100 protein-coding genes and 4 pseudogenes (2 of these 104 running past the window's edge) are annotated in these 115,343 nt (G+C 67.1%); 45 read left to right on the plus strand and 59 right to left on the minus strand.

Annotated elements, in window-relative coordinates; translation table 11 throughout:
* Positions 1-74 carry the 5' portion of an LLM class flavin-dependent oxidoreductase gene (locus tag CJ179_RS23650; RefSeq protein WP_179377633.1) on the minus strand. The gene continues 1,093 nt to the left of window position 1, outside the view, so the window shows 74 of its 1,167 coding nt (coding positions 1-74); the start codon lies at positions 72-74; its stop codon lies beyond the left edge, outside the window.
* Between the two features lie 228 nt (positions 75-302).
* Between CJ179_RS23650 and CJ179_RS23655 the strand changes: the two genes are divergently transcribed.
* Genes CJ179_RS23655 through CJ179_RS23675 form a run of 5 tightly spaced genes read left to right on the plus strand, consistent with a single transcriptional unit; the run spans position 303 to position 4,239 of the window.
* Positions 303-1,277: a DUF4129 domain-containing protein gene (locus CJ179_RS23655; RefSeq protein WP_095863055.1), complete on the plus strand. Its 975-nt coding sequence runs from the start codon at positions 303-305 to the stop codon at positions 1,275-1,277.
* The gene (locus CJ179_RS23660) at positions 1,259-1,741 is read left to right on the plus strand and encodes a hypothetical protein (protein ID WP_072939384.1); all 483 of its coding nucleotides are present in this window, start codon (positions 1,259-1,261) and stop codon (positions 1,739-1,741) included. The genes CJ179_RS23655 and CJ179_RS23660 overlap by 19 nt, the downstream gene beginning before the upstream one ends.
* The gene (locus tag CJ179_RS23665) at positions 1,738-2,694 is read left to right on the plus strand and encodes a MoxR family ATPase (protein WP_072939382.1); all 957 of its coding nucleotides are present in this window, start codon (positions 1,738-1,740) and stop codon (positions 2,692-2,694) included. Before CJ179_RS23660 ends, CJ179_RS23665 begins: the two co-directional genes overlap by 4 nt.
* Positions 2,695-2,707: 13 nt before the next feature.
* The gene (locus CJ179_RS23670; protein WP_095863056.1) at positions 2,708-3,928 is read left to right on the plus strand and encodes a DUF58 domain-containing protein; all 1,221 of its coding nucleotides are present in this window, start codon (positions 2,708-2,710) and stop codon (positions 3,926-3,928) included.
* Positions 3,925-4,239, plus strand: coding sequence for a hypothetical protein (locus tag CJ179_RS23675; RefSeq protein WP_072939376.1), 315 nt, complete (start codon positions 3,925-3,927; stop codon positions 4,237-4,239). The genes CJ179_RS23670 and CJ179_RS23675 overlap by 4 nt, the downstream gene beginning before the upstream one ends.
* On the opposite strand, the gene CJ179_RS23680 is transcribed toward CJ179_RS23675, so the two are convergent.
* The 3 genes from CJ179_RS23680 to kstD all read right to left on the minus strand — a co-directional run bounded on the left by CJ179_RS23680 (position 4,218) and on the right by kstD (position 7,491).
* Positions 4,218-4,745: an NlpC/P60 family protein gene (locus CJ179_RS23680; protein WP_072939373.1), complete on the minus strand. Its 528-nt coding sequence runs from the start codon at positions 4,743-4,745 to the stop codon at positions 4,218-4,220. The two genes, CJ179_RS23675 and CJ179_RS23680, sit on opposite strands and share 22 nt — an antisense overlap.
* A gap of 171 nt (positions 4,746-4,916) precedes the next feature.
* Positions 4,917-5,783 carry a MaoC/PaaZ C-terminal domain-containing protein gene (locus tag CJ179_RS23685; protein ID WP_095863057.1) on the minus strand — a complete coding sequence of 289 codons (867 nt, stop codon included), beginning with the start codon at positions 5,781-5,783 and terminating at the stop codon, positions 4,917-4,919.
* Positions 5,773-7,491 (minus strand): 3-oxosteroid 1-dehydrogenase, encoded by a 1,719-nt coding sequence (kstD, locus tag CJ179_RS23690; RefSeq protein ID WP_095863592.1) that lies wholly within the window; start codon positions 7,489-7,491, stop codon positions 5,773-5,775. The genes CJ179_RS23685 and kstD overlap by 11 nt, the downstream gene beginning before the upstream one ends.
* A 147-nt stretch (positions 7,492-7,638) precedes the next feature.
* On the opposite strand from kstD, the gene CJ179_RS23695 reads away from it, so the two are divergent.
* The 3 genes from CJ179_RS23695 to dmpG are packed head-to-tail and all read left to right on the plus strand — an operon-like array spanning position 7,639 to position 10,395.
* The gene (locus CJ179_RS23695) at positions 7,639-8,424 is read left to right on the plus strand and encodes a 2-keto-4-pentenoate hydratase (RefSeq protein ID WP_095863058.1); all 786 of its coding nucleotides are present in this window, start codon (positions 7,639-7,641) and stop codon (positions 8,422-8,424) included.
* 10 nt (positions 8,425-8,434) lie between these two features.
* Positions 8,435-9,337 (plus strand): acetaldehyde dehydrogenase (acetylating), encoded by a 903-nt coding sequence (locus CJ179_RS23700; protein ID WP_095863059.1) that lies wholly within the window; start codon positions 8,435-8,437, stop codon positions 9,335-9,337.
* On the plus strand, positions 9,334-10,395 hold the full coding sequence (dmpG, locus tag CJ179_RS23705; RefSeq protein ID WP_095863060.1) for a 4-hydroxy-2-oxovalerate aldolase: 1,062 nt from the start codon (positions 9,334-9,336) through the stop codon (positions 10,393-10,395). Before CJ179_RS23700 ends, dmpG begins: the two co-directional genes overlap by 4 nt.
* Positions 10,396-10,423: 28 nt before the next feature.
* On the opposite strand, the gene CJ179_RS23710 is transcribed toward dmpG, so the two are convergent.
* From CJ179_RS23710 to CJ179_RS23720, 3 genes are all read right to left on the minus strand, one after another.
* A complete protein-coding gene (locus tag CJ179_RS23710; protein WP_095863061.1) occupies positions 10,424-10,801 on the minus strand; it encodes a VOC family protein in 378 nt (125 codons plus the stop codon).
* 139 nt (positions 10,802-10,940) lie between these two features.
* Positions 10,941-11,288, minus strand: a complete 348-nt coding sequence (locus CJ179_RS23715; protein WP_072939359.1) for a hypothetical protein — start codon at positions 11,286-11,288, stop codon at positions 10,941-10,943.
* A gap of 2 nt (positions 11,289-11,290) precedes the next feature.
* A complete protein-coding gene (locus CJ179_RS23720; RefSeq protein WP_072939357.1) occupies positions 11,291-12,523 on the minus strand; it encodes a Rieske 2Fe-2S domain-containing protein in 1,233 nt (410 codons plus the stop codon).
* 190 nt (positions 12,524-12,713) lie between these two features.
* Here CJ179_RS23720 and hsaA point away from each other — a divergent pair, with 190 nt between their 5' ends.
* The 4 genes from hsaA to hsaB are packed head-to-tail and all read left to right on the plus strand — an operon-like array spanning position 12,714 to position 16,262.
* Positions 12,714-13,889, plus strand: a complete 1,176-nt coding sequence (gene hsaA, locus CJ179_RS23725) for a 3-hydroxy-9,10-secoandrosta-1,3,5(10)-triene-9,17-dione monooxygenase oxygenase subunit (protein WP_072939355.1) — start codon at positions 12,714-12,716, stop codon at positions 13,887-13,889.
* Between the two features lie 8 nt (positions 13,890-13,897).
* A complete protein-coding gene (hsaD, locus tag CJ179_RS23730; RefSeq protein ID WP_072939353.1) occupies positions 13,898-14,776 on the plus strand; it encodes a 4,5:9,10-diseco-3-hydroxy-5,9,17-trioxoandrosta-1(10),2-diene-4-oate hydrolase in 879 nt (292 codons plus the stop codon).
* Entirely contained in the window at positions 14,776-15,678 is a 903-nt protein-coding gene (gene hsaC / locus CJ179_RS23735) for an iron-dependent extradiol dioxygenase HsaC (RefSeq protein WP_072939352.1), read from the plus strand. Before hsaD ends, hsaC begins: the two co-directional genes overlap by 1 nt.
* Entirely contained in the window at positions 15,675-16,262 is a 588-nt protein-coding gene (hsaB, locus tag CJ179_RS23740) for a 3-hydroxy-9,10-secoandrosta-1,3,5(10)-triene-9,17-dione monooxygenase reductase subunit (protein ID WP_072939349.1), read from the plus strand. Before hsaC ends, hsaB begins: the two co-directional genes overlap by 4 nt.
* A gap of 4 nt (positions 16,263-16,266) precedes the next feature.
* On the opposite strand, the gene CJ179_RS23745 is transcribed toward hsaB, so the two are convergent.
* A complete protein-coding gene (locus tag CJ179_RS23745) occupies positions 16,267-17,715 on the minus strand; it encodes an NAD-dependent succinate-semialdehyde dehydrogenase (protein WP_095863062.1) in 1,449 nt (482 codons plus the stop codon).
* 115 nt (positions 17,716-17,830) lie between these two features.
* On the opposite strand from CJ179_RS23745, the gene CJ179_RS23750 reads away from it, so the two are divergent.
* The 3 genes from CJ179_RS23750 (at position 17,831) to CJ179_RS23760 (ending at position 20,544) form a co-directional block, all read left to right on the plus strand.
* Complete coding sequence (locus CJ179_RS23750) at positions 17,831-19,072, plus strand: aspartate aminotransferase family protein (RefSeq protein WP_095863063.1); 1,242 nt, start codon at positions 17,831-17,833, stop codon at positions 19,070-19,072.
* Between the two features lie 68 nt (positions 19,073-19,140).
* The gene (locus CJ179_RS23755; RefSeq protein WP_095863064.1) at positions 19,141-19,635 is read left to right on the plus strand and encodes a DUF3830 family protein; all 495 of its coding nucleotides are present in this window, start codon (positions 19,141-19,143) and stop codon (positions 19,633-19,635) included.
* An 87-nt stretch (positions 19,636-19,722) separates the two neighbouring features.
* Complete coding sequence (locus CJ179_RS23760; RefSeq protein WP_095863065.1) at positions 19,723-20,544, plus strand: PhzF family phenazine biosynthesis protein; 822 nt, start codon at positions 19,723-19,725, stop codon at positions 20,542-20,544.
* On the opposite strand, the gene CJ179_RS23765 is transcribed toward CJ179_RS23760, so the two are convergent.
* Both CJ179_RS23765 and CJ179_RS23770 read right to left on the minus strand, forming a co-directional pair.
* Positions 20,541-21,707, minus strand: coding sequence for an iron-containing alcohol dehydrogenase (locus CJ179_RS23765; protein WP_095863066.1), 1,167 nt, complete (start codon positions 21,705-21,707; stop codon positions 20,541-20,543). The genes CJ179_RS23760 and CJ179_RS23765 overlap by 4 nt on opposite strands.
* A gap of 12 nt (positions 21,708-21,719) precedes the next feature.
* On the minus strand, positions 21,720-23,210 hold the full coding sequence (locus tag CJ179_RS23770) for a CoA-acylating methylmalonate-semialdehyde dehydrogenase (protein WP_095863067.1): 1,491 nt from the start codon (positions 23,208-23,210) through the stop codon (positions 21,720-21,722).
* 110 nt (positions 23,211-23,320) lie between these two features.
* On the opposite strand from CJ179_RS23770, the gene CJ179_RS23775 reads away from it, so the two are divergent.
* Positions 23,321-24,214, plus strand: coding sequence for a LysR family transcriptional regulator (locus CJ179_RS23775; protein ID WP_072939332.1), 894 nt, complete (start codon positions 23,321-23,323; stop codon positions 24,212-24,214).
* 1 nt (position 24,215) lies between these two features.
* On the opposite strand, the gene CJ179_RS23780 is transcribed toward CJ179_RS23775, so the two are convergent.
* The 5 genes from CJ179_RS23780 to CJ179_RS23800 form a co-directional block, all read right to left on the minus strand.
* On the minus strand, positions 24,216-25,280 hold the full coding sequence (locus CJ179_RS23780; protein WP_095863068.1) for a LacI family DNA-binding transcriptional regulator: 1,065 nt from the start codon (positions 25,278-25,280) through the stop codon (positions 24,216-24,218).
* A gap of 310 nt (positions 25,281-25,590) precedes the next feature.
* Positions 25,591-26,571, minus strand: coding sequence for a nitronate monooxygenase family protein (locus CJ179_RS23785; protein ID WP_095863069.1), 981 nt, complete (start codon positions 26,569-26,571; stop codon positions 25,591-25,593).
* Positions 26,572-26,598: 27 nt separating this feature from the next.
* Positions 26,599-27,396, minus strand: a complete 798-nt coding sequence (locus tag CJ179_RS23790; protein WP_257015734.1) for an amidohydrolase family protein — start codon at positions 27,394-27,396, stop codon at positions 26,599-26,601.
* Positions 27,397-27,447: 51 nt separating this feature from the next.
* On the minus strand, positions 27,448-28,806 hold the full coding sequence (locus CJ179_RS23795) for an MFS transporter (RefSeq protein ID WP_095863070.1): 1,359 nt from the start codon (positions 28,804-28,806) through the stop codon (positions 27,448-27,450).
* Between the two features lie 172 nt (positions 28,807-28,978).
* A complete protein-coding gene (locus CJ179_RS23800; protein ID WP_072939569.1) occupies positions 28,979-29,833 on the minus strand; it encodes a LuxR C-terminal-related transcriptional regulator in 855 nt (284 codons plus the stop codon).
* A 167-nt stretch (positions 29,834-30,000) separates the two neighbouring features.
* Here CJ179_RS23800 and CJ179_RS23805 point away from each other — a divergent pair, with 167 nt between their 5' ends.
* The 3 genes from CJ179_RS23805 to CJ179_RS23815 are packed head-to-tail and all read left to right on the plus strand — an operon-like array spanning position 30,001 to position 33,459.
* Positions 30,001-31,617 (plus strand): AMP-binding protein, encoded by a 1,617-nt coding sequence (locus CJ179_RS23805; RefSeq protein ID WP_095863071.1) that lies wholly within the window; start codon positions 30,001-30,003, stop codon positions 31,615-31,617.
* A 55-nt stretch (positions 31,618-31,672) separates the two neighbouring features.
* The gene (locus CJ179_RS23810) at positions 31,673-32,455 is read left to right on the plus strand and encodes an enoyl-CoA hydratase/isomerase family protein (RefSeq protein WP_095863594.1); all 783 of its coding nucleotides are present in this window, start codon (positions 31,673-31,675) and stop codon (positions 32,453-32,455) included.
* A 5-nt stretch (positions 32,456-32,460) separates the two neighbouring features.
* A complete protein-coding gene (locus CJ179_RS23815; protein ID WP_095863595.1) occupies positions 32,461-33,459 on the plus strand; it encodes an MBL fold metallo-hydrolase in 999 nt (332 codons plus the stop codon).
* A 10-nt stretch (positions 33,460-33,469) separates the two neighbouring features.
* Here the strand turns inward: CJ179_RS23815 and CJ179_RS23820 are convergent, their stop codons facing one another.
* Positions 33,470-34,090, minus strand: coding sequence for a LysE family translocator (locus tag CJ179_RS23820; protein WP_095863072.1), 621 nt, complete (start codon positions 34,088-34,090; stop codon positions 33,470-33,472).
* Between the two features lie 134 nt (positions 34,091-34,224).
* Between CJ179_RS23820 and CJ179_RS23825 the strand changes: the two genes are divergently transcribed.
* From CJ179_RS23825 to proC, 3 genes are all read left to right on the plus strand, one after another.
* Positions 34,225-34,677, plus strand: a complete 453-nt coding sequence (locus CJ179_RS23825; RefSeq protein ID WP_095863073.1) for an Lrp/AsnC family transcriptional regulator — start codon at positions 34,225-34,227, stop codon at positions 34,675-34,677.
* A gap of 284 nt (positions 34,678-34,961) precedes the next feature.
* Positions 34,962-35,840: an NAD(P)-dependent oxidoreductase gene (locus CJ179_RS23830; protein WP_095863074.1), complete on the plus strand. Its 879-nt coding sequence runs from the start codon at positions 34,962-34,964 to the stop codon at positions 35,838-35,840.
* A 68-nt stretch (positions 35,841-35,908) separates the two neighbouring features.
* Positions 35,909-36,769 (plus strand): pyrroline-5-carboxylate reductase, encoded by an 861-nt coding sequence (proC, locus tag CJ179_RS23835; RefSeq protein ID WP_095863075.1) that lies wholly within the window; start codon positions 35,909-35,911, stop codon positions 36,767-36,769.
* A gap of 33 nt (positions 36,770-36,802) precedes the next feature.
* On the opposite strand, the gene CJ179_RS23840 is transcribed toward proC, so the two are convergent.
* The 8 genes from CJ179_RS23840 to CJ179_RS23875 all read right to left on the minus strand — a co-directional run bounded on the left by CJ179_RS23840 (position 36,803) and on the right by CJ179_RS23875 (position 44,330).
* Complete coding sequence (locus tag CJ179_RS23840; RefSeq protein WP_179377635.1) at positions 36,803-37,792, minus strand: DMT family transporter; 990 nt, start codon at positions 37,790-37,792, stop codon at positions 36,803-36,805.
* A complete protein-coding gene (locus CJ179_RS23845; RefSeq protein WP_072939305.1) occupies positions 37,779-38,225 on the minus strand; it encodes a VOC family protein in 447 nt (148 codons plus the stop codon). The genes CJ179_RS23840 and CJ179_RS23845 overlap by 14 nt, the downstream gene beginning before the upstream one ends.
* Before the next feature lie 7 nt (positions 38,226-38,232).
* Complete coding sequence (locus CJ179_RS23850; protein WP_095863077.1) at positions 38,233-39,036, minus strand: NAD(P)H-dependent oxidoreductase; 804 nt, start codon at positions 39,034-39,036, stop codon at positions 38,233-38,235.
* Positions 39,037-39,149: 113 nt separating this feature from the next.
* A complete protein-coding gene (locus CJ179_RS23855; RefSeq protein ID WP_095863078.1) occupies positions 39,150-39,596 on the minus strand; it encodes a VOC family protein in 447 nt (148 codons plus the stop codon).
* A 28-nt stretch (positions 39,597-39,624) separates the two neighbouring features.
* A complete protein-coding gene (locus CJ179_RS23860) occupies positions 39,625-40,500 on the minus strand; it encodes an amidohydrolase (protein ID WP_095863079.1) in 876 nt (291 codons plus the stop codon).
* Positions 40,501-40,529: 29 nt separating this feature from the next.
* Positions 40,530-41,666, minus strand: a complete 1,137-nt coding sequence (locus tag CJ179_RS23865) for an acyl-CoA dehydrogenase family protein (RefSeq protein ID WP_095863080.1) — start codon at positions 41,664-41,666, stop codon at positions 40,530-40,532.
* A 103-nt stretch (positions 41,667-41,769) separates the two neighbouring features.
* Positions 41,770-42,837, minus strand: coding sequence for an isocitrate/isopropylmalate family dehydrogenase (locus CJ179_RS23870; protein WP_095863081.1), 1,068 nt, complete (start codon positions 42,835-42,837; stop codon positions 41,770-41,772).
* Between the two features lie 38 nt (positions 42,838-42,875).
* Positions 42,876-44,330, minus strand: coding sequence for an AMP-binding protein (locus tag CJ179_RS23875; protein ID WP_095863082.1), 1,455 nt, complete (start codon positions 44,328-44,330; stop codon positions 42,876-42,878).
* 232 nt (positions 44,331-44,562) lie between these two features.
* On the opposite strand from CJ179_RS23875, the gene CJ179_RS23880 reads away from it, so the two are divergent.
* The 6 genes and pseudogenes from CJ179_RS23880 to CJ179_RS23905 all read left to right on the plus strand — a co-directional run bounded on the left by CJ179_RS23880 (position 44,563) and on the right by CJ179_RS23905 (position 51,945).
* A complete protein-coding gene (locus tag CJ179_RS23880) occupies positions 44,563-45,291 on the plus strand; it encodes a FadR/GntR family transcriptional regulator (protein WP_095863083.1) in 729 nt (242 codons plus the stop codon).
* 117 nt (positions 45,292-45,408) lie between these two features.
* The gene (pruA, locus tag CJ179_RS23885; RefSeq protein WP_095863084.1) at positions 45,409-47,037 is read left to right on the plus strand and encodes an L-glutamate gamma-semialdehyde dehydrogenase; all 1,629 of its coding nucleotides are present in this window, start codon (positions 45,409-45,411) and stop codon (positions 47,035-47,037) included.
* Positions 47,038-47,062: 25 nt separating this feature from the next.
* Positions 47,063-48,214, plus strand: a complete 1,152-nt coding sequence (locus tag CJ179_RS23890; RefSeq protein ID WP_072939281.1) for an FAD-binding oxidoreductase — start codon at positions 47,063-47,065, stop codon at positions 48,212-48,214.
* Positions 48,215-48,742: 528 nt separating this feature from the next.
* The gene (locus CJ179_RS23895) at positions 48,743-50,590 is read left to right on the plus strand and encodes an APC family permease (protein WP_095863085.1); all 1,848 of its coding nucleotides are present in this window, start codon (positions 48,743-48,745) and stop codon (positions 50,588-50,590) included.
* A 64-nt stretch (positions 50,591-50,654) separates the two neighbouring features.
* A pseudogene (locus CJ179_RS23900) lies at positions 50,655-51,629 on the plus strand (acetyl-CoA C-acyltransferase); the annotation flags it as partial.
* A gap of 1 nt (position 51,630) precedes the next feature.
* The gene (locus CJ179_RS23905) at positions 51,631-51,945 is read left to right on the plus strand and encodes a hypothetical protein (protein ID WP_083395647.1); all 315 of its coding nucleotides are present in this window, start codon (positions 51,631-51,633) and stop codon (positions 51,943-51,945) included.
* 92 nt (positions 51,946-52,037) lie between these two features.
* On the opposite strand, the gene CJ179_RS23910 is transcribed toward CJ179_RS23905, so the two are convergent.
* The 8 genes from CJ179_RS23910 to CJ179_RS23945 form a co-directional block, all read right to left on the minus strand.
* Positions 52,038-52,931 (minus strand): SDR family NAD(P)-dependent oxidoreductase, encoded by an 894-nt coding sequence (locus CJ179_RS23910; RefSeq protein WP_072939277.1) that lies wholly within the window; start codon positions 52,929-52,931, stop codon positions 52,038-52,040.
* A 38-nt stretch (positions 52,932-52,969) separates the two neighbouring features.
* Positions 52,970-53,755 carry an alpha/beta fold hydrolase gene (locus CJ179_RS23915; protein WP_143548916.1) on the minus strand — a complete coding sequence of 262 codons (786 nt, stop codon included), beginning with the start codon at positions 53,753-53,755 and terminating at the stop codon, positions 52,970-52,972.
* Positions 53,752-55,467, minus strand: coding sequence for an alpha/beta hydrolase (locus tag CJ179_RS23920; RefSeq protein ID WP_095863087.1), 1,716 nt, complete (start codon positions 55,465-55,467; stop codon positions 53,752-53,754). The genes CJ179_RS23915 and CJ179_RS23920 overlap by 4 nt, the downstream gene beginning before the upstream one ends.
* 24 nt (positions 55,468-55,491) lie before the next feature.
* Positions 55,492-55,959 (minus strand): MaoC family dehydratase, encoded by a 468-nt coding sequence (locus CJ179_RS51400; protein WP_257015736.1) that lies wholly within the window; start codon positions 55,957-55,959, stop codon positions 55,492-55,494.
* Positions 55,916-60,751 (minus strand): NAD-glutamate dehydrogenase domain-containing protein, encoded by a 4,836-nt coding sequence (locus tag CJ179_RS23930; protein WP_179377636.1) that lies wholly within the window; start codon positions 60,749-60,751, stop codon positions 55,916-55,918. The genes CJ179_RS51400 and CJ179_RS23930 overlap by 44 nt, the downstream gene beginning before the upstream one ends.
* A 402-nt stretch (positions 60,752-61,153) precedes the next feature.
* Positions 61,154-62,467, minus strand: a complete 1,314-nt coding sequence (locus tag CJ179_RS23935) for an aminotransferase (protein WP_095863090.1) — start codon at positions 62,465-62,467, stop codon at positions 61,154-61,156.
* 74 nt (positions 62,468-62,541) lie between these two features.
* Entirely contained in the window at positions 62,542-63,690 is a 1,149-nt protein-coding gene (locus CJ179_RS23940) for an AMP-binding protein (protein ID WP_095863091.1), read from the minus strand.
* Positions 63,691-63,718: 28 nt separating this feature from the next.
* Positions 63,719-64,450 (minus strand): enoyl-CoA hydratase-related protein, encoded by a 732-nt coding sequence (locus tag CJ179_RS23945; protein ID WP_095863092.1) that lies wholly within the window; start codon positions 64,448-64,450, stop codon positions 63,719-63,721.
* A gap of 166 nt (positions 64,451-64,616) precedes the next feature.
* Here CJ179_RS23945 and CJ179_RS23950 point away from each other — a divergent pair, with 166 nt between their 5' ends.
* Together CJ179_RS23950 and CJ179_RS23955 are read left to right on the plus strand one after the other, a co-directional pair.
* Positions 64,617-65,555, plus strand: coding sequence for a LysR family transcriptional regulator (locus tag CJ179_RS23950; protein WP_095863093.1), 939 nt, complete (start codon positions 64,617-64,619; stop codon positions 65,553-65,555).
* 100 nt (positions 65,556-65,655) lie between these two features.
* Positions 65,656-66,015: a helix-turn-helix domain-containing protein gene (locus tag CJ179_RS23955; RefSeq protein ID WP_257015737.1), complete on the plus strand. Its 360-nt coding sequence runs from the start codon at positions 65,656-65,658 to the stop codon at positions 66,013-66,015.
* 125 nt (positions 66,016-66,140) lie between these two features.
* Here the strand turns inward: CJ179_RS23955 and CJ179_RS23960 are convergent, their stop codons facing one another.
* The 7 genes from CJ179_RS23960 to hisD all read right to left on the minus strand — a co-directional run bounded on the left by CJ179_RS23960 (position 66,141) and on the right by hisD (position 75,192).
* Positions 66,141-66,464, minus strand: coding sequence for a hypothetical protein (locus CJ179_RS23960; RefSeq protein WP_095863094.1), 324 nt, complete (start codon positions 66,462-66,464; stop codon positions 66,141-66,143).
* Positions 66,461-67,894 (minus strand): NAD(P)/FAD-dependent oxidoreductase, encoded by a 1,434-nt coding sequence (locus CJ179_RS23965; protein WP_257015738.1) that lies wholly within the window; start codon positions 67,892-67,894, stop codon positions 66,461-66,463. The genes CJ179_RS23960 and CJ179_RS23965 overlap by 4 nt, the downstream gene beginning before the upstream one ends.
* Before the next feature lie 177 nt (positions 67,895-68,071).
* Entirely contained in the window at positions 68,072-68,911 is an 840-nt protein-coding gene (locus tag CJ179_RS23970) for a sugar phosphate isomerase/epimerase (protein WP_095863095.1), read from the minus strand.
* A gap of 12 nt (positions 68,912-68,923) precedes the next feature.
* On the minus strand, positions 68,924-70,723 hold the full coding sequence (locus CJ179_RS23975; RefSeq protein ID WP_095863096.1) for a thiamine pyrophosphate-binding protein: 1,800 nt from the start codon (positions 70,721-70,723) through the stop codon (positions 68,924-68,926).
* 30 nt (positions 70,724-70,753) lie between these two features.
* Positions 70,754-72,340: a GMC family oxidoreductase gene (locus tag CJ179_RS23980; RefSeq protein WP_095863097.1), complete on the minus strand. Its 1,587-nt coding sequence runs from the start codon at positions 72,338-72,340 to the stop codon at positions 70,754-70,756.
* Between the two features lie 135 nt (positions 72,341-72,475).
* Positions 72,476-73,870: an aspartate ammonia-lyase gene (locus CJ179_RS23985; protein ID WP_095863098.1), complete on the minus strand. Its 1,395-nt coding sequence runs from the start codon at positions 73,868-73,870 to the stop codon at positions 72,476-72,478.
* Positions 73,867-75,192, minus strand: a complete 1,326-nt coding sequence (gene hisD, locus CJ179_RS23990) for a histidinol dehydrogenase (RefSeq protein ID WP_095863099.1) — start codon at positions 75,190-75,192, stop codon at positions 73,867-73,869. Before hisD ends, CJ179_RS23985 begins: the two co-directional genes overlap by 4 nt.
* Before the next feature lie 130 nt (positions 75,193-75,322).
* On the opposite strand from hisD, the gene CJ179_RS23995 reads away from it, so the two are divergent.
* Together CJ179_RS23995 and CJ179_RS24000 are read left to right on the plus strand one after the other, a co-directional pair.
* On the plus strand, positions 75,323-76,864 hold the full coding sequence (locus CJ179_RS23995) for a PucR family transcriptional regulator (protein ID WP_095863100.1): 1,542 nt from the start codon (positions 75,323-75,325) through the stop codon (positions 76,862-76,864).
* Positions 76,865-77,086: 222 nt separating this feature from the next.
* Positions 77,087-78,418 (plus strand): annotated as a pseudogene (locus CJ179_RS24000) (MFS transporter); the annotation flags it as partial.
* 967 nt (positions 78,419-79,385) lie between these two features.
* On the opposite strand, the gene CJ179_RS24010 reads toward CJ179_RS24000, so the two are convergent.
* The 16 genes and pseudogenes from CJ179_RS24010 to CJ179_RS24085 form a co-directional block, all read right to left on the minus strand.
* The gene (locus CJ179_RS24010; protein WP_095863101.1) at positions 79,386-80,420 is read right to left on the minus strand and encodes a proline racemase family protein; all 1,035 of its coding nucleotides are present in this window, start codon (positions 80,418-80,420) and stop codon (positions 79,386-79,388) included.
* Positions 80,421-80,467: 47 nt separating this feature from the next.
* Positions 80,468-81,586: pseudogene (locus tag CJ179_RS52795) on the minus strand (1-aminocyclopropane-1-carboxylate deaminase/D-cysteine desulfhydrase).
* 93 nt (positions 81,587-81,679) lie between these two features.
* On the minus strand, positions 81,680-82,576 hold the full coding sequence (locus CJ179_RS24025; protein ID WP_072939226.1) for a dihydrodipicolinate synthase family protein: 897 nt from the start codon (positions 82,574-82,576) through the stop codon (positions 81,680-81,682).
* Positions 82,577-82,753: 177 nt separating this feature from the next.
* Positions 82,754-84,094 (minus strand): MFS transporter, encoded by a 1,341-nt coding sequence (locus CJ179_RS24030; protein ID WP_095863104.1) that lies wholly within the window; start codon positions 84,092-84,094, stop codon positions 82,754-82,756.
* 269 nt (positions 84,095-84,363) lie between these two features.
* Complete coding sequence (locus tag CJ179_RS24035) at positions 84,364-85,695, minus strand: NAD(P)/FAD-dependent oxidoreductase (RefSeq protein ID WP_095863597.1); 1,332 nt, start codon at positions 85,693-85,695, stop codon at positions 84,364-84,366.
* Positions 85,692-87,122, minus strand: coding sequence for an NAD(P)/FAD-dependent oxidoreductase (locus CJ179_RS24040; RefSeq protein WP_095863105.1), 1,431 nt, complete (start codon positions 87,120-87,122; stop codon positions 85,692-85,694). Before CJ179_RS24040 ends, CJ179_RS24035 begins: the two co-directional genes overlap by 4 nt.
* Positions 87,119-88,546, minus strand: a complete 1,428-nt coding sequence (locus tag CJ179_RS24045) for an FGGY family carbohydrate kinase (RefSeq protein ID WP_095863106.1) — start codon at positions 88,544-88,546, stop codon at positions 87,119-87,121. Before CJ179_RS24045 ends, CJ179_RS24040 begins: the two co-directional genes overlap by 4 nt.
* Before the next feature lie 33 nt (positions 88,547-88,579).
* Positions 88,580-88,720: a hypothetical protein gene (locus CJ179_RS50610; protein ID WP_179377637.1), complete on the minus strand. Its 141-nt coding sequence runs from the start codon at positions 88,718-88,720 to the stop codon at positions 88,580-88,582.
* A gap of 96 nt (positions 88,721-88,816) precedes the next feature.
* Positions 88,817-90,253, minus strand: a complete 1,437-nt coding sequence (locus tag CJ179_RS24050) for an aldehyde dehydrogenase family protein (RefSeq protein ID WP_095863107.1) — start codon at positions 90,251-90,253, stop codon at positions 88,817-88,819.
* A 40-nt stretch (positions 90,254-90,293) separates the two neighbouring features.
* Positions 90,294-91,766 (minus strand): APC family permease, encoded by a 1,473-nt coding sequence (locus CJ179_RS24055; RefSeq protein ID WP_373560159.1) that lies wholly within the window; start codon positions 91,764-91,766, stop codon positions 90,294-90,296.
* Positions 91,767-91,949: 183 nt separating this feature from the next.
* Positions 91,950-92,606, minus strand: a complete 657-nt coding sequence (locus tag CJ179_RS24060; protein ID WP_083395641.1) for a PolC-type DNA polymerase III — start codon at positions 92,604-92,606, stop codon at positions 91,950-91,952.
* The gene (locus CJ179_RS24065) at positions 92,603-94,423 is read right to left on the minus strand and encodes a putative nucleotidyltransferase substrate binding domain-containing protein (RefSeq protein ID WP_072939214.1); all 1,821 of its coding nucleotides are present in this window, start codon (positions 94,421-94,423) and stop codon (positions 92,603-92,605) included. Before CJ179_RS24065 ends, CJ179_RS24060 begins: the two co-directional genes overlap by 4 nt.
* The gene (locus CJ179_RS24070; protein ID WP_072939211.1) at positions 94,416-95,153 is read right to left on the minus strand and encodes a GntR family transcriptional regulator; all 738 of its coding nucleotides are present in this window, start codon (positions 95,151-95,153) and stop codon (positions 94,416-94,418) included. The genes CJ179_RS24065 and CJ179_RS24070 overlap by 8 nt, the downstream gene beginning before the upstream one ends.
* 118 nt (positions 95,154-95,271) lie before the next feature.
* Positions 95,272-95,781: a hypothetical protein gene (locus CJ179_RS24075; protein ID WP_072939208.1), complete on the minus strand. Its 510-nt coding sequence runs from the start codon at positions 95,779-95,781 to the stop codon at positions 95,272-95,274.
* Complete coding sequence (locus tag CJ179_RS24080; protein ID WP_095863109.1) at positions 95,778-97,415, minus strand: GMC family oxidoreductase; 1,638 nt, start codon at positions 97,413-97,415, stop codon at positions 95,778-95,780. The genes CJ179_RS24075 and CJ179_RS24080 overlap by 4 nt, the downstream gene beginning before the upstream one ends.
* A 125-nt stretch (positions 97,416-97,540) precedes the next feature.
* The gene (locus CJ179_RS24085; protein WP_095863110.1) at positions 97,541-98,299 is read right to left on the minus strand and encodes an SDR family NAD(P)-dependent oxidoreductase; all 759 of its coding nucleotides are present in this window, start codon (positions 98,297-98,299) and stop codon (positions 97,541-97,543) included.
* Between the two features lie 278 nt (positions 98,300-98,577).
* Between CJ179_RS24085 and CJ179_RS24090 the strand changes: the two genes are divergently transcribed.
* From CJ179_RS24090 to CJ179_RS24110, 5 genes and pseudogenes are all read left to right on the plus strand, one after another.
* Positions 98,578-99,093 (plus strand): RbsD/FucU domain-containing protein, encoded by a 516-nt coding sequence (locus tag CJ179_RS24090; RefSeq protein WP_072939200.1) that lies wholly within the window; start codon positions 98,578-98,580, stop codon positions 99,091-99,093.
* Position 99,094: 1 nt separating this feature from the next.
* Entirely contained in the window at positions 99,095-99,883 is a 789-nt protein-coding gene (locus CJ179_RS24095) for an alpha/beta fold hydrolase (RefSeq protein ID WP_095863111.1), read from the plus strand.
* Complete coding sequence (locus CJ179_RS24100) at positions 99,880-100,074, plus strand: hypothetical protein (protein ID WP_143051412.1); 195 nt, start codon at positions 99,880-99,882, stop codon at positions 100,072-100,074. Before CJ179_RS24095 ends, CJ179_RS24100 begins: the two co-directional genes overlap by 4 nt.
* A 126-nt stretch (positions 100,075-100,200) precedes the next feature.
* Positions 100,201-100,578 (plus strand): WhiB family transcriptional regulator, encoded by a 378-nt coding sequence (locus tag CJ179_RS24105; protein WP_095863112.1) that lies wholly within the window; start codon positions 100,201-100,203, stop codon positions 100,576-100,578.
* A gap of 270 nt (positions 100,579-100,848) precedes the next feature.
* Positions 100,849-101,992, plus strand: a pseudogene (locus tag CJ179_RS24110) (RNA-guided endonuclease InsQ/TnpB family protein).
* A gap of 69 nt (positions 101,993-102,061) precedes the next feature.
* Here the strand turns inward: CJ179_RS24110 and CJ179_RS24115 are convergent.
* The gene (locus CJ179_RS24115) at positions 102,062-102,358 is read right to left on the minus strand and encodes a DUF1937 family protein (RefSeq protein ID WP_095863113.1); all 297 of its coding nucleotides are present in this window, start codon (positions 102,356-102,358) and stop codon (positions 102,062-102,064) included.
* A 249-nt stretch (positions 102,359-102,607) separates the two neighbouring features.
* Here CJ179_RS24115 and CJ179_RS24120 point away from each other — a divergent pair, with 249 nt between their 5' ends.
* Positions 102,608-103,822 (plus strand): MFS transporter, encoded by a 1,215-nt coding sequence (locus CJ179_RS24120; RefSeq protein WP_179377638.1) that lies wholly within the window; start codon positions 102,608-102,610, stop codon positions 103,820-103,822.
* 378 nt (positions 103,823-104,200) lie between these two features.
* Here the strand turns inward: CJ179_RS24120 and CJ179_RS24130 are convergent, their stop codons facing one another.
* Genes CJ179_RS24130 through CJ179_RS24140 form a run of 3 tightly spaced genes read right to left on the minus strand, consistent with a single transcriptional unit; the run spans position 104,201 to position 108,257 of the window.
* Positions 104,201-105,787, minus strand: a complete 1,587-nt coding sequence (locus tag CJ179_RS24130; RefSeq protein ID WP_095863115.1) for a GMC oxidoreductase — start codon at positions 105,785-105,787, stop codon at positions 104,201-104,203.
* A complete protein-coding gene (locus CJ179_RS24135; protein WP_072939182.1) occupies positions 105,784-107,571 on the minus strand; it encodes a thiamine pyrophosphate-binding protein in 1,788 nt (595 codons plus the stop codon). Before CJ179_RS24135 ends, CJ179_RS24130 begins: the two co-directional genes overlap by 4 nt.
* A 20-nt stretch (positions 107,572-107,591) precedes the next feature.
* Positions 107,592-108,257 (minus strand): ThuA domain-containing protein, encoded by a 666-nt coding sequence (locus CJ179_RS24140; protein WP_005244749.1) that lies wholly within the window; start codon positions 108,255-108,257, stop codon positions 107,592-107,594.
* Positions 108,258-108,478: 221 nt separating this feature from the next.
* Here CJ179_RS24140 and CJ179_RS24145 point away from each other — a divergent pair, with 221 nt between their 5' ends.
* The 7 genes from CJ179_RS24145 to CJ179_RS24175 form a co-directional block, all read left to right on the plus strand.
* Positions 108,479-109,540 carry a LacI family DNA-binding transcriptional regulator gene (locus CJ179_RS24145; protein WP_095863116.1) on the plus strand — a complete coding sequence of 354 codons (1,062 nt, stop codon included), beginning with the start codon at positions 108,479-108,481 and terminating at the stop codon, positions 109,538-109,540.
* Between the two features lie 33 nt (positions 109,541-109,573).
* Positions 109,574-110,458 (plus strand): LLM class flavin-dependent oxidoreductase, encoded by an 885-nt coding sequence (locus tag CJ179_RS24150; protein WP_095863117.1) that lies wholly within the window; start codon positions 109,574-109,576, stop codon positions 110,456-110,458.
* A gap of 104 nt (positions 110,459-110,562) precedes the next feature.
* Positions 110,563-112,752, plus strand: a complete 2,190-nt coding sequence (treS, locus tag CJ179_RS24155; RefSeq protein ID WP_095863118.1) for a maltose alpha-D-glucosyltransferase — start codon at positions 110,563-110,565, stop codon at positions 112,750-112,752.
* A gap of 73 nt (positions 112,753-112,825) precedes the next feature.
* Positions 112,826-113,569 (plus strand): SDR family oxidoreductase, encoded by a 744-nt coding sequence (locus CJ179_RS24160; protein ID WP_095863119.1) that lies wholly within the window; start codon positions 112,826-112,828, stop codon positions 113,567-113,569.
* A 10-nt stretch (positions 113,570-113,579) separates the two neighbouring features.
* Entirely contained in the window at positions 113,580-114,038 is a 459-nt protein-coding gene (locus CJ179_RS24165) for an Rrf2 family transcriptional regulator (protein ID WP_072939172.1), read from the plus strand.
* Positions 114,039-114,080: 42 nt separating this feature from the next.
* On the plus strand, positions 114,081-114,734 hold the full coding sequence (locus CJ179_RS24170) for a hypothetical protein (protein WP_095863120.1): 654 nt from the start codon (positions 114,081-114,083) through the stop codon (positions 114,732-114,734).
* Positions 114,735-114,840: 106 nt separating this feature from the next.
* Positions 114,841-115,343: the beginning of an arylsulfatase gene (locus CJ179_RS24175; RefSeq protein ID WP_095863121.1), read on the plus strand. Its footprint extends 1,036 nt past the window's final position; 503 of the gene's 1,539 nt are visible here — the first part of the coding sequence; its start codon is at positions 114,841-114,843; its stop codon lies beyond the right edge, outside the window.

Genomic DNA, 115,343 nt, shown 5'->3' on the forward strand with positions numbered 1-115,343 from the left:
ACCATGTCCCGATAGCGCCGGTGGTGCGTGGTGCCGGGCTCGGTTGCACATTCGCTCATCATGATGAATCTCATCGCGACTTCCTTCGGTTCGGGGGAGTGCCTCTGTCGGCACGTTCCAGCGTCCGCCATCGAGTCCCGCCGCAAATCCGTCATCATGCGGAGGAGATACCGAACTTTGCTGCGGATACGGAGTCGTGACATCGAACCGGGAGGTACGTGTCGCTGCGCTGTTCACGGGGGTGAACGAGTGATTTTCCCGGTCCCCGCGTGTCACGATGGAGGGGCAACTCGGGAGTGAGGATGCCGGACCGTCGGGTGATGAGCAGGGTCGTCCACACGGTCGCCCTGCTGGCGGCCGTCGTGACGGTCACCCTTGTGGTCAGGGCGGTCCCCGCACCCGACACCCCCGCCACGACGGCGGAGCCGGGTGCGGGGGCGACGCGCGCGTTGGTCGTGCTCTCGGCGATCGCCGTCGTCGCCGCGGCCGTGGCGCTTGCGTCGGCCGTGCGCGGCGGCCGGCCACGGGTCGCCCCGGACCCGCCGACAGTCGGGCCGACCGGGAACACCGGGTCCTCGGTCTCGCGCCGGCACGTGGTCGGGTGGGCGGTGTTCGCCTCCCTTCTCGTGGCCGCGGCGTTCCTCCTCGGATCCGTCCGTGGCGACGAACCCCCGGGCCGTCAGCGGCCGACGACGACCCAGGCCGCCGACGAGGGGGCCGACCGCACCGACCAGGTGGTACCCGGCGAGACGGTCCCGCCGCCCGACACGGTTGCCGAGGCCCGCGAGGACCTGGCGGAATTATGGACCGCGGCAGCGATTGTCGGGCCGATGCTGGTGACGTTGCTGATCCTAGGCGCCGTGGCCAGGCGCCCCCTCCGGGCTCGGGTCGGCGCCTGGACCGCGGCGAGTTCCCCCGACGGCCCGGCCGCCTCGCAGTCGCTGGCCCGGGCGGCGGAGGAAGGTCTCGCCGTGGTCGTGGCCCCGAGTCTGCCGCCGCGTGAGGCCATCATCGCCAGTTACGCGGCCATGGAGGATGCGCTGCGCGGGGCGCCGGGCGCCGAGCCGCGGGATTCGGACACACCGTCCGAAGTACTGGCTCGCGCAGTCCAACTCGGAGCGCTGCGCTTCGAGGCGGCGGCGCCGCTGGTGCGGCTGTTCTCGGAGGCGCGGTTCAGCCTGCATCCGATGGGCGAACAGCACCGCGACGAGGCCGCGGACCTGCTCCGGCGCGTGCTCGCCGACCTGGGGAGCGACGCGTGCTCGCCGTCGCGGTAATCGGGGTCGGAGTGGTACTGGCCGTGGAGGTCCCGCTGGTGGCCGCGGGCCGGTACGGCGCTGCCGTGCTGATCGCGGGAGCGGTGACGGCGCTGGTGCTCTTCGAGATTCGGCGACGGATGGCACCGGCAGACGTCGACGGCGACACGTCGGGTCTGGAAGCGGAACGGGCCGAGGCGACGGCCCGCTGGATGGCGCGGACGGAATCGTTGATCAGTTGGGCGGACGGTACCCGCGGCGACTGGGATCACCATCTGCGTCCGTTGCTGGCGCGCGAATTCCAGCAGTCCACCGGACAGCGGCAGGGACTCGACCCCGCCGACACCGCCGCCGCGGGTGAAGTGTTCTTCGGCGACCTGTGGCGGTGGGTCGATCCCGACGGCGTCCAGCGCGTCGACAGGACGGAGCCCGGTCCGGGCCGGGACGTCCTCGACCGGATCCTGCAACGACTGGAGCAGCTGTGACGATGCCCGCCGAGGTCACCACCGCGCGCGCCCACGCCGTGCTGGCGGAGGTCGAACGGGCGGTGGTCGGCAAGCACGACGAACTCACGTCGATTCTGCTCGCTGTGCTCGCGGGCGGACACGTGCTCATCGAGGATCTGCCCGGACTCGGAAAGACGTTGGTGGCACGCTCTTTCGCCGCCGCGCTCGGACTCGACTTCACACGCGTCCAGTTCACCCCCGACCTGCTGCCCGCCGACCTGCTCGGCGCCACCATCTACGACATGCCGTCGGGACGCTTCGAGTTTCGTCCGGGCCCGATCTTCACCAACCTGCTCCTGGCCGACGAGATCAACCGCACCCCGCCCAAGACCCAGGCCGCTCTGCTCGAGGCCATGGCCGAGGGGCAGGTCAGCGTGGACGGCACCACCCGGATCCTGCCGCGACCCTTCGTCGTGCTCGCCACCGACAACCCCATCGAATACGAGGGCACCTACCCGCTGCCCGAGGCGCAGCTGGACCGGTTCACGCTCCGCCTGAGACTGGGGTACCTCACCGAGACCGACGAGCACGAGATGCTGCGCCGCCGGCTCGACAGGGGATCCGCCGCCGTCGTCGTCGAGCAGGTGGTCGATGCCGCCGACCTCCTGGCGATGCGGGAGTCGCTCGAACAGGTCAGTGTTCATCACGACGTCCTCGGGTACGTCGTCGCACTCGCGAACGCCACCCGGCACCACCCGCAGGTCGAGGTCGGGGCCAGTCCCCGCGCCGAACTCGACCTCGTCCAACTGGCGCGGGCACGCGCCCTCCTCTCCGGCCGGGACTTCGTCATTCCCGAGGACATCAAAGCGCTGGCCGTTCCCGCCGTCGCGCATCGCATCAGCCTGCGGCCGGAGATGTGGGTGCGCCGCATCCGCAGCGACGACGTCCTCGCCGAACTGTTGCGCCGCCTCCCCGCGCCGAGGGCACGATGACGCCGAGGGAACGATGACGGAGCACCCGCTGACGTGGCGGGCGTCGCCGGCGGCCCTCGCCCTGACGACCTGCGCGGCCGTGGCACTGACCGTGGGCGTCGTGGGGCGGTGGTGGGAACTGATGGTGTTCGCCGCCCCGATGCTGGGCGCGCTCGGTGCGCTGACGTGGTTGCCGCGACCGGCCACCGGAGTGCGGGTCGACAGTTCGGGCGGCACCGTGCGGTGCTTCGAATCCGAATCCGTGCAGTTCTCGGTGGACGTGACGACGTGCGGCGGCGCGGCGGAACTGACGGTGACACCGGCGCCGTCCGACAGCTACCGGGTCGAGCAGACCGGCGACGGCGAGTACCTGCTGTCCGCGGACCGGTGGGGTCGATACGAACCCGCACTGATCGTCACGGCGCGCGCGGGCGGCGGCCTGCTGACCGCGACGGCGCGGGTTCCCGTCACGGAACTGCGGATCTTTCCGCTCGCACCGCCGATGCCGACGCCACTCCCGCACGCCCCGCTTCCGGACCGGATCGGCGCGCACCGCACCCGACGATTCGGTTCGGGAGTCGAATTCGGTGACATCCGGCCGCACGCCCCGGGAGATCCGCTGCGCAGCGTCAACTGGCCCGTCAGTGCCCGTCGCGGCAGGCTGCACGTGACCGAACGGATCATGGACCGCGCCGCGGACGTCGTCGCCGTACTCGACACCACCCCGCAGGCGCCCGGCCCGGCGTCGGAGAGTCTGCACCGCACCGTCCGCGGGGCGACGCAGGTGGTGCAGACCGCCCTGCAACGCGGCGATCGGGCCGGGGTCGTCGCCCACGGTCTCCGGCTGCGGTGGCTCGGCGCCGACATCGGGCGCAGGCAGTTCTACCGGATCCTCGACACCGTCCTCGACGCCGGCGGCGCGGCTGAGGGCACGCTGGTCCCGCGGGTCGCGTTGCCGCCGCGGGCGGTGGTCATCGCGTTCTCCACCATGCTGGACACCGGGTTCGCGCTGTCGCTGCTGGAGTTGCGGAGGCGCGGTCACGTCGTCGTGGCCGTCGACGTCCTCCGCGGTCCGCCGTTCGAGCACGAACTCGATCCGATGACCGGCCGGATGTGGCGGCTCGAGCGCCGGAACATGTACCGGAACATGGGTGTCCTCGGGGTCCCGGTGGTGGAGTGGGAGGACGATTCGGCACTGGATCTGGCGCTGGCCCTCGCGGACCGGGCCCGCAGGCTGTCGGGAGCGCACCGATGAGATGGGTTGCGGTGCTCGCGGTGCAGGGGGCGCTCATCGCGCTCGTCCTGGGCGACGCGTCCGCGCCCGCGGCGGCCGCTGCCGGCGTCGCGGCGACGGCACTGCTGCTCGTCGCCTACGTCGGCCCCGCCCGGGGAATCCCGACGCTCCTGCTGGGAGCGGTCGCCGCCGGCGCCGTGGCCGTGCTGGCGGCGGCACTGCCGGACGCGCCCGCGTGGGCGGCCCTGCTCGGACCGGTCGCGGTGGTGGTGCTGTTCGTCGTCGCGGTGTGGCCGTACGTCGGCGACCGTCAGAACCGCCGGATGTCGTAGATGTGGAACTGCGACAGCGGCGCCAGACCCACCGGCACGCCGCGCCCGTACGCATTGAAGACCTGACCGAAGCCCGCGTAGATGCCGATGTGCGACGCGTCGTCGTTGAGCACCACGATGTCGCCGGGAGCCAGCGCCCACAGCGGAATGTGGGCACCGACCTCGGCCTGCTCCCAGGTGGTGCGCGGCAGGTTCACCCCGGCCTGCCGGAATGCCCATTGCACCAGACCCGAGCAGTCCCACGCGTCCGGACCCGTCCCACCCCACAGATAGGGCTTGCCCGTCTGGGTCGTCGCGGCCGCGAGCGCGGCCAGCCCCGTCGGAGTGGGAATGGGCGTCGGGAGGACGGACGAACCCATCGAACTGCCGCCGGTGCTGCCGCTGTCGGAACTGCCCGCCACCGGTGCGGCATTCGCGGGAAGAGCGACGAGAGCGGTCGCACAGAACGCGAGAGCACCGGCAACGGCGGCACGGCGCACGGGACGGAGAGGTCTGCGCTGGGACACGAGGTCCCCCCTTTGTTCGCTACTGATCGTGAAGAGCCGTGGAACCGCCCCGACCATCGGTTGACACGTCTCGATGAGGTCACGGACAGCGTACAAAGTGTTGCGGCGTCGTGCCTGGAAATTGCGAATATCCGCCGGAACTGGGCGAATTCGGTCAAATTTCGGTAACTGTCACCCCTCGGTCAGGGTCAGGACCACGTCGGCCAGGGCCGGGGCGTGATCGCGCTGGGGGACCGTCGCCGAGATGAGGAGCCTGCCCTCTTCCTCCCAGATCCGCGTGTGCAGTGTCTCGCCGGGGAACACGACGCCGGCGAACCGGACCCGGAACCCCGCGACCCGCGCTGCGTCCGAGTCGAGGACCGCGTCCACGGCCGCCTTGCACACGATTCCGTAGGTGCACAAGCCGTGCAGGATCGGGGCGGGAAACCCTGCGGCGGACGCGAACTTCGGGTCGGAATGCAGGGGGTTGCGGTCACCGCACATCCGGTACATCAGTGCCTGCTGCGGGAGGACGGGGGTGTCGACCTCGACGTCGGCGGGCCGGTCGGGCAACGCGACGGACTGGGACGGTCCGCGCTCACCGCCGAAACCGCCTTCGCCGCGGGCGAAGATGGACGACCGCCCGGTCCACAAGGGAGTGCCGCCGAGGTCGGTGGTCACCGATTCCTGCACGATGACGGCGGCCTTGCCCTTGTCCCACACCTCGGCGATGCGGGTGGTGGTGCGGGCCTTGCCCTCCGGGGGAATCGGCCGGTGCACCGTGACTTCCTGGGTGCCGTGGACGACCTTGGCGAGGTCGATCTCGACTCCCGGGAACGACACGCTCGGCGCCTCGGTGGCGTGGAAGTTCGCCGCGACCGTGGCGAACGTCGGAAGCACCTGCGGTGTCCCGTCGGTCAGGTAGCGCAACTCCCTCTCGTCGAGCGGGCGCGACCCGGCGCCGAGAGCGAGGTGGTAGTGCTGGACGTCGGAACTGGTCCAGGAGAACTCCTGGGTGGGCAGTTCGGCCCCGATGGCGATGTTCGGATCAATGGGCATTGGTGGCGTCTCCGGTCAGTGACGTCGGCGAGTCGGACTGGGCGGACTTCTCGAGGATATCGAGAACCGCGAGGTAGCCGAACGTCATCGCCGGACCGATGGTCGCGCCGGGGCCGGCGTAGGTGTGGCCCATCACCGGACCGCTGGCATTGCCCACCGCGTAGAGGTTCTCGATGGTGCTGCCGTCCGCCCGGAGCACGCGGGCGTTGCGGTCGGTGCGGAGCCCGCCCTTGGTGCCGAGGTCGCCCGGAACCATCTTGACGGCGAAGAACGGCGCCTTCTCGAGCGCGCCGAGGCTCGGGTTCGGTTTGTTGCGGGGATCCCCGTAGTAATGGTCGTATCCGCTCTCGCCGCGGCCGAAGTCCTCGTCCTTGCCGTTCCGGGCGAAAGTGTTGAAGCGCGAGACCGTTTCGGTGAGTGCGTCGACGGGCACGCCGATCTTCCCGGCCAGTTCGGCGACGGTGCCGGCCTTGACGATGACACCGGCCTTCAGCCAGCGACCGGGAAACGGAGACCGCGGGGTGACGCCGGCGAACGCGTACCGGTCGCGGTACCGCTGGTCGAGGACGAGCCAGCACGGGACGTTCTCGCCCGGCCCGTCGCCCTGGCCGTGCGTGCCGCCGTACATCGCGTGCGTCGCCTCGACGTACGGTGCCGATTCGTTGACGAAGCGCTTGCCGGATTCGTTGATCATGATGCAGCCGGGCAGGCTCCGCTCGGACAGCGCGAACCACGGTCCGCCGGTGAGCGGGATGGACGGCCCCCACCACGCGTCCTCCATCAGATCGAGCGCGGCACCGAGCTTTTCGCCGGCCCAGATGCCGTCGCCCGTGTTGGCTTTCGCGCCGACGGTCCACTCGGTGCCGATCGGCGCCCGCTGGTACTTCTTGCGGGCCTCGTCGTTGTGCTCGAAGCCGCCCGACGCGATCACCACGCCGCGGCGCGCCCGGAACACCTGCGGCTGTCCGTCGACCGTGGCGTTGACGCCCTTGACCACACCGTCTTCCACGTACAGGTCGGTGAGCGGGGTGTCGAGCAGGATCGGGACGCCGGCGGCCTTCAGTCCGGCCTGCAATCCGGCGACGAGGGCCTGACCGCGGACGAGCAGGCGTTTGCCGGTGAGTTTGGCGCCGAGGAACCGGAGCCCGACCCGGGCGGCCCGCAGCGGACCGCGCGGGTTGCGCATCAGCAGGTTCAGCCAGCGGTAATCCGCCTGGGTGATCACGAAATTCGACGGGGCCTTGACGTAATCGGGTTCGAGCTTCGCAAGGTCGGCGCCGAGTTTCCGGCCGTCGAACGGGGTCGGCTCGACGGACCGTCCGCCGAGCCGACCGCCGGGCGCCTCCGGATAGTAGTCGGAGTATTCGGGCACCCACTGCAGTTTCAGCGGGCTGTTCTTCAGCACGAACGACAGCATCTCGGGGCCGCGGTCGATGTAGGCGTCGATCCGGTCCTTCGGGACGACGTCGCCGATGATGCTGTGGAGGTAGGTCCGCGCGGCGTCGGTGGTGTCCTCGACGCCCGCGGCGATCAGCGCCTCGTTGTTCGGGATCCAGACGCCACCGCCGGAGCGCGCGGTGGAGCCACCGAAGTGCGCTGCCTTTTCGAGGATGACGACGCTGAGTCCCTTGTGGGCCGCGGTCAGGGCCGCGGTCATTCCACCGGCACCGCTACCGACGACCACGATGTCGTATTCGTGCTTGCTCATGTAGAACACGTTATAGAATGATGGGGTTGTCAGTCCATCGTTTCTGCCAGGAAGTATTACTGACGCCAACGAAGAAGAACGAAACACGTTGCAGTGGAAACCGGTGGGCGTGCGCACGCACACGAACTTCAGGGAAGGCCTCGCACCATGCTCTCGACGCACCTACGCACCGAGTTGGCGGATCAGCTCGACACCGCGGAACGCGGCCGCGCTCCCATCGGCCCCTTGACCGCGGACCATCCCGACATCGACGTCGTCGACGCCTACGAGATCCAGCTCATCAACATCCGCCGCCGGCTGCAGGACGGCGCGAAGGTCGTCGGGCACAAGGTGGGCCTGTCCTCCCTCGCCATGCAGCAGATGATGGGCGTCGACGAACCCGACTACGGCCACCTGCTCGCCGACATGGAAGTGTTCGAGGACCAGCCCGTCGACACCGCCCGGTTCTGCTTCCCGCGCGTCGAGGTGGAGGTCGCGTTCGTGCTGGGCGCCGACCTTCCCGGCGCAGGCTGCACCGAACAGGACGTCCTCGACGCCACCGTGGCGTTCGCGCCGTCCATCGAACTGATCGACAGCCGGATCACCGACTGGAAGATCACCCTGCCGGACACGATCGCCGACAACGCGTCGTCCGCCGGCTTCGTGCTCGGCAAGAACCGGGTGCGGCCGGCGGACATCGACATCAAGGCGATCGACGCGGTCCTGACGAGCAACGGCGAGATCAAGGCCGAGGGCCGCAGCGACGCGGTGCTCGGCAACCCGGTGACCGCCGTCGCCTGGCTCGCGCAGAAGGTCGAGAGCTTCGGCGTGCGGTTGAAGGCCGGCGATATCGTGCTGCCCGGCTCCTGCACCCGCGCCATCGACGCGCACCCGGGCGATCACTTCCGCGCCGAGTTCAGTGGGCTCGGCACCGTATCCCTGCAGTTCAAGTAGGAGTTTGTTCATGACCAAGGCAAGTGTGGCGATCGTCGGCTCGGGCAACATCAGCACCGACCTGCTCTACAAGCTGCAGCGATCCGAGTGGCTCGAACCCCTCTGGATGATCGGGATCGACCCCGAGAGCGAGGGCCTGGCACGGGCCCGCACGATGGGGCTGGAGACGTCCGCCGAGGGCGTCGACTGGTTGCTGAACCAGCCGGAGAAACCCGACCTCGTCTTCGAGGCCACGTCGGCGTACGTGCACCGTGAGGCCGCACCACGGTATGAGGCCGCGGGAATCCGCGCCATCGATCTCACCCCCGCCGCCGTCGGACCGGCCGTGGTCCCGCCCGCCAACCTGCGCGAACACCTCGGCGCACCCAACGTCAACATGATCACGTGCGGCGGGCAGGCCACGATCCCGATCGTGTACGCCGTCTCCCGCGTCGTCGACGTGCCCTACGCCGAGATCGTCGCTTCGGTGGCGTCCGTCTCCGCGGGCCCGGGCACCCGCGCCAACATCGACGAGTTCACCAAGACCACCAGCCGCGGCATCGAGACCATCGGCGGAGCGCAGCGCGGCAAGGCCATCATCATCCTCAACCCCGCCGACCCGCCGATGATCATGCGCGACACGATCTTCTGCGCGATCCCCGAGGACGCCGACCGCGCCGCCATCACCGATTCCATCCACCGCGTCGTCGCGGACATCCAGCAGTACGTCCCCGGCTACCGGCTACTGAACGAACCCCAGTTCGACGACCCGAGCGTCGTGTCGGGCGGGCAGGCGACGGTCACGACGTTCGTCGAGGTCGAGGGTGCAGGCGACTTCCTGCCGCCGTACGCGGGCAACCTCGACATCATGACCGCGGCGGCAACCAAGGTGGGCGAGGAGATCGCCCAGAAGCTCCTGAGTGTGGAGGCATGAGCACGATGGTCCATTTCGACCCCAGCTGGGACATCCGCGTCACCGACACCTCCCTGCGGGACGGTTCGCACCACAAGCGGCACCAGTTCACCGGTGACGAGGTCCGGGCCATCGTCGGTGCCCTCGATGGCGCCGGGGTCCCCGTCATCGAGGTGACCCACGGCGACGGACTCGGTGGGTCCTCCTTCAACTACGGGTTCTCCAAGGTGCCCGAGCAGGAACTCATCTCGATTGCCGTCGACACGGCGAAGAACGCGAAGATCGCGTTCCTGATGCTGCCCGGGCTCGGCATCAAGGACGACATCATCATCGCCCAGGACAACGGCGCGTCGATCTGCCGCATCGCCACGCACTGCACCGAGGCCGACGTGTCCGTCCAGCACTTCGGGCTGGCCCGCGACCGCGGACTCGAGACCGTCGGCTTCCTGATGATGGCGCATTCCATCCCACCGGAGAAGCTCGCCGAGCAGGCCCGCATCATGGCCGACGCCGGCTGCCAGTGCGTGTATGTCGTCGACTCCGCGGGCGCCCTCGTGCTCGAGCAGGTGTCGGACCGCGTCGAGGCGCTGGTGCAGGAACTCGGCTCCGACGCGCAGGTCGGCTTTCACGGTCACGAGAACCTCGGCCTCGGCGTGGCCAACTCGATCGCCGCGATCAGGGCGGGCGCCAAGCAGATCGACGGCAGCACAAGACGATTCGGTGCCGGCGCAGGAAACGCGCCGGTCGAGGCGATCGTCGGGGTGTGCGACAAGATCGGTGTCAAGACGGGCATCGACTTCTTCGCCATCGCCGACGCCGCCGAGGACGTGGTGCGTCCCGCGATGCCCGCCGAATGCCTCCTCGACCGGCAGGCCCTGATGATGGGGTACGCGGGCGTCTATTCGAGCTTCCTCAAGCACGCCGAACGCCAGGCCGAGCGGTACGGCGTCTCGTCCGCCGAACTCCTCGTCCGCGCGGGCAAACGCAAACTCGTCGGCGGCCAGGAAGACCAGCTCATCGACATCGCGCTCGAACTGCAGCGCGAGAATGCGGCTGCGCCGCCCGTGAGTACTTCTTAACGGCCCGCGGTTAACAAGTACTCACGGGTCAGCGGGCGGTCTCCCACAGCCCGACGACGTTGCCCTCGGAATCGGTGAAGTACGCGGCGAAACCCATGTTCCCGACGGATGTTCTGCCGGTGACGGTCTTCCCGCCGAGGGATTCGATCCGTTCGAGGGCGGATTCGATGCTCTCGACGTCGACGGTGACCACGGGGGAGGTGACCTCCCCGCGCTGCATCATGCCGCCGTTGATGTAGCCGGGCTCGTCGGGCATGCCGCTCTCGCCGACGGGTCCGGTGGTGACCATGCTGTATTCCATGTCGGGGATCTCGGCGATGGCCCACCCGAATGCGTCGCGATAGAACGCTCGTGCGCGGTCACCGTCGTCGAAGGGGATCTCGAAGTGCACGATTCGGCCTGTCATGGCACGCCTCCGTGGTTCGGCTGACGCCGCCGCGTCCGACGGCACATTCCAGCGTAAGCGCCCGATGTGACATTCGTGCAGCTCCTGACTGCACGAATGTCACATCGGGCGATCTACCCGGGCGCGCAGGCGCCGGCGACTATTCGACTCGATCTCGCACGTCGATGAACCCCTCCATCACCGCGTGATCGATGCTGTCCCACAGCCGCGGGCACCCTTCCCGGAGCGCGGTGGACTTTCCCTCCCCGGCGGCGTCCCGGAAGGTCGGGCACGTCTTCGCGGGGTCGTCCGTCCACTGGACGCTCGTGTGCTCGAGGCTGTTCTTGCGCACCAGCACACAGGTTCCGCACGTACGGCACTCGACTTCGTTCATGCCGTCGTCGAGGTAGCTGGCCTTGTCGGCCACCGTCTGCGCATGAATGGCCTCGAGCCGGGCAGGCTGCCCGGCGAAGTCGGGAGCTTTGGCCCATTCGGTCGAGGCACTCATGATCAGACCTGCGCTTCCCTGCTGTCGGACCCCTCGGCGGTCGTCTTCTCGGACCCCTCGGCAGTCGTATTCTCGGACCCCTCAGCAGTCGTCTTCTCGGACCCCTCGGAGGCCTCACGTTCGGCCTTCTGCCGGGCCAGGTTCTCGTCGACCTCGTGCTGCCAGGCCTCGTTGGCCTTGGTGGTGTCGACCTCGAACTCGAAGCGCTGCGTCATCTTGTCGGTGACGTCGGCGACGTCGACGTAGAACTGGTCGTACCAGCGTCGCAGCTGGTAGACCGGACCGTCTTCGTCGCAGAGCAGGGGATTGTCGATCTTGGTCTTGTTCTTCCAGATCTCGACGTCCTGCAGGAAGCCCTCGGCGATGCCCTCGGTGAACTTCGCGGCCAGTTTGTCGGCCGTCACGTCGTCGATGCCGGCGGGTTTCTTGACGGTGACGCCGTACTGGAGCACGAACGAATTGTTCGTCACCGGATAGTGGCAGTTGATGAGAACGCTCTCGACCTCGTACCCGCCGTAGCTGTTCCACAGTGGATTGATCATGTAGGACGGGCCGTAGTACGCGGCCTCGGAGCGCAGCAGCGATTCCATGCCGTATTGCGTCGCCATCCCGACGTCGGGACGGCCCTTCGTGTTGAGGTACTGCGTCGCGACGTGGCCTTCGAAGACGTTCTTGAAATACGTCGGGAACGCGTAGTGGATGTAGAAGAAGTGCGCCATGTCGACCACGTTGTCGATGATCTCGCGGCAGTTGGAGCCCTCGATCAGCATTGAGTTCCAGGTCCAGTCGGTCCAGTCGTCGCTGTAGGCGCCCTCGATGCGGGGGATGGTGACGTTCTCCGGCGGGGGGTTGCCCTCCGGGTCGTTCCAGACGAACAGCTGACCGTTCTGCTCGAGCGTGATCCATGCCCGGGTGCGGGCGATCGGGGGAACCCGGCGTGCGTAGGGAATGCTGGTGCACTTGCCGTTGCCGCCCCAGCGCCAGTCGTGGAACGGGCAGGCCACGGAATCGCCCTTCACGGTGCCCTGCGACAGGTCTCCGCCCATGTGCCGACAGTACGCGTCCAGAACCTTCAGTTCGCCCTTGCTGTCGGCGAAGACGACGAGCTTGGTGCCGAATGCCTCGATCGAATGCGGTTTGCCGTCCTTGAACGTCTTGGTCAAACCGAGGCAGTGCCAACCACGCGCGAAGCGCGTCTGGACCGTGCCCACATCGATCTCGCGAATCTGCGCCATTGTGCCCTCACATCCCTTCATGCTGTTAGTAGAACACGTTATAGAACTTCGACACGATCCGCCAGATTTTCGGGGGCTTTCTTCCAGACCTGGGCCCTCAATCAGCACCTTTGCCGGTATCTCGACATAAATGGGAACGTGTTCTAATCTCAGAAGACAAGTGAACCATCGAACGAGACAGGAGCGTCCTGTGGGTGACCATGACAGTCACGAGGTGATGCAGCGGCTCGACGCACTACTGCCGACGCTGCGAGAGCGGGCGCAGGAGACCGAGGATCTCCGTCGTATCCCCGACGATTCCATGAAGGCGCTCCAGGAGACCGGATTCTTCCGGTTGCTCCAGCCCGAACAGTGGGGTGGTTACCAGGCGGATCCGGTGCTGTTCTACTCCGCGGTGCGGAAGATCGCGAGCGCGTGCGGTTCCACCGGCTGGGTCTCGTCGATCATCGGTGTCCACAACTGGCACCTCGCGCTGTTCTCTCAGCAGGCGCAGGAGGACGTGTGGGGCAACGACACCGACGTTCGCATCTCGTCGTCGTACGCGCCGATGGGCGCAGGCCAGGTCGTCGACGGCGGATACACGGTCAACGGCGCGTGGGCCTGGTCGTCCGGCTGTGATCACGCCACCTGGGCGGTGCTCGGCGGTCCCGTCATCAAGGACGGCCGCCCCGTCGACTTCGTCAGCTTCCTGATCCCCCGCGAGGACTACCGGATCGACGACGTGTGGAACGTGGTCGGGCTCCGCGGAACCGGCAGCAACACGGTGGTGGTCGAGGACGTGTTCGTCCCGCGGCACCGCGTCCTCAGCTTCAAGGCGATGAGCACTCTCACCGCGCCCGGGCTCGAGCGTAACACCGCGCCCGTTTACAAGATGCCCTGGGGAACAATCCATCCCACCACCATCTCCGCGCCGATCGTCGGGATGGCCTACGGCGCCTACGACGCCCACGTCGAGCACCAGGGCAAGCGCGTCCGCGCAGCGTTCGCCGGCGAGAAGGCGAAGGACGACCCGTTCGCGAAGGTCCGCATCGCCGAGGCCTCGAGTGACATCGACGCCGCGTGGCGCCAGTTGTCGGGCAACGTCGCCGACGAGTACGCGCTGCTCGTCGCCGGTGAGGAAGTGCCGTTCGAGCTGCGACTGCGGGCGCGCCGCGACCAGGTGCGCGCCACCGGCCGCGCCATTTCGTCCATCGACAAACTGTTCGAGAGCTCGGGGGCCACCGCGCTGGCCAATGGTACACCACTGCAACGGTTCTGGCGTGATGCGCACGCCGGACGCGTCCACGCGGCCAACGATCCCGAGCGTGCCTACGTCATGTACGGCACAGGCGAATTCGGTTTGCCCATCACCGACACGATGGTCTAGGAGAACACGTGACGACGACCGAAGAAGCCCTCACGTTCGAGTCCACCTCGAAGTTCGCCCAGGTGCGGCCTGACCTGACGTTGCACTACCACGAGGCCGGCGTCGGCAACGACACCACGATCGTGCTTCTGCACGGTGGCGGTCCGGGTGCGTCGTCGTGGTCGAACTTCGCCAGGAACATCCCGGTTCTCGCCGAGAAGTTCCATGTGCTCGCCGTCGATCAGCCGGGGTATGGGTTGTCGGACAAGCCGACCGAGCACCCGCAGTACTTCGTGCACAGTGCGTCCGCGCTGAAGGACCTGCTCGACACCCTCGGCATCGGCGGACGCGTCCACCTGCTCGGTAACTCCCTCGGTGGCGGTGCCGCAGTGCGTTTCGCGCTGGACTACCCGGACCGCGCAGGCCGGCTGGTGCTCATGGGGCCGGGCGGGCTGAGCGTCAACCTGTTCGCCCCGGATCCGACCGAGGGCGTGAAGAACCTCGGCAGGTTCGGCTACCAGCCCACCCGCGAGAACCTCGAGGCGTTCCTGCGAATCATGGTGTTCGATCAGAAGCTGATCACCGACGAGCTGATCGACGAACGGTTCGCGGCCGCGAGCACCCCCGAGTCGCTCGCCGCGGCGAAGGCGATGGGAAAGTCGTTCTCCTCGGCCGATTTCGAACTGGGCATGCTCTGGCGCGACGCCTACAAGCTGCGCCAACGGGTGCTGCTGATCTGGGGCCGTGAAGACCGGGTCAACCCGCTCGACGGTGCGCTGGTGGCGCTGAAGATGATCCCGCGGGCGCAGTTGCACGTCTTCGGCGGGTGCGGACACTGGGCGCAGCTGGAGAAGTTCGACGAGTTCAACCGTCTGGCAACCGATTTCCTCCTGGACGGGGGTAAGTGATGAGTATTCGTTCACTGGCGTACATGCGCATCGAGGCCACCGACATGGCCGCGTGGCGCGAATACGGCCTCAAGGTGCTCGGCATGGTCGAGGGCAAGGGCTCCGACCCGGACGCCCTGTATCTGCGGATGGACGACTTCCCGGCTCGTCTCGTGATCTTCCCAGGGGAGCACGACCGGCTGTCGGTGTCGGGCTGGGAGACGGCAAATGCGGCGGAGCTGCAGGAGGTTCGCGACAACCTGTCGGCGGCCGGCGTCGCGTTCAAGGAGGGCACGGCAGAACAACTGCAGGACCGCAGGGTCGACGAGCTGATCACGTTCGAGGACCCGTCCGGCAACACGCTCGAGGCGTTCCACGGCGCGGCCCTCGAACATCGGCGGGTGGTCAGCCCGTACGGGCACAAGTTCGTCACCGGAGAGCAGGGTCTCGGGCACGTCGTCCTCTCGACGACGGACGACGAGGCGTCGCTGCACTTCTACCGCGACGTGCTCGGCTTCCGCCTGCGCGACTCGATGCGGCTGCCCCCGCAGATGGTCGGGCGGCCCGCGGACGGCAAACCGGCGTGGTTGCGGTTCTTCGGCTGCAATCCGCGGCACCACAGCCTCGCGTTCCTGCCGATGCCCACGCCCAGCGGCATCGTGCACCTCATGATCGAGGTTGAGAACTCCGACGACGTCGGGCTGTGCCTCGACCGCGCACTCCGCAAGAAGGTCAAGATGTCGGCCACGCTCGGCCGTCACGTCAACGACCTGATGCTGTCCTTCTACATGAAGACCCCCGGCGGCTTCGACGTCGAATTCGGTTGCGAGGGACGTCAGGTGGAGGACGAGAGCTGGATCGCGAGGGAGAGCACGGCCGTCAGCCTGTGGGGTCATGACTTCAGCGTCGGAATGCAGCCGTGAGCGAGGTGACCGGGGACGGGGCCGTCGCGGCCGAGGCGATCGATCCGCGACGGTTCCGGACGGTGCTCGGCCAGTTCTGCACCGGCGTCACCGTCATCACGACGATCGACGACGGCGTGCCGGTGGGGTTCGCGTGCCAGTCGTTCGCCGCGCTGTCGCTCGAACCCCCGCTCGTGTTGTTCTGCCCAACGAAGACGTCGCGGTCGTGGGCGTCGATCGAGCGCAGTGGCATCTTCTGCGTCAACGTGCTTGCAGAAGAACAACAGTCGACGTGCGCCCGCTTCGGTTCCCGCGATCCGGACAAGTTCGCCGGGATCGACTGGACGGCGTCGCCGCTGGGCTCACCGATCCTCACCGGTTCGCTCGCCCACATCGACTGCTCGCTCGAGAGCGTGCACGACGGCGGCGACCACTGGGTCGCGTTCGGCCGGGTCTCCTCCCTGAGCGAGATCAGGGAGGAGCGACCGCTGCTGTTCTACCGCGGGCAGTACACCGGCATCGAACCGGACAAGACGGTGCCTGCGCCGTGGCGCGACGACCTCGAGGCGTTCCTCACGACGTCCTCGGAAGACACCTGGCTCTAGATTTCTAGATGGCGACACCGATGTATTTGGTCTCGAGGAATTCGTCGATGCCGGTGGTCCCGCCCTCGCGCCCGAGCCCGGATTCCTTGACGCCACCGAACGGCGCGGCCGGGTTCGACACGACACCCTGGTTGAGCCCGACCATGCCCGACTCCAGGGCCTCGCACACGCGGATGCCGCGCTTGAGGCTCTCGGTGTACACGTAGGCCACCAGCCCGTACGGAGTGTCGTTGGCCCGCTCGACGGCCTCGGCCTCGGTCTCGAACGTACTGATCGCGGCGACCGGGCCGAAGATCTCGTTGTGGCACATCTCGGCGTCGTCGGGCACGCCCGTCAGCACCGTCGCCGGGTAGAAGTTGCCCGGGCGGTCGAGTGCCTCGCCTCCGGTGAGTACGGTGGCGCCGCGGTCGATCGCGTCCGCGACGAGACTGCTCACCTTCGCGACGGCGGCCTCGTCGATCAGCGGTCCGACGACGACGCCGTCTTCGGTGCCACGCCCGACGGGCAGCGCCTCCATCCGCTGTGTGAGCTTGCGGGTGAATTCCTCGGCGACCGAACTGTGCACGAGGATACGGTTGGCGGCCGTGCAGGCCTGGCCGATGTTGCGCATCTTCGCGGCCATCGCCCCGTCGACGGCGTCGTCGAGATTCGCGTCGTCGAACACGAGAAACGGTGCGTTGCCGCCGAGTTCCATGGACGTGCGCATGACCGTGCGGGCGCACAGTTCGAGTAGATGCTTCCCGACCTTGGTCGAACCGGTGAACGACAGCTTGCGGGCCCGGCCGTCGAGGATGAGGGGAGTGATGACCTCGTCGGGGCTGGACGTGGTGACGACGTTGACGACGCCGTCCGGCAGCCCGGCCTCGGTGAGGATGTCGGCGAGCGCCAGGATCGACAGCGGCGTCTGGGCGGCCGGTTTGATGACGGACGTGCATCCGGCGGCGATCGCGGGCCCGATCTTGCGGGTGCCCATCGCCATCGGGAAGTTCCACGGGGTGATGAGCAGGCTCGGCCCGACGGGCTGTTTGGTGACGAGGAATCGCGATCCGCCGCCCGGCGCCGTCGTGTAGCCGCCGTCGATGCGGACGGCTTCCTCGGCGAACCAGCGGAAGAACTCTGCGGCATAGGCGATTTCACCACGGGCCTCGGTGAGCGGCTTGCCCATCTCGAGTGTCATGACGAGCGCGAGCCGGTCGACGTTCTCGAGCAGCAGACGGTGCGCGTTCATGAGGATGGTGCTGCGTTCGCGGGGCGTGGTGGCCGCCCACGACGGTTGCGCGGCCACCGCGGCGTCGAGTGCCTCGCGGGCCTCCGCGGCGTCGGCGTCGGCGACCGTGCACAGGAGTTGTCCGGTGGACGGGTCGTGGACCGGCATGGTGCGCGCACTGTCGCGCCACTTGCCGCCGATGAACAGGCCGGTCTGCACCGATCCGATTGCTGCGTCCTCGAGCATGATTTTTCCCCGTTCTCCGTTGCCGTAGGGACGGTCCCCATGTTATACAGATTGTCAACAATCTGACAATGCACTTGCCGACATTCGAAGGCATCTACGCGTGGGAGGGTTACCCGTGACTCGGCTATCTCCACTGCTCGCTCAGGCCACACCCGTGACGGTCGATCACGGTGAAGGTTGTTACCTCTACGGCACCGACGGCCGGCGCTATCTCGACTTCACCGCGGGCATCGGCGTCACCAGTACCGGGCACTGCCACCCGCACGTCGTCGAGGCCGCCCGCAGGCAGGTCGGCTCCCTGATCCACGGCCAATACACCACGGTCATGCACCAGCCGATGCTCGAACTCGTCGACCGCCTGGGGTCGGTGCTGCCCGAAGGGCTCGACTCGCTGTTCTTCGCGAACTCCGGAAGCGAGGCCGTGGAGGCGTCGCTGCGACTGTCCCGGCAGGCGACCGGCCGGCCCAACGTGATCGTCTTCCACGGCGGATTCCACGGACGCACCGTCGCGACGGCGACGATGACCACGTCCGGCACCCGGTTCTCGGCCGGCTTCAGCCCGCTGATGGGCGGCGTGCACGTGGCACCGTTCCCCAACGCGTACCGCTACGGCTGGTCCGAGGAGGAGGCCACCGCGTTCGCGCTCAAGGAACTCGACTACATCTTCGCGACGCTCACCGCGCCGAACGAGACGGCCGCGTTCGTCGTCGAACCGGTGCTCGGCGAGGGCGGGTATGTGCCCGGCAACACCGCTTTCTTCCACGGGCTCCGCGAGCGCGCCGACCGGTACGGCATCCTGCTCGTCATCGACGAGATCCAGACCGGGTTCGGTCGCACGGGCAAGTTCTTCGGGCACCAGCACTTCGACGTCCGCCCCGACATCATCACCATCGCCAAGGGTCTGGCCAGCGGCTTCCCGCTGTCGGGCATCGCGGCGTCCGAGGAGCTGATGTCCAGGGGCTGGCCGGGGTCGCAGGGCGGAACGTACGGCGGCAACGCCGTCTCCTGCGCGGCCGCGATCGCGACGCTCGAGGTCATCGAGAAGGAAGACCTCGTCGCCAACGCCGCCGCCCGGGGCGCGCAGTTGCTCGACGGTGCCCGCCGGAACGCCATCGATGGGATCGGCGACGTCCGCGGCCTCGGACTGCTCGTGGGCAGCGAGTTCACCGCCGCCGACGGCACCGCGGACCGTGCGAAAGCGGCTGCGGCGCAGCAACTGGCAGCGAAGAAGGGGTTGCTGCTGTTGACCTGCGGCGCCCACATGAACGTGGTACGGATGATTCCACCGCTCATCGTGACGGCAGACCAGATCGAGGACGCCCTGAAGATCTGGTCCGAGGTACTCGACGAAGTGTGACCAGCACCCGTGAGTACTTGTTAACCGCGGGCGGTTAAGAAGTACTCACGGGCTCCGAAGGAGGACCTGTGGCTCGCTACATCACCATCAGCCTGGACAAGCGCGGCGTGACGTGCCGTGCCCGGCTTCTCGACGAGGACGCGCCGCTGACGTGCGACGCCGTCTGGGACGTCCTTCCGCAGAGCGGCGACGCGTACCACGCCAAGTACGCGCGCAACGAGGTGTACACGCTGATCCCGCGGATCACGGCGGCACCGCGGCGGGAAAATCCCACCGTCACACCGATTCCCGGTGACGTATGCCTGTTCGACTTCGAGCCGTGGGAGATCGGCAACTCCGCCTACGGGTACGAACCGGGCTCCGAGGCGCACGCCGCGCAGGGCGCCACCGACCTCGCGATCTTCTACGGCCGCAACAACCTGCTGCTCAACGGCGACGTCGGCTGGGTGCCCGGCAACGTGTTCGCCGCCATCGAGGAGGGTCTGCCGGAACTGGCGGCCGCGTGCAACGAGCTGTGGATGCGCGGCGTCGAGGGCGAGACGATGAGCTTCGCCCGGGCCTGACTCGTGTGACGGCTCGAGGTGTGACCGGTCCAGAGTGTCCGGGATGGCCCTCGACGACCGTCGGGGTATCCGCCACCATCGGACGTTATGAAGCTGGACATCCATCAGATCGACGCATTCGCCGCCGGACCGTTCGAGGGCAACCCGGCGGCGATCATGCCGCTGACCGACTGGCTGGACGATGCGGTTCTCCAGCAACTGGCCGAAGAGAACAATCTGTCCGAGACGGCGTTCTACACCGCGCGCCTTCCCGCGGATGCGACGCCTCAGGACCCGGCACATCCGGCGTATCACCTGCGGTGGTTCACGCCGGCGGTCGAGGTGGACCTGTGCGGTCATGCGACGCTCGCCGCCGCCGCGCAGATCCTCGAGGACGTCCACCCGGATGCCGACCGGATCCAGTTCTGGACGCGGAGCGGCTGGCTGACCGTCGACCGCGGACCGGACGCGACGCTGGTGATGGACTTCCCGGCCGAACCGCCGGTGCCGATCCCGGCCGATCCCCGGATCGTCGCAGCACTCGGCATCCCGGTGCGGGAGTGCCTGAAGGCCACCGACCTCGTGTTCGTCGCGGAATCCGAACACGACATCGCGTCGATGACCCCCGACTTCGCCGTGATCAGTCCGCTGAAGGTGCGCGGCATCGTCGTCACCGCGGCATCGGACACGGACGGGGTCGATTTCGTGTCGCGATGGTTCGGTGCCGCGGCCGGCGTGAAGGAAGACCCGGTGACCGGGTCCGCGCACTCGCAGATCGCGCCGTACTGGGCTGCCACGCTGGGGCGTGGCAGCCTCGTCGGACGGCAACTGTCGGCGCGCGGCGGAACCGTTCATTGCGACGTGCGCGGCGACCGCGTCCACCTGTCCGGGGCCTACCGGCGGTACCTCAGGGGCACCGTCGAGTTCTAGCGCTGGCTGAAGACCTCCGAATACAGTGTCTCGATCTGCTCGGCGGTGGGCGCGACCGGGTTGTTGCCGGGTGACCCGGACGCCAGCGCCTGCTCTGCCATCAACGGAATGAGGCCGTCCCAGGCGTCGCGATCGATCCCGTATTCGAGCGGGGTCGGCACCTTCAGATCGTGACACAGCGTGCTCAGCGTCTCGACGAGGAACTGCGCGGCCACGGAATCGCCTGCCGATTCCGACGCGGCGCCGAACGCCCGCGCGCAGTCGGCGTAGCGGCTCTCCGCGCCCTGCACGGAGAACGCCGTGATCGCGGGAAGCAGCATCGCGTTCGACAGTCCGTGTGCGACATGGAAATGCGCACCGATCGGCCTGCTCATCCCGTGGACCAGCGCCACGCTCGAGTTGGAGAACGCCATGCCGGCCTGCATGGACGCGACCATCATCGCCTCCCGAGCGGTGCGGTCTTCGCCGTCCGCGTAGGCCGTGCCGATGTGCTTGCCGATGGTGCGGATCGCGGCGAGAGCGAGTCCGTCGGTGAACGGCTGGGCCTTCTTGCTGACGTACGCCTCGATCGCATGGGTGAGCGCGTCGATTCCGGTGTCCGCGGTCAGTCGCGGCGGCATCGACATCGTGAGTTCGAAATCCACGATCGCGGCGATCGGCAGGAACGACAGCCCCGGACACAGCATCTTCTCGTCGGAGGCGCTGTCGCTGATGACGGTGAACTGTGTCGCTTCGGAGCCGCTGCCTGCGGTGGTCGGGATCGCGATGATCGGCAGCGCCTTCCCGGTGTACACGTGCGGTGCCTTGTACGAGCGCATCTCGCCGCCGTTCGCGGACAGCACGGCCAGCGCCTTTGCGGTGTCCATCGGACTGCCGCCGCCGAATCCGATCACCGAATCCGCCCGGTGTTCGGCGACCATCCTCAGCCCGTCCGCCAGGGAATCGGTGGTGGGGTCGGGCACCGTGCCGTCGAACAGGGCGGGGTCCTTGCCTGCCGACCTGAGGAGGGCCATCACCCGGTCGGCCGCGCCGGTGCCGACGAGGTAGGAGTCGGTGACGAGAACCGGTCTCTGCAGACCCAATTGGTCGACGACCGAGCCGATCTCGTCGACTGCTCCGGCCCCGATCCGGGCGAACCGGGGGAGTGAGAGGTGTGCGCTCATGGGAGAGGTTCCTTATGCGTTCTGGGGGAATCCGAGGTTGAGGCCGCCGTGGCTGGGGTCGAGCCAGCGGGTGGTGACGACCTTGCCGCGGGTGAAGAAGTGCACGCCTTCGGCGCCGTGGGCGTGGGTGTCGCCGAACAGGGAGTTCTTCCAGCCCCCGAAGGAGTAGTAGGCCATCGGGACGGGGATGGGGACGTTGATGCCGACCATGCCGACCTCGACCTCGTTCTGGAATCGGCGGGCGGCGCCGCCGTCGTTGGTGAAGATGGCGGTGCCGTTGCCGAACTGGCTGGAGTTCACCAGTTCGAGGGCTTCGTCGTAGGAGTCGACCCGGATCACGGAGAGGACGGGTCCGAAGATCTCGTCGGTGTACACGGACATGTCGGTGGTGACGTGGTCGATCAGGGTGGGTCCGAGCCAGAACCCGTCCTCGCCGCCGTCGGGCTGCACGGTGCGGCCGTCGACGACGATGGTGGCGCCGTCGGCCTCGCCGGCGTCGATGTAGGAGGCGACCTTGTCGCGGTGCACCTTCGTCACCAGCGGTCCCATGTCGGAATCGCGGGTGCCGTCACCGATCTTCAATGTGTCGGTGCGGTCTTTGATTTTCGCGACGAGTTCGTCGGCGATGTCGCCGACGGCGACGAGGGCGGAGATGGCCATGCAGCGTTCGCCGGCGGATCCGAAGCCGGCGTTGACCATGGCGTCGGCGGCCAGATCCAGGTCGGCGTCCGGGAGGACGATGGCGTGGTTCTTCGCCCCACCCAATGCTTGGACACGTTTGCCGTGGGCGGTGCCGGTGGCGTAGACGTACTGGGCGATGGGGGTGGATCCGACGAAGCTGATCGCCTTGACAGCCGGGTTGGTGAGGAGTTCGTCGACGGAGGTCTTGTCGCCCTGCAGGACGTTGAACACCCCGGCCGGGAGGCCGGCTTCGGCCCAGAGTTCGGCCATCCAGGTGGCGGCGGTGGGGTCCTTCTCGGACGGCTTCAACACCACCGTGTTGCCGGCGGCGATGGCGATGGGGAAGAACCACATCGGGACCATGGCGGGGAAGTTGAAGGGGGAGATGATGCCGACGGGGCCGACGGGTTGGCGGAGGGAGGAGACGTCGACGTTGGTGGAGGCGTTTTCGGTCATGCCGCCTTTGAGCAGGTGGGCGATGCCGCAGGCGAATTCGACGACCTCCTGGCCGCGGGAGACTTCGCCGAGGGCGTCGGAGACGACCTTGCCGTGTTCGGAGGTGATGATCTCGGCGAGTTCGCCCTTGCGCTGGTTGAGTAGTTCGCGGAACTTGAAGATGATCTGCGTCCGCTTGGCGAGGGAGGTGTCGCGCCAGGCGGGGAAGGCGGCGGCTGCGGCGTCGATGACGGCGCGGGCGTCCTCGACGCTGGCGAGGGCGACCTGTCCGGTGACGGCGCCGGTGGCCGGGTTGGTGACGGGGGCGGTGTTGCCGCTGGTGCCGGGGAAGGTCTTGTTGTCGAACCAATGGGAGATGACGGCCATGGGATGTACTCCTGGAAAGGTGGGGTGACCACGAGTCTGCTGGGCAACAATGCCTGCGTCAACGAGTAAAATGGCACTTCGGACTGCAGATTTGCACGAGGGTGAGGGTGATGTTTACCGCAGACAACATGCGTTACCTCCTGGAGTTGTCGAGAACCGGCCGCCTTGCCGACGCGGCGAAGCGACTCGGTGTCGATCACACGACCGTCTCGCGGAAAATCACCCGACTCGAGAAGGACACGGGCACCAGGCTTTTCGACCGCGGGGTGTCGGGATGGCAGCTCACCGAAGCGGGCAGGCGGCTGGTTCCCCACGCCGAGGCGGTGGAGACCGCGGTCCTCGCCGCACTCGACGAGACGTCGTCGCGGGGCGGGCTGACCGGCACCGTCCGGATCATCACGCCCGACGGTTTCGGGTCGTTCGTGCTGGTGCCGGGTCTCGCGGCGGTGCGGTCCGAGCACCCCGATCTGTTCACCGAACTCGTCACGTCGACCACCCACGACCTACTGACCGGGCGCGACTTCGACATCGCCGTCACCCTCGAACGACCGTCGCCGCGGTCCGTCGTGGTCCGCAAACTGGCGGAGTACGACCTCCGCCTGTACGCGTCACGGCACTACCTGAGCGAGCACGACCCCATCACGGCCCTCGAGGATTTACGCCATCACACGCTGATCTGGTACGTGGACGCGTTCCTCGACGTCGAACCGCTGCGCATCCTCGACGCGCTGATCCCGGATTTCCAAGCGCAGATCCAGACCAACAACATCGCCGGCCACTACCAGGCGGTGAAGCACGGCGTCGGGATCGCGCCACTGCCGAGTTACATCGGGGCGCTCGATGAGGACCTCGTGCCGATCCTCACCGACGACTTCATCGCCCACCGCACCTACTGGCTGGTCGTGCCGCGGGAACTGACCCGACTGGCCCGGGTCAAGGCGATCACCGAGGCACTCTACTCCATCGTCGACGACAATCCCGAACTACGCGGCGCAACAGGTTAACTCATTGATCGGTGGGCGGGGGACCGGCGCTCTCGCGGACGACGAGTTCGGTGGGCAGCGTGATTTCCCGACCCGCTCCGCCGCCGATGATGTCGAGCAGCAGTTGGGCGGCCTCGCGGCCCTTGTCGACGAGGGGTTGCCGAACCGTCGTGAGTCCCGCGGTGCGGGCCGAGGGAATGTCGTCGAAACCGACCACCGACAGATCCTCGGGCACCCGGAGGCCGCGTGCCTGGGCGACGTCGATCGCGGCAAGGGCCAGCAGGTCGGACGCTGCGACGACCGCGGTCACGGGTCCGGCGTCGAGCAGCGTCTCGACGGCGGTGCGGGACAACTCGTAGTCGAACCCGCCTGCTTCGACGACCACGGCAGACGACCACGGCACCCTGTGTTTCCGGCAGGCGGACGCGTAGCCGGCGAGTCGTTCCTTCATCACGTGGTCGCGGGCTGCCCGGGTGCGGGCGGCGTCGACACGCCCGCCCTTGCCGTCGGGCACGAGGCGGTCGACGAGAAACCCGACACGGCGGTGCCCGAGGGAGAGCACGTGCTCCGCGATTTCCTTGGCGGCCTGCCGATCCTGGATTCCGACCCGGGGCAGCCCGCCAGGATTCGGACCGTCGATCACGACGATCGGCAGCCGGCGGCTCATCGCCGTCTGCATTCCGGGGTGGCCCTCCGGCATCGCGTACGCGAGGAAGCCGTCCACCGCGCCGCGCACGAGCACCCCGGAGCCCTCCGCTACCCGGGTGGACTCGAGGGGGCAGGGCAGCAGCGTCAGCGCGACCTCGGCGAGTTCACCGACCTCCGAGATGCCCTTCAGCAGCTGTGAGGTGGCGGGATCGTCGAAGGCGTAGCGCAACGAGTCGGTGATCATCAGCCCCAGCGCACCGACCTGCCCGGTGCGGAGGTTGCGGCCCGCGGGGTTGGGGCCGGCGTAGCCGAGTTCCGCGGCCACCTGGAAGATGTGGGCGCGCCGCGCCGCGGATAGCTTGTGGGGCTGGTTGTACGCATACGAGACCGCCGCCTGGGACACGCCTGCCGCCCGGGCAACGTCGTGCATCGTGGTCACGAATGCCGATCCTCTCCGTCACGCGGTTACCCGGCCCAGCTTATCGGCCGGACCGCGCGCGTCTTCGGGGTGTCAGCTCGCCCTGGTGACGACGAGGTCACGTCGTCGTGCCCTGGATGAGACAACGCTCCGCGGCGCTGGGGAGCGCATCACCGCGTCCGGGTGCCGGATCTGTTCGCAATGTGACCACATATGTGGCCGGCGCGCTGCGGGCTCATCCGCGAAAACCGGACAACGCGGTCGGTACCCATGTCGACCGGACTGGATCACCGCCGCGCTGCCTGGTCAGGTGTCGCGTGAGAAGACCTGTTCAGCCGGCCAGTTGGTCGCGCAATGTTCGGATGATGATGTGTTGTGCGTCTGTGAGGATCGAGTCGACTACCTCCTCGCAGCTGCCGATGCCGTGAATCAGGCCCTGGGCCTGGCTTGCCCACCAGAGCCCGCCTTCGACGTCACCGTTGCCGTACACCTGCTCGCGGCCGCGGGCGCCGCTGGCCAAATGGGCGATGTCGCCGAAGCCGGCACCTGGGCGCCGGGACAGGTCGAGGATCTCTTCGGAGACCGAGTTGCGGGCAACGCGTGCGGAGTTGTGGAACTCGCGGAAGACGATGACGGTGTCGCGTTCGGTGTTGTCGACGATCTGTTGCTTGACGTTGTGGTGGATGGGTGCCTCGGTGGTGGCCATGAACCGGGTGCCCATGTTGACGGCGGATGCACCGAGGGCAAGGGCGGCGACGAGTCCTGCGCCGGTGGCGATTCCGCCGCTCGCGATGATCGGGATGGTCAGTGCCCGGGCCGCGGCGGGGATGAGCACGAGGCCGGGAACGTCGTCTTCGCCGGGGTGGCCGGCGCATTCGAAGCCGTCGATGCTGATCGCGTCGACGCCGAGTTGCTCGGCCTTGACGGCGTGCCGCACGGAAACCGCCTTGTGAATGACCTTCACGCCGGCCGCCTTGAAGGCGGGCAGGTGCGGGGCGGGGTTGCCGCCGGCGGTTTCGACGATGGTGATGCCGCTGTCGACGATGGCGTCGCGGTATTCGTCGTAGGGCACCGGCTGGATGGTCGGCAGGATGGTGAGGTTGACGCCGAACGGCTTGTCGGTGAGGTCGCGGCAGCGGACGATCTCCTTGACCAGCGCCTCAGGGGTCGGTTGGGTCAGGGCGGTGAGGAATCCGAGCGCCCCGGCGTTGGCCACCGCGCTGATGAGGTCTGCGGTGCCGACGGCGGTCATGCCGCCGCACACGATGGGGTGCTCGATCCCGAAGGTCTCGGTGAAGGTGTTGGTGAACAAAGTGGTTCCTCGATGTGGGTTTGGTGGTCAGGACGGGAGGTCAAATGCGCGGATTGCGTTCTCGCGCAGAAACGCTGCACGCGTCTTTTCATCGAGCTCGAGCTTGTCCAACCCGGACAGGCAGTCGGGGGCCGGCCAGGCCGGGTGGTTGGAGCCGAACAGCACCTTGTTCCGGCCGTGCCCGCGGAGGTAGTCGACGATCTCCGCCAGGTAGCGGGAGGTCTTGTACGCGGAGGTGTCGATGTAGACGTTCGGGTACTTCGTGGCCAGCGAAATGGCTTCACCCGTCCACGGAACTCCGATGTGGCCGGCGATGATCCGTAGTTCGGGGAACTCGAGGGCCACGTGGTCGAGGTACGGGATCGGGCGGCCGGGTTCGGAGGGGCACAGCGGGCCGGTGTGCCCGATCTGCGTGCAGAAGGCGATGTCGAGGTCGCAGCACGCCGCGTACAGCGGGTAGTACCGGCGGTCGTCCGGAGGCAGGTCCCACAGCCACGGCAGGACCCGCAGGGCGCAGGCGCCGTACTCCTCGACGCATCGGCGCAGTTCTCGTACCGCCTCCATCGGCTGGTGGAGGTTGACGGAGGCGACCATCAGGAAGCGGTCCGGGTGGCGTTTGACGATGTCCCCGACCTCGTCGTTGCTGATCAGCGGTCCCGCGGGGGCGTGCCAGGCGCTGAGCAGGCCCAGTTCGACGCCGGCCTCGTCCATCCGGTCGATCGTCCACGACACCGGCGGTTCGGTTTCGGGGATGGTTCCCTTCGACCAGTGGCGCAGGGAGTCCAGGAACGGCATGTCGAGCCATCGCTGGGTCGGGTGCTGCATCCAAGTGTCGATTGTGTTGGTCAACATGCTGCCTCTCGAAGTGATTCCTTCTCAGGCGGTTTCGGGAATAGGGCGAGCCGCCCGACTGTTGCCGGTTCCGGTGTCCTCCATGGCGCGGTGCCGGGTTTCGGGCAGGGCGAGGGCACAGGCGAAGCTGAGGAGGCCGAACCCGGCGAGCATCCACCCGACGGCGGTGCTGCCGTATCGAGAGGTCAGTTCCGCGGCGAGCATGGGTGCGGTGCCGCCGCCGATGACGCCGGCGATCGCGTACGCCATACCGGCGCCGGTGTAGCGGTATTCGGTGTGGAACATCTCCGGGAGCAGTGCCCCCGCGGGACCGTAGGAGACGCCCATGATGACCAGGGCGAGGGCCAGGCCGGCGAGGAACGCGAGCGGGGAGCCGGTGTCGAGGAGGGGGAAGAGCACCAATCCTCCGGGGATGGCCACGATGCAGGAGGCGAGCACCAACTTGCGGCGGCCGATTCGGTCGGAGTAGATGGCGGACAGGATGATTGCCGCGCAGAAGACGGCGGCGGCCAGGAGTCCGAGGGACAGAACTGTGGTGCGGCTCAGGCCGAGGGTGGCGGTGCCGTACGAGGTGAGGTATGCGGTGCCGATGTAGAAGAACGCGAACATCATCGCCAGGGATCCGGCGGCAACGAGCAGCTCACGGGGCTGGTTCTTGAAGACCCCGAGGAGCGGGCCCGCGCCGGTGTGGCGACTCTGGGTGGCCTGACGGGCGAACATCGGTGTCTCCTCCACCTTCAACCGGACATAAAGGCCGATGAGCACGAGGAGTGCGCTGGCGATAAAGGGGATCCGCCAGCCGTAGTCGAGGAACGCCTGCGAGGTTTCGCCGACGAAGACGTTGACCGCCAGGAAGGTGCCGTTGGACAGAGCGAAGGCCAGTGACGGTCCCAGCTGCGGGAATACCGCGTACAGGCCCCGTTTGCCGGTGGGGGCGTATTCGGTGGCCAGCAGGGTTGCCCCGGCCCATTCACCGCCGACGGCGAGGCCCTGCGCAATCCGCAGCGCAATCAGCGCGATCGGTGCGGCCACACCGATGGTGGCGGCACCGGGGAGCAGTCCGATGAGGACGGTGCTGATCCCCATCAGCAGCAGTGTGCTGACCAGTGTCTTCTTGCGGCCGATCCGGTCACCGAAGTGGCCGAAGATCGCGGCTCCGAGGGGCCGGGCGACGAACGCGACGGCGAACGTGGCGAAGGACGCGACGGTGCCGGCGGCGGTGCCGAGGGCGGGGAAGAAGACCTTCGGGAAGACCAGTGCTGCCGCGGTGCCGTAAATGAAGAAGTCGTAGAACTCGATGGTGGTGCCGGTGCAGCTGGCAATGGCGACACGGCGCATCGGGGTGGTCGGTGGGCTCGTTACCGGGTCGACGGTTCGGGACATCTGAGATCTCCTGCTCGGTGGGCCCATCCGCCCGCTGGCGGAGGAGCTGAGGTACGACGAGCAGTGTGAGCGCCGTTACATCGGGTCCTACACCCCCCAAAGTGGGTTGCCCTCCCGGGCAGCTACTTTCGTGGGTACGGTTCGGGCGTGCCGAGTCCCGCGTTCGCACGGGTCAGCGGAGGAGACCGCGCTCACGGGCGGCGAGGATCGCCTGCACCCGGTTGGTCGCGTGCAGTTTGCGCATGGCGCTCTTGAGGTAGGACTTGACGGTGTTGGGCAGCAGACCGAGGGCCTCGGCGACCTCACGGTTGCTCAGCCCGCGTGCGACGTGTTCGAGCACGTCGACCTCGCGGGGCCGCAGCAGCGTGGGGGGTTCCTGCGATCTGGCAGACCCCAGCACGGGCGCAAACCGGTTCCCCACGGCCTCCACTTTGGCGCGCAGGGTCTCGTCCTCGATCTGGTCGGCCAGGTTCGTCAGTTCCTGAGCGATGTCGTACAGGTCGGCGCGACTGAGCGTCGCCCGGTCGGCCTCGGCAGTGGTGCGCATGAGGCTCAGCCGTCGCCGCACTTCGTCCTCGACCGCGATGTCGCGTTCGAGCCGCCGGACCAGCGGGGTGAAGCTGTCGAACCAGCGGTCGCCCAGGCGCACATGGGTGCGGGCCGCCAGGTAGATCAGGATCCGGGGCGTGCGGTCGACGATGATCGGAAGCGCGGCCAGGGTCTCGATCGCTTCCGGTCGCACGGCGTGGTCGTAGACGTGGGTGATGCCTTGCGACGAGATGTAGTCGGCCACCGACACCGGGCGGGCGAGCATCAGCGCCTTGCCGCCGAGTCCCTCACCGTTGCGGACGACCAGGTTCACCGCCGAGCGGGTGCGGACCCCGGTCAGGTCGGTGATCTCCATCGCCGCTGCCCCGTGATGCACCGGCCCACCGAACACCATGTCCATTCCGGCGTGCTTTCGGAGAGTCTCCAGCGAGCGCGCGAGGATGCGCCGTTCGATCGGCGTATCGGTTTCGAATGACATGGTCACGTCGGCCTCCAACTAAACATCTGATCCCGAGGCTAGTGAGTGCCGTCACGCCGTGGCAACGTCGTACCCACGAAGGTGGGTACGACATCCCCGACCTACCTTCGGGGGTCCCGCTCCGTTCGTTTCACGGGTCACATACCTCCCAGAACGGAGGAACACACATGGACATCAGGCTGAGTCATACCGTCGGTCCGACCGAGCGGCCGCTGCTCGAGATGACGATCGGCGACAACTTCGACCGGACCGCCTCGAGATTTCCCGAGCGCGAGGCTTTGGTCGACGTTCCCACGGGCCGGCGGTGGACGTACGCCGGTCTCCGCGCCGACGTCGATGCGCTGGCTTCTGCCCTGCTCGAGGAGGGGATCGTCCCCGGGGACAGGGTTGCGATCTGGGCCCCGAACTGCCCTGAATGGGTGCTGGTGCAGTTCGCGGCGGCGAAGGTGGGTGCCATCCTGGTGAACCTCAATCCCGCATACCGCTCCCACGAACTCGAATACGTCCTCACCCAGGCGGGGATCCGGCTGATGTTCGCGGTCCAGTCGTTCAAGACCTCCGACTACGAGGCGATGGTCGCAGAGGTTTCGCCCCGGTGCCCGGGGCTCGATCGGGTGGTAATTTTCGGCAGCGACGAGTGGGCGTCACTGTTGATCCGCGGAGATCAGGCCTCGTCCGAACGGCTCACCGAGGTGCAGGCCGTCCTGTCACCGGACGATCCGATCAACATCCAGTACACGTCGGGAACCACCGGGTCGCCGAAGGGTGTCACCCTCTCGCACCGCAACATCCTCAACAACGGGTTCTTCGTCGGCGAGCTGCTCGGCTACACCGAACTCGACCGGATCTGCGTGCCGGTGCCGTTCTACCACTGCTTCGGCATGGTCATGGGCAACCTCGGGGCCAGCACGCACGGCGCGTGTGTCGTCATTCCGTCACCGTCGTTCGATCCCGTCGCCACGCTGACGGCGTGTGCGCAGGAGCAATGCACCTCGGTATACGGAGTGCCGACGATGTTCATCAGCATGCTCGACGTCCCCGACTTCAGCTCATACGACCTCTCGTCGATACGCACCGGAGCCATGGCAGGCTCACCGTGCCCGGTGGAGATCATGAAGCAGGTCACGGCGTGGGCACCGGAAGTGGCGATCGCGTATGGAATGACCGAGACATCCCCGGCCTCCACCCAGACCTGGGTGGACGACTCCCTGGACCGGCGGGTGTCCACCGTCGGCCGCGCCCACCCGCACGTAGAGGTCAAGGTCGTCGATCCTGAGACCGGCGAGGCCGTGCCACGAGGACGGTCCGGTGAATTGTGTGTCCGCGGTTACTCGGTGATGCTCGGCTACTGGAACGAACCCGACAAGACCGCCAAGGCCATCGACGCTGACGGCTGGATCCACAGCGGCGACCTCGCGGTCATGGACGAGGACGGGTTCGTCGCCATCACCGGACGGATCAAGGACATGGTGATCCGCGGCGGGGAGAACATCTACCCGCGGGAGATCGAGGAGTTCCTCTACACCCATCCCGACGTCCTCGACGCCCAGGTGATCGGAGTTCCCGACGACAAGTTCGGGGAAGAGCTGATGGTCTGGCTGCGGCTACGCGAGGGCGCCGAGAAGATCGACGCCGACAACCTCCGGGAGTTCTGCACGGGCCGACTCACGCACTACAAGATCCCGCGCTACGTGCACTGCGTCGACGAGTTCCCCATGACCGTCAGTGGGAAGGTCCGCAAGGTCGAACTGCGCGAACAAGCTCTCCAGATCCTCGGGTTGTAGACCCGAACACGCCCATACTCGAACAACATTCACGACAAGCCAAACGGAGGACATGATGAGCTGGACAATCGAACGACGTGGTCGCGTCGCCGTCGTCACGATGAACACCAACCCGGTCAACGCGCAGAACCGCGCCTTCTTCGCCGACCTGCACGACGCCTTCGATCGACTCGAACGCGACCACTCACAGTCGCCGGTGGTGCTGACCGGCACCGGCACCCGATTCTCCGCCGGCCTGGACCTGGCCGAGCACTTCCGGCTCTTCGCCGGCGACGAGGCAGCAGTCGCATCCTGGTTCCAGGACTATCGGGCAACCAATATCCGGTTGTTCACCTACCCGAGACCGACGGTGGCCGCGGTGAACGGACACGCCTTCGCCGGAGGTCTCATCACCGCCGCCGTGTGCGATCGCACGGTCGCCGCCGCCGGCGAGGCCCGGTTCGGAATCAACGAGGTCAACATCGGGATCCCGATGCCGGCGGTATATCTGCGGATGCTGGCGTACGCCTGGGGGCAGCCGGTGGCATCCCGGACCTGCCTGCAGGGGGAGATCTTCTCCGTGCACGAGGCACACGAAATGGGGATTCTGCACGAGGTGGTGCCAGCCGACGAACTACTTGACCGGGCCGTCGCCCTCGCCGAGTTGACCCCCGAGGACTGCATCGACAACTACGCCTATACCAAGCAAGCCTTGCAGGCCCCGACCCTGCGTGACATCGCGGACCTGTCCGACCCACTGGACCGGAAGGAACTGGCCGCCGGCATGACGAGCGAGCCGTCCCGGCGCGCCCACCGCCGGTACTGGGAACAGCTCAAGGGCCGCCCCGCCGACTGGTGACCGGAGTGGACACCAATGGCGCAGAACGGTTGCCCGACTGGGTGATCTGGCAGCATCGGCCTTTCCCCGATGCCAACCTACTGCTGATCGACGGGCGGGAAGCGGCGCTCGTCGACAGCGGCTTCGTCGGACACGCGCAGCAGACAGCCGACTGGGTGCGGGCACACAGCAACAACCTCACCCGAGTCGTGAACACGCACTGGCACGCCGACCATGTCGGAGGCAATGCGCTGCTCCAGGCGAGGGGCGCCGGCATTGCGGCCAGCGCCCCGGACGCCGACGCCGTCGCGCGTCGCGACCCGGGCTGCTGTCTCGCGGAGTACCTCGACCAGCCGGTCGCTCCCTACACCGTCGACGAGCCGGTCGACGACGGGCACGTGCTCCGGCTCGGTGACGCCGACTGGGAGGTGGTCCGCACCCCCGGCCACACCCCGGGCCACTTGGCGTTGTGGCAGCCTGAGGAACGGCTACTGGTTGTGGGAGATGCGTTGTCGGACTACGACGTCGGCTGGGTCAACAGTGCCCTCGACGGCCCCGACGCGGCACACGCGGCCCTGCAGTCGCTCCACCGGCTGACCGACCTGCAGCCGCGGGTGCTGCTGCCCGTGCACGGACCGATTCCCGCCGACCCCGGCGCGGCGTTGGCCAGTGCACGGCGCCGGGCGCGACGCCTCGTCGACGACCCGGACGGCGCAGTATGGTACGGAATTCGGCGAATCTTCGCCTTCGCATTGATGATTCGTGACGGAATCTCCGCCGACGAGGTCGAGCCCTACCTGCATGCCCGTGCTTGGCTCGTCGACGCAGGCCGGCTGCTGCGCCTCACCCCCGAGGCGCTTGCCGCCGAACTGGTCGAGACGATGGTGCGCGGTGGTGCCGTGGTCGTTCGGAACATGCGGCTGTACGCGGCGGCCGAGCACACCCCGGTCACGCCGGGAACGCTGCCGGTGCCCTTCCCCCGGGAATGGCAGTCCCCGGCACCCACAGGTCCAGCGCGGCCGTGATGAACGAGCCCTATCCGACCACCCGCTCGACCAGCAGCACGGCCCCGATTCCGATCATCGCGGCACCGGAAATCCAGGTCACACCCCGCGCTGCGGCGGGGCGGGTGCGTAGCACCACCCGCGCACCTGCCCCCACCCCGGTGTAGACGACGGCGCAGCTGGCCGTGTGTACCAAACCGAGCAGCAAAATCTGCAGCGCGAGCGGCCACCGCGCGCCCGCGTCGGTGAACTGCGGAAGCAGAGCCAGGAACAGCAGGAACACCTTCGGGTTCAGCCCGCTGATCCCCAGGCCCTTGACGGCCTGCCGTACCCACGATTCGGGTGCCTGCTCGGGACCGGCCTGCGGCGGCGCCGAAGGTTTTGCGAGCGTCGTGATCCCCAGCCACACCAAGTACGCCGCCCCGACCCCGGTCAACGCGGTCAGCACCAAGGGCGAGCGGGAAACCAGCGTAGCGACGCCGGCCGCCACCACCGCGGTCATCACCAGGTGCCCCGACAACAGACCACCGACCGCCGGCACCACGGTGCGATGCCGCAACCCAGCCGCGATCGCGTACGCCCAATCCGCGCCAGGCGTCAGCACGAACAGAAAAGAAACCGCCCAGAACGCGGCAACGGTACCGATCGCCATAATCTCCCTAGTCCTTCACTCTCGCGGAACACCAGAACGCCCAGCGGTTCCGATAAGAAAGACTAGAAATAATGGAGGAGAAAGTGTTGCCAAAGATTCCCTGAACACCCCACGTTTGGGGAAGAATCTTCCGCATGGACAGCGTTGACAGGAAAATCCTTGCTGAACTCCAGCAAGATGGTCGACTCACCCTCACCGAACTCGCCGACCGGGTCCGCCTCAGCATCTCGCCCTGCCACCGGAGGCTGCGCGCACTGGAGAGCTCCGGCGCGATCACTGGTTACCGCGCGCAGCTCGACGCCCACGCGCTGGGACTCACATTCGAGGCGCTCGTCTTCGTCACCATGCGCGCTGCCGACCGCGACACCATCGAGGCATTCGAACAGGCCGTAGCTGCCATTCCCCATGTCCTGCAGGCTCAACGGCTGTTCGGCGACCCCGACTACCTTCTGCGGGTCATCACCCGCGACCTCCCCGGCTTCCAGGCGCTCTACGACGAAAGCCTCGCCACCCTCCCCGGCGTCCAGCGCCTCAGCTCCACCCTCGTCATGAAGAGCGTTTCCGACAACCGGCCACTGCCCCTGTGAGGGCTGGGAGAGTTCAGTGGGCGCGGGCGGGACTGGCTGGACTGCTCACGGCCGGCAGACGAAATCTGCCGCTCGGCACGACCTCCTCGAGCGTAAGTGGTGTAGCGCGACAACGTCCCCGCCGACGCGACTCGGGAGAACCCGCGTGGTGGTGTTCGGCGAACGTGGAATCGGCCGACCGATAAGCATTGTCATGCGCCGGCGAAAGATAAATCGTCTGCCGCATCGGCCACTGATCGTGCCATCCTCGAAGCAACTCAAGGCTAAGGAAAGTAGGACGCGTCGTGAAGGTTGCAATTATCGGGTGTGGGGAAGTTGGGCGTGCGTATGCCCTGGCCTGTGCGGCCGCCGGCTACGAACTCGTGCTCGTGGACCCTCGTCCGTCGGCTGCGACTACCGCAGTCGCCGATCAGACTCGGGCGGCGCTCCATCTCTCGCCGGACGAGGCCGTCGGCGACGTGGACCGGGTGTGGATCTGTGTGTCCGGAGACCTGGTGAAGACGATTACTACATCTCTGATCGGAAAGTTGCCCGGTCACGCCGTGGTAGTCGATCTGACGACTGCGTCGCCGGACGACAAGCGCGAGTGCTCGGCGACCCTTGCAGCGCACGGCATCGAGTATGTCGATGCCGTGATCATGGGGTCGGTGACGCTGACCGGATCGCGCACCGCGTTGCTGGCTGCGGGCCAGAAGGCCGGAGAAGTACTCGCCGAGTTCGCAGAGTTCGGGGCGCCGGTGCAGACGATGGCCGGCGGCCGGGCGGGTGACGCCGCCGCAATCAAGCTTCTGCGTACGATCCTGACCAAGGGTCTCGAATCACTTGTCGTCGAGTGTTTCATGGCCGCCGAGCAGCAGGGCCTCCGCAGCAATCTCTACGACGTATTGACCGATGTCGACACCATTGGGTTCGTTCCCTTCTTGGAGATGCTGATCACCAGCCATGTTCAGCACGCCGAGCGTCGGATGCACGAGGTGGAGCGGGCCCGCGCCCAACTTGCGGAGATGGGTTGCCCGTCGGTGGTTCTGGCCGGCACCGAGGCGCGCTTCGCTCTGACCTCAGCGGCATTGAAGGACAAGGGCCCTGGACAGCTCGCCGCAGGTGATGTGGCTTCGACCATCGCATGGCTGTTGAACTCGGCTCGGGCATCCGAGACTGTCTGACACGCTCAACCAGTCCGTTAAGCGGACTTCTCTGCGGGCGGTACCCGAGACGCATAGTGCGACAGAGTATGTCGTGGGAAACTTCGTGCGTGAGAGTAACCGTCATTGGTGTCGGCCGGATCGGCGAGGCACTCGTAGCAGGACTGTGTCGAGCGGGGACGTCCGCTGAATCGATCACCGTCATCGGTCGCACTATGGAACGGACATTCGAGGTCGCGCATCGGCACGGGGTACGAGTTGCCGATATGCGAAATCTTCCCAAGGAGTGTGACGTTCTGGTGGTGGCGGTGAAGCCGCAGCAGATCAAGGACGTGTTGCCCGACCTCGGAGTGGCGCTGCACGGATCGACTCGCCGTCCGGTCGTGCTGTCGGTGGTGGCAGGGGTGGCCACCAAGAGAATCGAGCAATTTCTTCCCTCTGTGGTGCCGGTGGTACGCGCGATGCCGAATACCCCGATGACGGTGGGCGCGGCGGTCACTGCGATCGCGCGTGGCGGCGCGGCAACCGAGCGCGATCTGCGGCTGGTCGAGTCCGTGTTGGAGTCTGTCGGTGAGGTACTGCGTGTCCCCGAGGATCAACTCGACGCCGTCACTGCAGTTTCCGGTTCTGGCCCTGCGTACGTGTTCCTCGTGGCGGAGATGATGATCGACGCGGCGATGAAGCTGGGACTGGACCGGGCAACGGCGGACAGGTTGGTGACCGGAACCTTGGCCGGCTCGTCGGCGATGCTCGGTGACGCCGACCCGGTCCAACTGCGGGCGGCTGTGACATCGCCGGCGGGGACAACGGCAGCGGCGTTGGAGGTCTTCGAACAATCCGACATTCGGCAAACGTTCCGAGGAGCATTGACCGCGGCACGTGACCGATCGCTGGAACTGTCCGGCATCGTGCGCCCACCCCTGGCTCCGGCGTCCGCTGACCAGCACTGAGCGGGGTGCCGCCTGCCCGGGGCGGCACCGCCGCTACGAGCGCGTGCGGACCTCGGGATCCGGCACGCTGCGGGCCGAGTCGCCGTGGGGGATCACTTCGGGCTCCTCCCCGCCGACCGGACGTTTCACCCTCCGCGGCGGCATCGCAACCACCCGAATCGCGAGGGTGACCACGACGACACCGACGACCTGGGTGGGGGAGAGGCGCTCGCCGAGGACCACGACGCCCAAGACGACGGCGAGAACCGGTTGGAGCATCAGGAGGCTGGCTCCCACCCCAGGGGTGAGGCGCGGCAGAGACACGCCGACAAGGATCCAGCCGGCGACCTGCCCGACGATCGCGAGTGCGGCGAGCCAGCCCACTGCGGCCCACCCGGGGGACAGGTCGACCGGATCCCAGATGAGGGCGAGCACCGTGCCGGTCGCCCACGCGACGACGGACGAGCAAAATACTTGCGAGGAAGCGCGATTCGGTGGGCACCAGGCACCGATCGCGAAGACGTAGGCTCCGTAACAGATCCCAGCGACCAGGGCCAGCACGGATCCGTACGCGATCGTGTGGAGGTCGGCCGTGGGCTGCGCGATACCAGTGGTGAGGGCCACTCCGGACAGCAGGAACGGGACCGCGACGATGTAGGCCTTCGACGGCCGTTTGCCCGTGATGCACAGCCCCAGCAGGGGAGCGACGACCACCTGGATGTTGACCAGGACGCTGGAGACGCCGGCTCCGACGAGGGCGACCGATTGCGCCCACATCGCCATGTCTACACCCAACAGAACCCCGGCGACCACTTGCACGGTCAGCACCCGTCGAGGCAGCGGGCCGTGCTTGCGGTAGTCGTGCCAGGCGAGAGCCGCGAGAATCGGGACCGCGATGAGGTATCGGACCAGAATCGTCGTGGCGGTCGACACGGAAGCGAGGACGATGAAGATCCCCGAGCCGGCGAGAGCCGCCGCGCCGAGGCCGAGTTGGAGGGTGGGAGGGAGATGCCGGGTTTGGTCTCGGCGGTTAGCGAGCAGCACGGACTTGCAGGGTGACTCCCGCGCCTGCGGTGTCGGTATCGAAGTAGGTGAAGCCGGCGCCGGTGGGCAACCGGCCCCGCAACTTCGGGGACGGGCCGGCGGCGGTGACTCGGGCTTCGGCCGCGTCGACGTCGGGGACGGAGAATCCGAGGTGGAACACCCCTTCGCCGTGTTCGTCGAGGAACCGGCGTTGCAGCGTGTTGCCCTCGGGCGGGCAGCACAGCTGCAGTTGTACATTTCCGAGTTCGGCGTACCGGTACTCGAGCTTCATGAAGTCGTCGACATCGGGGGCCTGCAGGTCGGGGCGGAACGCCTCGAGCGACGGAAACGGGTGCCAGGGGCCGATCCCGAGGGACTCGTAACAGGCCACGGCCCGGTCCATGTCTGCCACGACGACGCAGACGTGATGCAGGTGCTGGAATTCACTGGTCATGGGGCGATTACCTTTCTGTCGCCATGCGCTGGTCGTACTCGTGTGCGGCCTGCTCGAATGTCTGGCCGGCGCGTGGGTTCCACTGGATGCCGGAGCGGGCCTTGATGCCGGGCTTGAGACGTTGGGTTTCGTCGTAGTCCTCCCAGGGGTGGAAGAACAACGGTTCGGCCTCCTCGATGGCCGTCAGGTGTCGCGCAAATCCGTCCAGGTAGCCCTGCCGCTCGTCGGCGCTGACCCGGCCGGGCATCCAGGCCGCGAACGGCGGCAGTACGGTGAAGCCGGTGTAGGCGAGGATCCCGTTGTGGATGGGCCACAGCACGTGGAGCAGGTCGCCGTCGATGCCGTTCGGCTCGTACAGCGTCGAATCGGTCCCGGTTGTCAGGCAGATCATCGCCTTCTTTCCGAAAAAGTGACCCTTGCCGTACTTGCGGCCGGCCGAGTAGGCGAAGCCTCGGGCGAACACCCGGTCCACCCACCCCTTCAGAATGGCCGGCATCGAGAACCACCACACCGGGAAGTGGAAGAGGATCAGATCGGCCTCGGCCACCTTGCGCTGTTCCTGCTCGATGTCGAACGCCTGCGTCCGCGTGGCAAAGGCATGCTCCTGTTCGCGGGAAAGATCCAGGTAGTCGGCGTCGACTCGCTCACCGGTGAAGTCCTGGCTGTCCAGTTCGGCGATCCACTTCATGGCGTAGAGGTCGGAAACGGTCACCTCGTGTCCGAGGTCGGTCAGGGTCCGGACCGCGGTGTCCTTGAGGGCACCGCAGAACGAGCGGCGCTCGGGGTGCGCGAAGACCACGAGAATGTTCATCGGTTGTCTCTCTCGATAGGGAAAGGTGGTCGATGGTCTGACCAACGGTCTCATGTTGGTCGTGGTGAGGTCAAGCGAACCGGCCCGGCGCTTGGGGCGGCCGGGCCGGTTCGTCAGGAGTTCGGACTCTGCCGGATCTCGAGGGTTACTCCGGCCGACGGCGGTGTCTGCAGGTAGGCGAATCCGGTCGAGTCGGGGCGGCGCCCGTACATCCACGGTTCGAGTCCGACGGCGCGAGCGGCCTGGGCTCCTGCGTCGACGTCGTCGACGACGAAGCCGATGTGGAAGACTCCGCCGCCGGTGCGGTCGAGGAATTGTCGCTGCGGGGAGTTGCCGGGTCCGGGTTCACACAGTTGCAGCTGGAGTCCCGGGGCGTCGGTGTACTTGTAGGTCAGGTCCAGGAAGGCATCCAGGTCCGGCACGTCGAGGTCGGTGAATGCGCTGAGCGGCGGGAAATCCTGCCATCCGCCGATGCCGACCTTCTCGTAGAACGCGATCGCAGCGTCGATGTCGGGCACGACGATGCAGACGTGGTGCACCGCGTCGAACGGTGGAGTCATGATGGCGTCCCTTTCAGGTGAGCGGTGCTCAGGGGTGGGTGAATCCGTACAGCCGGTGGGCGTTGGTGGTGAGGATCGCCTCGCGGGTCGCGGGGTCCGGTGCCCAGTCAGGGAGCAGATCCAGAAGGGTGCCGACGTTGGGCATCTGTCCCCAGAACCCGACGTGCGGCCAGTCCGAACCCCACACACAGCGGTCGGGTGCGGCCTCGATCAGGCTCTGCGCGAACGGAATCGTGTCGGAATAGTCCGCCGTTCGCGCCATCCGGAAGGCCCCGGACAGCTTGGCCCACGCGCCGTCTGCCATCAGTTTCAGAAACTGTGTCCATTCGGGTGCGTCGACACCGGCGGCGACGTCGAAGTCGCCCATGTGATCGACCACGTAGGGCACGGTCAGCGTGCGCAGGTTTGCAGCCGCGGCGGCGAGATGCCTTGTGTTGGTGAGGAACTGCAGGTGCCAGCCCATCTCCGCGCAAATGGCGTCGTACCGGGCGAGCTGGTCGAGGCCGATGCCGCCGCCCGACAGGGTGTTGAGCCGCAACCCCACGACACCCGAGTCCTGCAAATGGGCGAGCGTGCGATCGTCGACGTCGGGCGCGACCACGGCGACCGCACGCAGCCGGTTACGGGCCCCCTCGACGGCTTCGAGCATTACCGTGTTGTCTGTGCCGTGCACGCTGATCTGCACCAGCACCCCGTAGGTAGTTCCCACGGCGTCGAGCATCGACAGGTACTGCCCGGCGGATGCCGGTGGCGGGGTGTAGCTGCGCTCGGGGACGAAGGAGTGCCCCACGACGTGCGCGTGGGTATCCACCGCGCCTGCGGGCAGGGCGAACCGTCGCGGCGCGTGCGGGGCTGGGTCCGGCGCCGGGCACACCTGGTCGACTTTGTCCGTTCCGAAATCCATGGGTGTCTATCCTCGCTCTCGGCGTTCGGTCAGCGGGCCGACTTGATCAGGGTCTTGGCGATGGTGTTCTTCAGGACCTCGGACGATCCTCCGGCCACCTCGTAGGCCTTGGCGTCGCGGAAGTAGCGTCCGAACGGTGAGGTTTCCTGGGTACCGGTCGCCCCGCAGACCTGCACGGCCATACTCGCGACCTTCGTGGCCAGTTCGGCGGCAAGCAATTTCGCCGCGGACGAGGACCGCTGGTAGTCCCCGCCGGAGTCGAGGTCGCGGGCGGCCTGGTAGGTGACGAGTCGAGCGGCATCGATCTCCGCGGCGGCCTGAGCGAAATACCATTGGATGCCCTGGAAGTCGATCACGTTGCCGTCGAACGCGGGCCGGGTGCGCACGTACGCGAACGCGTCGTCGAACGCAGCGCGGGCGATGCCCAGTGAAATGCCCGCAGCGAGGGTGCGGCTGTTCGACAAGGTGACCAGGGCCTGCCGCAGCCCATTGCCTTCCACACCGATCAGGGCGTCCCCGGGGATCTCGACGTCGTCGAGGACGAGGTTGACGTGCGGGCCGTTGCGCAGCCCGAAGGTCTGCGCTTCCCGGGTCTGCCGGGTACTGACACCGGGGGCGTCGCGATCGACCGCGAACGTGGAGACCCCGACCGGGGTCTCGGCCAGCACGACGAAGAACTCGGCACGCGACCCGGACGTGATGAATGCCTTCTCCCCGGTCAGCACCCACCCGTCGCGTTCGTTGCCGCGGGCTTTGGTGTCGAGGGTGCGGATGTCGCTGCCGTGCCCGCGCTCGGTCAGCGCGTAGGAGGCGCGCAGGCCGTGCGCATACCGCGGCAGGACCCGTTCCTTGAGGCTGTCGCGGCCGTAGAGTTCGATGATCTTGCTGCTCTGCAGGATCGTGATCAGCGAGACTCCCAGGCTCGCCGACCCGGCTCCGAGTTCCTCGAAGACCCCGAGGGCGTTCTCCATCGACTCGCCCTGGCCGCCGTACCGGGTCGGCAGGGTCATCGCGTTCCAGCCCAGCTTCGCTGTCTGCTCGACCAGGTACACCGGATACACATCCTGGTGGTCGATCTCGTCGGCGACGGGTTTGACCACGTCGTCGCTGAATTGGCGTGCGGGGGCGGCGATCTTCTCGTCGACCAGGTATCTCCAGAAACTCATGGTTCGGCCTTTGCTCGTGATCTCGGTATCGGTGATGAGTCAGGGTTGATGTCGGATGGGTGGCCGGGACGGTTCATCGGGATGACTCCCGCACCCCGAACCCTCAGGCAGGCTGGAGGGCGTGTAGTTCGTCGAGAATCCGCGCGTTGTAGCCATCCATGTCGACGAGTTCCTGCTCGGGTGTGGCGAGGTCGTAGGTGCGCACACCCGACCGGTGGACCACCTCGAGCGCCGAGCGGATCCTGGTTGCCCGGCCCAGGAGCCGCAGGTCGGGGCACCAGTCGAGCAGTGCTGCCAGCGCGAGCCAGGCGCCCGTCGGGTTGGAGCGGCGGGTGCCGGTCCGGTGTGGTGAGGATCCGTGTGCCGGTTCGAACAGTGCGGTGATGCCCGACCCGAAGTTCCGGTCGGGGTTGATCGTGGCGGATCCGCACAGAGCGGGGGAGCCGGCCCGGGCGCAGACGATATCGGAGAGAATGTCGCCGAAAATGCCCTCCGTGGCGATCACAGCGGGCAGCTGCGGATAACTGACCAGTTCGTAGGCTGCGCGATCGACGTTGACGTGATCGAACGCAACCCCGGTCCGGTCGGCGACCTGTTCGGCAGTGGCACGCCACAGCCGTGAGGTCGCGAAGACGCTGGCCTTGTCGACACTGATGTACCGGCGCCCGGGAGCATCTCCGGTGAACCCGGCCGCCAACTCCAATACTTCGCCCACACGAGCGGGCAGGAGCCGGAGCTGGTCGACCGCGGCGCTGACACCGTCGCTCTCCTCGCGCTCGCTGGGATCGGCGTACGCGCCGCCGGTGATGTTGCGGACGATGGTGACATCCTCGCTCAGCTGTGGAACCCACACCGTGCGGACACTGACCCGCAGGTCGAACAGGTTGCGGAGGGAAATCAGCGCCGCCTCCGGATTGGGGCACTCCTCGGCGGCGACCCCAGGATGCGTTCCGACCGCCCCGCTGAGCACGACATCGGCACTGCGGCACGCCTCGATGGTCTCCTCGGGGAGGATCGAACCGGTCGCCTGCCAACCGGCGGTGCCGTAGGGCAACGGCCCGGTCAGCGTGAGCGGAGCACCGGCGGCGGCGAGCCGGCGGAGAAACTCGAGCGGCCCGTCGAGGATCTCACTGCCGATCCCGTCGCCGGGCAGAACTGCGATGACAGTCATGGGGTGCGTCCTTTCGCGGAGGGGAGGATCGTGGGCCGTCAGGACATCGCGGTCCAGGACAGGACCTGCTGCTCGTGCAGAAGCCGACGCTGAACCTTGCCGGCGGCGGCGTCGCGGGGAATCGTCGCCACACGCGCAATGTGCGCGGGACGCATGAACACCGGCAAATCGGCGATGGCGTCGCGGATGGACTCGAGCGGCACGCTGTCGGCGACCACGTAGAGGACGACATCGTCGTCGACCAGCTCACCGGGCTTCTTCCACAATGCGAGGTCGGTGAGAGCGTCGATCGTGCCGAGTCGTTCCTCGACGTACGGGATGGGCACGAACTCGCCCTTGACACGGATGCTTTCGGCCGCCCGCTCGAGGAACACCAGGCCACCCTGGTCGTCGCGTCGGCCGAGGTCGCCGGTGGCGAACCAGCCGTCCTCGTCGCGGCTCGGGTCGACGGCGCCGTCCCGGAAGTACCCGGCGAACAGGGTGTTCGGCGCGCTCTCGCGTACGTAGATCTGACCGTCGTCGTCGAGATGGTCCTCGACGTCGGCTCGGGTCTGTCCGCCGAATCGACTGGCGTTGGAGGGGATCTCGGATTCATCGGTGAGTGACCAGCGGTGCAGGTGGCTCACTCCGGCTGCCTCGGTGGAGCCGTATCCAGATACGGCGACGGGAATGCCGAAGCGGGACATGAATTCCCGGTCGGCGTAGAACATGGTGTGGACCCTGTGTTCACCGGAGTCGGCGGTCGTCGTGGCGCGCTTGAGGATTTCCACGGGCGGTGCGTGCAGCGCCAGCGCGGTCACCCCGTGCTCGCGGACAGCCGGCCAGAAGCCGCTGGCCGAGAACTTCCGGACTGTCAGGGCGTCGGCGCCGGCGCACAGGGCGCCGATGATGCCGTATCCCATCGGATTGATGTGGAACAGTGGCAGCGGAGCGAGCATCCGGTCGCCTGCCTGCAGGTCGAGGGCTTCGGCCATCGCCGAACCCAACCTCAGGAAGTACTCGTGGGTCTGGGCGCAGAACTTCGGCAGCCCGGTGGTTCCGGAGGTGTGCATGAAGGAGGCGAGGTCCGACGGTGCAGCGTCGAGGCCGGGGCTGGACTGCGGGTCGACCGGTGCCCACTCCCGAGCCGTCGACAGTGGGAAGGTGCGCATCGTCGCGGGGAGAGTGTCGAGGTCGGTGAACACGGCGGCCGGATCCAGGCGCTCGAGCATCTGCGCGAGCAGTTCCGGCGGATACGTGGGGTTCACCAGGGCCACCGGGGTGCCCGAGAGCAGACACGCCATCCACACCAGCATGTACTCGGTGGAGTTGTTCGCGACGATGGCCAATCGCTGATCACGCCGAATGCCCAGTTCCTGCAGTTCCTGCGCACCTGCGGCGGCGATGCGGACCGCGTCGGACAGGAGGATCTGGTCGTCGACGGTGCCCACCCGGAGATCGGGTCGATCCGATGACCGTTGCAGAAGGAGTTGGGCGAGGTTCGTGGTGCTCATGTCGTCTCTTCCGGGCTGGAGGGCAGGGCGTCGTCACACCGCGAACGGGCTGGCCGCGGGCGGTGGAAGGTCGCTCCCTGGAGCTGGTTGCACAGTCGATGGTCGCCGACGGATTCAGATAAGAGAACGGCCCTCAGCTAGCGTCAGCGGTAAGCGAAACTTATGTCTCGTGTCGGTCGACATGCCCCGTTGGGGCTGATGACCTCGGGCGCCGCTGTGATACACATACGCCATGTCCACAGCCTCTCCCTTCGGCGCCGACTTCGAGTCGCTGCTCTCACCCGCGGTCCGCACGACGTCAGTGGACGACGTGGTCGCTAAGCTTCGCGAGATTCTGCTGACCGGCGGGGTGGCCCCGGGGGAGAAGCTTCCGAGCGAACGGGAGTTGGCCCGGTTGCTGCAGGTCAGCCGGACCACAGTCCGTGAGTCTCTGCGCACACTCGAGGCGCATGGGCTGATCACCATACGTCTCGGTGGCAGCGGTGGCGCATTCTTCAACCCCCCGGACCCGGGCCTGATGGGCTCGGCGTTGGCGATGCTCCTCGCGTTCGAGTCCGTGTCCGAGGAGGACCTCACCGACTACCGCATCGACTTCGAGCAGGAAAACGCTGAGCTGGCGGCCCGGCGGGCCACGGACGACGAGATGGCGGGCCTGCAGACGATCCTCGACGAGGTGCGCGAACTGGGCTCCTCCGGCTCGACCGACTGGGACCGGGTGCGCGCCCTGGATCTGACCGTCCACGAACTGCTGCCGAGACTTTCCCACAATGCCGTCCGCGTGGCGATCTCGGCGGGCATCCACGACGCACTCGCCCGTAGCTTCGCGCAGGTCGAGCCGAGCGCGTCGAGCCCGGAGCTGCTGCGGGACGAAGTGATCGAGCTGCTCACCAAGGTCATTGCGCGTGACGGTGACGGTGCCCGCGCGGCGATGGCAGGGCATCTGCGGCGCTGGCGTTCGTAACGCCGTTAACAAACTTAGTGGCCGCCGTAACAAACCGTTAACTGCTGTGCATTGACTCACTCGTACCACTATGGGACCGTTGGTCAGACCATCGACCACCCCCTCTGGAGACGATTGATGAATATTTCCGCCGGCCGTACCGGCCTCTTTCCCATCGGCCCCACCGATCCCTACGCCTTCGCTACCGGCTCGACCGAGCGCGCGGAGATCGCCGCCGCGCTCGACGAGATCCGCAACACCGACTTCCAGGTCGCGAGCAACATCGCCGGCAAGGAGGTCCGCACCGGCCGCACCATGGCCATCCAGGCGCCGCACAACCACTCGCAGAAGCTCGGTGAGCTCGACCTGGCCGGCCCGTCCGAGACCCAGGCCGCGATCGACGCCTCGCTCGATGCGGCCCGGTGGTGGGGCACCCTGCCCTGGGAGGAGCGGGTCGCCCCCTTCCTCAAGGCAGCCGACATGCTCGAGCACGGCCCGTGGCGGGCCAAGCTCAACGCCGCGACGATGCTCGAACTGTCCAAGACCACCTACCAGGCCGACATCGACGCCGCCTGCGAGACAGTCGATTTCATCCGCGCGAATGTCAAGAACATGCTCGACATGTACGAGACGCAGCCCGGCTCGCAGGCAGGTGCGTGGAACCGAATCGAGTACCGGCCGCTGGAGGGCTTCGTCTTCGCGGTCACCCCGTTCAACTTCACGTGCATGAACAACCTCGCGTTCGGGCCCGCAGTGCTGGGCAACACCGTGGTGTGGAAGCCGGCCGAGAGCGCCTCGCTCGTCGCCCACCTGTCTCTGCAGTTGCTGCGTGAAGCCGGTCTGCCGGACGGTGTCATCAATGTCGTCTACGGCACCGGCGGCGACGTGGGCCCCACCGCCCTCGGCAACGAACACCTCGCCGCCGTCCACTTCACCGGTTCCACCGGGACCTTCCAGCACATGTGGCAGGAGGTCGGCAAGAACGTCGGAACGTACCGCAACTACCCGCGAGTGGTCGGCGAGACCGGTGGTAAGGACTTCATCCTGGCCCACCCGAGCGCCGATCTCGAGGCGTTGGCAGTCGCCTGTATCCGCGGCGCCTACGAGTTCCAGGGCCAGAAGTGCTCGGCTGCCTCCCGGCTCTACGTGCCGCGCAGTCTGTGGCCGCGCCTGAAGGATCGGCTCATCGCGCTGACCGAACAGATCAAGGTCGGCGACCCCACCGACCCCGAGGTCTACGTCGGCGCCGTCATCAACGGCCGCCAGCACGCCAAGCACACCGAGATCCTCGCGCGGGCTCGCGCCGAGAAGGCCGTGGTCGTCGGCGGTAACACCGACGACAGCGTCGGCTGGTTCGTCGACCCGACAATTCTCGAGGTCACCGATCCCCACTCGCCGCTGATCACCGAGGAGATCTTCGCCCCGGTTCTGACCACCTATGTGTACGAGGACTCCGACTGGAACGACGTACTGCGTCTGGTCGACACCTCGACGCCGTACGGCCTCACCGGCGCCGTGTTCGCCGAGGATCGTCGCGCGGTCGAAGAGGCCGACGCCGCCCTGCGGTACACGGCAGGCAACTTCTACGTCAACGACAAGCCCACCGGCTCCGTCGTCGGCCAGCAGCCGTTCGGCGGTGCGCGCGCGTCGGGCACCAACGACAAGGCCGGCACGGTGTGGAACCTGATTCGTTTCGCCAGCCCGCGGACCACGAAGGAAAACCACCTGAGGGTGACGGACTACCGCTACCCCCACCTCGAGAAGTAACGTCCGATTCACGACAGGAAACGTCATGACCAATCCAACCGTGTACGACGTCGTGGTCGTCGGAGCCGGCATCATCGGTGCCAGCTGTGCACACCACCTGGCCCAGCAGGGGCATAAGGTCGCCGTGCTCGAGGCGAAGGCCGGTGCCGCCGAGGGCAGCACCGGGCTGTCGTTCGCCTCGGTCCGTGCGCAGTGGGCCGACGGCCTCAACACCGAGCTGTCCTGGCGCAGCATCCGCTTCTATCGCGACTTCCAGGACCGGCACGGCATCGACATCGGGTACCAGCCCAACGGGTACCTGTTCCTTGTGCCGGAAGCGAACTGGGAACGTCAGCTCCACGCTGTCGAGCTCCAACGCGCCCACGGTGTCCCGGTCGAGGTCCTCGACGTCGACCGGGCCCAGAAGATCACCCCCTTCGACCCGGCCGGAATCGGCGGGGCCACCTGGGGGACGGCCGATGGGCAGATCGACCCACACAGTGCGACGAACGCCTTCCTCGCGCTCGCTCGCGGCAAGGGCGCCGACGTCTTCTTCAAGGCACCGGTGGACGCGATCGACAAGGCCGGCGAGCTGTGGACCGTCTCGGCGGGCGACCGCGCGGTTACGGCCCGCCATGTGATCAACGCAGCGGGCGGTTGGGCGGGCGAAGTCGCGGGTCTCGCAGGGCTCGACGTGCCCGTGGTGCATTCCCGCCGCAACGTCTACGCCACCGCCGAGGGCGCCCTCGATTCGTACGTGCCGATGACGGTGGACCTGGCGACGGGTGTGTACATGCGCAGCGAAGGTAGGCGACTGCTCTTCGCCGGCGCCAAGCCCACCGAGGTCGACGGATACAACACCGCGATCGACTGGCCCTGGATGGAGGAGTTGCTGGCGCTGGCCGCCGACCGCTTCCCCTGGCTGGTGGAGCTGCCACTCGATCGCCGCGCCTGCTGGGCGGGCACCTACGAGAACACCCCCGATCACGACGGCATCGTCGGCGCCGACCCACGAGAACCGCAGTGGATCAACGCATGTGGCTTCTCCGGGCACGGCCTGATCCAGGCGCCGGAGATCGGTCGACTCGTCACCGAGCAGGTCACCACCGGGGCCATTACCAGCATCGACCTGTCCGAGCTGTCCCTGACCCGATTCCAGACCGGTGCCATCGAGAATTCGGTGTCGCTGGTCTTCTGACCGGCGTAGGGGTACGGCTCCCGCCCGAACCCTCCAGGTCACCGGCCAGGCCTCAGTCCTGCCGACGGCCGCATCGAGAATCGGACACGGCGAATGGTGCGGGCAACAATGCACCACGCCATCGCCGCGCCCAACCCCGAAAAGCCAGGGGGAGGCGGCAAGTTCAATGACGCACTCGCTGCCTTCCTCTGGCCGGGGAGTAATCTCCCCGCTCCAGGTTGCCCGTCCTCGACGTGGCAAGACTCCCAGATCCCCTTCTGTCCGCGCCCTTTCGGCCCGGCAGAGTCACAGGGCGAGAACACTTCCGACTCCGGAGGTAAGCGAATGCACTCGCTGCCATCACTCAGGATGAACGCTCTCAGGTGACTGTGTTCTCCGTCACCAACGCCCTGTAATCTTCGATCTGTCCTCCTCCGGCGCTTCGGATTTCGAATCCGAACCGGATGCAGGGCACCCCCGCCCTCCCTCCCCTCAGCGCTCATGTGCCGAAGAAACTGCCGGCGCCGCTGATCACGAAACAGGAAACTCATGGCACTTTCATCCGCACCATCGGGTGGCATCGCCGCCCCGGGAGCGTCGTCGGAGAAATTGACGCGCTCGATGTCCCTGACCAACCTGATCTTCCTCGGTGTGAGTGCGCAGATCGGCTCCGGGTGGTTGTTCGCCGTTCTGTCCGCCGCAGGGGCCGCAGGACCGGCCGCAGTCTTGTCCTGGGTACTCGCAGCTCTACTTTTCGGTGTCATCGCGATGCCCTGGATGGAACTGGGCGCCATGCTCCCCCGCTCGGGCGGACCGGTCCGGTACCCGAGTCTGTCGCACGGCATGATGACCGGCTGGCTGGTCGGCGGCGCGTACTGGATCGCCACCGTCGCGGTCACTACCCTCGAGGCCCAGGCAGTGCTGACCTATGTCAGCAGCAACTGGCCTGAACTCGGGTTAATGCACGAGGTCGACGGGCTCGAGATCCTGACCTGGCCGAGGGGCATCCTCGCCGGTGTCGCCATCCTCGCCGTCTTCACCGTCCTCAACATCTTCGGCATCAAAATGCTCAGTGAAGCGAACCGTTGGATCACGCTGTGGAAGATCGCGATCCCGACGCTGACCTTCATCCTGCTGTTCACCGCATTCCGCAGCTCCAACTTCACCGAGACCGGATTCTTCGCCATGGGCTTCGACGGCGTCCTCCACGCCATCCCCGCCACCGGTATCGCCTTCGCCTACCTCGGCTTCCGCCAGGTCCTCGACTTCGGCGGCGAATGCAAGAACCCGCAACGCAACATCCCCATCGCCATCGCCGCATCCATCCTCATCCCGATGGTCGTCTACGTGCTGCTCCAGGTTGCGTTCATCGGAGCACTGGACTGGGCCGCCGCCGGCCTGGCACCGGGCCAATGGGGATCGCTGCTGTCGAGTGACTGGGCATCGGCACCACTGTTCCAGGCCCTGATCGCCGCCGGGTTCGGCGGATTCGGCACACTGCTCCTGATCGACGCGATCGTCTCCCCTGCCGCAACCGGGTGGGTGTTCCTCGGTAGTGCCACCCGGTCGACCTACGCACTGTCCGAGCACGACATGGCACCGTCGCTGCTGCAGCGACTGAACCGATTCGCCGTGCCGTGGATGTCGCTGCTCGTCTCCTTCGCCGTGTCCTGCCTGTTCCTGCTCCCGCTGCCGAGCTGGTACCGCCTCGTCTCCATCGTGTCGGTGGCACTGCTGCTGAGCTACCTCGTCGGCAGCTCCAGCATGATGGTTCTCCGCCGCACCGCCCCGGACCTGCCGCGTCCCTTCCGCCTCCGAAATGCCGGACTCTGGGCGCCCGCCAGCTTCGTGGCAACCCTGATCCTGGTGTACGTCGCCGGCTTCTCGACCGTCCTCAACCTGGCCATCGTGGTCTTCGCGGGTACCCCGGCATACGTCGCATACATCGCCGTACGACAGGGTTGGATCACCCGCGCTCGCGCGTACAGCTGGTCCGCAGTATTCCTCGCGGCGTGGGGCTTCGTGAGCTGGCAGGGTGGATGGTTCATGACGGTCAGCGGCGGCCAGCGAGAAGGCGCCTGGGATACCCCCGCCTATCTGGTGGCCTGCACGGCAGTGCTCGCCGTCGGCGGGATCGTCCTCTACCTGATGAGTAACACCGTTGGCCGCGTGCATGTTTCCCGGTCGACCTGGTTCGTCACGTTGCTGGTGGCCGTGCTCTTCCTGTCCTTCTACGGAAGCTACGGGCCGCTCGACCACCCCGCCTTCGGTGAAGGCTGGGACCTGATCCCGGTGACGGTCGCAGGCCTCGCAGGCTACTACTGGTCGGTTGCCTCCGGCTTCCAGACCGACGAAGTGCGGGAAAATCACCTCGAAGACGACGTCGTCCCGGTGTGATTCCTCGAAGGGGGCGGCGCCGACCGGTGCCGCCCCCTTCGACGTTGATACAGGCCCCGCCGACCGCCGCGTCGCCCTCGCCGCCGGACTTCCGGAGAAGACGCCGGCGTATACCGTCAACCGGTTGTGCGGGTCCGGTCTGCAGGCGGTGTGGTCGGCGGCGCAGCAGATGCGCTGGGGTGGGGTGAACTTCGCCCTCGCCGGCGGCGACGAGAGCATGTCGCGGATGCCGTTCTACGACTTCTCGGCGCGCTCCGGCTACAAGCTCGGCGACCGGACACTGGTCGACGGCACCGTCGCGATTCTGACCGACCCGTTCGGTGGGGTGCACATGGGCCGCACCGCCGAGGCCGTGGCCCGCACGTACGACATGAGCCGGGAGCAGCAGGACGAGTTCGCCGTCGAATCCCAGCGCCGCGCCGCCACCGACGCCGCGCGGGCGGCGTTCGCGGAGGAGATCACCCCGGTGCAGATCGGGGGCCGGCGTCCCAAGACGGTCGAGGTCGACGAGCATCCCAAGCCCGACACCACCCTCGAGACCTTGGCGAAGCTGCGGCCGGCGTTCGAGGAGGGCGGGTCGGTGACCGCCGGCAACGCGTCGGGGATCAACGACGGCGCCGCGGCGCTGGTGCTGGCCACCGAGTCCGCCGCCCGGGAGAGGGGCCTGACCGGGCTGGTGACGCTGGAGGCGGTCGCGACGGCGGCGATGGACCCGGCGCTGATGGGGTACGCCCCCGTGCTGGCGTTGCAGAATTTGTTCGAGCAGACCGGGACCACCCCCGGTGATATCGATGTGATCGAGTTGAACGAGGCGTTCGCGTCGCAGGCGGTCGCGGTGATCCGGGACGCGAAGCTGAGCCCGGAGAAGACCAACCCGTACGGTGGGGCGATCGCGTTGGGTCACCCGGTCGGGGCGACCGGGGCGATCCTGAGTCTGCGGATCGCGAAGGACATGGTGCGCCGCGACCTCGAACTCGGCATCGTCACCATGTGCATCGGTGGCGGCCAGGCCCTCGCCGCCCTCTTCCGAAGGATCTGACATGAGAAATGTTCAACGACCGGCAACGACTCGACGGCCGATCAACCATCTCGGCCGTCGTCGAGGTATCGCTACCGTCTGCCGCGAGGAGAGCGCCCTCGTCGAGTTCGCTTTGACGTGGCTACCTTTCGGCACTATCGCGAACGAACACCTTTGGGTCGAGTTCGGGATGACCCCCAGTCGGTATGTGGATCGTCTCGCCGAGGCGCTCGAGGGGCCGGTCCGGCGCACGCTCCATCCGGAAACCCTCCAGGAGCTCAAACGCTTCGTCTCGCATCAGATGATCGAGCGCCGCCGGAGGAACCATCAGGACTGACAGGCAGATTCGAACTCGACGGGTTTCGCCGGCGGGAGTCGAGCACGGAAGCACGTGCGGGCAGCGACGTGGTCGCTGCCCGCACCCGCTTGTCAGCTGAGCGCGCGGGCGATGATCGCCGTGGCCATGTCCAATGACGTGGGCTCGTGATATGTGCTCTGATCCTCGATTTGGGAGAGCTGGTCACGGACCGCTTCCGCCGTCAGCTCCTCCAGAATTGCCCCCGAGGTTTCTCCGACGAAGATCTTTGCAACCCGGCCGCCGGCGACCGAGTACACGGCCCCGGAGACGGGGCAGTCCTCGTGTGCGAGGAACGCAACCACCGGGCTGACGCCTTCCGGCGTCACGTGTGCTGTCAGATCGCCCAGCAGCCCCGCCGTCATGCGGGTCGCGGCTATCGGCGCGATTGCGTTCGCGACGATGCCGTAGGCCGCCCCTTCCAGCGCGAGAACGCGGGTAAGGCCTGCGATCCCCGCCTTCGCGGCGCCGTAGTTTGCCTGCCCGAAATTGCCGAACAGGCCGGAGGCCGAGCTGGTGTTGACGATGCGGCCGTAGCCCGCCTCCCGCATGGCACGGAAGGCGGGTTGGGTGACAAACAGTGTTCCCTTGAGGTGAACGTCGATGACGGCGTCGATCATCGCGCCATCCATCTTGTGAAAGGCCTTGTCCCGCAGAATACCTGCATTGTTGACCAGAACGTCCAGTCGGCCGAACTCATCGAGTGCCGTCTGGACGATCGCGCGACCGCCCTCTTCCGTGGCGACGCTGTCACGGTTGGCGACAGCCGTACCGCCGAACGCGGTGATCTCGTCGACGACGGCCTGCGCCGCGTCCGTCGACTGTCCGTCACCATGTAGCGAGCCACCCAGGTCATTGACCACCACCCGCGCGCCCCGGCGCGCGAGTTCGAGGGCGTGCGATCGGCCCAGACCGTTGCCGGCTCCGGTCACGATGGCTACGCGTTCGTCGAAATGTAGCGAGGACAACTGAACTCCTTCGGTAGTTTCCGTACAATCTGTGGGGCTCACCAACACGGGCTGAGGCCGGCGTCGTCATCTACCGCCACGTCCTCGGCGACGGGCCCATCGAGAAATCGCAACACCCGCATGGCGACTGGGTTCGCGACATCCGGGCGTTGCAGGTCGTGTCCCGCCGGAACGACGGATATCACCGCGTTCGGTATCCGCGCGGCAAGCAGGTGACTGTTCGTCGGCGGCACGATCCGGTCGTACTCACCGCACACCACCAGCGTCGGCGCCGAGATCGATCCGAGCAGGGGGATACTCGACCAGTTCGCTACTGCCGCGACCTGCCAGAGCGCACCGACCGTACGTGCCAGCCCCCAGCGACGAGGATTGCGCTGATCGATAGTAGTGGCCCACAGCTTTTTTCCGGGACCTGGTGTTGCCCCACGACCGCAGGAGGTGGACAGCAAGGCCAGTCTGCGGACTCGTTCGGGTGAGCTGAAGGCGAACTGCTGGGCGATCGCGCCGCCGTGCGAGAAGCCGACGACATCGGCCCGTGCGACGCCCACCGCGTCGAGCACGTCGGCGACGACGTCCGACAGTGCCTGCATCGACAACGGCAGCTTCGGAGTTTTCGACGCGCCGACGCCGGGGGCGTCGAACGATACGATCATCCGCTCGCCCAGCACAGGGGTGAAGGCCGACCAACTCGCCATGGGTCGCGCAAGACCGTTGAGCAGGACCACCGGGTTACCGGATCCGCTCACGTGCACCGCAACCTGCTGTCCGTGCCGAGTCGCCACCTCGAATGTGGCGGAGGTCGGCTCCGTGTTCGCCACTGTCACGCCTCCTCCTGCACGTAGACGCCGGGCGCGTCGTCGAGCGGCGGATACGTCGCGTTGCCGAGCGCCGGTGGCGCCGGCTGTTTCGCGCCGGCTCGGTCGGCGAGCCACGTCGCCCAGTCCAGCCACCACGTGCCGTCCCGCAGCTCGGCGGCGGCCTTCCACTCGTGGGGATCGCCGCTGTGTGCCTCATTGACCCAGTGCTTGGCCTTCGGGCTCGGCGGGTTGACGATTCCGGCGATGTGCCCGGACGTGCTCAGAACGAACCGGCTGTCCCCGCCGAGCAGGTGGGTGGTCTTGTAGCTCGACGTCCACGGCACGACATGGTCGTCGACCGCCGCCACGATGTAGCTGTCGATGTCCACCTTCGAGGGATCGAGGAGCTCCCCGTTGATCTCGAACTCGCCCCGCGCAAACTCGTTACGCAGGTAGCACGAGCGCAGATACTCCCCGTGCATGCGTGCGGGCATGCGGGTGGAATCGGCATTCCAGGCGAGCAGGTCGAACGCGGGAGGCTTGTTGCCGAGCAACCAATTGTTGATCACGTACTGGAAGATCAGGTCGTTGGCGCGCAGGGTGCTGAAGGTGCGTGCCATTTGCGACGAATCGAGATACCCCTTCCGGGCCATCTGCGTCTCCAACGCCACGATCGTGTTCTCATCGGTGAACGCGCCGAGCACTCCCGGCTCGGTGAAGTCGGTGTGAGTATTGATGAAGGTCGCGGATCCGATGGACGGATCGTCCTGGGCTGCGTTGTATGCCAGACCCAGCGCGGTGAGGGTGCCACCCAGGCAGATGGATACGGGGTTGACCGTCTCCGAGCCGGTGATTTCGCGGACGACTCGGACCGCGTCGAGCGGGCCGTCGAAGAGATAGTCGCGGAACCCGAGGCCACTCATCGATGCATCCGGGTTGCGGTAGCTGATGGCGAAACAGGTGTGGCCGTGCTGAACCGCCCATTCGATCAGGCTCTTTCCCGGTGCCAGGTCCATGATGTAGAACTTGTTGATCCACGGCGGGCAGAACAGCAGTGGGGTCGCGTACACATCGGGGGTTTGCGGCGTGTACTGGATGAGCTCGATCAGATCGCTGCGGTAAACAACGGATCCGGGTGTGGCGCCGAGATCGACGCCCACCGCGAACTGTGACCGATCGACCTGCGACGGCCACCCTCCGTTGTGCCGGAGATCGTGCAGAAAGTTCCGAAGACCACGCACGAGACTGAGCCCACCGGTGTCGAAAGCCTTGCGGATCGCTGCCGGGTTGCCGGGGAGGGTGTTGGTGGGGCTGAGGGCGTCCAGAATGAACCGGGCGGCAAACCGTGCTTTGACCGCGGTGTCCTCATTCAGTTCGGCGCCGTCGATGAGCTCGTTGACCAGGTGTTCGAGAAGCAGGTACTGCTGTGCCAGGTAAAAGTACGCGGCGTTCTCCCGATACGCATTGTCGGAGAACCGCTTGTCACCGGGCTTGGGCACTATCGGTCCCGGATTGTCTCGGCCGATCGCCCGTCCGGCGGCAGTGCGCAGCGCACTGCCGGAGCCGAGTAGGAGCCGACAATGCGCGGCAGCGGTTCCACTGGGGTGCTTCAGCGCGCCGATGCCTGCTGCTCCGAGTGAGCGCAGGAACGCTGCAGGGTCGACATCGGAGGTGGTGATTCTCAGCGCCCCGAGATCACGCGGCGGTGTCCACGATGGGATGGCTTTCAGGATCGACACGGACGTATTCCCCCTCTGATGAAGTTACTCGTATGCGCGGTAGATCAGCTCGACGACAGCTGCGGGTTTGGTGCCGCGGTCGCATTCGAGCCTGCTGAGGATGACGAGCTCATAGCAGTCGTCGCCGATCCGAGTCACCTCGGTGACGGTCGCGGCCAGGCGGATGCGCGCACCGGCCGGGACCGCCGACGGGAACCGCACCCGGTTGAGCCCGTAATTGACGACCATCCTCACGTTGGTGAAGTCGAGGAGTTCGGCGAGCAGTGGAACAACAAGGGACAGAGTCAGATACCCGTGTGCGATGGTGGTTCCGAACGGGCCCTCCCTAGCACGTGAAGCGTCGGTGTGAATCCACTGTGCGTCACCGGTCAGCGCGGCGAACCCTGCGATGTCGGATTGGGACACGCGCCGGGGCGTGCGTTGGCGGCGCCGCGGTGCACCGATGCCGCTAGGCGAGGTTCTCCGCGAACGAACGCAGGGCGTTGGTCGCAACGAGCAGAACCGCCAACTCGGGTTCGCGTGCCGGATCGAGGGCCGAGTCCAGCACGTTGTCGAGCCATTCGGAGGGAAGGTCCCCGACCTGACCGGGCTGCGACTGCCGCGGGTCGGAGTCATTGATCAGGCGCCGCGTCGCGTCGCTGACCGCGAAGTAGAGATCATCGCGCAGCGCGGCCCGGGACATCGCGTCCCAGTTGTCGACTCGACGAAGGGCCGCCACCCGGCGCAGAAGCCGATCGAGGCGGAACCTCTCGGCGACCTGGAAATAGGTGCGCGCAGCTCCTTCCGGATCCGTGCCGGTGCGCAGTGCGGTTTCGCTGATCGGGAACAGCGAGAACTCCTGGAACAGGCTCGCCGATCTGCGGGCGAGGGGTCCGGGGACGTTCCGGTCGTCGAGGTACCGCTGATGCCTGGCATCGACTGCGGCCCGGTCGGCGCCGACGAGGAAATCCGCCAGGGAGCAGCGCAGCGACTCGACGAGGGGAGTGAGGCGGGCAGTTTCACCGGTCACATCGATGGTCTGCCGCCGGCTCGCCAGGAGCCAGCGCACCGAGCGCTCGACAAGTCGTCGATGGCTCAGCTGCATCCGGACGCGGGTGTCCGCCGTGACCGACGGGTCCAGCTCGGCAATGCTGGACAGATAGTCGCGCTGACCGATCGCGCGGCGGACGACCTCCCACGCCCGGATGATCGCACTTACCGACGCCCCGGTTTCCTCCTGCATCCGGAAGACGAAGGTGATGCCGTTGTCGTCGACAAGGCGATTGGTGATCGCGGTGGCGGTGATCTCGTTCGCCAACGAGTGCGCCCCCAGACGATCACCGCACACGGCGACAACATCGGCGGGGAAGTACTCGGTGCGGAAATGCTCGGCCCACGACTCCGAGGTGATCCCGGACGCCAGGACCGCAGATTTCATCTCCAACTTCACGTAGGCCAGCAGGGTGCCGAGTTCGGGAGAGGTCAACACCCCGCCCTGGGTGATGCGCTGTTCGAGCTCGGCGTCACTCGGAAGCGACTCCACCTCCCGGGACAGCAAACCCTTCCGTTCGAGTCCCGTCAGCATCCGGCGATGCACCGGCGCCATCTCCGCGGCCTCGGCACGGGCCACCGACAGCATGGTGTTCTGTGCGCGATTGTGGTCGAGAACGCGGTCGGCGATGTCGTCGGTCAGCGACTGCAGCAGAACGTTGCGTTTGTCCTGGTCCAGGACGCCGCCGGCGACGGCATCGTCGAGCGCGATCTTGATGTTGACCTCGTGATCGGAGGTATCCACACCGGCGACGTTGTCGATCGCATCGGTGTTCAACCGAACCCCGTGCAGCGCCGCCTCGCGCCGCCCGAGCGGGGTGAGCCCGAGGTTTCCGCCTTCACCGATCACCCGGGCACGTACCTCACACCCGGTGATGCGGACGGCGTCGTTTGCGCTGTCGCCGACCTCGGAGTCGGTTTCCGAACTCGCGCGCACGTAGGTGCCGATCCCGCCGTTGAACAGCAGATCGACCGGTGCCGCCAGGATCGCCTGCACCAACTCATTCGGTGTGTACTGTGCCCGTTCCTCGTCCAGTCTCAGTGCGACTCGGGCCTGCGGGGCGAGCGTGACACGCTTTGCCGAGCGAGGGAAGACGCCGCCGCCGGAGCTGATGAGGCCGGGGCGGTAGTCGGCCCAGGAGGAGCCGGGCTGGTCGTAGAGTCGTTGCCGTTCTTCGAACGCCGCGCCTGCCTCGGGCTGGGGATCGAGGAAAATGTGCCGGTGGTCGAAGGCGGCGACCAACCGCACCGAACGGGACCGCAGCAGTCCGTTCCCGAAGACATCTCCGCTCATGTCCCCGATTCCGACCGCGGTGACCGGGTCGGTGTCGGAGTCGATGCCGACCTCGAACAGGTGCTGGCGCACAGATTCCCAGGCGCCGCGCGCGGTGATACCCATCTGCTTGTGGTCGTATCCGTTGGATCCACCCGAGGCGAAGGCGTCCCCGAGCCAGTACCCGCGGCCGGTGGCGATTGCGTTGGCGACGTCGGAGAACTGTGCGGTGCCCTTGTCGGCGGCGAGGACCAGGTAGGTGTCGTCACCGTCGTGCCGCACCGTCTGCGGTGCCGGGTCGAGGCGGTAGGTGCCGGACTCGTCCTTGGTGAAGTTGTCGATCAGGTCGAGCAGTCCCTCGACGAACGTGCTGTACGCGGTGCGTGCGATCTCGAGTTGCCGGGCTCGGTCGGTCCCGGTGTGCAGCAGCCGCGGAAGGAAGGCGCCCTTGGCTCCGGTGGGGACGATGACCGCGTTCTTCACCATCTGCGCACGCACCAGACCGAGCACCTCGGTGCGGAAATCCTCGACCCGGTCGGTCCACCGGATGCCGCCGCGCGCAATGTGCCCGAATCGCAGGTGGGTGCCCATGACATTGCGGGCGAACACCCACGTCTCCAGTTGCGGTACCGGGGTGGGAAGGCCACGAATCGTGCGGGGATCGAGCTTGAAGCCCAAGATCGTGTCGACCGGTCCGTCGGTGTGCGCGAACAGTCGCCGGAACGCGTTCGTTCGCACGGTGGCGAGCACGGTGTCGAGCAAGGTTCGAAGGATCAGGTCGGGTTCGATTCCCTGAACCTCGTCGATGGCGCCTTCGATCTCCGCGACCAGTTCGTTGTGGTCGCGTTCGCCGTCAGCAAGCGCGGGATCGAACCGCGCGCGAAACAGCGTCCACAGGGCAGCGGCGATCTTCGGGTGACCGGCGATCACGGAATTGACGAACTCCGAGGAAAAGGTCCAACCGCTCTGCCGCAGATACCCGGCATAGGCGCGCAGGACCAGGACCTGCCGCCACTCCATGTCAGCGGTGGTGACCAGCGCCTGCAGTGCATCCGGATCGGTGTGCCCGCTGTAGCTCGCCTCGAACGCCTCGGCGGTCCGCGCCGCTGTGGGCGCGTCCAGGCGGTGCTGGCGATAGCGCGAGCGGAGGATGAACTCGTACACGTAGGCGAGTCGCCCGTCGGTACTGGTCAGCGTGTGTGGATGTTCCGCTGCGAGTTCGTATCCCAGATGCCCGAAGATCGGCAGTGCCGAAGCGAGGACCATCGGCTCGGTGGTGACCGCGATGGCCGAGATCAGGTCCGAGGTTGCGTTCTCGGGTGGGGTGATCGTCAGCTGCAGCCGCCGGTGCGGATCCTGCGTCAGTTCGGAGAGCGCCGACAAGTGGGCGACTGCTTGGGCGGGAGAGAACCGCTCCTGATAACTCAGGGGCACTGCCACGGGGATGAAGTCGTCGTGAACCGATGTCGACGCCTCGGAGAGGAGATCGTCGAGCTTCTCGGTCCACGACCGGGCGGCTTCCACCACCACGCGCGACAACTCCGCGACATCGATGCGCTCGTCCCCGGTGTTCGGCCAGGCGGTGACGTGAACACGCACCAGCGCGGTTTCCCCGATTCGGGTGTTGTGATCGACCGCGGCGCCGCCCAGGAACTGCGAGACCGCCACCACCACTGCCCGTCGAACGGCAGGTGAGAACCGGTCCTGGGGGACATACAGCAGAATCGAGATGGCCCGGCCGTAGGTGTCCTGGCGGATGAACGCTCGCACGCGAGGATGCCGTTGCAGATGCAGCACCGCGAGAACCGTCGGAGCAAGCTCTTCGGCGGTGCTCTGCAGAATCTCCCGCCGCGGGTAGTCCTGGAGAATGTCGAGCAGCTCGAGGCCTTCTCGGGAGCGCGGATCGCGCTCGAGCATCGACAGAGTACGTCCGGCAGTTCGGTTGACGACCGGGATCGTCCGCATATCCGACGTGTCGAGGGTGTTTTCGAACAGACCGAGGAAGCGGTGCTCGCCGACCGTGATCCCGTCGGAATCGACGATCTTGATTCCCACGTAGTCCAACGGGGCGTCGCGCCGCACCGTGCTGCGGGTGCCGGCCGCCGACACCATCAACACATCCGGGCCGAACGCGCGAGTCGTGGTCAGCGGATCGAGGGTGTGGTGGCGGTGCTCGTGGTGATGGGGTCGAAGGATTCCCAGTCCGGTCTCCGGAAGTGGTTCGAGGGTAGCCGTTCCCGACTCCGTCGCCTTCACCAGGCGGTAGGAGCAGTAGCCGAGGAACGTGAAGTTCTCGGCGCACATCCAGTGCAGCAGCTCGCTTGCCTCGTAGGCGCTGTCGAGTTGGTTCTCGGTCGCATCGGACTTCAAGGACAGTGCTGCCTGGCGGGCGACACCTTCCATGTCGGTCTGATCGGTCACCGCGACCGCGACGTCGGCGAGGGTGCTGCGAATCGCGTTCTCGATCATCGCAGTGAATTCGCCGGAGTTGGTTTCGCTTCCTCCGGACGGCTGGAACGTGATCTCCATCCAGGACTCGACCAGGGGATCGTTGTCGTACCGATCGTCCTGGCGGGGCCGGGTTATACCGTCCAGGGCGAGCACGCCGTCGGTGTCGCGGCGCACTGCCAGCGTGACGTGCCGGAGAGCGGAAACGCTGCCGTGTCGTCGAACGGTCATTGCCACCGAGTCGACGAGGAAGGGAAGGTCGGTGTTGACCATCAGGATGTGCGCGTGGCTTGTTCCCGCCTCGACTTCGCACTGCACCAGTGCGACCCCCTCGGCCCGGAGCCGAGCAAAGCGGAGATACTCATAAGCGCGGCCGGCGAGTGCAGTGTCGGTCCATTCGGCGAGATCGTCGCGGGGCTCGTGACGGAAGAGCGCATCGACGTAATCCTGGTAATCGCTCGGTGCGGACGCCAGGGCACCGAGTTCAGCACTGACCTCGAGCTGACGGTCGTGTTCGAGTCCTTCGAGATTCACCTGACATCTCCTGTGGCACTTGATGGTGGGTCCGCCCGGCACTGATTCGTCCTGGCTTCGTATGCACAATGATCCGGTCAACAACTCGTCAACGGAACGACGTTCTCGATTGCAGAGCATTAACTCTGCTTAATGCTTCGAAGTGCATTGCTCCGCAACCCGCCATGTGGGTGCCGGAGCGGCTGGGAGAATCCGTGCGCAGTCGACACCGGCCTCTCGAAGAGGCCGGCGCGTATGGTTTTGGACCGGAATGGTCACCAGCTGCGTAGGAGCTGCATTCCCTGATGCATGAGGTCACCGGTGACGATCAAGACCACCAGCAGTCCCATGGCGGGGGTGGCCCGCCGCATCCTCCATGAGATTCGGTGCATTCGGGATCCTCTGCGAAGGAGTCGGTCTCGGCTACACCGACACCGACGAGCGATGGACATCGGCGGCGCGATCGCGGTGGACGATCTCGGCGGCCGCCAACCGGATGCAGGTGCACAGGCCATTGATCGCCAACTGCAACTCGGGCTCGGACGGCAAACTCGGTGCCAACCGGATGTGGCTGTCCCGAGGATCATTGCCGGACGGGAATGCCGAACCGGCCGGTGTCAGAGCGATACCGGCATCCTTCGCCAGCGCCACCACCCGCTTGGCCGTGCCGGGCAGCACCTCGAGGTTGACGAAGTAGCCTCCGCGCGGATCCGTCCACGATGCGATGCCGGAATCGCCGACCTCGCGGCGAAGAATTGTGGTGACGAGTTCGAACTTCGGGGCGAGAATTTGTTGGTGCTTGCGCATGTGCGTACGAACACCGTTCACGTCGACGAAGAACCGGACATGCCGAAGTTGGTTGACCTTGTCCTGTCCGACCCGCTTCTGCGAGAGGTGGCCCAGATACCACGCAACGTTCTCGCCGGAACCGGCGAAGAAACTCACCCCGCCACCGGCGATTGTCATCTTCGACGTCGACGCGAAGACGAACGGCCGCTCAGGATTGCCCATCTGTGCGGCGATGGCCAGTACATCGAGAACCTCCGGGGCGTCGCCGACCAGGGCGTGCACCGCATAGGCGTTGTCCCAGAAGATGCGGAAGTCCGGTGCGGCGGTCTGCATGCTCAGCAGGTCGCGAGTGACCTGCTCGGAATAGGTCACCCCACTCGGATTGGAAAACATTGGGACACACCATATACCCTTGATCTGCGGGTCCCCGGCAACCAACTCCCGGATCGCGTCGACATCAGGACCGTCGGAGACCAGGGGGACCGCAATCAGCTCGATACCGAAGGACTCGGTGATGGCGAAATGCCGATCGTAACCGGGTACGGGGCACAAGAACTTTACCGGAGCGGAAGACCATGGGGCGCCGTCGTCACATGCCCCGTGAATCCATGCAAACGAGAGCACGTCGTACATCGTCTCCAGGCTGGACGTGCCACCGGCGATCAAACTTTCCGGGGCGAGATTGAGAACCTCGCCGAACAGTGCGCGCAGCGACGGGAGGCCGGGGAGTTCACCGTAGTTGCGGCAGTCGATTCCATCGATCACGTAGTCGTTGTCACCGGGCAGGGAAAGCATCGCGGCTGAGAGGTCGAGCTGTTCCGGGGCGGGCTTGCCCCGGGTGATGTCGAGGGCCAGCCCGCGCGCCTTCAATGTGTCGTACTCGGCGCGGCTCCGGGTGAGCTCGGCGTCGAGCTCGTGATCGGTGAGACTGTGCAGAGATGTGGACATCTCGGTTCCTTCAGATGTTGGCTGCTACTCGAAATAGCAGACTGGGGGCGGTTGAGGCGGAACGCAGAAGCTTTTCATGCAGGTGAAGGGTCGACGGCGACCAGACCGCCGTCGACGTCGAGCCGCCCGTGATCCCCGGTGTGGAACCAGCCGTTCTGGTCGAGTGTCGAGGTCACGCCGGGAAAGGTGAAGTATCCGGTGAACAACGTGCAACGGGCGGATTCGCGGATCAGGATCTCACCCGAGTCCGTCAACTTCCATTCGATGTCCTCTCGCCCAGGCCCGCCGTGGCGATGGGCGTCGGTGGGGATGTCGTCGTCGATGGACCACGTGCGCAGGTGACTCGCTCCGGCGGCCTCGGGCGAACCGTATCCGGAAACCGCCCGGACCACCCCGAACTGCTGCATCAACGCACGATCGGCCGGGAACATGGTTCGCACGCGGTGCCCGGCCGAGTCCTTCTCGGTGGCGGTGCGCGCGAGATTGTGCGCCAGTGGTGCGTCCAGTGTCAGCGCGGTGATCCCGTGGTCGATGGCCTCGGACCAGAAGGTGTCGGCCGCAAAGGTGCGGGCGAGCAAGGCGTCCGCGCCCGCGGTCAGTGCGCCGACGAGCCCGTACCCGAGGGAGTTGATTCGTGAGAGGGGCAGCGGAGTGAGTGATCGATCGCGGTCGGTGAGTGTCATCGCCTCCGCGACCGCCCGTCCCAGTCGGAGAAAGTACTCGTGCGATAGGGCGCAGAACTTCGGGATACGCGGCGTGTGCCGGGCCGGGTGCATGAGCGATGCCGTCGAGTACCGACCGGAGTTGGTGCCGGGGGCGTGGCTGGGATCGAGCCGAGGGGCATTACGGAAGGCGCTGATGGTGATCGCGTTGCGAGTTCCAGCGAACGATGGGGCTGCGGGGCGGTCAGTGATCACCACCGTGGGGTCGAGGACGTCGAGCATGCACGCCAGGGGCTCCCGAGGGTAGGTCGGATCCACCAGCGCGACAGGCACGCCTGCCAACAAGCAACTCAGCCAGGCCAGAACGTAATCCGTCGAGTTTTCTGCCACGATTGCGACGCGGTTGTCTGCGGACAGGTTCCGGGCACACAAGTCGGCTGCCCCACCGGCGGCAAGTTCGAGAGCGACTCGCAACGAGATCTGATTGTCGAGCACACCGACCATCAGGTCGGGGCGGATGGATGCGCGATCGAGGAAAAGGTGTGGGAGATTGTCGATCATCACGGTCCTTCCTGTGTCTTTGGGCCCGTCAGCGGGGGCGCGACAGCGACCACATCTGCCGGGCGCGTTCGACCTCGATTGCCGCCTGCCATGCGCACGGTGGTGTGGTCGTCAACCGCAGGCTGTTCGCCAAGGCCCGAGCGAGTTCAGGATCTCGGGCGACCGGTTCGGCGAGGCGCTGGGCCGCCTCTTCGAGATCGGCCACCGGAACCGCGTCCCACACCAGTCCGGTGTCAGCGGCACTCGCCCCGGTCAAGCGGTGCCCGAACACGCCTAGCGCGGCGGCGGCCTGGCGACCGGCTGCCCGCTCGAGAAGGTGGAAATGCCCACCGCCAGGATGAATTCCGTTCTCCGCGAAGCCCGGCACCAGCAGCGCGTCCTCGGCCGCAAGACGCACATCCGCCGACAGCGCCAAATTGAGTCCGGCTCCCACCGCGGCACCATTGATCGCGGCAATCGACGGAACAGTCACCTCACCGAATCGGCGGAACGCACGGTAGAGGGAGTCGAGCGCCTCGTACGCCTCGTGCGGCTGTGCACTTGCAAGATTCCCGAGTGCGGTTCGGTCGGCTCCCGAGCAGAAGGCGCTTCCGGCTCCGGTGATCACCACAGCACCCACCGATGGGTCAACGTCGACGGCATCGCAAGCGTCGACCAGGGCTTGCGCGCTGTTCCGATCGAGGGAGTTGCGGGTGTCCACGCCATCGAGGGTGATCCAGGCGACGTTGCTACGGACGTCGAATCGAACGGAGGTCGTCACTGGAGGACACCTGACTTCCAGGCGCGGGAGTCGGCGGCGCGAGTTGCGCGAGGTGAACTGGCCATCAGGGCATACTCCTTCTGCGGGTTTCGATACCGTCCATCGTCTCGCCGAAATTGAATAAGCAGAATGGCGATCTAGCTGCTGCAGCGCTAAGGTTTGCTTAATGAACCTCACCTCGTCGCAGTTGGCCCTCCTGCTGGCCGTCAAGCAGGGGGGCAGCCTCGCACGCGCAGCAGAAACACTCGGAATCACTTCCCCCGCAGTGTCACAGCAGCTCGCCAAGCTTGAACGCGACCTCGGCGCACTGCTGGTCGAACGGGGCGCGCGAGGTGCCAAGCTGACCCCTCTCGGAAGCCTGCTGGCCGAGCACAGCGAACGCGTCTCTGCCGAACTGTCCCGAGCGGAGGAAACCGTCGCGGACTACCTCGGCGCTCACGCCAACAGACTCCGTCTCGGCGCGTTTCCCTCGGCGGCGGTTGCGTTGCTTCCGGACGGACTGACCGCGCTGCGATACCGACACCCCGAAGCACAGTTGTCGGTCGTCGACGTGCCCACCGACGGAGGCATCGAACTGATCACCAGCGGTGAGCTGGATATGGCGATCACCGCCTCGTACAGCGGCACCCCGAGTGCAGTCGAAGGAGTTCGATTCGAGCACCTTCTCACCGATCCGCTTCGGGTCGTCCTCCCCGACGATCACCCTCAGGCGCAAGGTCCGGCCTCTCAGGCGGTGGAGTTGAAGGCCTTCGAGAAGGACGCCTGGGCGTGCAGCATCACCGGCAGACCCGCACGTACACAATTGAACTCGGCAGCCGCAGACTCCGGGTTCGTGCCTTGGGCGCCGTTCCAGACCGAGTCCTACGATGTCGCACAGGCTCTCGCCACCTCCGGTGTCGCCGTCGCATTCGTTCCCGAGCTCGCCCTGGTTCCCGGCCGCGGAACTCGCGCCCGCCGGTTGAAGCCGGCGCTTGCGCGGGAGATCTTCGTGGCCCTGCCTGCCAGCGCCGGCCATGTCGCTCTGGCGGGTGAGCTCCTCACCATCCTGAAGAAGACGGGAAAGGCGCTGCATCGACGGCAACAATCGGCCGCCACGCTGGGTTGACATTCTCCATTTCCCTCCGCCGACGTGGCGAAGTCGCGGGCCGAAGCATCTTGGACGTGCGGGTCGGAGGGTAGCGTTACCCGCTGTCTATCCTGGCAGGGTGGCCGAAGACAAGAAGCCGTCACCGACGTTAGGTGAGTTGATCAGGCAGCAGCGGGAACTTGCCAAGCTTCCGATGCGGCAGTTCGCCGCGATGGTGGGGATCTCGAACCCCTACCTTTCGCAGATCGAACGCAATCTCCGGGAGCCGAGTGAGCGAGTTCTCGACGCCACCGCGGAGCACCTGCAGACCTCGGCTGATGTTTTGCTCGGGCAGGTCCGAGCGCGTCCGGAGGAGTCTTCGAGCGTAGTTCGGGCGATAGGGCAGGACGGCGACCTCACCAATGCCCGGCGCAAGGCCCTCGTGGAGATGTACGAGACGTTCCGCAAGGTGACGAGGTCCGAGCGTAAGCGCGGATAAGCGCAGACGTCTGCGTCGCCTATGGGCGGGAGACGGAATGAAGTTCTCGCGGAGGGCTCTCGCTCGGGAGGCGGCGGTCAGGACCCACGGTGACCGTACTACCGTGCTACCGCGGGCCCTATCAGCTACTTCAGCAATTCTCGAGCCGCTGCGGTTGTCGCCGCGCTGATCTCGCGGGCCAGCTTCGCGTGCGCATCCGCAATCGTCGAAACCCACTCGACGTTGGTGACCGCCGCGATTGCCGAGTGGTATTCGAGGCTACTGTCGAGAGCCTTTTCGTAGACGTCGAGCGACCGGTTCCCTGCCTTCTTGGTCGTGTCGACGACCTTCGACCCGATGCTTGCGAACGCGTTCTGATCCTTACCCTTCCCGGCATCTGTTGCGCGGGAGGGATTTCCACCGGAGACCTTCGTGTCGGTCGCTTTTGTGCCGGACGTCGGAGTGGTCATGAGGAGCTCCTTCTCTTACGGGATGTTAGCAAGTTAGCATGCTCACTGCTAATTGTCTGTACGGCCCTGATGGGTGAACATCCCTCGCACCGGTCGAGGAGAACGATTTTGCCCAGGACGTTGCGTGCCAACACTTGTTGATCGGTGACCGTCAGCTGTCCCCGCCACGAGCCGAGGAATGTCCACGTCCACGACATGAGCGTGGACAGACGGCTTCGGAACCCGACGACGTAGACGACGTGGACGGCCAGCCACAGGATCCAGGCGAGGAGTCCCGCGAGTTCGACGCCCCCGACCTTCACGACGGCGTTGAATCTCGAGATCGTCGCCATCGACCCCTTGTCCCTGTACCGGAACGGAAGCCGGTCGGGTGCGGACGCGCGCGGGCGGGCATCTGCTGCGATCTGCTGCGCCGCGTACCGGCCACCCTGGATCGCGACCTGCGCCACCCCGGGGAGGCGGTCGCGGGCCATCATGTCGCCGATCACGAACACCTCCCGGTACGCCGGCACCGTCAGGTCCTCGCGGACGGCGATCCGCCCGGCGCGGTCGAGTTCGGCCCCCGACTGCTCGGCAAGCTGCCGGGCCAGCGGGCTGGCTTCCACGCCCGCCGACCACACCTTGCACGCGGATTCGATGCGGACGGTCTCGCCTCGCCCGTCCTTGATCGTCACCCCGTCCGCGTCGACGTCGGTGACGGCCGCCCCGAGCCGCACCTCGACGCCGATCTTCTCGAGACCCTCGGCGGCGGTCGATCCGAGTCGGTCGCCGAACGGCGGCAACACCGCGGACGCGGCGTCGAGCAGGACGATCCGGGCGTCGCGGGTGTCGATGTTCCGGTATGCGCCGACAAGGGTCCGGTGGGCCAGTTCGGCTATCTGCCCGGCCATTTCCACTCCGGTGCGCCCGGCGCCGACCACCACGAACGTCAGGAGGCGGGCGCGTTCCTCCGCGGCGGTGGACAGTTCGGCACGTTCGAACGCGCCCAGGATCCGGCCGCGGAGTTCGAGTGCGTCGTCGATGGTCTTCATGCCGGGGGCGTGCTCGGCGAAGTGGTCGTTGCCGAAGTACGACTGCCGGGCCCCGGCCGAGACGATCAGACTGTCGTACTCGGTGGTGGTCGTCCTGCCCTGATGGGTCGAGGTGATGCTGCGCCCCGCCAGGTCGATGTCGGTGACGTCCCCCAGCATCACCGAGGCGTTCGACTGCTTCTTCAACACCATCCGCGTCGCCGGCGCGATCTCGCCCTCGGACAGGATCCCGGTCGCCACCTGGTACAGCAGCGGCTGGAACAGGTGGTGGCTGGTGCGGTCGACGACGAGGACGTCGACGTCGGCCCGGCGCAACGCCTTCGCGGCGAACAGGCCGCCGAATCCGGAGCCGACGATCACCACCCGATGACGTGCCTCGGTGCGGGCAGGAGTATTCATGACAAGCTCTTCCCGGATCGCGGCTATCGCCATCCGCACTGCTGGTAGGGGTGAAACGTGCCGCCCGGCACGGGGGGTGTCGGGCGGCACGCTGTGGACACGACGCGCCGGAGACTCGAATGTCGGTTCAGGATCCAGCGTGTCGTGGGATCACCTGCGGGGCCGGTGACGCCGTTGTCAGCCGGTCTGGATGCGGGTGATCAGATCGGTGAGATAGGTGTAGCTCTTCTTCGCGGCGTCGAGGCCACCGCATTCGACGGACAGGACGACGTCGTGGTCCGCCTCGTGGAGGGTTTTCACGATCCGTTCCCAGTCGATGACGCCGTCGCCGCAGGCGCAGCCGAGCATGCCGCGGACCTTGCCGCGCAGCCGTTTCGCGTCGTCGACGCCGATGTCCTTGGCGTGCAGGTGGGTGACGTCCCCGATGATCTGTTCGAGCCACTCGTGCGGGTCGTTCTCGCTGAGGTAGCTGTTGCCGGTGTCGAGGTTTATCGTCAGCGCGGGGCTGTCGATCAGGTTCATGATCTTCTCGAGCCGCTCCGGAGTGGCGGTGTACTCGCCGTGCGTCTCGATTGCGATCTTGATGCCGCGCGGTTCGGCCACCTTCGCCGCCTCCTGCAGGGTGTACCGCATCAGCGTGTAGTTCTCCGCCTCGGTGGTCCACGTCGGCAGCGGCCCGTCGTCGACCATGATCATCGGCGACCCGACCTCGGCGGCGTAGCGGATCGACTGCTTGAGGTAGTCGACGCTCACATCCGGTTTGGCCAGCGGGGCGTGGCTGGACAGCGACGAGATGCTCAGCCCGCGGGATTCGGCGGCGTCCCGCATGATGAGCGGGTCGTCGAGCATCGACCGGGTGTGGAAGTACCCGGCGGTGCTCAGCAGTTCGCGGCCCCAGTAGACCATCGGCTCGACGTACTTGTAGCCGATCTCCGCGGCCTGGTCCATGGCCCAGTCGAACGAGCCGTTCTCGAAGCGGGCGAACTCCAGGTTCAGGCCGAGTTTGATCTCTCCCATGCCGGTCCCCGATCAGAATCCGCGCTGAGCGACGTAATCGTCGCGGACCTCGCCGTGGTAGGCGGGGACGGTGATGTCCCACCAGCCGGTGGGGTGCATCTCGGTCCACGGCAGTTCGTGCGCGCTCATCGCCTCGATGATCACCGGGCCCGGTGTCGCGAACGCCCGCTCGATGACGTCGGCCAGTTTCTCCGGGTCCTCGACGCGTTCGGCGCTGCAGCCGAGCGACTGGGCGAACCGGGTGATGTCGGCGAAATACGGTGTCCCGTCGAGGTTCTTCCACCCGGAGATGATTTCGCGTTCCTCACCGAACAGGCTGATCTGGAGGTCCTTGATCGCTTCCCAGCCGCCGTTGTTGAGGACGACGATCACCAGCGGCACGCCGAGCATCGCGGCGGTCGCGATCTCGGTGCCGGTCTGGAGGAAGCTGCCGTCGCCGACCATCGCCAGGACCGGGGTGTCCGGGGCGCCGATCTGCGCGCCGATCGCGGCGGGCACACCGAATCCGATGCCGGAGAAGCCGCCGGCCACGATGTTGGTCTTCGGGCCGTAGATCGGGAACTCGTTGAACGCCTGGTTGGCGGGGTTGGACGAGTCGGTGACCAGAATGCCCTCGCGCGGAAGGGCCTTGCGGATCTCGACCATCGCCCGCGAGTTGGTCATCGGCAGGTAGTCGGTGGTCCGCATCGGCCGCAGGTGCTCGTCCCACTGCGCCTTGAGGTCCTGCAGTTCCGCGAAGTAGTCGGTGTTGCGGTAGTCGCGGCCGGGCCCGAGCTCGGTGAGGGCGTTCTGCAGGGACTGCAGGGAGGTTTTCGCGTCGCCGACGACACCCACCTCGACCGGGTAGTTGCGGCCGATCTCGAATCCGTCGATGTCGATCTGCACCAGTTTGGTGTTCGGGATGTCGAACGTGACGCCGGGGCGGTACGAGGAGGTGATGCGGTCGCTGAACCGGCAGCCGACGGCGAGGATCACGTCAGCGGTGCGGGTGACGCCGTTGCCCGGGATCGAACCCATGTCGCCGCACGGCCAGGCGTAGAGGTCGTGGTCGGCGGGGAAGGCGCCCTTGCCCTGGAACGAGTGCGTTACCGGTGCCCCGAGGTGCTCGGCGACGGCCATCAACTCCGCGGCGGCCTCGGCGTGGATGACGCCGCCGCCGGCCACGATGACCGGACGCTTCGCGCCGGCGAGCAGGCGGGCGGCCTCGGCGATCACGGCCGGGTCGCCGGTTGCGCGGGTGGCGGGCCTGCGGGTGCCGGTGTCGGGGGTGTAGTCGCCGTATTCGGCCTGCAGGTCCTGCGGGATGTCGACGAGCACGGGCCCGCGCCTGCCCTCGTGCATGGTGTTGAACGCCTGCGCGAGCGCCACCGGAAGCTGTTCGAGGCGGCTGGGCTGCCACCAGCGCTTGACCACCGGTTCGACCATGCGGGGAAAGTTGTTGCCGTGCGGGCGGTCGATCTCCTGCAGTACACCCCGGTTCTCCATGTAGGTGTGCACGGCGCCGGTGATCAGAAGCATCGGCATCGAGTCGGCGAACGCGGTCGCCAACCCGGTGAGGGTGTTGGTGGCGCCCGGACCGATGGAGGTACAGATCGCGGCGATCTTCCCGGAGGCCCGGTAGTAGCCGTCGGCCATGTGGGCGGCGCCCTGCTCGTGCATGGCCGGCACGAGTTCGATCTCGTCGGCGCGGTCGACGAACGCGTCGAGGAGGGCGGTGTTGCCGTGGCCGGGGATCGCGAAGACCTTCTCGACTCCCTCGCGGATCAGGAAGTCGACGACCATCTGCCCGCCGGTGAGTTGCTGTGTTGTCATGTCGGTGGTTCCTAGCTGTCGGTGACGGTGTCAGACGGACGTGGGCTCGGCCGGGGAAGTCCGGCCTGCGGTCGTGCGGTGCTGTGCGGTGATCGCCTCGGCGACGCGGAAGGCGTTGGCCGCGATGGACAGGGCGGGGTTCATCACGGGCAGGGACGGGAAGAAGGACGAGTCGACGACGTAGAGGTTGTGCACGTCGTGGGCGCGGCAATCGGCGTCGAGCACGGAGGTCGTGGGGTCGGTTCCGGCGCGGACGGTGCCGGCCTGGTGGGAGTTGACCTCGATGCCGGTGCCCTCGCTGAAGACGAACGGGTACCCGAGCTTGCGGAGGATCTTGCGCATCTCGCGGACCAGCACCTCGTGGGCGCGCATGTTGTTGGGGGTCCACGCGATCTGGATGTTGCCGTCGGCGGTGAGGGTGACGCGGTTGTCCGGATCGGGCAGGTCCTCGGTGAACAGCCACCAGTCGATGCTGCGGGCCGTCGCCTGGCTCAGCGCCCACTTGGGGATCAGCGGACGTTGGCCCTTGATCATCTCGCCCTGCAGTTTCCCGATCAGCTGCACGTGCCCGAGCGGGTAGGGGTGCTCAGCGGTGCCGCGGGTGTAGAAGTCGTTGAGGTACAGCGTCTTCTGGAACTCGGCGGTGTTCTTCTTCAGCGGGTTGATGCCGACCATGATGGAGTTGTTGTGCACCATGTAGTTTCGTCCGACCATGCCGGAGGAGTTGGCGAGACCGCCCGGGTGCGCGGGGTTCGCCGACCGCAGCAGCACCGCCGCGGAGTTGACGGCGCCGCAGGAGACCACCACGGTGGCTGCCTCGACGACGTGTTCGGTCCCGCGGTGCCGCAGCCGAACTCCGGTGGCCTGCATGCCGGTGTCGTCGGTCAGGACCTGTTCGGTGTAGGCGTTGGTCAGCAGTTCCACCGTGCCGGAGGCCACGGCGGGACGCACGCAGCGCACGTCCGCATCGGACTTGGCAAGCACGCGACAGGGGAACCCGTCGCAGGTCCGACATCGAATGCAACCGCCGCCCTCGCGCAGGTCGATGCCCAGCGGAATGTTCGACGGGGTGTATCCGAGGCGGCGCAGGGCGTCGGCGGCCTCCTGCACCGGCGGTTCGTGTCCGATCGCCGGGTAGGGGAACGGTTCGTCGCGGGGCAGGGTGGGGTCGTCGGTGTGGTCGCCGTGGACCCGGTACACCTGTTCTGCGCGTGCGTAATACGGCGCGAAATCGTCGTACGAGAAGGGCCACTCGGGTGATTCGCCGGCCTCGTGCTGCGTCGACTGGAAGTCTTCCCGGCGGAACCGCACCAGCGAGGAGCCGTAGAGTTTGGTGTTCCCGCCGACGTAGTAGTACGTGCCGGGGCTGAACGGTCTGCCCTCGGTGTCGTACCACTGCTCGGCGTTCGCGTACCGGTGTCCTTCGAAGACCTCCTGCGGGCTCCAGTTCTGCTTTTCCTGCGGCAGGAAGTCGCCGCGCTCGATCAGAAGCACATCGACTCCCGAGTCCGCGAGCGCGTAGGCGAGCGTTCCACCGCCCATTCCGCTGCCGACGATGACGACGTCGTAGCTGTGTTTGCTCGGGCCTGTGGGCTCCCCCACGGATGCGTCTCTCATGGGTCCTGCTCCTCGGTCGTAGAGAGTGGTGTGACGAAGTTGGTTATACGTATAACTAAAGGTTAGCGACGACGTCGTGGATGTCAACCCCACACGAGCAGCTCATCCCGGCAGGGGACGAGCTGCTCGCGGTCGTCAGGGCACGAGTGGTCGAGTGAGATTCTCCGGCCGCAGCACGTCGTCGAGCTGCTCGCGACTGAGCAGTCCCCGCTCGAGCACGAGCGCGGCCACGGTGCGACCGGTCGCCAGTGCATCGGCGGCGATCGCGGTGGCCGCCGTGTACCCGATGTGCGGGTTGAGGGCCGTGACCACGCCGATGGACGCGTCGACGGTGTTCTTCAAGTGCTCGATGTTCGCGCCGATCCCCACGACACACCGCTCGCGGAGTACCGCGCATCCGCGGGTGAGCAGTTCGATCGTCTCGAACAGGCTGTGCGCGATGATCGGCTCGAACGCGTTGAGCTGTAGCTGCCCGCCCTCGGCGGCCATCGTGACGGTCAGGTCGTTCCCGATCACCCGGAAGGCGATCTGGTTCACGACCTCCGGGATCACCGGATTCACCTTGCCTGGCATGATCGACGAGCCGGCCTGGACGGGCGGCAGCGTGATCTCACCGAATCCGGCGCGCGGCCCCGACGACAGCAGCCGAAGGTCGTTGCAGATCTTGGACAGCTTCACCGCGGTGCGCTTGAGCACCCCGGACAGCTGGACGAACGCGCCGACGTCCTGGGTGGCTTCGATCAGGTCGGACGCCGTCGTCACCTCGATCCCGGTGATCGCGGCGAGATGCTCGCGGACCCGCCACGCGTACTCGTGATGCGCGTTGAGACCGGTCCCGATCGCCGTTCCGCCGAGGTTGATCTCGGAGATGAGCGTCGCCGCCTCCCCGAGCCGCTGCGAATCCTCGTCGATCATCAGCGCGAACGTCGCGATCTCCTGCCCCAGGGTCATCGGGACCGCATCCTGCAATTGGGTGCGCCCGACCTTGAGGACGTCGGCGAACTCGGTCGACTTCACCGCGAACGCCGCCGCCAACTCGTGCATCGACGCCCGCAGCCTGGTCAGGGCGGTTTGCAGACCGGCCTTGATCGCGGTGGGGTAGACGTCGTTGGTGCTCTGGCTCATGTTCACGTGCTCGAGCGGATGCAGATGCTCGTAGCTGCCGCGGGCGTGGCCGAGCAGTTCCAGCGCCCGGTTGGCCACCACCTCGTTGGCGTTCATGTTGCTGGAGGTGCCGGCACCGCCCTGAATGACGTCCACGACGAACTGGTCCCGGAGGGCGCCGGCCCGAATCTCTTCACAGGCCCGGGCGATGGCGTCCGCTTCGCGCCGCGGCAGCAGGCCGAGTCCGGCGTTGGTCTGCGCCGCGGCCTGCTTGACGGCTGCCAGCGCCGACACGAGGTCGGGATGGCTGGACAGGGGAATGCCGGTGATCGGAAAGTTCTCGGTCGCCCGCAGGGTGTGGATGCCGTAGTAGGCGTCGGAGGGAACTTCCCGGTCACCGAGGAGATCGTGCTCGAGACGGGTCATCGGTCCGAGGTCACTCGCGTCGGGATGTCGCCCCACGCCAGCGGGGCGTTGCCGAACTTGGCTGCCCGGAGGTCGCCGGACCGGGCGTGGCCCTCGAACTTCTCGAGTCGCGAGACCCGGCCGCAGATCTCACCCAGCTGGGCGCTGGTGTCGAGGTTGCGGACCTCCTGGTAGGTGAGCGTCTTGAGGAACTTGCCCACCCACAGACCGCCGGTGTAGTTCGCGGCGCCGAGGGTCGGGAGAACGTGGTTGGTGCCGATCAGCTTGTCGCCATAGGGAACACACGTGCCTTCGCCGAGGAACAGGGCGCCGTAGTTGCGCATGGACGTCAGGGCCTGGCGCGGGTCCTCGGTGAGGATCTGGACGTGCTCGGACGCGAACTCGTCGGCGAGGGCGTAGGCCTCGGCGAGGGTGTCGACGATGTGGACCTGGCCGTGATCGCGCCACGCGGGACCGGCGATGGCGTTGGTCACCAGGCCCGGGAGCAAGGCCTCGATGTGGTCGAGGGTGGCCCGGCCGACCGCCTCGGACGTGGTGATCAGCACGCACGGGGAGTCGGGGCCGTGCTCGGCCTGCGACAGCAGGTCGACGGCGATGGTGAACGGGTCGGCGTGGTCGTCGGCGACGATGAGCGTCTCGGTCGGTCCGGCGAACAGGTCGATCCCGACCTCACCGAACAGTTGCCGCTTGGCCTCGGCCACAAAGGCGTTGCCGGGGCCGGTCAGGATCGAGACCGGGTCGATGGTGTCGGTGCCCAGTGCCAGGGCGGCGATCGCCTGGACGCCGCCGAGGACGAAGATCTCGTCGGCGCCGGCCAGGTGCATGGCGGCGACGCTGATCGGCGGTGCCTCGCCCGCGTTCGGCGGGGTCGTCGCGGCGACGCGTTCGACGCCGGCGACCTTCGCGGTGAGCACGGTCATGTGCGCGGACGCGGTCAGCGGGTAGCGGCCGCCGGGCACGTACGCGGCCGCGGCGTCGATCGGGACGTTGCGGTGGCCGAGGAAGACGCCCGGCAGCGTCTCGACCTCGATGTCCTGGATCGAGTCCCGCTGCGCCTGAGCGAAGTTGCGGATCTGGCGCTGCGCGAACCGCAGGTCGTCGAGGACGGTCTCCGGCACGGACTTCACGATCTCCGCGACCTGGTCCTCGCTCAACCGGAACGACTCGGGGGACCAGCCGTCGAACTTCTCGGAGTACTTCCGGACGGCGTCGTCGCCGTTCGCGCGGACGTCGGCGATGACGGCGGCGACGGTGTCGACCACGGCGGGGTTGCTCGCCCGCTGCGCTGGTTCGCCGACGGCGGCCTTGAGAACGAATGACATGGGTGCTTCCTTCGGATGAGCGAGGGGCTGGATCTGTTGTCATTCAGCATTGCGGTGCCACACCGTTTCCGACAGTTGCATTGTGGGAACCATTTGCGTCGGTTCATGCACGTTCTGTGTACCATTGTTCATGGTCTTCACCGTCGCCGATGCCCTCGAAATCGATCTCCTCAAGGACGCGGGAGCCCGTGTCCTGACCGGATCGGGCAGCCTCGACCGTGAGGTCCGCTGGGTGCATTCCTCCGAGATCTCGGATATCGCCCGCTTCCTCCGGGGTGGAGAATTACTCCTGACCGCCGGGCTCGGAATGGGCAACACGGGCGCCCTGCAGCAGGTGTTCGTGCGCGCCGCCGCTCATGCCGGGGCCGCCGCTCTCGTCATCGAGGAGTCGGGACGGATGTTCGACCGCGTACCGGATGCCGTAGTCGCCGAAGGGCAGGCCTGCGACCTGCCGATCATCGCCCTCGCCCGCGAGGTGTCGTTCGCCGGTGTCTCGGCGCAGGTGCACGAGATCCTGACCGACAAGCGCCTGCAGGCGCTCACCTACGAGCGGGAAGTCGAGTCCACGTTCTCGAACCTGCTGCTCGACGGCGCCGACTACCTGTCGATCGTGCAGACGCTGGCCGAACTCACCGACGGCACGGTGGTGCTCGAAAACATCGCGCACCGCGTGATGGCGTACGTCGGCGAGTTCGACGAGGAGGCCGGCATCGAGGACTGGGACAAGCACGCGCGGGGCCTCCACAGCGACGACGACGGATGCGTTCGCAGGCCGGTTCTAATGCGCGGCCAGCCCTGGGGCTGGATCCACGTCTTCACCGACCGGCCCGCGACCGCACGCTCCACCGCCACGTTCGCAGCGGAGCGCGCCGCCGCGTCCGTCGCGATCTCCTTGCTGACCGACCGGAGCCGGGAAGCACGGGACGACCAGCGGAGCACGGCACTGATCACGCGACTGCTGATCGGCGACCTCTCCGGAGCCGAATTCGTCGACCAGGCAGGAAGACTCGGATATCAGCTGGGGTCGGGGCACATCGTCGTCGTCATCGCGAACAAGGACGGCCGCGACGAGTCGTCCGCTCCGCGCGGGGGCCGCCAGCCCGACACCGGGGCGATCAACGCCGACATGGGCGACTACGTCGTGGCGGTGGCGGCGGAATCCGGCCGGACCCGCGCCGAACTCGCGGGCCTGCTCGGGAAGATGGAGCACGGGGGCGGCATGAGCCGCGCGGTGCCCGCCTCGATGCTGCAGGTCGCGGTCACGCAGGCAAAAAGTGCGGCCGCGGTGTCGCGCTCCCTGCCCGCCTCACCGATGCTGCATTTCGACGACCTCGGTGTCGAACGTCTGCTCGTGACGTTGGCGCAGGGTCCCGAACTCGCCAGCTTCGTCGAGGACGAACTCGGCCCCGTTCTCACGAAGGATGCGCAGTCCACGACCCCGCTGCTCCCCACGTTGCGGGCCTTCCTCGCCGTCGACGGCCGCAAGACCGAAGCGGCGGACAAACTCTTCATCCAGCGCCGGACGCTGTACAACCGGCTCGACCGCATCGCCGCGATCCTGGGTAAATCCCTGGACGACGCCGCCACCCGGCAGAGCCTGCTGCTCGCGGTGAAGGGGCTGGATCTGCTCGAGGGGTCGTCGGTCGCGGCGCGCAGGAGCGGGCGACCATGAGTGAGGAGCGGGCGACCATGAGTGCGGAGCAGGCGACCATGACATCGCCGGCGCTGCCTTCTCACTCTGTGCAGTCTGCGCGCGGGAGGTACACGGTCTGTACCTGTTGTGCGGCGCGTCACCTTCGTAGTGTTTTCACCAAGATTCCGGCCATCCAGTCGGTGTTGATCGAAAGTTCACGCGCTCGCTACTCGCTGAACGGATGCCTACCCCCGTAGGCGCCCGCGGCGGTCCGAGACCTACGGCAAGGACGAAATCATGGCAACACATGGAGCAGGCACCGCTCCCGTGCTCGACCATACACGCGTGCGAAAGGCGCGAATCGCAACATTTTTCGGCTTCTTCCAGTTGGGCGCCGTGATGTTGATGTGGTCGACGAGCACCACTTCGTTGCGTAGTCACCTCGGATGGGAGGGCGACGGCGGCGACTCGCAGTTCGGCCTCCTCGCGCTGTCGATCGGCATCGGCGCAGCCGTCGGGTGCTTCGCCATCGGCCCGTTCATCGATCGGTACGGCCCGCGAAACACGGCCATGCCCACGATGGTGATCTATCCGCTCTGTTACATCCCCCTCGCATTCCTCGACGGACTGGTCGGAGCGATGGCGATCGGCGTGCTCATCGGACTGCTCCGCGGCGCATTCGACACGGCGTTCAACACCCACGGCGTGCAGGTCGAGCGGTACTACGGGCGACCCATCATGTCCGCGTTCCACGCCGCCTACCCGGCGGGTGGCTTCGTTCTCGGTCTCGTCGGCAGCGCGTTGGCCCGGCACTTCACCGACAGCCCGGCCGTCGCCTACATCTCGATCGGCGTGGTGTTGTCGGTCCTCGGTTTCGTCTTCGGCAAGTGGCTCCTCTCCCTCGACGAGTTGCTGCCCCCGGAGCAGGACGAGATTCCGGGCGCAGCCGACCCTGCCCACCCGGGGAAGCGGTCGGCCACCACGGCGACGCTGCTCGTGATGATCGGATTCGGTGTGCTCCTGCTCGGATCGATGTTGAGCGAGGGCGCGGTCCTGGACTGGGGCCAGGAATTCGTTCGCCGCGCGGTCGGCACCACGGCAGGGCTGGCAGCGACGGCTGTCACCCTCTACTCGGGTGCGCAGTTCGTCGGCCGGTTGTTCGGCGACAGGCTGGCGGAGTACTTCGGTGCTCGCCTCATCGTCGGCGCGAGCGGTGTCATCGGCGCCGCCGGTGCGCTTCTCGCGATGCTGGGCGGCTCGGCGCCGCTCGCACTCACCGGTTTCGTGCTGCTCGGTCTCGGCCTGGCCTGCATGGCACCGCTCATGCTGTCGGCGGCCGGGCGACGCGATCCGGAGAATGCGGGACGGAACATCGGTCTCGTCAACGCGATCGGCTACGTGGGCATGCTCGTCGGGCCGGCCGCGATCACCGTCGTCGTCGACAACCTCGGTATCGAATGGATGCCACTGCTGCCGGCCATCCTCCTCGCGCTGATCGCGATCGGCGGTCCCGCCCTGATGCGCCTGGTGCCGCGCTACCACAAGCCGGTCAACGAGGCACACAACGAGCAACGACCCATCGCGGCCGGCTGACCCGGCCCGACCGAACCACTGATGCGGTTCAGCACTCGACAGGGTGCTGAACCGCATCAGCGTCGTGAAGAAGAGCAGATGCATCCGAGAACGACATCTCCGCTGCGAGACTCGGTGTGCATGGCGGACATCGCACGAGAAGCCGGAGTATCGATCGCGGCCGTGTCGCCGTTGTCGTGCCCCGCATCGATTCAAGCGTCGAGGCCGGCGCCTTTCTCGGTACCTTGCCGCTGCGGCGAAAGGTGGATGGGCTCGGAACCGAAGCTGCGCGTGCGCTCCTCGACATCATGGAGGAGGATCCCCGCAATGACGAGTGACAACGAGGCCACGGTTCTCGATTGGGTCGAGACGACTCCTGAAGAACTGCTCGCCCGCCTCTGCGAAACACGACAGATGAACACGAACCGCCCGATCGTCATCGGAATCGATGGCCGGAGTGGGTCGGGAAAGTCCACTGTTGCCGCTCGACTCGCTGCAGCGACCGGTGACAGCGTCATCGTCCATACCGATGACATAGCTTGGCACCACTCCTTTTTCGGTTGGCACCATCTTCTTGCCGACGGCATCCTCTGCCCTCTCCGGCAGTGCGGGGCGCCTGTCTCGTTCCGTCCACCCGGGTGGGTGGCATGGGGACGGCCCGGTTCCATCGACATTCCGGATACCGCGAACGTCGTCTTCGTCGAAGGAGTAGGGGCAACCCACCGCGACCTAGCCGGATGGTTCGACGCCACGATCTGGGTGTCCACCGACCCGGTGGTCGCCTACCGCAGATGTCGAGCGCGGGGTCGATCCGCCCGCGTTCATCGAGGAGTGGATGGCGCAGGAGAACTCCTTCCTGGCCGAAGACCGCCCGTGGGCGCGGGCATCGGTCATCATCTCCGGAGAGCGCGTGCCGGCCGGGACGTCAAACGGCCGAATCCCATGTGAGTGGGAAAGCGTGTCCCGGCACACTTTCCCACTCACATGGTCAGTGTCCGGTCGGCCAGTTGTCGGACAGCGTGTAGCCGGTGGGGAAGGGGTCGGCGGGGTCGAGGCCGACCTGGCTGAGTTCGGTGATGTACGCCTGCCCGGTGACGCGGGGTACGACCGCCTCGTAGTCGCCCACGCTGGTGAGCCGGTCGATGCGGCTGGTGAATCGGCTGCCGATAACGGATTCGTGGACGAAGGTTTCACCCACCTCGATCAGACCTTTCGCCTTCAAAACCGCAAGACGTGCGGACGTGCCGGTGCCGCAGGGCGAGCGATCCAGGCGCCCCGGTGAGACCACGACCGCGTTACGGGCGGTCAGGACGCCCTCGTGGCGGGACAGTGGACCGACGAATTCGGTCTGGGTGATGCCGGCGAACTCGGGATTGATGGGGTGCTGTGCCGGAATTTGCTCCGCTGCTGCGGTTTTCAGTTTCTGTCCGAGTTCGCACAGGTCGCGGGCCTCGTCGGGAACCAACTTTAGGCCGAGGGCCTCGGCGTCGGCGAGCACGTACGCCATGCCGCCCCAGGCGACGTCGACGGTGAGGGTGCCGTATCCGTCGAGTTCGAGCGGTACCTCGACCGCATAGGCGAAGGCGGGCTGATTTTCGAACTCGACGCCGGTGACCTTGCCGTTCTCGCAGGTGCACCGGATGCGGATGAGCCCGGCGGGTGCCTCGAGGACGATGTCGGTGACGGGTTCGACCATGGGGATCATCCCGGTCTCGAGCAGTGCCGTCGCCACACACATCGTGTTGCTGCCCGACATGGCCGGATACTCGGTCGACTCGGCGATGACGTAGCCGAGCTGGGCCTGCGGATCGGTGGCCGGGACGATGTAGTTGACGCAGTGGGTGACCGCACCACGGGGTTCGTGCAACAGCAATTGCCGCAAGTCGTCCTGATTGTCCCGGAAGTGCTTCATCTTCTCGAACACGGTGGCGCCGGGAACGTCACCGATCCCGCCGGTCACGACGTTGTTGATTTCTCCACCCACGTGACACTTGACCACGTTGACGACTCGGCTCCACCGCACGACTTCCTCCGATCCGATGCGCTTCGATGGCGTTCATCGAAGCAGTGTCAGTAATTGTTCTGTGCCGCGGCGAGCGGCCTTCCCTTCGAGCGTTGCACAGCCGGGTATGCGGCCGCGGCGTCGTCGGCGAACATCGCCGGCACACCACCGGTGTGCAGGAACACGATGGGCCCGGTCAGGCGGGGGTCGGACAGTGCGGCGACGGCCTTCGCCGTGTACACCGGGTCGGTCACGATCCCCTCGTCACGGGCCAGTTCGGTCATCGCCGCCTGCGACCGGTCCGAGGCAAGTGCGTATCCCGGACCGAGGTACTCGTCGAACACGGTCGGGGTCACTGCGGGCGGGTCGAATCCGAGCTCCGCGGTGGCGGCCACCAGGTCCCGGACCCGTCCGCCGAGGTCGGAGTGGATCTGCGCGACGTCGACGCCGACGATGTTCGCCGGGGCGCCGAGCAGTGCGGCACCGAGTTCGAGCCCGGCCTGGGTGCCGCCGGTCGAGGAGGCGTGGACGATGGTGGCTTCGGTGCGGTCGACGAGATCGAGTTGGTGGTGGATCTAGAGGAAGGCAGCGGCGTAGGCCAGTACTCCCGAGCTGGTGCTGCCGCCGGCGGGAACGAGGTACGGGCGTTTGCTGCGGTTGCCCTGATCCCGCAGCCGGGCACACAGCTGCCGGGCGTGCTCACTCATCGAAGTCCAGTCGAGGTCGTCGACGAAATGGGTTTCGGCGCCGAACAAGTCGTCGAGGAGCAGGTTGCCGCTGGGGCGTTGCGGGGCACGGCCACCCAGGATCAGGTGGGCGTCGATGCCCGCCGCGGCCGCGGCCGCCGCCACGGTGCGGGCATGGTTGGACTGCTGCGCCCCGACGGTGACCAGGCTGGTCGCGCGGGCGTTCATCGCATCGGCGAGAATCAGCTCCAGCTTCCGGGACTTGTTGCCGTCGGCCGCGAACCCGGTCAGATCGTCCCGCTTGATCCAGACCTCACGGCCCAGGCGTTCGGAGAAGTTCGGTAGCAGATGCAGCGGTGTCGGGGTGGCGGTGAGCCTGATCCTGCACCGCCACCGCCGCGCGAGGATCTCTCGGGCGCGGGCGTCGGCGATGCACGGCATCAGGTACGAGACGGGATCGGTGACGGAGACGTTCGCCACCGGCCTCTGCGCGCGTGTCATGGGAAGGGTCGCTCCTTTCGAAACGCGTGCGATTCGGGTCGGCGATGCCGGCCGCGGTGGGCCGACATCGCCGACAGTCGGTGAGGGGCCGGTCTATTTGCCGTAGTTCAGGCCGGTCTCGGCGATCAGCTTGGTGAGCTCTTCCTTCTTCTCCGCGGGCAGTTCGCCGTAGGGTGCGCGCGGCACACCGAGGTCGACACCCACGGCCTGTGCGGCGGCCTTGGTGGCCACGGCGTAGCCTTCCTTGCCCAGGAAGTCGAGGACGTTCCACAGGCGCTTGAAGATCTCGAGTGCCTCGGTGTACTTGCCGGCCTTGGCCAGCTCGTAGATCGCCACGGTCTCCTTCGGCGCGAAGTTCGGTGCACCCCAGATGGATCCGGCGGCACCAGCGGAGAAGGCGGGCAGCACGATGGTGTCCCAGCCGACGAACGTGTCGATGGCGTCACCGAGGTTGAAGATGAGGTCGAAGGCCTGCTCGATCGAGCCGGAGGTGTCCTTGATGTACTTCACGGCGTCGGTGCGCTCGAGCAGCTCGCGGTAGAACGGGCGGTCGAGGTTCATTCCGGTGACACCGGGCAGATTGTACGCGATGACCGGGATGTTCGCGGCCTCGCCGACGGTGGCGAAGTACTCGATCACCTCGTGGCGGGTGGGCGCCTCGTAGAACGGCTGGACCAGCAGGACCGCGTCCGCTCCGGCGTCGGCGGCGTGCTTGGACAGTTCGATCGCGTCCGCGGTGCGGGTCGAGCCGGTCTGCGGGGCGACGGGCACCCGGCCTGCGGCCTGGTCGATGACGACTTTGTTGACGAGCTTGCGCTCGTCGAGGGACAGTGCCGCGAACTCGCCGGTGCTGCCACCGGGAACGAGACCGTGCAGACCGTTGTCGATCAGAAAGTCGACGTGGTTGCGCAGTGCGCCTTCGTCGACGGAGCCGTCGGCGGCGAAGGGCGTGGAAACGGCAGCGAGGATGCCACCCAGCTTCTTGGTCATGTTCGTGTCCTTGTGTCGTGGTTGGTCGGCTACTTGAGGGCCGTGGATTTCTCCGAGTCGATGGCCCGGATCCCGCTCGTCTCCTCGACCGTCGTAGATTGACGATTGTCGACAAGTGAACGATAGAAATTTAACTGTGGCGCGCGGTGCTTGTCAAGGGTTCGGGTGGCGGGGTTCTCATTCGCCGACCCGGACCGGGTCGTACTGAGCCGGACGGGCGGCGATGACGGCGTCGGTCTTGCGTCCGGCGGTTTCGTGGAGGGTGGCGGCGGCGGCGATCGCGGTGACCCCGGTGACGATCAGGATCACCGAGGGGGACACCGGGCTTCCGGTGGCGGAGATCAGCCAGGTCGCAAAGTACGGTGCGGTGCCACCGAAGAGTGCGACGGAGATGTTGAAGCCGATGGAGAAGCCGGCGTAGCGCACTCTCGAGGGGAAGATCTCCACCATCGCGGCGCCGGAGGCCGACATGAACATGGCCAGGCACACGCCCATGGCGGCGTGGGCGACCATGATGGCGGCGATGTTGCCGGTGGAGAACGCCACGAAGGCGGGGAAGACGATCAGTGTGCTCGACACCGCGCCGAGGATGATGACCGGCTTGCGGCCAAAGTGGTCCGAGAAGCGGGCGAAGACGAAGATCGACACCGCGGCCGACACCAGGCAGGTGACCGTCGACGCGGACGCCATGCCGAACGAGAATCCGACCTCGGCCTGCAGGTAGGTCTCCATGTAGACGAAGATGAAATAGAAGGCGGCGGCCTGGAAGGCGATGCAGCCGACGACTTGCACGATCTGGCGCCGGCTGGTGGCGAGGGCGTCCTTGATGGGTGACTCACTCACCTCGCCGGAAGCCTGCAAGCGTTCGAATTCCGCTGTGTCGCTGAGCTTGAGCCGGATGTAGAGGCCCACCAGTCCGAGCGGACCGGCGATCAGGAACGGTATCCGCCAGCCCCAGGCGAACATGGCGTCGTCGCTCAGGGCCGCGTTCAAGCTCAGGACGAGGATCGAGGCGGCGGCGTTGGCGAGGTAGCTCGAGCAGTGCCAGAAGCTCACCGTGCGTGCCCGTCGTCCCCGCGCGGCGGACTCGACCAGGAACGTGGCGGCACCGCCGGGTTCGCCACCGGCGGCGAAGCCCTGCAGGATGCGCAGAGCCACCAGTAGGACGGGCGCGGCGATGCCGATGGAGGCGTAGCCGGGCAGCAGGCCGACCGCGAAGGTCGACATCGACATCAAAATGATGACGGTGGCCAGGATCTTCTTGCGGCCCACCTTGTCGCCGAGACGGCCGAAGACGAATCCGCCGATCGGATTCATCAGGAAGGCGACCCCGAATGCGGCGAAGGTCGCCAGCAGACTGGTGGCGGGGTTTTCGGAGGGGAAGAAGATCTGCCCCAGGAGTACGGCGAGGAACCCGTAGGCCGCGAAGTCGAACCAGGTGATGAAGTTTCCGATGGCCGCCGCGGTGATGGCTCGACGCATCTCCGAGCCGTGTAGATGGCCCTGGTGTTCTGTCATGGATGCTTCCGATCGATTCGTGGGCACCCGCACAAGTTGTAGTGCGGTCTATTGTCGACAAGTGACGTTCCTGATTGTTGTCCGGGTCACACGCAATGTCAACGTCGAGTAAAGCCGCTTCGCGCGCGCTCAGTCACCTGCTTACGGGGTGAAGGTGAGGACTGCCGGGCTCCCGGGACGTGCGAAAGCCGCCCTGCCGAATCAGGCACCGCGGGAGGATGACTGGTTCGGCAGGGCGGGCAGGAAGCGATCGCGGATGCGGGCGGGTGTCAGGAGCAGCGGGCGGGGATGAACTGCCCGACCCCGTTGAGCGTGGGCGCGGTCTGGGTTGCGTTCGCCAGGCCGACCGTCACCGGTCCTCGGGACGGGTCGACGTCGCGCATGATCGACCACGGCACCCGGAACACGCGGCCGGGGGAGGCCGCCCAGGGCAGTGTCTTGGTGGTCACGACGCGGCCGTTCTGGGAAATGGTGACCTTGGGGAACCGGACGAGCGCGTCCGTCCACAACAGCAGGCGCTGTCGCGGAGGCGCCGGGTCGCCCGGGCGCAGCAGGCCGGGAGATATCCACCGGAACGGCTCTTCGGCGAGAATGCGCAGAGCCTCTCCGGTGGGAGCGGGCGCATGCGAGTCGAGGTAGCCGGCCACCTGATCGGCGACGAAGGTGCCGTCGAGTGCTGCGATGTCGGCGGTGTCGACCGGGTGCAGGACGTTGCCGGCGGCGAAGACGCCGCGAGCGCTGGTGCGCAGGGCGGTATCGACCAGCGGCCCCTTGGTGCCGGGATCCAGTTCGATGCCTGCGCTGCGGGCCAGTTCGTGGTCGGGGATCCAATCGCCGGTGAAGACGACGGTGTCGCAGTCGATCTTCGTCCGGACGCCGGTGTCGAGGTGTTCGATCTCGATCGCTTCGACGTTCTTGCGGCCGATGATGCCGACGACGCGGGTGCGGGTGGCGATCGCGAACCGGAACAGTGCTTTGCCGGGGATGTTGAAGGCGGCGTACGACTCCGGTGAGGGGTACTGCGTGGTCATCAGCACGGTGTCGCAGCCGGCGTGCCGCAGTGTCATTGCCGCGGACCAGCTCACGAGTTCGCCGCCGACGATCACGGCCCGTGTGCCGACGCGACCGTGGTGCAGATGCACGAGATTCTGCAACTGCCCGGTGGTGTAGACGCCGGCGGGTCGATCACCCGGGATCAGGCGGGCCGGGCGGGCCCGCTCACGGGCACCGGTCGCGAGGACGAGTGCCTTCGCCTCCACCCGCAGCAGCCCGGCCGGGCTGGTGACATCGAGCGCGCCGTCGGGGTGGACGGCGGTGACCGTCGCGTTGGTCCGGATCTCTGCCCCGGCGTCGGTCGCCGACCGGACCAGGCGCTCGGCGTACGCGGGACCTCCGATGAAGGTGTGGAGGTCGCGGATGCCGTACCCGGGATGGTCGCAGTGCCTGGGGATTCCGCCGGCACGGATCTCCCGGTCGAGGACGAGGGCGCGGTGGCCGTGGACCTTGCCGAGCCGGGTGGCGGCGGACAGGCCCGCCGGGCCGCCACCGACGATCGCGATGTCGGTCTTGACCACGGTGCGTGGTGAGGTAGGGACGCTCATCGGTTTTCCTTCGGTGTCGTGGCGGCGGAGCGGCCGGCGCATCGGTAGCCCTCGGCCAGGGCGCCCACCTCTGCTCCGCAGAAGAAGCCCTGGCATCGGCCGTTCATGGCGCGGGTGCGTCGGCGCAGACCCTCGAGCCCGGCCGGGGGAATGAGGGAGGCGTAGGCATCACGGATCTCACCGGCCGTGACCCGCTCGCAGAAGCAGACGACCTTGCCGTATTCGGCGTCCGCGGCGATGCGCGCACCGTCCTGGTACGGGCGAGTGAACGCCTCACCGATGTTCGGCATCGCCGGCGGGTCCGGCAGCTCGGCGCGGGGTTCGCCGAGAGCATCGGCCTTGGTGAGAAGTTCGCCGACGTACTCGGCGACAGCCATTCCGGACGTCAGGCCGGTCGACCGGATCCCGCCGACCAGGACGTACCGCTGATCGGTGTCGACCTCGATGAGGTAGTCACCGTAGTCGGCGGCGGCCCGGAGCCCGGCATAGGTGGCGGTGACCTCTTCGTCGAGCAGCCGGGGCAGGAGCTTGGCGCCCTTGCCGAGCAGGAATTCGAACCCTTTCGCCGAGGTGCCCGTCGCCGACCGGTCGGTGAGGTCCTCTGCGGTCGGGCCGAGCATGACGTTGCCGTAGATGGTCGGCGATATGAGCACACCCTTGCCCCGGGAGGTGGGAACGGGCAACACGATCTTGTCGACCAGGGGGCGGGCCAGCTTGTCGTAGACGAGCAGTTCGCCGCGGCGCGGGGTGATGTGGAAGCGGTCGTAGCCGAAGGCCTGGTCGAGGAAGTCCGCCCCGAGCCCTGCCGCGTTGATCACCCAGCGGGCGGTGATGTCGCCTGCCGAGGTGTGCAGGGTGGTGCGGTCTGCCTCGACCGTCACCGACTCCGCACGCGTGTTGGTCCGCAGCGTCACCCCGCGGGCGACCGCGTCGGTGGCCAGCGCGAGGTTGGTCGTCCAGGTGCAGATGATGGACTCGTCCGGCACGGTCAGACCGCCGAGGACGCCCTCGCCCAGATCGGGCACCATCCCGTACACGGTGGCGGCGTCGACGATTTCGCACTCGGTGTACCCGTTGGCGGCGGCCTTGTCCCGCAGACTCGGCAGAGCGTCGTACTCCTCGTCGTTCCAGGCGACGAGGATCGCCCCGGTGTGTTCGACGGGAATTCCGGTCTGCTCGGCGTATGCCGACAGCAGCGTGTAGCCGCGGCTGACCATCCGTGATTCGAGGGTGCCGGGTTTCGCGTCGAATCCGGTGTGCAGGATCGCGGTATTCGCCTTGCTGGTGCCGTCGCCGACATCGTCGCGGGCCTCGACGAGCGCGATGGTGAGGTCGTATCCGGCCAGTTCGCGGGCGATCGCCGAGCCGACGATACCGGCACCGAGGACGACGAAGTCGTAGTCGGTGGGGGTGGGTGAGTCAGTCATCGTTTCTCCTGGGGAAGCGTCGCGTGTGCCGCCGACGCCCAGTGGTGTCGGAATTCTGCTGCGCGGTCGGGTGACCAGCGAGGTTCGTAGGTGGTGGCGGGAGTCCAGTCGGTGACCGCGTCGGCAAGGGACAGGCCGGGATTCATCGCCAGGCGCGCGCACGCGGCCGCACCGAGAGCGGTCGCATGCGAGGAGGGATAGACGTCGATGGGGATCTGGGTCAGGTCCGCGGTCGCCTGCATCAACCGCCGCGACTGAGTGAGTCCACCGTCGACGCGCAGCCGGGTCAGCGGGCCGCCCAGGTCGACCTCCACGGCCGAGACCAGCTCGGCGGTCTGCGCCGCCAGGCCTTCCACTACCGCGGCCACCAGCTGCGCCCGATCGGTGGACAGGGTCATCCCGGTGAACGAGGCGGTCGCGTCCGGTCGCCACCACGGTGCGGCCAGTCCTGCCAGCGCCGGGACGAAGTAGGTGCCTCCGGAATCCTCGGCGGCGGTGCTGTCGAGGTCCCGCGCCGACGCGATCAGCCCGAGGTCCTGTATCCACCGGATCGCCGACGCCGCGGTGTACGCCTGCCCGTCCACGCAGTAGGAGGTCTGCCCCCGCACGTTCCACGCCACGCAGGAGGCGAGCTGGGACGCCGAGCGCACCGGGCGTCGGCCGGTGTTGGCGAGCAGGAACACTCCGGTGCCGAAGGTGCACTTGGCGGTGCCGGGATCGAGGCACCGCTCCGCCAGCAGCGCCGCCTGCTGGTCGACGATCAGCCCGCCCACGGCGGCGCTCCCGCCGAAGGCATCGGTCTTGCCCACCAGGGCGTCGTTGCCGACGATCTCGGGCAACCGCTCCTCGGCGAGTTCGAACAGCTCCAGCAGTTCCTGATCCCACCCTCCGGTGTCGAGACCGGTCAGCAGCGAGCGGCTCGCGGTGGCGGTGTCGGTGACGAATTCGCCGGTCAGGTGATGCACGATCCAGGTGTCGGTGGTGGTGACCACTCCCTCGTGGGAGACATTGCGGCGCAGCCACTGCATCTTGGGCGCCGAGAAGTACGGGTCCAGAATCAATCCGGTCCGCTGTTCGACCCAACTCCGGGCCGCCGCCTTGTCGCGGCACAGCGTTTCCGACCGACGGTCCTGCCAGACCACTGCCGGGCTCAGCGGTCGTCCGGTCTCCGGATCCCACACCAGGACGGTTTCGCCCTGGTTGGCGAGGGAGACGGCCGACACCGGCACTCCCGCCTGGGTGACCGCCTTCCGGCCGGCGTCCAGGACGGAGTGCAGCAGGTCCATCGGATCCTGCTCGACGCCACCGGCCGCGAGATAGGTGGGGCGCACGGTGTTCTCGGCGATGGCGAGGACGTCGCCGTCGTCGGAGACGACGACCGCCTTGGTCCCGGAGGTGCCCTGGTCGATGGCAAGGACTGCCACGATCTCTTCCTTTCGAGAGTGTGAGCGCCGGGATCAGAACAGCGCGGATGCGCCGGCGGACTCCGGCGAGGATCGTGGGGACACCCCCAGCAGTCGTGAGAATTCCTCGGTGCTGACGATCCGGCTCACTCGTAGTGCCTCGGTCATCCGGCGGTGACGTTCTGCTGCGAGCATGACGACCCTCGTGGTTCTGTGGATTATGCGCCACGCCAATGCTTTCGGCATGGCGTGGCGCACTCCGGCAATCAACGGGCGATCACGAGGAACGGGTCAGGAGAGGCTGACGATGACCTGCTTGACTCGCGTGAACTCCTCGAGCCCCGCAGCGCCGCCTTCCTTGCCGTAGCCGGAGCCCTTGAAGCCGCCCAGCGGGCCTTCCGGTCCGACGGCCATGTGGTTGTTCACCCAGACCACCCCGGACTCGATGGCGTTGACGTTCCGCAGGGCCCGGCCGATGTCGCGGGTCCACACCGAGGCGGCCAGTCCCTGCTCGACCGCGTTGGCCTTGGCGAGGGCATCGGCTTCGTCGGTGAAGGTCTGCACCGTCGCGACCGGTCCGAAGATCTCCTCCTGGACCAGCTCGTCGTCCTGCTGCAACCCGTCGATCAGGGTGGCCTCGTAGAAGTAACCCGGACCGTCGACGGCCTTGCCGCCGGTGACGACGCGGGCGTGGGCGGGGAGCCGGTCGACCAGCTCGGCGACCCGGGCACGCTGGCCTTCGGAGATCAGCGGGCCGAGGACGGTCGACGCGTCGGCCGCGTCCCCGATCTCGGTGGCGGCCAGGCTGGCCGCGAGCGCCTCGACGAACCGGTCGTGGATCTTCTCGCTCACCAGCAGGCGGGTGGCGGACATGCACTCCTGGCCGGCGTTGAACAGGATGCCGTTGGTCAGGATCGGCAGCGCGGCCTCGAGGTCGATGTCGTCGTAGATCACGACCGGAGCGTTGCCGCCGAGTTCGAGCACCAGACGCTTGGGCGTCGCGCCCGCCGCCTCGGCGATGCGCTGACCGGCCGCGGTGGAGCCGGTGAACGAGACCAGGTTGACCTCGGGGTGGCGTACCAGGTGATCGCCGACGACGCTGCCCTTGCCGTGTACGACGTTGAGGACACCGGCGGGCAGCAGCTGCTGCGCGAGTTCGGCGAACCGGGTGGTGGCGATCGGGGTCAGCTCGGCCGGCTTGATCACGACCGTGTTGCCGGCGACCAGGGCGGGGGCAAGCTTCCAGACCGCCTGCCACAGCGGGAAGTTCCACGGGGTGATGCCGAGAACGACGCCGAGGGGCTCACGCCGGACGAAGCTGGTGTTGCCGGCGACGAATTCGCCGGCGGCCTGGGCGGCCAGTGTCCTGCCCGCCCCGGCGAAGTGCCGGAACGCCGCGACGATCCCGGGCAGTTCGTCACCGGCGGCCGCGGTGGTGGGCTTGCCGGCGTCGATCGTTTCCAGGTGGGCGAGTTCGTCGAGGTTGGCCTCGAGCAGATTCGCCAGTTCGTGCAGGATCTGCGAACGTTCGCCGGGGGTCTTGGCGGACCAGGCGGGGAAGGCGGCGCGGGCGGCGGCGACCGCCCGGTCGGCGTCCTCGATCGTGGACTCGGTGAGCTCGGCGACCACCTCGCCGGTGGAGGGGTTGAGGACCGTGCGGATCTTGTCGGACGATCCCGTCACCGCCTTGCCGTCGATGATGTTGGTGAGCTGGATGGGGGACGACATGTGAAACCTTTCCTCGGTTGCGATTTGTCGGCGGGTGGGGTTACAGGTGGCCTTGCAGGGTGTCGATGGACTTGCCGCGTCGGCTCTTGGGGATGGTCATGTACACGACTGCGCCGGAGAGGATCACCAGCAGCATGCCGATTCCGACGTGGGTGGGGTCGGAGTAGATCAGCAGCGCGCACAGCACCACCGACCAGGCGATGGCCAGGACGAAGATGAGCGGGCTCAGGAATCCGTAGTGCCACGGGTGCTTCGGCAGCTTGCGCTTGACCAGACCCCAGAGGCCGACGGTGACCACGACGCCGTACGCCAGTCCCCAGGCCAGGGCGGTCATGGCGGCCAGTACCGACAGCAGCGACGACCACAGGGCGAAGATCACCGACAGGGCGAAGATGGTGAGGGTGGCGTTGATCGGGATGCGCTGCGCACTGACCTTGCGCAGCCAGTGTGCGGCGGGCACCTGACCGTCGCGGGCCTGCGACCACAGGACCCGGATTCCGGTGAGCTGCAACATCACCAGCGCCGCGAACAGGGCGATGATGGCGACGGCCTCGAAGATGTTCGCGAACGCGGAGCCGACGGCGGTGTCGAGGATCAGCTTGACCGGGGTGTCGCTGTCCATCACCGCGGGCAGGTCCTGGATCGCGAGCATGATCAGGGCGACCATGAACACGCCGACCACGTAGGACGACACGTTCGCCATGACCGATGCCATCGGGGCCTTGCGGGCAGCGTCCCTGGTCTCCTCGGACGCGTTGCCGGTGGCATCGAAGGACGAGATCGCGTAGGCGGGCAGGATCATCGCGAACAGGAACGGGACGAACCAGTTCCCGCCGGAGGCGGTTCCGCCGGAGTCGCTCAGGAAGGACAGCGGCTGGGTGGGATGCTTGACGACCAGCAGGACGCCGACGAGTGCAACCACGCACAGCACCTCGGCGACGACGCCGATGTTGTTGAGCACCGCGGCGACCTTGACGCCCGCGATGTTGATGATCGTGCCGAGGACGATCAGACCCAGTGCCCAGGGCAGGGTGTCGGCGGGGCCGTCGAACGTGACGCCGAACCATCCGGCGATGAACGGGGAAATACTGACCGCCACGGTGGTGACTGCGACCGTGTGGGCGATGAGCAGCCACCATCCGGTCTGCCAGGCAAGCCACGGCTTGCCCGTGATCCGGCCGGTGATCTGGTAGACACCGCCGGCCAGCGGGTAGGCGGACACCAGCTGTGCCACTGCCAGGCCCACGGTGAACACCTGCAGGCCGCCGCCGACGAGGAAGGACCAGAACGAGGCGGGGCCGAAGAATCCGAATCCCACGATGAGGGTGGTGAAGATGCCGGAGGCGATCGCGATCGAGGTGAACTGCACTCCGAACGCGGAGAAGAGTCCGAGTGTGCGGTTGAGCTCCTGCTTGTACCCGAGCTTTTCCAGGTACGCGGCGTCGGAGTCCGTGGGCGTCCCGGTGGGCGCGGACTCGAAGTCGGGTCCGGGCGCGGGGGGCTGGGTGGACACGGTCGGCTCTTCGGGTTTTGTGGCCATGCTGACCTCACTGGTCGGTGTCGAGAAAGCCTCGGCAGTGCGGCGAGGCTGGGGTCGGGGGTAGCCGCACAAGGGGAAGTCTATCCGCTCTTTGAGCAACTGTCGACAATCTACCATAGATGCGTGTGATCTCAATCACTGACTGTTTCGGCTGGGCTACCGCCCGCTCGGAGGGGACAACAGACCCCGGTCCCCGCAGGTCAGATCGACCAGGGATCGAGCGGTGTCGTATCCGCGGCCGCTCAGGCGGGAGGCCAGCACCAGAAAGACCTGCGCCGTGGTGACGGCGTCACCGAGTGCGTGGTGCGGATCGACGACGGGGAGTCCCAGCGCGGTGGCGAGCCATTCGAGACCCGCGTCGCCGCGCTGACCCGCGGGCGCAGTGCCACACGCGCGGGCCAGGGCCGCGGTGTCGATCAGCGGGACCCGAAACCGGATGCCGGCGTCCCGGAACGCGCGGGTGAGGAATGCCTGCTCGACCCACGCCGAGTGTGCGACGACCACCCGATCGGTCATCAGGGCGGCGAGAGTGTGCACTGCGGCATCCGGCGGTGGCGCATCCGCGACGTCTGCCGGGCGCAGGGTGTGGACGGCGATCGCCTCCGGGGACATTGCCGACCGGGGGCGGACCAGGTCGTAGACGCTCTCGGCGGTGATCACCCGGCCGTCTCGGATGACGACGGCGCCGTACGAGACGATGGTGTCCTTCTTCAGGTCCAGCCCGGTGGTCTCGAGGTCGACGACGAGATATTCGCTCTGCCGCCACGGTTTTCGTAGAGGGTCCTCGCGTCGTCGTCTCCAGCGCACTGTCATGGCAGTCGCGCCACCCACTCGCTCTCGAGCCGATTCTGCACCTCCGCGACGGCGCGGAACGCCTCCCGCAGGTAACGACGGGTCAGGGAGTCGAGCTGATTCGGCGCCACCCAGGTGGTCGCGGCAGTGGAGGTCTTGATCGCGTCGATCTCCCGGCCGAGGATCAGCCCGTAGATGTACTCGAAGGCCTGCACGAGGACCTCGGTCTCGTCCGGTGTGAGCAGGTTCGACGCGCCGCCCCGCCGCAACCGGGTAATCGTCGAGCCGCGGTCGTCGCCGGTGACGACGGCGATCCACCGCCCGAGCGAGGCGATCGGGACCAGTCCGCGGGCCTTGAGGTCGAGGTGGCCGCGGTTGGCGCCGGACTGCTCGACGACGAAGTTGCGGACGAAACCCACCGGCGGGCGGCTCGAGACGGTGAAGCGCAGCAGCGCCGAGAGGTACTCGTGGCTCCGGGTGGTCGCCAGCATCGCATCCGACACCGAGCGGCCCAGCGACAGCCCGGTCACCGGGCGGCTGTCCGCGATCATCGACGACAGCAGCAGTGCGTTGTGCTGGGTGGGATTGCGGATCCACGACGTGGCGGTGGAGACGGCATCGGCGCGGGAGCGGGCGAACTCCGGGTTGGTGGCATTGGCGCCGTCGACGCAGCGCTCCAGCCCGCACCGCTCCATGTTGTCGAGGACGCGCCCAGCCCAGCGCTGCAATTTCCGCGCCGGATTGCGTTCTCCGGGTAGGTCTTCCCAGACCAGGCTGGTGTCGACGTCCGAGCGGGGGAGCGGCTCCCGGCGTGCCACCGAGCCCAGCAGCAACCAGGACGTCCGGTGTGGCACGCAGTCGTCACCGATGTCGGTGAGTTCGACCAGCCGCTGCAACAGGGCGTCCACGACTGCCGAGAGAAGTCCGGCGATGTGCATCGGTGCCACGCCCGTGTCGTACAGCTCGACCCAGGTGCCGGGCAGCAATGCGGCCGCGGCGGCGAGTTCGTCGATGGTGTGGGCGTCGTCCACGGCGCGGCGGATGACGAGTGGATTGCGTACCTCGGCGGAGGCCAGGTCGACCACCCGCAGCACGCCCACGGGCCGGTCGGCGGCGCCCCGGACCACCAGGTGGTGCAGTCCGCACTCGATCATGCGCAGGAAGGCGTCACCCACCAGGGCATCGGCACCGATGGATTCGGCAGGAAAGGAGGCGATGGTGGTCACGGGAGCGTGCGGATCGAACGACGCCGTCGCGAGGGCGCGCCGGAAGTCGCTGTCGGTGACGATCCCGATCTCCCCACCACGGTCGAGCAGGGCGTAGGACTGGGCGGCGTCGGTGATCACCGCCGCGGCCTCGGACACGGTGGCCCCGACGGGGCACCACACGGCCGGGCGCATCTGATGGCGGGCGGCGCGCAGTGCCTGATCCACCAGGCCGGACCGGGTGAGGCGTTCCCGGGTGACGAGGGTGTTGTAGTGCTGAAATTGCAGACGTTCGGGGTGAGCGAGGATCGGTCTCGGGTCCGGGAACCGGTAGCAGAGGCTGTCCTCGGCGGCCCGCACGTCCAGGGGCGGCGGCAGCCCGGACAGGACCGAGATCTGCCCGAAGGTCTCCCCGGACCCGAGCAGGTCGATCACCCGTCCCCGGTCGACGACCTCGACCTCCCCGGTGCGCACCACGTAGAAGTGCGACAACGGGGCTTCGCCGGCCTCGATGATGCGGGTCCCGGCCGGGAAGAACTCGACCTCGACCAGGCGTGCCAGGGCGTCGAGGTCGGTCGACTCGAGTTCGTCGTACGGCGGCTGACCGCCCAGGAAGTCGACGTACTCACGCATGCGTGGCGGAAGCGGCCTCGCGCACGGTGTCGACGGCGTCCAGGGCGGATGCGGGACCGTGCACGTGACGATCGATCTCCCGGGTGATCGCGTCCATGTCGCCGGTGTCGATGATCGCCAGGAGCCGCTCGTGCTCGGCGACCACGTCGTGCAGGTCGGCGAAAGACTGGTGATCGGCGGACAGGAACAGCTGCAACTGCGATTCCCAGCTGCGCCACAGGTCGAGCAGCAGCCCGTGCTCGGAGAGCTCGTAGAACACGCGGTGAAAGCTCATGTGGGCGTCGATGGTTCGGGTCATGTCGCCGTCGTCGGCGCCGCGAGCCATGTCCTGCAACGCGCGGATGACCTTCGTGCGGCCACCGGCCGCCAGCCGTGGCATCGCCAGCTCGATCGCATACGGTTCCAGGCGCTTGCGCAGGCTGGCGATCTCCGCCATGCCCTGGGCGCTGACCTCGGCGACGAAGGCGCCCTTGTAGGCGATCTTCACCACGAGACCTTCGTCGGCGAGGATGCCCAGGGCTTCGCGGAGAGGTGCCCGGCTCACTCCCAGATCGGCGGCGATGTGTGCCTCCCGCAGCTGGCTGCCGGGGGCGAGGGTGCCGTCGAGGATGGCGGTGCGCAGCACGCCCGCGACGGTGCCGGGCGTGGTGCGCTGCTGGATTCGTCCGAGGGAAATCTCCCCCTCGTCGCGGCCCACTGTCGACCCCGGACGATTCGGTGACAGAGTCATTCCGTTGTCCTTTCTTGCTTCGGCCTCGTGGTTGCTCACTCGACGAGGTGGTATCAGTCCTACTCGGGTTGCAGGTGTCTTGTCGACAGTAGATCAGCTGGTGACCCGCCTGGGGGCCTCACTCCCCGGTGGCGGAGACGTAGATGGATCCGCGTTCGATCACCGGGTCGAGGATGCCGGTCGACAACTCGTTGGCGGCGTCCTCGAATCCGGCAGCGTCCCGGTGCTGTCCGGGGTACCCGATCAGCGCCTTGACCTGCGGGGTCATGAAGTAGGCGCCGGCCACGATCGAGGAGAGCGGGTCGAAGGTGACCTTGTCCTCGGCCCACATGCGCTTCAACCGGGCGTGGAGTTCGCCGCCGTGGAGATCCGCGACGTCGTTGATCGCCGTGACGACCGCGTCGAAGACGTCGGCGCGGGCGGCGAGCGCCAGATCGAGATACCGCAGATAGTCCTGCGCCTTGCTGGCGGCGGGATTCTCTCCGGATTCGGGGATGAGGCTGTCCGCGATCCGCAACAGGATGGTCAACTCGTCCTCGGACAGCTGCCGGGGCGGGCGGAGCGTGCGAACCGGCACGGACAGACGCCGCGGCGCCGAGGTCTTCAGTTCGATGGGTGTGGTGCTCATGCCTGGGCCTTTCCTGCGGTGACGTCCTCGACGACCTTGCGGCCCACCCGCAGTGCCAGAGCGCTGATGGTGCAGGTCGGATTGGCCGAGCCCGAGGTGACGAAGATGCTGCCGTCGGCGATGTAGAGGTTGTCGACGTCGTGGCTGCGGCCGAAGGAATCGACGACCGAGGTGGCCGGGTCGTCGCCCATCCGGGCGGTGCCGAGCAGATGTCCGGGCTGATCGACCCACAGTTCCTGGGTGATTATCTGCTTGGCGCCTGCCGCTTTGTGCAATTCCACCATCCGCTCGACGGTGTACTTCAGGATCTTGCGGGTGTTCTCGCTGACCCGGTATTCGACCTTCGGCGCGGGCAGCCCGTCCGAGTCGAACTCCTCCGTGGAGAGGGTGACCCGGTTGTGTTCCTCGGGTAGATCCTCGACGTTGGCTGCCCACAGGATGCCGTTCGACGACGCGCGTGCCACGTCGTGGACGGCCGGTCCCCACAGCTCGTCGAAGTCGAGCTGGCGGTGGGTCTCGATGGTGTTCAGCGGTCCCGGGGTCGGCAGCGCGTGCAACTTCGCACCACGGACGAAACCGCGGGAGGTGTCGGTGTCGTAGAACTGCATCGAGTGGATCAGCTGTCCGGCCGGGCCGCGCCAACTCTCGAGGTTCTCCTCGTAGTAGCCGACCGCGGTGCAGTTCGGGTGCAGCATCAGGTTCTTGCCGACCAGCCCGGAGGAGTTGGCGAGCCCGTCCGGGTTGCGCTCGTCCGCCGACAGCAGCAACAGTCGGGGTGTGCCGATTCCGTTGGCGCACAATACGACCGACTTCGCCGGTTGGAAGTGGACGGTGCCGTCGCGGTCGATCCACTCGGCACCGGTTGCCCGCCCGGTGTCGTCGGTTCTGATCCTGCGCACGCGCGCCCCGGTCTGCACCTGTGCACCGGCCTGCTGCGCCTGCGGCATGTAGATCAGATCGAAGGAGGCCTTCGCGCCCTGCGGGCAACCCCATTCGCACACCCCCCAGCGGCCGCACTGCTCGAGGGTCTTGTTCTTCTGGCTCGGGATCGCGTTGGTACCGGGCCACCAGTGCCAGCCCAGTGTGTTCGCCGCTTCGGCCGCCTTCATTCCCGGCTTGCCCAGTGGATGCGGCGGCAGCGGGTACTCGAGCCCGTCGGGGTAGGCGGTGTCACCGTCGACGCCGGACACGCCGATGAACGCGTCGACCTCGTCGTGGTACGGCTTGAGGTCGTCGTAGGCGATCGGCCAGTCGTCGGCGACGCCGTCGAGTGTCTTGACCCGGAAGTCCGAGGGCAGCAGTCGCGGCCACTCGGCGCCGTAGTAGATGGAGCTGCCGCCGACGGCGTTGAACATCACCGGCCACATGTCGGAGTCGCGGATATCCACCGGATAATCGGAGGGCAGTGCGCGCACGTTCGGGTCGTGCGCCCAGTCGTGCTGGATCAGCAATTCCCATTCCGGATGGTTGGCGGGGAAATCGCTGGGGTTGACCCAGTCGCCCTGTTCGAGGCACAGGACGTTCAGGCCGGCAGTCGCGGCCGTATGGGTGACCACTGCGCCGGACGGACCCGCGCCGATCACGAGCACATCGACGGAATCGTGCTCGGTGACATCGTGGCTGATGGAAGTCATCGGAGTCGACCTCATTTCGTCTAATTGTCGACATTTTGTCATAGTGGCGTGCATCACGTCCGCTGTCAAATGGACGTGCGGTGGAGGCCCGAGGCTCCCGGGCCTCCACCGCACGTCAGGTGTGATCAGGCGCCGGCGAGGACACCGCCGTCGACCACGAACGCCGTGCCGGTGATGGCCGTGGAGTGATCCGAGAGTAGGAACGCGACCGAGTGGGCGATCTCGATGGGGAGGATGGCGCGTCCGATCGGCTGGAAGTCGGGGAGCCCGGCCTCGAGCTCGTCACGGCCACCGAGGGCGGTGTAATGCGGGACGTTCAGCGGGGTGTCGACGAAGCCCGGGCACAGGGTGTTGGCCCGAATGCCCTGCGCGCCGAAGTCGAGGGCGACCGCCTTGGTCAGCGTCAGCACCGCACCCTTGCTCGCGGTGTAGGTGGTCAGCAACTTCTCCGCGCCGATCGAGTTGATCGAGCCGAAGTTGACGATCGATCCGCCGCCGGCCTCGAGCAGCTCGGGGATGGCGTACTTCGTCCCGAGGAATACTCCCTTGACGTTCACGTCGAACGTCTTCTGGAAGTCCTCGACGCTGGCGTCGAGGATTGTCCCGGGCTTGAGGACGCCGGCGTTGTTGACGATGCCGTCGAGCTTTCCGAAGGTCTGCACGGTGAAGTCGATAACACTCTTGACCTGCTCTTCGTCGGTCACGTCCACGACCTTGGCGATCAGGCGGTCGTCGTCCACCTTCAACTGCGGCAAGCTTGCCTCGGAGTGGACGGTGGCGACCACCTGGGCGCCCTCGTCGTGCAGATGTAGCGCGGTGGCCAGGCCGATCCCGCCTCCGGCACCGGTGATGATTACTGTCTTGCCTTCGAGCAGCTGGCCCATAGTTCGCTCCTTCAGGGTGGTTTTCGCGGAAACAGGTCGCGCCGCGCAGGGGATTGATCCTTTGTCGACAATCGACCGACACGTTTAGTGTGCGTGCTTCGGGCGGCCGGGTCAAGCCTCGATTTGCCGGGCCGAACACCTCTTGACGGATGCCGTCGCCCGGCTTACGTTTCTAGTCGATTGTCGACTAGAGCACATTCGGCATTCAACGGGCCGAGGTCGATCGGTCGTTCCGGCCGCGGATCGCGGCGATTCCACCACGAGGAGAGGACACATCCATGGCACCGAAGGTCCGTCTGTTGCACGAGCGGTTGGCGGCAGTGGTGAGCCAGCTACGCCACGGCGAGATGGTCTACATCGCCGATGCCGGAAGCGGCACCTCGGCGGCCAGTCTGGTGCCGCTGTCGCCGCAGGTCGAGACGATCGATCTTGGCATCGCTCCCGGTCTGCCCTCGGTCGGTGACGTGCTCTCCGTGCTGTGCGAGGCCGGAGATTTCGAGGCGGCAATCGTCACCGAGGACATGATCCGGGCCAACCCGGAGGGCCGGAAATTCGTCTCCGAACTGGTGGGGGAGGAGAACGTGCACGAACTGCGCTATCTGCCCGAGTTCTACCAACTACGCGACCGGGTCAAGGTTTTCGTCCAGACCGGGGACTACTCGGTGCACGCCAACACCATCCTCGTCGCCGGCTACCCCAGCCCCCCGATCCCGTTGAAGTGGCTGACGTCGCCGACCTGGTTCCAGGACCTGTCCGACGGGCAGGCCCCCGACTCGACCGCACCGGAGGCGTGACGTGCCCTTCTTCGACGGCGTACGCAACAAGATCTACTACCGGCACTGGGCTGCCCGGTCAGCCCACGCCCAGGTGCTGCTTCTGCACGGCTTCGGGGAGCACACCGGGCACTACCACCGGCTGGCCGGGCAACTGACCGATGCGGGCATCGAGGTGTGGGGCCCGGATCATCTCGGACACGGCCACACCGGCGGCCGCCCGGGAATGTTCCCCTCCGTCGACGAACTCGCGTCCAACGCGGGCATCCTGCTCGATCTCATGACGAGCACTCACCCGGACCTGCCCGTCGTCATCGTCGGGCACTCGTTGGGCGCGTTGACCGGGGCGCTGCTGGCGATGCGCACCGCGACCGCCCGCACCGGCCTGGTGATGACCGGTGCGCCGCTCTGGGGGCTGCCTCCCGAGGCGGAGGGACGCACCGATCTGATCATGGCGAAGGACGAGGAATACCTCGACGCGCTCGCGAACGATCCGCTCGGATTCGACACCGCCCCAGCCGAACCGAACCTGTGGAGCGCGCTCGCCGTCGCCGGATGCAAGGTCCGCACGGGCCTTCCGGCCCTCATCATGCCGATCCTGTTGATCAACGGCGAGCACGACGCATTCGCCGCACCTGGTAAGGCATCGGAATTTGCGAGCGAACTCCACCAGTGCCGTGCCGTCGCGATCCCCGGTGGCTACCACGACATTCCCAACGACCTCGCGCACCGCGAGGTCGCCGGATTGATCATCGAAGCGACCACCCAGTGGTGCAGCGCGGGTCCCGTGTTGTCGGCGAGTTCGCGGTGACCACCGAGGTCGAGGCGTTTCGCCTGGCACCCCGGCCGTTGCGGGAACGAATCCGGGTGGCGATCGACCACTGGCTCGACCGTGACCCCGCGGCGCTGTGCACAGAGTCGGCGGCGGCCCGGACACCGTTCCGCACCCGTGACGGACGGAGAAGCCTCGAGGTGGGTGTCAGCGCACTCGTCGACCACTGACTTCCGACTGCACACCGCTGACCGGACACTGGCTGGGCGCCTCGGTTCCGGTCGGCCCTCGCAATGCCTTCGCCCCGTGGTCGGGTCCGAAACCGGACCTCCCGCATCGGGGCGGGAAAGCTGACGATGACCACGATTCGGGCGTTGATTCTTCCCAAACCGATTACTCCGGAATGGGATTGGCAGATCCACGCACTGTGCCGGCAGATGGACACCGAGCTGTTCTACTCGCATGACGGCGAAGAGCGAGCTGCCCGTGCCCGCCGAGAACGAGCGGCCAAGGAAATCTGCCTGGGCTGCCCCGTACGGCGAGCATGCGCAGACCACGCCGTCACGGCCGCCGAGACGTACGGCGTGTGGGGTGGAACCACCGAGCGCGACCGGCAGACGATGATCCCGCGTGCGAGACGGGACGAGGCACGCCGTCGCCGCTCTCTGCGTGTGCTTCCTCGCTCACGCCCGCCGGGCACTCGGATGCGTTGGGAGTCCGAGCCTTCGGCCTGACGTACGCATGGACGGTGGCGCCAGTCGGTGGACGGCGGCCGGTACCCGACCGCCGTCCGTGACGGGACGAACCGAGGCACTGCCTCAGGCGCGGGCGGTCTCCGTGACGAACTCGTCCGATACCTTCGACCACAGGCTGACGCGACGGCCACGGATTTCGAAGAACTCGATCTCTCGCTTGATCCGTGATTTTTTCGGCGTAAACCCGGTCCTTCAGGTCCGGGATCAGCCGATCTGGTTTTGTCGGACCGTGGGGTTAGTGTCTGGGTCATGGCGGGGAGGGTGGTGAAGCGGGCGTTCAAGTACCGTTTCTATCCGACTGCGGTGCAGGCGGAACAGCTTGCTCGGACGTTCGGGTGCACCCGGTACGTCTACAACCGGGCGTTGGCGGAGCGGACGCGGGCGTGGTCGCAGGAGCAGCGTCGGGTGACCTACAGCGACACGTCGAAGATGCTCACCGGATGGAAGCGGGATGCCGAGACGGAGTGGTTGGCGGAGCCGTCGAAGGGGCCGTTTGCAGGAATCGCTGCGGCAGTTGCAGGGCGCGTTCGAGAAGTTCTGGCGCAAGCAGACCGGCTACCCGCAGTTCAAGAGGAAGGGCCGGTCGAAGGATTCGGCGACCTACTACTCGAACTGCTTCACCTACCGGGGTGGGCAGGTCCGGTTGGCCAAGCAGTCCGAACCCCTGGATATTCGGTGGTCGAGGCCGCTGCCGGAGGGGGCTGTGCCGTCGCAGGTGACGGTGTCGCGCAATGCTCGCGGTCAGTACCACATTTCGATTCTCGTCGAGGACACGATCGCCGAACTCGAGCCGGCCGATCGGGTGGTCGGGCTCGATGCCGGGATCACCAGCCTGTACACGTTCTCGACGGGGGAGAAGATCACCAACCCGCGCCACGAGCGCGCGGACCGTGCGCGGTTGGCGAAGGCGCAGCGGATGCTGGCCAAGAAGCAGAAGGGATCCCGGAACCGGGCCAAGGCCCGACTGAAGGTCGCAAAGATTCATGGTCGGATCGCCGATCGGCGTCGCGATTATCTACACACACTCTCCACTCGGCTGGTGCGCGAAAATCAAGTGATCGCCATCGAGGATCTGAGTGTGCGGAACATGGTCAAGAATCGGTCGTTGTCTCGGGCGATCTCGGATGCGGGGTGGTCGGAGTTCCGGTCGATGCTCGAGTACAAGGCCGACTGGTACGGGCGGCGGGTGGTGGCGGTCGATCGGTTCTGTCCGTCGTCGAAGACCTGCTCGGCGTGTGGGGAGGTCGCCGGGGCGATGCCGCTGAACGTGCGGGAGTGGACATGCCGGTGCGGCGTCGTCCATGATCGGGATGTGAACGCGGCAAGGAACATTTTGGCCGTCGGACTGGCGGTGGCAGCCTGCGGAGACGGTGTGAGACCACCCCGCACCTAAGGTGTGGGGTGGCGACTGTCGGTGAAACAGGAACCTCGGGACGCGAGTCCCGAGGGGAATCTCGGTCGTTCACGGCCGAGAGGACGTCAATCCCGAACTCCGATCCCACCCGTCCACGTCGAGAATGATCAACTCGTCCATCGATTCCATGAAGTGGGCGTCGACGGGTGCCCACAGCTTGCCCACCTCGCTGGGGTCGATTGTCTTGAAGGCCAGATTGATCGGGTGCGACATCGACACCTGACTGAAGATGACGTTGCCCGACTCGACGATCGTCGCGGCGACCTCGTTACAGGCGAGGAAGCGCTCGTGGACGACACGTTCGTCCGCGTGGCTGTACGGGCAGGCCAGAAAAATCTTTCGCATGGGAAACCTATCCATTCGGCGGGATCGACTGTCCCGCAGGGTGTGAGAACATCGCCCTCGGCAAACCAGCGGGCGCGCTACGTGGCGCAGATCCGCTGCGATGAACGATCTGTCGACAATAAACTAGAGGTCGCAATGTTGTCGACGGCCTCTGACAGCATTGATCCAATGATCGACGGTTCTGGAGGGCATGTGTGCAACGCAACGGACGACTCGATCGGGAATCTCGTCACGGTGAGGAATGCGCGGTTGGCTACATTCGCCTCGTTCTTCCTCGGTGGGTACACCGTCGCAATGTGGGCGTCCAACGTTCCGCTGATCCAGGGCCGCAACCAGGTCAGCGACGGTCAGTACGCGATCGTCGCCCTCTACATCGGTATCGGGGCCACAGTCGGATGCATCGCGGCGGGTCGTGTCGTCGACCGGTGGGGGCCGAAGTGGACGCTGCGACTGTCGGCGGCGTTGTACGCCGTATCGCTGCTGCCTGTCGGATTCGCAACAGGGGCAGCGTCACTGGGAGTGGCCGCGTTGGCGATGGGGGTTCTGCGCGGCGCCACGGACACGAGCGTGAATGCTCATGGTGTAGCAGTCGAGCGTCGCCTCGGGCGGTCGACGATGCTTGCATTCCACGCGGCCTGGCCGGCTGGTGGCTTGGTCGGCGGCCTCGTGAGTGCCCAATTCATGAGGATGGCGCCTGACAATCCGGTGCTGTGCCTGACCGTCAACGGGATCGGCGTCGCCTTTGCGGTGATCGTCCTGAGCCGGTGGTACCTCCCCGAGGCTCCAGAAGGCCACGGTGGCAGGACGATCGACGATCGCGCATGCGTTGGTGGGCAGGCCGCCGCATTGAGTCCGGCACGGTCGGCGAGCACACTATTGGCCGTCGCCCTCGGATGCACCGGTCTGTGCGCCATGCTCGGCGAGGCGTCATCGGATTGGACCGGGAAGTACCTGCACGAACAACTCGCAACCACCACGGCAGTCGCTGCGCTCGCCTTCGCGTTCTTCTCGGCAGGCCAACTGGTCGGCCGTCTCGGTGGCGACGCACTCACGCGGAGATGGGGAGCGACGGCAGTGACCGCGACCTCGGGACTTCTGGCTGCTCTCGGCCTTGCGTTCACCCTCGCGCTGCCCCATGCGTACACCGCGCTGCTGGGGCTCTTCGTCTTCGGCCTCGGGCTCGCTCCCATCGTCCCGCTGGTGCTGGCCACGGCCGGTCGCATCGACCCGGCCCGAAGCGGCACCAACATCGGAATCGTCAACATGCTCGGGTACGGCGGACTGCTCGTCGGACCGGTCCTCATCGGCACTGTCGTAGTCCACGCCGGATTGACTCTCGCACTCATGATCCCAGCACTGCTGGCACTCGTGGTCGCGGTCATCGGGCCACCGGTGATGCGGAAGGCGCGCCTCGGTGCGAGTCATTCCCTTGTCGCGACAGTCCCGGAATCGGTCAGACGATAACGGGCCCGGAATAGTTCAGGCACCATGGCCGATACACGCACAGGAATGTCTTCAACACCTGGGAGTTCACCAATGAAGACCCTCGTCGTCGGAGGAACCGGCCGCATCGGCGCGGCTGTCGTGGATGCTCCGACCCCGCGCAACGCCCCTCCGTCGTCACCGAATCCCTCGACGTCTACGGCGACTACTTCCCGGGGTTCACGCCCGTTCCCGTCGCCGACGTCGCCCGCGCCTTCGTCAAGTCCGTGTACGGCATCCAGACCGGTCGGGTGTACGAGCTCGGTTAGCCGGTGGTGACAGCGACGATCCGCGGACCCTTCCTCCGTGTCGCACCCGTCGAGCGGGGCGCGACGTGATCGGAAGGGCCGCGGAGCGACGTTATTCTGCGGCGGACGCGATGCGGGGCGCGACCCGCAGCGCGTTGGCTGCGATGGTCAGCGCGGGGTTGAGCGCCGCCGACGACGGGAAGAACGACCCGTCCACCACCCACAGGTTGTCGACGTCGTGACTGCGGCAGTTCGGGTCGAGGACACTCGCCGCCGGATCGGTCCCCGCGACCGCGGTTCCGCACATGTGCGAGTTCGTCGCGATCCCCATCCGTTCGGTGAGGATGATCGGATACCCTGCCCTGCGGACCGCCGCGGAGACCCGGCGAACCAGTTCACGGTGCGGCGCAGTGTTGTTGGGCGTCCAGTCGACGATGATCCGGTCGCCGTCGACCTGGACCCGGTTGCTGCGCGCCGGGAGATCCTCCGTGGTGAGGTAGATGTCGAGACTGCGATCCACCACCGCCTTCAGCGCCCACATCGGGGCCCAGGGCCGTGCCCCCTTGACGTGCGCGGCCTGCAGTTTGCCGAGCATCTGCAGATTGCCGAGCGGGAATTCGTTGTCCGGGCCGGCGACGTACCAGTCGTTGATGCCCAGTGTCTTCTGCCACGCGGTCGTGTTGGTCCGGAAGGGGTTGACGCCCATGAAGAACGTGCTGTTGTGCACCATGTAGTTCCGGCCCAGCAGTCCCGACGAGTTGCCGAGACCGTCCGGGTTCCGCTCGTCGGCCGAGCGGAGCAGCAGCGCCGCGGTGTTGACCGCGCCCGCCGAGACCACGAACTGGTTGGCGGTGATCCGGATCGTGCGACCACGGAACTCGGCCTCCGCGGCGACGATTCGCGTGCCCTTCGCGTCGGTGAGAAGGCGCGTCACCTTGGCCTCGGTGAGCAGGCGTACCCGGTCCGACTCGAGGGCGGGGCGCAGCGCGCGGTTCTCCGCTTCATTCTTGTGGTCGGTCTGCGACGGGGTGCCGTCCGACGCGGTCGACTGCCGGCGATGCTCCTGCGTAGTCAGGTTCATGCCGTTCGGCGTGTGGAACGGGTGCAGACCCTGTTTGCGCAGCGAGGACGCGAAACGCTCGATCGTCGGCTCGTGCGGCAGCGGCGGCAACGGGTACGGAGTCGACCGCGGCGGTTCCGTCGGATCCTCGCCGTCGCTGCCGTGCACCTGGTAGAGACGCTCCGCCTCGGCGTAGAACGGTTCGAGGTCGGCGTAGCTGAACGGCCACTTCGGTGAGACGCCGTCGTAGTGCTGCGTCTCCTCGAAATCCGTGACGCGGAAGCGGGGGAGGCTGCCGCCGTAGAACTTCGTGTTGCCGCCCACCCAGTAGTACACACCGGGCTGGAACGGCTCACCGTTGCTGCCGTCGAACCACGGTTCGGCGGTCTTGTACCGGCCCTCGAGGAACATCTCCGCGGCCTGCGAATTCTCCACCTCGCGGGGGAGGAACCGGCCGCGTTCGACGACCAGGACGTCGACGTCCCGATCCCGGAGCGCCCACGCCAGGGTCGAACCACCCATCCCGGACCCGACGACCACGACATCGGCCGTGACCGTGTCGGAGTCGCCCACCTCGACCACCGCGCCCTCGCGCAGCGGTGAATACGCGTCGATCTGATCGTGGCCCGAGGTTCTCACAGGTGCTGTTCCTTGGCTCGGGTCGCCCAGTACTCGTCCTGACGTTCGTCGTCGATGTACGCGGGGACGGGGAAGTCCCACCACCCGGGAACCCACGGTCCGGCGGCGTCACGATCCGTCGGGATCTCGATCAGGGCAGGCGCTTTCGAGTCGAAGGCCTTCCGGTACGTGCTCTCGAGGTCGGCAGGGTCGTCCACCCGGAACGATTCGAGGCCGAACGACTGGCCGAGCGCCTTGAAGTCGGGGCTGTACGGGGTGCCGTCGGGGCGGTTGAACTCGGTGCCGATGTGCCGGCTGGTCTGCTTGCGCTGGCCGCCCCGAATGGACATGAAGCCGGCGTTGTCCTGGACCACGAAGACCACAGGAATGTCGTGCTGCACGCAGACACCGATCTCCTGCGACGTCATGAGGAAGTCGCCGTCACCGAGCACACACGCGACCTGCCGGTCGGGGGCGGCGAGCTTGGCGCCGATCGCGGCGGGCACGGCCCACCCCATCGACGAGAATCCGCCCGAGGTCAGGTGCGTGCGCGGGTGATACACCGGGAACGTCTGCTTCACGGCGCCCTGGGTGTTGCCGGAGCCGGCGACGATGATGCCGTCCCGTTCCATCACGGACCGCAGGCCACCGAGGGGGCGTTGCGAGGTGAACGGGAACCGGTCGGAATCGCGTCGGCCCGCGAGCTTGGCCTCCCACTCCGCCTTCAACTGCTCGAGTTCGGCGAGGTATTCGGAGCGGTCGGCGCTGCTGCGGGGGAGAGAGGAGACGATCGCGGCGACGGTCGGCTTGGCGTCGGCGACGATGCCGACCTCGGCCGGGTAGTTCTTGCCGATCTCGTGTGGGTCGATGTCGATGTGGATGAGCTTGGCCGGCGGAATCGAGAACGTCACTCCCTGCGCGTAGCTGGAGGAGGACCAGTCGGTGAACCGGCATCCGATGGAGATCACCACGTCGGCGCGAGAGGCGACGGCGTTGCCGACGATCGTGCCGGTCTGGCCGACGCTGCCCGCGAACAGTGCGTGGTCCTCCGGGAACGCGCCCTTGCCGTTCCACGTGGTGACCACGGGGATCTGCCACGCCTCGGCGAGGGCGAGCACCTCGTCGGCCGAGTCGGACGTGATGGCGCCGCCGCCGACGACGATCACCGGCCGGCGTGAGTCACGGAGCACGTCGACGGCCTTGTCGATTGCCAGCGGGTCGGGCTGCTGCAGGCCGACCGGCAGCCGTCGCGCGAGGTCGTGCAGGGACACGTCGGCGGCCTCGGCCTGCACGTCCATCGGCACCTCGATGTGCGCAGGCCCCGGGCGACCGGTCAGCATCGTGCTGAACGCGCGGTGCATGATGAACGGCAGTTCCTCCACGCGGGTGGCGACCCAGCTGCGCTTCGACACCGCGTCGGTGACCTGCGGAAAGCCGTTGTCGGTGTGCCGCTCGAGTTCCTGGAGCAGACCGCGCCCGCGCATGTGGGTGGGCGGCCCGCCGGTGATACACAGCAGGCTCGTCGAGTCGCTGTACGCGGTCGCGAGACCGAGCACCGTGTTCGCGGCGCCCGCCCCGATCGACGCCACCGCGGCCATCGGCTTGCCGGACACCCGGTAGTACCCGTCCGCGAGGTGTGTGGCGCTCTGCTCGTGGTAGACCTGGATGAACGGGATCTCGGACCCCTTCTCCAGGAACGCATCGGTGAGCGACCAGATGCCGTGGCCGGGAATGCCGGTGACGTATTCGACGCCGTACTGCTTCAGGACCTGGGCGACCACCTGCCCGCCGGTCAATTTCGCCATGATCGTGTCTCCTTGCTGTGTCAGTTGGCTACGCGGGCGGCGTAGCGCAGTCCCTGCTTGGTCAGTCGGCGCACGTTCGGCTCCGACAGGTCGGCCGGGGTGTGGCCGATCGAGTGGTAGAAGACCCGGCCGGCGCCCCACTGGCGCACCCACGCCACCGGGCTGCGCAGTCCCTCCAGCCAGGGCAGGTGCTCGCCGCTGAACTCGGTTTCCGCGAGTACCCGGTTGTTCGGGTCGACGTGCATGTAGTACTGCTCGGACGCGACGGCGAAGTCCTCGACACCCGCGGTCACCTCGTGCTCGCGGTCGGTGATGCTCACCTTGTACGGCTGCGGGAAAGCCTCTCCCGCAGGGTGTTCGACGAAGTCGCCGCCGAGGAGGAAGTGGTACTTCAGGCTCGCCCGGAACGCGGCGGCGGCGCCGTGCCACGCCGCGACCCCGGTTCCGGCCGCGACGGCGTCGAGCAGGTTCTTCTCCTGCGAATCGCTCAGGTCTTCGGTGGTGAGCGCGTTGTTCCAGCCGAGCACGATCAGGTCGTATCCGGTCAGGTCGCGGTCGAGGGTGAAGATGTCCTGCGACTCCTCGACCTGGTAGTTCAGCTCGGAGAACAGTTCGCGTGCCCACGCGGCGATGTCGTACGGATGGTGGCCGGGCCAGCCGCCGTAGAGGTAGAGGACCTTGGTCATGAGTGCTCCCAGGGATGGTGAAACCGGAATGGTGAAAGCAGATGGTGAAACGATTAACTTATGGTGGTGAATCGTATCACCGGCTGGAGCGCTGTCAATGGGTGATGTCGAGGGGAGCGTCGGGAGCGCCCGACCGCGGACTAGGATCGGGCTTCGCCACCTGTGCGCTTCGGTGCGCAACGGCCGGTTGTGGCCGATGAACGCCGACGAGGGAGTACCACGTGGTCACGATGAAAGACGTCGCGAAAGCGGCCGGCGTATCGGTCGCCACCGTCTCCTACGCCTTCAGTAAATCGTCGAAGGTCTCTGCGACACAACGGGAACGCATCTACTCCGTGGCCGCGGACCTCGGCTACGCCGGGCCGAACATCGCCGGAAGCAGCCTGCGGTCGGGACGGATCGGCGCGGTCGGCGTGATCGTGCCCGACTCCCCGGTGCAAGCGCTGGAGGATCCGTCCGTGACCCTGCTGATGAAGGGCATCGCCGAAATCGGGAACTCCGCCGACATCGCCCTCACCCTGTTCCCGGCCTCCCGCGGTGGCTCACCGGACTCGCCCCCGAACTCGCTGGTTCTCCGTGGGCTCGTGGACGGTGTGGTCATCCACAACGTCCCGGACGGGCACCCCCTGGTCGAGGCGATCATCGCGCGCGGCATCCCGGCTGTCGTCGTCGATTCGCCCAGAAGCGCGGGACTGCCGTTCGTGGCCATCGACGACCGGAACGGCGCCTATCTCCAGATGGACCACATCCTGAAACTGGGCCACCGGCGCATCGGGATCATCGTCGACAAACTCGGCCAGGACTCCGACTGCCGGATGGTTACGACGGCCGACGTCGGTGCGGCAACCGAGCGCAACGCACGCGAACGCCTCGCCGGCTATTTCGACGCGGCCCGCGACCACCACCTTCCGGTGGAGGAACTGTTCATCGTGGTGGCGGGCAACATCGACAGCGACTCCGGTGCCGAGGCCACCCGGATCCTGCTCGACGCCGCACAGCCCACCGCGCTCGTGGCGACGTCCGACGTGCACGCGGTGGCGGCGTGGCAGGTGCTGCGCGAGCGCGGGCTGTCGGTCCCGGACGACATGTCCGTCATCGGTTTCGACGACGCGCCCGTCGCAGAACTTCTCGGTCTCAGCACGATTCATCAGCCGATCGTCGAGAAGGGGCGTGCGGCCGCGACGATCCTGCTCGATCGGCTGGGTGGCGGCACCCGCACGCGATCGTTGATGAAGACGTCACTGGTCGTGCGCGCCAGCACCGCCCGGTTGCGGGAATCGTGACGATGGGCCGGCCTGATCGCGCATGATGGGTCGATGACGAATGCGGTGCCGCGACTGGGCGTGACGTTCATCCCGACGATCGAACCTGAGCGGTTGAGAGACTTCGCGCGGGTGGCCGAGAGCAGCGGCCTCGACGAGATCTGGTTGTGGGAAGACTGTTTCAAGGAGAGCGGCGTCGCGTCGGCGGCCGCGGCGCTCGCGTGGACGGAACGAATCCACGTCGGCGTCGGGTTGATGCCCGCCCCGCTGCGTAACGTCGCGCTCACCGCGATGGAGATCGCCACGATGGCCCGGTTGTTTCCCGGCCGGGTGATCGCGGGTGTCGGACACGGGGTGCAGGACTGGATGGAGCAGGTGGGTGCCCGGGCCGGGTCGCCGATGACCCTGCTCGAGGAGTACTCGGTGGCGCTGCGGGCGCTGCTCGACGGCGAGTCTGTGAGCACCCGCGGGCGGTACGTTCGGCTCGACGACGTGACACTGGACTGGCCCCCGGCCGAGCGGGTGCCGCTGATGCTCGGCGGCGAGGGCCCCAAGTCGATCCGGCTGGCGGCACGGCTGGGTGACGGCAACCTCCTCCCGTCCGCGGTCGGCGACGACGACGTCCGCCGAACCCGCGACCTGATCGTGGAGGAGATCGGCGGCGACCGGGCCGCCTCGCATGACGTGGTCGTCCCGAAGATCGCCGCCACCGGCGACGGTGCGCAGCGACGGGTGGATGCGGAACTGGCGCGGTGGGAGAAACCGGCCGACGCAGGAATCGGCGTCGCGGGAGACGCGAACACCATCGCCGCGGAGGTGCGCAGACTCGCCGATCTGGGCGCGACGTCCGTGGCGATCACGCCGACCGAGGACGAACCGGATCTGCTGGGATTCGTCGAATTCGTCGGCCGGGACGTCACACCGCTGCTCGCCAGGTGATCGAGCCGTTTCCTCCCCAACTCCGCATGCCGGGCGGTCGTTTCCGTGGGACGGTGGACGGGTAGCCGACCGGTGCGGAGTCGACGAGATGACGACGGAGGACCATGAACCCCGAGATCCATCACGAGCCCAGCGAGATCAGCTACGACGAGCAGTTCTACCCGGCGCGTCCGCGGCCGTTGAAACCGTCGGTCCGCCGCGCGGCCAGGGTGGATGCGCAGTCGGGTGAGCCGGTGCCGGACAACCCGAAGTACGTGGAGTGGCTGATCAACCAGTCGATCCTGCACGATGCGAAGTTGATCGCGGAGCAGTTGTCCGGCAAGGGCAGCATGTGGCAGAACCCGTATGCCGACCCCAATCCGCGGGCCGCGGTGGAGCGGGGTTCGGTGTGGTTCACGGCGTACCCGATCTCGATCATCACGGCGCCGGGCGCGAGTTTCCTGAGTTCGCTCGGCGACGAGTCGCTGTGGCAGGCCTTCTCCGACATCGGGGTGACGGCGGTGCACACGGGGCCGGTGAAGCAGGCCGGTGGGATCGACGGGTGGCGGGCCACGCCCTCGGTGGACGGCCACTTCGACCGCATCAGCATGCAGATCGACTCGGCGTTCGGGACGGAGGAGGAGTTCCGCAAGCTCTGCGTCGTCGCCGCAGCGTACGACGGCATCGTCATCGACGACATCGTCCCCGGTCACACGGGTAAGGGCGCCGACTTCCGGCTCGCCGAGATGGCGCACGCCGACTATCCCGGCATCTATCACATGGTGGAGATCGAACAGCAGGACTGGCACCTGCTTCCCCGCGTTCCGGACGGCCGGGACGCGGTGAACATCGACGCCGACACCGAGGCGCAACTCGCCCGCGCCGGGTACATCATCGGGCAACTCCAGCGGGTCATCTTCTACGAACTCGGGGTGAAGGAGACCAACTGGAGTGTCACACCCGCGGTGATGGGGGTGGACGGCGTCGAGCGCAGGTGGGTGTATCTGCACTATTTCAAGGCGGGGCAGCCGTCGATCAACTGGCTCGATCCGTCGTTCGCGGGCATGCGCCTCGTCATCGGCGACGCATGCCATTCCATCGCGGACCTCGGCGCAGGCGCGCTCCGCCTGGACGCCAACGGTTTCCTCGGGGTGGAACGCCGCACCGAGGGACTCCCCGGCTGGTCGGAGGGGCACCCGCTGTCGGAGGCGGCGAATCACCTCATCGCCAGCATCGTGCGGAAGATGGGCGGATTCACGTTCCAGGAGTTGAACCTCACCATCGACGACATCAAGGCGATGGGCACGACCGGCGCCGACCTGTCGTACGACTTCATCAATCGCCCCGCCTACCATCACGCGCTGGTCATGGGGAACACCGAATTCCTCCGGTTGACGATGAACCTCGCCCGCGATCACGGCGTCGACGCGGCTTCGCTCGTCCATGCTCTGCAGAATCACGACGAGCTGACGTTCGAGCTGGTCCATTTCGCGACGCTGCACAAGGACGACGAGTTCGACTACGGCGGCGAGTCCGTCACCGGGTCGGACCTCGGCGACCGCATCCGCAAGGACCTCTGCGAGCGGCTCACCGGGCGGTGGGCGCCGTACAACCGCACGTTCACCACGAACGGGATCGCGTGCACGACAGCCAGTGTCATCACCGCCGCGCTGGGCATCCGCGACCTCGACCGGATGGACGCCGCCGACATCGACACCGTCAAGCAGGCCCACCTGCTGCTGGCGATGTTCAACGCACTCCAGCCGGGAGTGTTCGCTCTGTCGGGCTGGGACCTGTGCGGTTTGCTTCCCGTGCCGTCCGAGGACGTCGCCGATCTCCTCGCGGAGGGGGACACCCGCTGGATCAACCGGGGTGCGCACGACCTGATGGGCGTCAACCCGGACGCCGAACGGTCGGAGTCGGGCATTCCCCGCGGACACAGTCTGTACGGGAGTTTGCCTGTGCAACTGCAGGATCCGACGTCCTTCGCACGCCGCTTGGCCCGCATCATCGACATCCGGAACCGATTCGGCATCGCCACCGCCGTCCAGCTCGACGTGCCGACCGTGTCGCACAAGGGGCTGCTCGTGATGGTCCACGAACTGGCGGACGCGAGTCTGGAGGTCACGGTCCTCAACTTCACGTCCGAGGAGATCGCCGCGACCGTCCAGTCGCAGTTCCTGCCCGCGGGCTCGCCCGCGGTCAACCTGTTCACCGACGAACAGATCGGCGCCGTGGACGAGCTGCACAGTTTCCCGATCACCCTCGCGCCGTACGAGGGGGTGCCCGTCGTGGTGCGGCCGGAATCGGCGTGATGCGGGCCTTGACTCGGACAACGCTTGTCGGAGTAAACTCGGATACGATTTATCCGAGTAAAGGAGAGAAGACGTGAAGATCGTCATTTTCGGGAACGGACTGATCGGACGGCAGGTCGCGGCCACGCTCGGCAAGACCGGGCACGACGTCGTGGCACTCGGCCGCGCCGACGGAATCGACACGACCACCGGCAAGGGCGTCGCGGAAGCCGTCGCGGGAGCCGACGCGGTGGTGGACCTGACCAACTCGCCGTCGTGGGCGGACGACGACGTCCTGGCGTTTTTCCGGGACTCGACGAAGCACATGCTCGCCGCCGAGGAGGCCGCCGGCGTCGGGCACCACGTGGTCCTGTCGATCGTCGGCGCCGACCGGCTTCCCGACTCGGGATACCTGCGGGCCAAGGTCGCACAGGAAGACGTGGTCAAGGCGGGCCCAGTGCCCTACTCGATCGTGCGATCGACCCAGTTCTTCGAGTTCATCGCGGGCATCGCCGACGCCGGGACCGTCGGCGACACGGTGCACGCGACGCCGGCGCACCTGCAGCCCATCGCCTCGCGTGACGTCGTGTCGCGGGTGGCGGAGGTTGCCGCAGGCTCCCCGTTGAACGGCACCGTCGAGATCGCCGGTCCCGAGCCGCTGGGCATCGACGAACTGGTGCGCCGGCTGTTCGCGTCGACCGGAGACAAGCGGTCCGTGACGACCGATCCCGCCGCCGGCTACTTCGGTGCGCAACTCGACGACGCGGCCATCACGCCGACACCCGGCGCCGGCGCCTGGATCGCCCCGACCACCCTGGACGAATGGTTGCGCAAATAGGGTCGTGAGCATGAAGATTTCCGGTGGTGTGGAGTGGTCGCTCCACTGCTGCGTCGTGCTCAGCCAGGCCGAGGGTCCGGTGCCGACCGCGCGGCTGGCAGACCTGCACGGGGTGTCGAAGTCCTATCTCGCCAAGCACCTGCAGTCGCTGGCACGGGCCGGCCTCGTCCACCCGACCGAGGGCCGCGACGGCGGGTACGTCCTCACCCGTGCCCCCGGGGACATCACGGTGCTCGACGTCGTGCAGGCGGTCGACGGCGCGGCACCGGCGTTTCGGTGCACGGAGATCCGGCAGCAGGGGCTGCTCGCCGCGCCACCGGAACAGTGCACGACCCCCTGCGGCATCGCGAAGGTCATGGCCGACGCCGAGCGTGCGTGGCGGGACACCCTGTCGGGTGTGACGATCGCCGATCTGGCGGCCACGCTGGACGTCACCGTTCTCAAAGCGACACTGGCGGCTTCCGGATAGTCCCTGTTGCCCCGGACCGCGACCGCGGCGAAGACTGATCTCATGGCCGGCACACGGGGCGATGCCGAGTACCACCGGCTGCGGACCCCACGGGCCGCAGCCGTCGCCGGTGTCGTCTTCGGCGTCCTGTTCGCCTCCAGCATCGTCCTGCTGCGCAGCGCACTGCCGGGCGCCGCGGGCACCCCGTGGGTAAGTCACCAGACGCAGATCACGGCGGCCCTGGTCCTCGCGCCCTTCGCGGGCATCGCGTTCCTGTGGTTCATCGGCGTCATTCGCGACCGGCTCGGAGAACTCGAAGACCGATTCTTCTCGACCGTCTTCGTGGGCAGTGGGCTGTTGTTCCTCGCGACGACCTTCGTGTCGATGGCCCTCGCCGGTGGAATGCTCGCCATATCCCGGCTGCCCACCGCTCCGCAGAACGACCTCGTCTACTTCGGTCGCGAGGTGATGTTGCACGTGAACAACGTGTACGGAGTTCGCATGGCCGGGGTGTTCATGATCTCGCTGGGGACCATCTGGCTGCGCACCGGGCTGATGCCGCGTTGGCTGGCCGTCGCCACCTACGTGCTGTCAGTCACGCTCCTGGTGGTCGTCAGCTTCAGTCTCTGGGTAACGCTGGTGTTTCCGGTGTGGGTGATGGTGATCAGCGTGTACATCCTGGCCGTGGACCGACCGGCGTCGGTGCCGCCGGACTGACGCAGGTCGGCGGCACGAGGTTCTCACCCGGCGCGGGTGATGTGGCCGGGACGTCCCGCGAGCATCGTCAGGATTGCGATTCCCCCGATGATGCGAGGAGAGACAGATGACGGACGCGAAACCCAACATTCTGGTCATCTGGGGCGACGACATCGGTATCACCAATCTCAGCTGCTACAGCGACGGGCTGATGGGCTACCGCACACCGAACATCGACCGCCTCGCCGACGAGGGGATGAGGTTCACCGATTCCTACGGGGAACAGAGCTGTACCGCGGGCCGGGCGTCGTTCATCACCGGGCAGAGCGTGTACCGCACCGGCATGAGCAAGGTGGGAATCCCAGGAGTCGACGTCGGATTGTCGCCGGAGGACCCCACCATCGCCGAACTGCTCAAGCCACTCGGATACGCCACCGGGCAGTTCGGGAAGAACCATCTCGGCGACCTGAACAAATATCTGCCGACCGTGCACGGGTTCGACGAATTCTTCGGCAACCTCTATCACCTCAACGCGGAGGAAGAACCCGAGCTCCCCGACTATCCCAGCGCGCAGGACTATCCCAAACTGCACGAGGTGATGATGCCGCGCGGCGTCCTCCACTGCTGGGC

It is taken from the genome of Rhodococcus sp. ACS1 (assembly GCF_002300155.1).
Lineage (GTDB): Bacteria > Actinomycetota > Actinomycetes > Mycobacteriales > Mycobacteriaceae > Rhodococcus_F > Rhodococcus_F koreensis.

Excerpts from the sequence above, each read along its gene's own strand:
- CJ179_RS23655 (WP_095863055.1), top strand. The coding sequence starts at position 303 with ATGCCGGACCGTCGGGTGATGAGCAGGGTCGTCCACACGGTCGCCCTG.
- CJ179_RS23670 (WP_095863056.1), top strand. The coding sequence starts at position 2,708 with ATGACGGAGCACCCGCTGACGTGGCGGGCGTCGCCGGCGGCCCTCGCC.
- CJ179_RS23675 (WP_072939376.1), top strand. The coding sequence starts at position 3,925 with ATGAGATGGGTTGCGGTGCTCGCGGTGCAGGGGGCGCTCATCGCGCTC.
- CJ179_RS23685 (WP_095863057.1), bottom strand. The coding sequence starts at position 5,783 with ATGCCCATTGATCCGAACATCGCCATCGGGGCCGAACTGCCCACCCAG.
- kstD (WP_095863592.1), bottom strand. The coding sequence starts at position 7,491 with ATGAGCAAGCACGAATACGACATCGTGGTCGTCGGTAGCGGTGCCGGT.
- CJ179_RS23695 (WP_095863058.1), top strand. The coding sequence starts at position 7,639 with ATGCTCTCGACGCACCTACGCACCGAGTTGGCGGATCAGCTCGACACC.
- CJ179_RS23700 (WP_095863059.1), top strand. The coding sequence starts at position 8,435 with ATGACCAAGGCAAGTGTGGCGATCGTCGGCTCGGGCAACATCAGCACC.
- dmpG (WP_095863060.1), top strand. The coding sequence starts at position 9,334 with ATGAGCACGATGGTCCATTTCGACCCCAGCTGGGACATCCGCGTCACC.
- CJ179_RS23710 (WP_095863061.1), bottom strand. The coding sequence starts at position 10,801 with ATGACAGGCCGAATCGTGCACTTCGAGATCCCCTTCGACGACGGTGAC.
- CJ179_RS23715 (WP_072939359.1), bottom strand. The coding sequence starts at position 11,288 with ATGAGTGCCTCGACCGAATGGGCCAAAGCTCCCGACTTCGCCGGGCAG.
- CJ179_RS23720 (WP_072939357.1), bottom strand. The coding sequence starts at position 12,523 with ATGGCGCAGATTCGCGAGATCGATGTGGGCACGGTCCAGACGCGCTTC.
- hsaC (WP_072939352.1), top strand. The coding sequence starts at position 14,776 with ATGAGTATTCGTTCACTGGCGTACATGCGCATCGAGGCCACCGACATG.
- CJ179_RS23745 (WP_095863062.1), bottom strand. The coding sequence starts at position 17,715 with ATGCTCGAGGACGCAGCAATCGGATCGGTGCAGACCGGCCTGTTCATC.
- CJ179_RS23760 (WP_095863065.1), top strand. The coding sequence starts at position 19,723 with ATGAAGCTGGACATCCATCAGATCGACGCATTCGCCGCCGGACCGTTC.
- CJ179_RS23765 (WP_095863066.1), bottom strand. The coding sequence starts at position 21,707 with ATGAGCGCACACCTCTCACTCCCCCGGTTCGCCCGGATCGGGGCCGGA.
- CJ179_RS23770 (WP_095863067.1), bottom strand. The coding sequence starts at position 23,210 with ATGGCCGTCATCTCCCATTGGTTCGACAACAAGACCTTCCCCGGCACC.
- CJ179_RS23775 (WP_072939332.1), top strand. The coding sequence starts at position 23,321 with ATGTTTACCGCAGACAACATGCGTTACCTCCTGGAGTTGTCGAGAACC.
- CJ179_RS23790 (WP_257015734.1), bottom strand. The coding sequence starts at position 27,396 with ATGCAGCACCCGACCCAGCGATGGCTCGACATGCCGTTCCTGGACTCC.
- CJ179_RS23795 (WP_095863070.1), bottom strand. The coding sequence starts at position 28,806 with ATGTCCCGAACCGTCGACCCGGTAACGAGCCCACCGACCACCCCGATG.
- CJ179_RS23800 (WP_072939569.1), bottom strand. The coding sequence starts at position 29,833 with ATGTCATTCGAAACCGATACGCCGATCGAACGGCGCATCCTCGCGCGC.
- CJ179_RS23805 (WP_095863071.1), top strand. The coding sequence starts at position 30,001 with ATGGACATCAGGCTGAGTCATACCGTCGGTCCGACCGAGCGGCCGCTG.
- CJ179_RS23810 (WP_095863594.1), top strand. The coding sequence starts at position 31,673 with ATGAGCTGGACAATCGAACGACGTGGTCGCGTCGCCGTCGTCACGATG.
- CJ179_RS23820 (WP_095863072.1), bottom strand. The coding sequence starts at position 34,090 with ATGGCGATCGGTACCGTTGCCGCGTTCTGGGCGGTTTCTTTTCTGTTC.
- CJ179_RS23825 (WP_095863073.1), top strand. The coding sequence starts at position 34,225 with ATGGACAGCGTTGACAGGAAAATCCTTGCTGAACTCCAGCAAGATGGT.
- proC (WP_095863075.1), top strand. The coding sequence starts at position 35,909 with ATGTCGTGGGAAACTTCGTGCGTGAGAGTAACCGTCATTGGTGTCGGC.
- CJ179_RS23845 (WP_072939305.1), bottom strand. The coding sequence starts at position 38,225 with ATGACCAGTGAATTCCAGCACCTGCATCACGTCTGCGTCGTCGTGGCA.
- CJ179_RS23850 (WP_095863077.1), bottom strand. The coding sequence starts at position 39,036 with ATGAACATTCTCGTGGTCTTCGCGCACCCCGAGCGCCGCTCGTTCTGC.
- CJ179_RS23855 (WP_095863078.1), bottom strand. The coding sequence starts at position 39,596 with ATGACTCCACCGTTCGACGCGGTGCACCACGTCTGCATCGTCGTGCCC.
- CJ179_RS23860 (WP_095863079.1), bottom strand. The coding sequence starts at position 40,500 with ATGGATTTCGGAACGGACAAAGTCGACCAGGTGTGCCCGGCGCCGGAC.
- CJ179_RS23865 (WP_095863080.1), bottom strand. The coding sequence starts at position 41,666 with ATGAGTTTCTGGAGATACCTGGTCGACGAGAAGATCGCCGCCCCCGCA.
- CJ179_RS23870 (WP_095863081.1), bottom strand. The coding sequence starts at position 42,837 with ATGACTGTCATCGCAGTTCTGCCCGGCGACGGGATCGGCAGTGAGATC.
- CJ179_RS23875 (WP_095863082.1), bottom strand. The coding sequence starts at position 44,330 with ATGAGCACCACGAACCTCGCCCAACTCCTTCTGCAACGGTCATCGGAT.
- CJ179_RS23880 (WP_095863083.1), top strand. The coding sequence starts at position 44,563 with ATGTCCACAGCCTCTCCCTTCGGCGCCGACTTCGAGTCGCTGCTCTCA.
- pruA (WP_095863084.1), top strand. The coding sequence starts at position 45,409 with ATGAATATTTCCGCCGGCCGTACCGGCCTCTTTCCCATCGGCCCCACC.
- CJ179_RS23890 (WP_072939281.1), top strand. The coding sequence starts at position 47,063 with ATGACCAATCCAACCGTGTACGACGTCGTGGTCGTCGGAGCCGGCATC.
- CJ179_RS23895 (WP_095863085.1), top strand. The coding sequence starts at position 48,743 with ATGGCACTTTCATCCGCACCATCGGGTGGCATCGCCGCCCCGGGAGCG.
- CJ179_RS23905 (WP_083395647.1), top strand. The coding sequence starts at position 51,631 with ATGAGAAATGTTCAACGACCGGCAACGACTCGACGGCCGATCAACCAT.
- CJ179_RS23935 (WP_095863090.1), bottom strand. The coding sequence starts at position 62,467 with ATGTCCACATCTCTGCACAGTCTCACCGATCACGAGCTCGACGCCGAG.
- CJ179_RS23940 (WP_095863091.1), bottom strand. The coding sequence starts at position 63,690 with ATGATCGACAATCTCCCACACCTTTTCCTCGATCGCGCATCCATCCGC.
- CJ179_RS23950 (WP_095863093.1), top strand. The coding sequence starts at position 64,617 with ATGAACCTCACCTCGTCGCAGTTGGCCCTCCTGCTGGCCGTCAAGCAG.
- CJ179_RS23960 (WP_095863094.1), bottom strand. The coding sequence starts at position 66,464 with ATGACCACTCCGACGTCCGGCACAAAAGCGACCGACACGAAGGTCTCC.
- CJ179_RS23965 (WP_257015738.1), bottom strand. The coding sequence starts at position 67,894 with ATGAATACTCCTGCCCGCACCGAGGCACGTCATCGGGTGGTGATCGTC.
- CJ179_RS23970 (WP_095863095.1), bottom strand. The coding sequence starts at position 68,911 with ATGGGAGAGATCAAACTCGGCCTGAACCTGGAGTTCGCCCGCTTCGAG.
- CJ179_RS23975 (WP_095863096.1), bottom strand. The coding sequence starts at position 70,723 with ATGACAACACAGCAACTCACCGGCGGGCAGATGGTCGTCGACTTCCTG.
- CJ179_RS23980 (WP_095863097.1), bottom strand. The coding sequence starts at position 72,340 with ATGAGAGACGCATCCGTGGGGGAGCCCACAGGCCCGAGCAAACACAGC.
- CJ179_RS23985 (WP_095863098.1), bottom strand. The coding sequence starts at position 73,870 with ATGACCCGTCTCGAGCACGATCTCCTCGGTGACCGGGAAGTTCCCTCC.
- hisD (WP_095863099.1), bottom strand. The coding sequence starts at position 75,192 with ATGTCATTCGTTCTCAAGGCCGCCGTCGGCGAACCAGCGCAGCGGGCG.
- CJ179_RS23995 (WP_095863100.1), top strand. The coding sequence starts at position 75,323 with ATGGTCTTCACCGTCGCCGATGCCCTCGAAATCGATCTCCTCAAGGAC.
- CJ179_RS24025 (WP_072939226.1), bottom strand. The coding sequence starts at position 82,576 with ATGACCAAGAAGCTGGGTGGCATCCTCGCTGCCGTTTCCACGCCCTTC.
- CJ179_RS24030 (WP_095863104.1), bottom strand. The coding sequence starts at position 84,094 with ATGACAGAACACCAGGGCCATCTACACGGCTCGGAGATGCGTCGAGCC.
- CJ179_RS24035 (WP_095863597.1), bottom strand. The coding sequence starts at position 85,695 with ATGAGCGTCCCTACCTCACCACGCACCGTGGTCAAGACCGACATCGCG.
- CJ179_RS24040 (WP_095863105.1), bottom strand. The coding sequence starts at position 87,122 with ATGACTGACTCACCCACCCCCACCGACTACGACTTCGTCGTCCTCGGT.
- CJ179_RS50610 (WP_179377637.1), bottom strand. The coding sequence starts at position 88,720 with ATGCTCGCAGCAGAACGTCACCGCCGGATGACCGAGGCACTACGAGTG.
- CJ179_RS24050 (WP_095863107.1), bottom strand. The coding sequence starts at position 90,253 with ATGTCGTCCCCCATCCAGCTCACCAACATCATCGACGGCAAGGCGGTG.
- CJ179_RS24060 (WP_083395641.1), bottom strand. The coding sequence starts at position 92,606 with ATGACAGTGCGCTGGAGACGACGACGCGAGGACCCTCTACGAAAACCG.
- CJ179_RS24065 (WP_072939214.1), bottom strand. The coding sequence starts at position 94,423 with ATGCGTGAGTACGTCGACTTCCTGGGCGGTCAGCCGCCGTACGACGAA.
- CJ179_RS24070 (WP_072939211.1), bottom strand. The coding sequence starts at position 95,153 with ATGACTCTGTCACCGAATCGTCCGGGGTCGACAGTGGGCCGCGACGAG.
- CJ179_RS24075 (WP_072939208.1), bottom strand. The coding sequence starts at position 95,781 with ATGAGCACCACACCCATCGAACTGAAGACCTCGGCGCCGCGGCGTCTG.
- CJ179_RS24080 (WP_095863109.1), bottom strand. The coding sequence starts at position 97,415 with ATGACTTCCATCAGCCACGATGTCACCGAGCACGATTCCGTCGATGTG.
- CJ179_RS24085 (WP_095863110.1), bottom strand. The coding sequence starts at position 98,299 with ATGGGCCAGCTGCTCGAAGGCAAGACAGTAATCATCACCGGTGCCGGA.
- CJ179_RS24090 (WP_072939200.1), top strand. The coding sequence starts at position 98,578 with ATGGCACCGAAGGTCCGTCTGTTGCACGAGCGGTTGGCGGCAGTGGTG.
- CJ179_RS24105 (WP_095863112.1), top strand. The coding sequence starts at position 100,201 with ATGACCACGATTCGGGCGTTGATTCTTCCCAAACCGATTACTCCGGAA.
- CJ179_RS24115 (WP_095863113.1), bottom strand. The coding sequence starts at position 102,358 with ATGCGAAAGATTTTTCTGGCCTGCCCGTACAGCCACGCGGACGAACGT.
- CJ179_RS24135 (WP_072939182.1), bottom strand. The coding sequence starts at position 107,571 with ATGGCGAAATTGACCGGCGGGCAGGTGGTCGCCCAGGTCCTGAAGCAG.
- CJ179_RS24140 (WP_005244749.1), bottom strand. The coding sequence starts at position 108,257 with ATGACCAAGGTCCTCTACCTCTACGGCGGCTGGCCCGGCCACCATCCG.
- CJ179_RS24150 (WP_095863117.1), top strand. The coding sequence starts at position 109,574 with ATGACGAATGCGGTGCCGCGACTGGGCGTGACGTTCATCCCGACGATC.
- treS (WP_095863118.1), top strand. The coding sequence starts at position 110,563 with ATGAACCCCGAGATCCATCACGAGCCCAGCGAGATCAGCTACGACGAG.
- CJ179_RS24165 (WP_072939172.1), top strand. The coding sequence starts at position 113,580 with ATGAAGATTTCCGGTGGTGTGGAGTGGTCGCTCCACTGCTGCGTCGTG.
- CJ179_RS24170 (WP_095863120.1), top strand. The coding sequence starts at position 114,081 with ATGGCCGGCACACGGGGCGATGCCGAGTACCACCGGCTGCGGACCCCA.